Origin of the sequence: Alcanivorax sp. 24, assembly GCF_004360225.1 — a bacterium.
GTDB classification, from domain to species: Bacteria; Pseudomonadota; Gammaproteobacteria; order Pseudomonadales; family Alcanivoracaceae; genus Alloalcanivorax; species Alloalcanivorax xiamenensis.
The window spans coordinates 1-114,393 of record NZ_SNUA01000005.1 but is presented as its reverse complement, the minus strand read 5'-3'; the positions used below and the strand labels follow the sequence as shown (position 1 = coordinate 114,393).

101 protein-coding genes and 1 tRNA gene (1 of these 102 only partly in view) are annotated in these 114,393 nt (G+C 62.4%); 44 read left to right on the top strand and 58 right to left on the bottom strand.

Annotated features, from left to right (window positions below; all coding sequences use genetic code 11):
- The 3 genes from E0L37_RS08780 to E0L37_RS08770 form a co-directional block, all read left to right on the top strand.
- Positions 1-777, top strand: the 3' portion of a protein-coding gene (locus tag E0L37_RS08780; RefSeq protein WP_133491374.1) for a nitronate monooxygenase. It extends 240 nt beyond the left edge of the window; only the last 777 of its 1,017 coding nucleotides appear in the window; its start codon lies beyond the left edge, outside the window; its stop codon occupies positions 775-777.
- 385 nt (positions 778-1,162) lie between these two features.
- Complete coding sequence (locus tag E0L37_RS08775; RefSeq protein ID WP_133491373.1) at positions 1,163-1,729, top strand: TIGR00730 family Rossman fold protein; 567 nt, start codon at positions 1,163-1,165, stop codon at positions 1,727-1,729.
- 38 nt (positions 1,730-1,767) lie between these two features.
- A complete protein-coding gene (locus tag E0L37_RS08770; protein WP_133491372.1) occupies positions 1,768-2,046 on the top strand; it encodes a hypothetical protein in 279 nt (92 codons plus the stop codon).
- A gap of 125 nt (positions 2,047-2,171) precedes the next feature.
- Here E0L37_RS08770 and E0L37_RS08765 read toward each other — a convergent pair whose 3' ends face one another.
- Positions 2,172-3,611 (bottom strand): phospholipase D family protein, encoded by a 1,440-nt coding sequence (locus E0L37_RS08765; protein ID WP_133491371.1) that lies wholly within the window; start codon positions 3,609-3,611, stop codon positions 2,172-2,174.
- 254 nt (positions 3,612-3,865) lie between these two features.
- Here E0L37_RS08765 and E0L37_RS08760 point away from each other — a divergent pair, with 254 nt between their 5' ends.
- A complete protein-coding gene (locus E0L37_RS08760; RefSeq protein WP_133491370.1) occupies positions 3,866-6,466 on the top strand; it encodes a DUF6351 family protein in 2,601 nt (866 codons plus the stop codon).
- Positions 6,467-6,510: 44 nt separating this feature from the next.
- On the opposite strand, the gene E0L37_RS08755 is transcribed toward E0L37_RS08760, so the two are convergent.
- A complete protein-coding gene (locus E0L37_RS08755) occupies positions 6,511-8,313 on the bottom strand; it encodes a beta-ketoacyl synthase (protein ID WP_133491369.1) in 1,803 nt (600 codons plus the stop codon).
- Positions 8,314-8,578: 265 nt separating this feature from the next.
- A complete protein-coding gene (locus tag E0L37_RS08750) occupies positions 8,579-9,760 on the bottom strand; it encodes an acetyl-CoA C-acyltransferase (protein ID WP_133491368.1) in 1,182 nt (393 codons plus the stop codon).
- 292 nt (positions 9,761-10,052) lie between these two features.
- On the opposite strand from E0L37_RS08750, the gene E0L37_RS08745 reads away from it, so the two are divergent.
- From E0L37_RS08745 to E0L37_RS08735, 3 genes are all read left to right on the top strand, one after another.
- Complete coding sequence (locus E0L37_RS08745) at positions 10,053-10,640, top strand: superoxide dismutase (RefSeq protein ID WP_133491367.1); 588 nt, start codon at positions 10,053-10,055, stop codon at positions 10,638-10,640.
- Positions 10,641-10,867: 227 nt separating this feature from the next.
- Positions 10,868-11,746 carry a hypothetical protein gene (locus tag E0L37_RS08740; protein ID WP_133491366.1) on the top strand — a complete coding sequence of 293 codons (879 nt, stop codon included), beginning with the start codon at positions 10,868-10,870 and terminating at the stop codon, positions 11,744-11,746.
- A gap of 177 nt (positions 11,747-11,923) precedes the next feature.
- Positions 11,924-12,008, top strand: a tRNA-Leu gene (locus tag E0L37_RS08735).
- A gap of 75 nt (positions 12,009-12,083) precedes the next feature.
- Here the strand turns inward: E0L37_RS08735 and E0L37_RS08730 are convergent.
- Positions 12,084-12,671 (bottom strand): TetR/AcrR family transcriptional regulator, encoded by a 588-nt coding sequence (locus E0L37_RS08730; protein WP_133491365.1) that lies wholly within the window; start codon positions 12,669-12,671, stop codon positions 12,084-12,086.
- A gap of 98 nt (positions 12,672-12,769) precedes the next feature.
- Here E0L37_RS08730 and E0L37_RS08725 point away from each other — a divergent pair, with 98 nt between their 5' ends.
- Entirely contained in the window at positions 12,770-13,558 is a 789-nt protein-coding gene (locus E0L37_RS08725; RefSeq protein WP_240687444.1) for a MipA/OmpV family protein, read from the top strand.
- 21 nt (positions 13,559-13,579) lie between these two features.
- Here the strand turns inward: E0L37_RS08725 and E0L37_RS08720 are convergent, their stop codons facing one another.
- The 3 genes from E0L37_RS08720 to E0L37_RS08710 form a co-directional block, all read right to left on the bottom strand.
- Complete coding sequence (locus E0L37_RS08720) at positions 13,580-15,097, bottom strand: metallophosphoesterase family protein (RefSeq protein WP_133491364.1); 1,518 nt, start codon at positions 15,095-15,097, stop codon at positions 13,580-13,582.
- A 151-nt stretch (positions 15,098-15,248) separates the two neighbouring features.
- Positions 15,249-16,046 (bottom strand): alpha/beta fold hydrolase, encoded by a 798-nt coding sequence (locus E0L37_RS08715; protein ID WP_133491363.1) that lies wholly within the window; start codon positions 16,044-16,046, stop codon positions 15,249-15,251.
- 110 nt (positions 16,047-16,156) lie between these two features.
- Complete coding sequence (locus E0L37_RS08710; RefSeq protein ID WP_133491362.1) at positions 16,157-17,077, bottom strand: LysR family transcriptional regulator; 921 nt, start codon at positions 17,075-17,077, stop codon at positions 16,157-16,159.
- Positions 17,078-17,169: 92 nt separating this feature from the next.
- Between E0L37_RS08710 and E0L37_RS08705 the strand changes: the two genes are divergently transcribed.
- The 3 genes from E0L37_RS08705 to E0L37_RS08695 all read left to right on the top strand — a co-directional run bounded on the left by E0L37_RS08705 (position 17,170) and on the right by E0L37_RS08695 (position 19,691).
- Complete coding sequence (locus tag E0L37_RS08705) at positions 17,170-17,964, top strand: NAD(P)H-dependent oxidoreductase (protein WP_133491361.1); 795 nt, start codon at positions 17,170-17,172, stop codon at positions 17,962-17,964.
- 98 nt (positions 17,965-18,062) lie between these two features.
- Positions 18,063-18,395 carry a multidrug efflux SMR transporter gene (locus tag E0L37_RS08700; protein ID WP_133491360.1) on the top strand — a complete coding sequence of 111 codons (333 nt, stop codon included), beginning with the start codon at positions 18,063-18,065 and terminating at the stop codon, positions 18,393-18,395.
- Between the two features lie 108 nt (positions 18,396-18,503).
- Positions 18,504-19,691, top strand: a complete 1,188-nt coding sequence (locus E0L37_RS08695) for a multidrug effflux MFS transporter (RefSeq protein WP_133491359.1) — start codon at positions 18,504-18,506, stop codon at positions 19,689-19,691.
- 95 nt (positions 19,692-19,786) lie between these two features.
- On the opposite strand, the gene E0L37_RS08690 is transcribed toward E0L37_RS08695, so the two are convergent.
- On the bottom strand, positions 19,787-20,698 hold the full coding sequence (locus tag E0L37_RS08690) for a LysR family transcriptional regulator (protein ID WP_133491358.1): 912 nt from the start codon (positions 20,696-20,698) through the stop codon (positions 19,787-19,789).
- A 117-nt stretch (positions 20,699-20,815) separates the two neighbouring features.
- Here E0L37_RS08690 and E0L37_RS08685 point away from each other — a divergent pair, with 117 nt between their 5' ends.
- Positions 20,816-22,540 carry an acyl-CoA dehydrogenase family protein gene (locus E0L37_RS08685; protein WP_133491357.1) on the top strand — a complete coding sequence of 575 codons (1,725 nt, stop codon included), beginning with the start codon at positions 20,816-20,818 and terminating at the stop codon, positions 22,538-22,540.
- Between the two features lie 31 nt (positions 22,541-22,571).
- Here E0L37_RS08685 and E0L37_RS08680 read toward each other — a convergent pair whose 3' ends face one another.
- Positions 22,572-23,525, bottom strand: a complete 954-nt coding sequence (locus E0L37_RS08680; RefSeq protein WP_097058594.1) for a patatin-like phospholipase family protein — start codon at positions 23,523-23,525, stop codon at positions 22,572-22,574.
- 194 nt (positions 23,526-23,719) lie between these two features.
- On the opposite strand from E0L37_RS08680, the gene zigA reads away from it, so the two are divergent.
- The 5 genes from zigA to E0L37_RS08655 all read left to right on the top strand — a co-directional run bounded on the left by zigA (position 23,720) and on the right by E0L37_RS08655 (position 28,346).
- Positions 23,720-24,934: a zinc metallochaperone GTPase ZigA gene (gene zigA, locus E0L37_RS08675; protein ID WP_097058593.1), complete on the top strand. Its 1,215-nt coding sequence runs from the start codon at positions 23,720-23,722 to the stop codon at positions 24,932-24,934.
- A gap of 56 nt (positions 24,935-24,990) precedes the next feature.
- On the top strand, positions 24,991-25,446 hold the full coding sequence (locus E0L37_RS08670; protein ID WP_133491356.1) for a transcriptional repressor: 456 nt from the start codon (positions 24,991-24,993) through the stop codon (positions 25,444-25,446).
- A 122-nt stretch (positions 25,447-25,568) separates the two neighbouring features.
- Positions 25,569-26,615 (top strand): cyclase family protein, encoded by a 1,047-nt coding sequence (locus E0L37_RS08665; protein WP_133491355.1) that lies wholly within the window; start codon positions 25,569-25,571, stop codon positions 26,613-26,615.
- Positions 26,616-26,651: 36 nt separating this feature from the next.
- Complete coding sequence (locus E0L37_RS21755) at positions 26,652-27,440, top strand: AraC family transcriptional regulator (protein WP_133491354.1); 789 nt, start codon at positions 26,652-26,654, stop codon at positions 27,438-27,440.
- 276 nt (positions 27,441-27,716) lie between these two features.
- Positions 27,717-28,346, top strand: coding sequence for a LysE family translocator (locus E0L37_RS08655; RefSeq protein ID WP_240687443.1), 630 nt, complete (start codon positions 27,717-27,719; stop codon positions 28,344-28,346).
- 13 nt (positions 28,347-28,359) lie between these two features.
- Here the strand turns inward: E0L37_RS08655 and E0L37_RS08650 are convergent, their stop codons facing one another.
- From E0L37_RS08650 to egtB, 4 genes are all read right to left on the bottom strand, one after another.
- On the bottom strand, positions 28,360-28,881 hold the full coding sequence (locus tag E0L37_RS08650; RefSeq protein ID WP_133491353.1) for a DUF1289 domain-containing protein: 522 nt from the start codon (positions 28,879-28,881) through the stop codon (positions 28,360-28,362).
- Positions 28,882-28,954: 73 nt separating this feature from the next.
- Positions 28,955-29,506 (bottom strand): acyl-CoA thioesterase, encoded by a 552-nt coding sequence (locus tag E0L37_RS08645; RefSeq protein ID WP_133491352.1) that lies wholly within the window; start codon positions 29,504-29,506, stop codon positions 28,955-28,957.
- A 122-nt stretch (positions 29,507-29,628) separates the two neighbouring features.
- Complete coding sequence (gene egtD, locus E0L37_RS08640; RefSeq protein ID WP_133491351.1) at positions 29,629-30,600, bottom strand: L-histidine N(alpha)-methyltransferase; 972 nt, start codon at positions 30,598-30,600, stop codon at positions 29,629-29,631.
- Complete coding sequence (egtB, locus tag E0L37_RS08635; protein WP_133491350.1) at positions 30,575-31,876, bottom strand: ergothioneine biosynthesis protein EgtB; 1,302 nt, start codon at positions 31,874-31,876, stop codon at positions 30,575-30,577. Before egtB ends, egtD begins: the two co-directional genes overlap by 26 nt.
- A 135-nt stretch (positions 31,877-32,011) precedes the next feature.
- On the opposite strand from egtB, the gene E0L37_RS08630 reads away from it, so the two are divergent.
- Positions 32,012-32,782 (top strand): 3-hydroxyacyl-CoA dehydrogenase, encoded by a 771-nt coding sequence (locus E0L37_RS08630; protein ID WP_133491349.1) that lies wholly within the window; start codon positions 32,012-32,014, stop codon positions 32,780-32,782.
- A 128-nt stretch (positions 32,783-32,910) separates the two neighbouring features.
- Here the strand turns inward: E0L37_RS08630 and E0L37_RS08625 are convergent, their stop codons facing one another.
- From E0L37_RS08625 to dinB, 3 genes are all read right to left on the bottom strand, one after another.
- A complete protein-coding gene (locus E0L37_RS08625) occupies positions 32,911-33,126 on the bottom strand; it encodes a DUF5683 domain-containing protein (RefSeq protein WP_133491348.1) in 216 nt (71 codons plus the stop codon).
- A complete protein-coding gene (gene ppnN, locus E0L37_RS08620) occupies positions 33,123-34,520 on the bottom strand; it encodes a nucleotide 5'-monophosphate nucleosidase PpnN (RefSeq protein ID WP_133491347.1) in 1,398 nt (465 codons plus the stop codon). Before ppnN ends, E0L37_RS08625 begins: the two co-directional genes overlap by 4 nt.
- 207 nt (positions 34,521-34,727) lie before the next feature.
- Positions 34,728-35,816: a DNA polymerase IV gene (dinB, locus tag E0L37_RS08615; RefSeq protein ID WP_133491346.1), complete on the bottom strand. Its 1,089-nt coding sequence runs from the start codon at positions 35,814-35,816 to the stop codon at positions 34,728-34,730.
- 184 nt (positions 35,817-36,000) lie between these two features.
- On the opposite strand from dinB, the gene E0L37_RS08610 reads away from it, so the two are divergent.
- On the top strand, positions 36,001-37,659 hold the full coding sequence (locus E0L37_RS08610; RefSeq protein ID WP_133491345.1) for an FAD-dependent monooxygenase: 1,659 nt from the start codon (positions 36,001-36,003) through the stop codon (positions 37,657-37,659).
- On the opposite strand, the gene E0L37_RS08605 is transcribed toward E0L37_RS08610, so the two are convergent.
- Complete coding sequence (locus tag E0L37_RS08605; protein ID WP_133491344.1) at positions 37,626-39,326, bottom strand: serine protease; 1,701 nt, start codon at positions 39,324-39,326, stop codon at positions 37,626-37,628. The genes E0L37_RS08610 and E0L37_RS08605 overlap by 34 nt on opposite strands.
- Positions 39,327-39,397: 71 nt before the next feature.
- A complete protein-coding gene (locus E0L37_RS08600) occupies positions 39,398-40,348 on the bottom strand; it encodes a diguanylate cyclase (protein WP_133491343.1) in 951 nt (316 codons plus the stop codon).
- Positions 40,349-40,535: 187 nt separating this feature from the next.
- On the opposite strand from E0L37_RS08600, the gene ppc reads away from it, so the two are divergent.
- Positions 40,536-43,199: a phosphoenolpyruvate carboxylase gene (gene ppc / locus E0L37_RS08595; protein WP_133491342.1), complete on the top strand. Its 2,664-nt coding sequence runs from the start codon at positions 40,536-40,538 to the stop codon at positions 43,197-43,199.
- Between the two features lie 121 nt (positions 43,200-43,320).
- Here the strand turns inward: ppc and E0L37_RS08590 are convergent, their stop codons facing one another.
- On the bottom strand, positions 43,321-44,049 hold the full coding sequence (locus E0L37_RS08590; RefSeq protein WP_133491341.1) for a dienelactone hydrolase family protein: 729 nt from the start codon (positions 44,047-44,049) through the stop codon (positions 43,321-43,323).
- A 256-nt stretch (positions 44,050-44,305) separates the two neighbouring features.
- On the opposite strand from E0L37_RS08590, the gene E0L37_RS08585 reads away from it, so the two are divergent.
- The 9 genes from E0L37_RS08585 (at position 44,306) to E0L37_RS08545 (ending at position 52,395) form a co-directional block, all read left to right on the top strand.
- Positions 44,306-45,130, top strand: coding sequence for a GNAT family N-acetyltransferase (locus E0L37_RS08585; protein ID WP_133491340.1), 825 nt, complete (start codon positions 44,306-44,308; stop codon positions 45,128-45,130).
- Positions 45,130-45,900, top strand: a complete 771-nt coding sequence (locus tag E0L37_RS08580) for a 1-acyl-sn-glycerol-3-phosphate acyltransferase (RefSeq protein WP_133491339.1) — start codon at positions 45,130-45,132, stop codon at positions 45,898-45,900. The genes E0L37_RS08585 and E0L37_RS08580 overlap by 1 nt, the downstream gene beginning before the upstream one ends.
- 310 nt (positions 45,901-46,210) lie before the next feature.
- Entirely contained in the window at positions 46,211-46,777 is a 567-nt protein-coding gene (gene yeiP / locus E0L37_RS08575) for an elongation factor P-like protein YeiP (protein ID WP_022995566.1), read from the top strand.
- A gap of 20 nt (positions 46,778-46,797) precedes the next feature.
- Positions 46,798-47,817 (top strand): aminopeptidase, encoded by a 1,020-nt coding sequence (locus E0L37_RS08570; protein ID WP_133491338.1) that lies wholly within the window; start codon positions 46,798-46,800, stop codon positions 47,815-47,817.
- Entirely contained in the window at positions 47,814-48,638 is an 825-nt protein-coding gene (locus E0L37_RS08565; protein ID WP_133491337.1) for a rhomboid family intramembrane serine protease, read from the top strand. Before E0L37_RS08570 ends, E0L37_RS08565 begins: the two co-directional genes overlap by 4 nt.
- Positions 48,639-48,743: 105 nt before the next feature.
- The gene (locus E0L37_RS08560; protein ID WP_133491336.1) at positions 48,744-49,580 is read left to right on the top strand and encodes a TRAP transporter TatT component family protein; all 837 of its coding nucleotides are present in this window, start codon (positions 48,744-48,746) and stop codon (positions 49,578-49,580) included.
- Positions 49,581-49,628: 48 nt separating this feature from the next.
- Positions 49,629-50,615, top strand: coding sequence for a TRAP transporter substrate-binding protein DctP (gene dctP / locus E0L37_RS08555; RefSeq protein WP_236564152.1), 987 nt, complete (start codon positions 49,629-49,631; stop codon positions 50,613-50,615).
- Positions 50,615-51,109 carry a TRAP transporter small permease gene (locus E0L37_RS08550; RefSeq protein ID WP_133491335.1) on the top strand — a complete coding sequence of 165 codons (495 nt, stop codon included), beginning with the start codon at positions 50,615-50,617 and terminating at the stop codon, positions 51,107-51,109. The genes dctP and E0L37_RS08550 overlap by 1 nt, the downstream gene beginning before the upstream one ends.
- On the top strand, positions 51,106-52,395 hold the full coding sequence (locus E0L37_RS08545) for a TRAP transporter large permease (RefSeq protein WP_133491334.1): 1,290 nt from the start codon (positions 51,106-51,108) through the stop codon (positions 52,393-52,395). The genes E0L37_RS08550 and E0L37_RS08545 overlap by 4 nt, the downstream gene beginning before the upstream one ends.
- Before the next feature lie 234 nt (positions 52,396-52,629).
- On the opposite strand, the gene E0L37_RS08540 is transcribed toward E0L37_RS08545, so the two are convergent.
- The 8 genes from E0L37_RS08540 to E0L37_RS08505 all read right to left on the bottom strand — a co-directional run bounded on the left by E0L37_RS08540 (position 52,630) and on the right by E0L37_RS08505 (position 59,954).
- Positions 52,630-53,379 (bottom strand): NYN domain-containing protein, encoded by a 750-nt coding sequence (locus E0L37_RS08540; protein ID WP_133491333.1) that lies wholly within the window; start codon positions 53,377-53,379, stop codon positions 52,630-52,632.
- 658 nt (positions 53,380-54,037) lie between these two features.
- Entirely contained in the window at positions 54,038-54,637 is a 600-nt protein-coding gene (wrbA, locus tag E0L37_RS08535; protein ID WP_133491332.1) for an NAD(P)H:quinone oxidoreductase, read from the bottom strand.
- 82 nt (positions 54,638-54,719) lie between these two features.
- On the bottom strand, positions 54,720-54,974 hold the full coding sequence (locus tag E0L37_RS08530; RefSeq protein WP_133491331.1) for a hypothetical protein: 255 nt from the start codon (positions 54,972-54,974) through the stop codon (positions 54,720-54,722).
- 66 nt (positions 54,975-55,040) lie between these two features.
- Entirely contained in the window at positions 55,041-55,421 is a 381-nt protein-coding gene (locus E0L37_RS08525; protein WP_133491330.1) for a hypothetical protein, read from the bottom strand.
- Between the two features lie 47 nt (positions 55,422-55,468).
- Positions 55,469-56,086, bottom strand: coding sequence for a lytic murein transglycosylase (locus E0L37_RS08520; protein WP_133491329.1), 618 nt, complete (start codon positions 56,084-56,086; stop codon positions 55,469-55,471).
- A gap of 107 nt (positions 56,087-56,193) precedes the next feature.
- The gene (locus E0L37_RS08515; protein WP_133491328.1) at positions 56,194-57,810 is read right to left on the bottom strand and encodes a PA domain protein; all 1,617 of its coding nucleotides are present in this window, start codon (positions 57,808-57,810) and stop codon (positions 56,194-56,196) included.
- A gap of 169 nt (positions 57,811-57,979) precedes the next feature.
- Positions 57,980-58,750, bottom strand: coding sequence for a helix-turn-helix transcriptional regulator (locus E0L37_RS08510; protein WP_133491327.1), 771 nt, complete (start codon positions 58,748-58,750; stop codon positions 57,980-57,982).
- A gap of 151 nt (positions 58,751-58,901) precedes the next feature.
- On the bottom strand, positions 58,902-59,954 hold the full coding sequence (locus E0L37_RS08505) for a YeiH family protein (protein ID WP_133491326.1): 1,053 nt from the start codon (positions 59,952-59,954) through the stop codon (positions 58,902-58,904).
- Between the two features lie 99 nt (positions 59,955-60,053).
- Here E0L37_RS08505 and E0L37_RS08500 point away from each other — a divergent pair, with 99 nt between their 5' ends.
- Complete coding sequence (locus E0L37_RS08500) at positions 60,054-60,920, top strand: LysR substrate-binding domain-containing protein (protein ID WP_133491325.1); 867 nt, start codon at positions 60,054-60,056, stop codon at positions 60,918-60,920.
- Here the strand turns inward: E0L37_RS08500 and E0L37_RS08495 are convergent, their stop codons facing one another.
- The 7 genes from E0L37_RS08495 to acnA all read right to left on the bottom strand — a co-directional run bounded on the left by E0L37_RS08495 (position 60,921) and on the right by acnA (position 70,917).
- Positions 60,921-62,630 (bottom strand): ABC transporter substrate-binding protein, encoded by a 1,710-nt coding sequence (locus E0L37_RS08495; RefSeq protein WP_133491324.1) that lies wholly within the window; start codon positions 62,628-62,630, stop codon positions 60,921-60,923. It abuts the gene before it with no gap.
- Positions 62,627-63,700, bottom strand: coding sequence for an ABC transporter ATP-binding protein (locus tag E0L37_RS08490; RefSeq protein WP_159661428.1), 1,074 nt, complete (start codon positions 63,698-63,700; stop codon positions 62,627-62,629). Before E0L37_RS08490 ends, E0L37_RS08495 begins: the two co-directional genes overlap by 4 nt.
- Positions 63,687-64,721, bottom strand: a complete 1,035-nt coding sequence (locus E0L37_RS08485) for an ABC transporter ATP-binding protein (protein WP_201303836.1) — start codon at positions 64,719-64,721, stop codon at positions 63,687-63,689. Before E0L37_RS08485 ends, E0L37_RS08490 begins: the two co-directional genes overlap by 14 nt.
- A gap of 21 nt (positions 64,722-64,742) precedes the next feature.
- Positions 64,743-65,696, bottom strand: coding sequence for an ABC transporter permease (locus E0L37_RS08480; protein WP_133491323.1), 954 nt, complete (start codon positions 65,694-65,696; stop codon positions 64,743-64,745).
- 11 nt (positions 65,697-65,707) lie between these two features.
- Positions 65,708-66,667: an ABC transporter permease gene (locus E0L37_RS08475; protein ID WP_133491322.1), complete on the bottom strand. Its 960-nt coding sequence runs from the start codon at positions 66,665-66,667 to the stop codon at positions 65,708-65,710.
- Between the two features lie 548 nt (positions 66,668-67,215).
- Entirely contained in the window at positions 67,216-67,776 is a 561-nt protein-coding gene (locus tag E0L37_RS08470) for a hypothetical protein (RefSeq protein ID WP_133491321.1), read from the bottom strand.
- A 396-nt stretch (positions 67,777-68,172) separates the two neighbouring features.
- Positions 68,173-70,917, bottom strand: coding sequence for an aconitate hydratase AcnA (gene acnA / locus E0L37_RS08465; protein WP_133491320.1), 2,745 nt, complete (start codon positions 70,915-70,917; stop codon positions 68,173-68,175).
- Positions 70,918-71,137: 220 nt separating this feature from the next.
- Between acnA and E0L37_RS08460 the strand changes: the two genes are divergently transcribed.
- Both E0L37_RS08460 and E0L37_RS08455 read left to right on the top strand, forming a co-directional pair.
- The gene (locus tag E0L37_RS08460; RefSeq protein ID WP_133491319.1) at positions 71,138-71,875 is read left to right on the top strand and encodes a TerC family protein; all 738 of its coding nucleotides are present in this window, start codon (positions 71,138-71,140) and stop codon (positions 71,873-71,875) included.
- Between the two features lie 131 nt (positions 71,876-72,006).
- Positions 72,007-73,233 (top strand): branched-chain amino acid ABC transporter substrate-binding protein, encoded by a 1,227-nt coding sequence (locus tag E0L37_RS08455; protein ID WP_133491318.1) that lies wholly within the window; start codon positions 72,007-72,009, stop codon positions 73,231-73,233.
- 308 nt (positions 73,234-73,541) lie between these two features.
- Here E0L37_RS08455 and hpaR read toward each other — a convergent pair whose 3' ends face one another.
- The 10 genes from hpaR to E0L37_RS08405 are packed head-to-tail and all read right to left on the bottom strand — an operon-like array spanning position 73,542 to position 82,434.
- Positions 73,542-73,970, bottom strand: coding sequence for a homoprotocatechuate degradation operon regulator HpaR (gene hpaR, locus E0L37_RS08450; protein ID WP_133491317.1), 429 nt, complete (start codon positions 73,968-73,970; stop codon positions 73,542-73,544).
- 33 nt (positions 73,971-74,003) lie between these two features.
- The gene (locus E0L37_RS08445) at positions 74,004-75,476 is read right to left on the bottom strand and encodes an NAD-dependent succinate-semialdehyde dehydrogenase (protein ID WP_133491316.1); all 1,473 of its coding nucleotides are present in this window, start codon (positions 75,474-75,476) and stop codon (positions 74,004-74,006) included.
- Positions 75,469-76,422: an MBL fold metallo-hydrolase gene (locus tag E0L37_RS08440; RefSeq protein WP_133491315.1), complete on the bottom strand. Its 954-nt coding sequence runs from the start codon at positions 76,420-76,422 to the stop codon at positions 75,469-75,471. The genes E0L37_RS08445 and E0L37_RS08440 overlap by 8 nt, the downstream gene beginning before the upstream one ends.
- 49 nt (positions 76,423-76,471) lie before the next feature.
- The gene (hpaI, locus tag E0L37_RS08435; protein WP_133491314.1) at positions 76,472-77,272 is read right to left on the bottom strand and encodes a 4-hydroxy-2-oxoheptanedioate aldolase; all 801 of its coding nucleotides are present in this window, start codon (positions 77,270-77,272) and stop codon (positions 76,472-76,474) included.
- Positions 77,273-77,284: 12 nt separating this feature from the next.
- On the bottom strand, positions 77,285-78,088 hold the full coding sequence (hpaH, locus tag E0L37_RS08430; RefSeq protein WP_133491313.1) for a 2-oxo-hept-4-ene-1,7-dioate hydratase: 804 nt from the start codon (positions 78,086-78,088) through the stop codon (positions 77,285-77,287).
- Positions 78,088-78,477, bottom strand: a complete 390-nt coding sequence (locus E0L37_RS08425; protein ID WP_133491312.1) for a 5-carboxymethyl-2-hydroxymuconate Delta-isomerase — start codon at positions 78,475-78,477, stop codon at positions 78,088-78,090. Before E0L37_RS08425 ends, hpaH begins: the two co-directional genes overlap by 1 nt.
- A gap of 31 nt (positions 78,478-78,508) precedes the next feature.
- Positions 78,509-79,372 (bottom strand): 3,4-dihydroxyphenylacetate 2,3-dioxygenase, encoded by an 864-nt coding sequence (hpaD, locus tag E0L37_RS08420; protein WP_133491311.1) that lies wholly within the window; start codon positions 79,370-79,372, stop codon positions 78,509-78,511.
- Positions 79,373-79,426: 54 nt separating this feature from the next.
- Complete coding sequence (hpaE, locus tag E0L37_RS08415; RefSeq protein WP_133491310.1) at positions 79,427-80,887, bottom strand: 5-carboxymethyl-2-hydroxymuconate semialdehyde dehydrogenase; 1,461 nt, start codon at positions 80,885-80,887, stop codon at positions 79,427-79,429.
- A gap of 3 nt (positions 80,888-80,890) precedes the next feature.
- Positions 80,891-81,661, bottom strand: coding sequence for a fumarylacetoacetate hydrolase family protein (locus tag E0L37_RS08410; RefSeq protein ID WP_133491309.1), 771 nt, complete (start codon positions 81,659-81,661; stop codon positions 80,891-80,893).
- The gene (locus tag E0L37_RS08405; RefSeq protein ID WP_133491308.1) at positions 81,661-82,434 is read right to left on the bottom strand and encodes a fumarylacetoacetate hydrolase family protein; all 774 of its coding nucleotides are present in this window, start codon (positions 82,432-82,434) and stop codon (positions 81,661-81,663) included. Before E0L37_RS08405 ends, E0L37_RS08410 begins: the two co-directional genes overlap by 1 nt.
- A 120-nt stretch (positions 82,435-82,554) precedes the next feature.
- Between E0L37_RS08405 and hpaA the strand changes: the two genes are divergently transcribed.
- Positions 82,555-83,454 carry a 4-hydroxyphenylacetate catabolism regulatory protein HpaA gene (gene hpaA, locus E0L37_RS08400; protein ID WP_133491307.1) on the top strand — a complete coding sequence of 300 codons (900 nt, stop codon included), beginning with the start codon at positions 82,555-82,557 and terminating at the stop codon, positions 83,452-83,454.
- Positions 83,455-83,464: 10 nt separating this feature from the next.
- On the opposite strand, the gene E0L37_RS08395 is transcribed toward hpaA, so the two are convergent.
- Complete coding sequence (locus E0L37_RS08395) at positions 83,465-85,366, bottom strand: FAD-binding monooxygenase (protein ID WP_133491306.1); 1,902 nt, start codon at positions 85,364-85,366, stop codon at positions 83,465-83,467.
- Positions 85,367-85,975: 609 nt separating this feature from the next.
- Here E0L37_RS08395 and E0L37_RS08390 point away from each other — a divergent pair.
- The 3 genes from E0L37_RS08390 (at position 85,976) to E0L37_RS08380 (ending at position 88,911) form a co-directional block, all read left to right on the top strand.
- Complete coding sequence (locus E0L37_RS08390; RefSeq protein WP_133491305.1) at positions 85,976-87,025, top strand: TRAP transporter substrate-binding protein; 1,050 nt, start codon at positions 85,976-85,978, stop codon at positions 87,023-87,025.
- A 63-nt stretch (positions 87,026-87,088) separates the two neighbouring features.
- Positions 87,089-87,580, top strand: coding sequence for a TRAP transporter small permease (locus tag E0L37_RS08385; RefSeq protein WP_133491304.1), 492 nt, complete (start codon positions 87,089-87,091; stop codon positions 87,578-87,580).
- Positions 87,577-88,911: a TRAP transporter large permease gene (locus E0L37_RS08380; protein ID WP_133491303.1), complete on the top strand. Its 1,335-nt coding sequence runs from the start codon at positions 87,577-87,579 to the stop codon at positions 88,909-88,911. Before E0L37_RS08385 ends, E0L37_RS08380 begins: the two co-directional genes overlap by 4 nt.
- On the opposite strand, the gene E0L37_RS08375 is transcribed toward E0L37_RS08380, so the two are convergent.
- Positions 88,889-89,782, bottom strand: a complete 894-nt coding sequence (locus E0L37_RS08375) for a sterol desaturase family protein (protein WP_133491302.1) — start codon at positions 89,780-89,782, stop codon at positions 88,889-88,891. The genes E0L37_RS08380 and E0L37_RS08375 overlap by 23 nt on opposite strands.
- A gap of 229 nt (positions 89,783-90,011) precedes the next feature.
- Between E0L37_RS08375 and E0L37_RS08370 the strand changes: the two genes are divergently transcribed.
- Both E0L37_RS08370 and E0L37_RS08365 read left to right on the top strand, forming a co-directional pair.
- The gene (locus E0L37_RS08370; RefSeq protein ID WP_133491301.1) at positions 90,012-90,248 is read left to right on the top strand and encodes a hypothetical protein; all 237 of its coding nucleotides are present in this window, start codon (positions 90,012-90,014) and stop codon (positions 90,246-90,248) included.
- A complete protein-coding gene (locus E0L37_RS08365) occupies positions 90,245-91,252 on the top strand; it encodes an AraC family transcriptional regulator (protein ID WP_133491300.1) in 1,008 nt (335 codons plus the stop codon). The genes E0L37_RS08370 and E0L37_RS08365 overlap by 4 nt, the downstream gene beginning before the upstream one ends.
- A gap of 30 nt (positions 91,253-91,282) precedes the next feature.
- Here E0L37_RS08365 and E0L37_RS08360 read toward each other — a convergent pair whose 3' ends face one another.
- From E0L37_RS08360 to E0L37_RS08350, 3 genes are all read right to left on the bottom strand, one after another.
- On the bottom strand, positions 91,283-93,241 hold the full coding sequence (locus tag E0L37_RS08360; RefSeq protein ID WP_133491299.1) for a monovalent cation:proton antiporter family protein: 1,959 nt from the start codon (positions 93,239-93,241) through the stop codon (positions 91,283-91,285).
- Between the two features lie 51 nt (positions 93,242-93,292).
- Positions 93,293-93,787, bottom strand: coding sequence for a DinB family protein (locus tag E0L37_RS08355; protein WP_133491298.1), 495 nt, complete (start codon positions 93,785-93,787; stop codon positions 93,293-93,295).
- 153 nt (positions 93,788-93,940) lie between these two features.
- Positions 93,941-94,747 carry an endo alpha-1,4 polygalactosaminidase gene (locus E0L37_RS08350; RefSeq protein WP_133491297.1) on the bottom strand — a complete coding sequence of 269 codons (807 nt, stop codon included), beginning with the start codon at positions 94,745-94,747 and terminating at the stop codon, positions 93,941-93,943.
- 69 nt (positions 94,748-94,816) lie between these two features.
- Between E0L37_RS08350 and E0L37_RS08345 the strand changes: the two genes are divergently transcribed.
- Entirely contained in the window at positions 94,817-95,761 is a 945-nt protein-coding gene (locus E0L37_RS08345) for an SMP-30/gluconolactonase/LRE family protein (RefSeq protein WP_133491296.1), read from the top strand.
- A gap of 42 nt (positions 95,762-95,803) precedes the next feature.
- On the opposite strand, the gene E0L37_RS08340 is transcribed toward E0L37_RS08345, so the two are convergent.
- The 6 genes from E0L37_RS08340 to E0L37_RS08315 form a co-directional block, all read right to left on the bottom strand.
- The gene (locus E0L37_RS08340; RefSeq protein ID WP_097057798.1) at positions 95,804-97,447 is read right to left on the bottom strand and encodes an acetolactate synthase large subunit; all 1,644 of its coding nucleotides are present in this window, start codon (positions 97,445-97,447) and stop codon (positions 95,804-95,806) included.
- A 198-nt stretch (positions 97,448-97,645) separates the two neighbouring features.
- Entirely contained in the window at positions 97,646-97,972 is a 327-nt protein-coding gene (mdtI, locus tag E0L37_RS08335) for a multidrug/spermidine efflux SMR transporter subunit MdtI (RefSeq protein WP_133491295.1), read from the bottom strand.
- Positions 97,969-98,319 (bottom strand): SMR family transporter, encoded by a 351-nt coding sequence (locus E0L37_RS08330; RefSeq protein WP_133491294.1) that lies wholly within the window; start codon positions 98,317-98,319, stop codon positions 97,969-97,971. The genes mdtI and E0L37_RS08330 overlap by 4 nt, the downstream gene beginning before the upstream one ends.
- Before the next feature lie 312 nt (positions 98,320-98,631).
- A complete protein-coding gene (locus E0L37_RS08325; RefSeq protein ID WP_097057801.1) occupies positions 98,632-98,847 on the bottom strand; it encodes a hypothetical protein in 216 nt (71 codons plus the stop codon).
- Positions 98,848-98,984: 137 nt separating this feature from the next.
- Positions 98,985-100,301, bottom strand: coding sequence for a ribonucleotide-diphosphate reductase subunit beta (locus tag E0L37_RS08320; protein WP_133491293.1), 1,317 nt, complete (start codon positions 100,299-100,301; stop codon positions 98,985-98,987).
- A 142-nt stretch (positions 100,302-100,443) separates the two neighbouring features.
- On the bottom strand, positions 100,444-103,320 hold the full coding sequence (locus E0L37_RS08315) for a ribonucleoside-diphosphate reductase subunit alpha (protein ID WP_133491292.1): 2,877 nt from the start codon (positions 103,318-103,320) through the stop codon (positions 100,444-100,446).
- Positions 103,321-103,974: 654 nt separating this feature from the next.
- On the opposite strand from E0L37_RS08315, the gene E0L37_RS08310 reads away from it, so the two are divergent.
- The 5 genes from E0L37_RS08310 to E0L37_RS08290 all read left to right on the top strand — a co-directional run bounded on the left by E0L37_RS08310 (position 103,975) and on the right by E0L37_RS08290 (position 110,500).
- The gene (locus tag E0L37_RS08310; protein ID WP_133491291.1) at positions 103,975-104,697 is read left to right on the top strand and encodes a response regulator; all 723 of its coding nucleotides are present in this window, start codon (positions 103,975-103,977) and stop codon (positions 104,695-104,697) included.
- Positions 104,698-104,793: 96 nt separating this feature from the next.
- Positions 104,794-106,410 carry an ATP-binding protein gene (locus tag E0L37_RS08305; protein ID WP_133491290.1) on the top strand — a complete coding sequence of 539 codons (1,617 nt, stop codon included), beginning with the start codon at positions 104,794-104,796 and terminating at the stop codon, positions 106,408-106,410.
- A gap of 196 nt (positions 106,411-106,606) precedes the next feature.
- A complete protein-coding gene (glpK, locus tag E0L37_RS08300; RefSeq protein ID WP_133491289.1) occupies positions 106,607-108,076 on the top strand; it encodes a glycerol kinase GlpK in 1,470 nt (489 codons plus the stop codon).
- Between the two features lie 232 nt (positions 108,077-108,308).
- The gene (locus E0L37_RS08295; protein ID WP_133491288.1) at positions 108,309-109,397 is read left to right on the top strand and encodes a diguanylate cyclase; all 1,089 of its coding nucleotides are present in this window, start codon (positions 108,309-108,311) and stop codon (positions 109,395-109,397) included.
- Positions 109,397-110,500: a diguanylate cyclase gene (locus E0L37_RS08290; RefSeq protein ID WP_133491287.1), complete on the top strand. Its 1,104-nt coding sequence runs from the start codon at positions 109,397-109,399 to the stop codon at positions 110,498-110,500. The genes E0L37_RS08295 and E0L37_RS08290 overlap by 1 nt, the downstream gene beginning before the upstream one ends.
- Positions 110,501-110,671: 171 nt before the next feature.
- Here the strand turns inward: E0L37_RS08290 and E0L37_RS08285 are convergent, their stop codons facing one another.
- The 3 genes from E0L37_RS08285 to E0L37_RS08275 form a co-directional block, all read right to left on the bottom strand.
- Entirely contained in the window at positions 110,672-111,727 is a 1,056-nt protein-coding gene (locus tag E0L37_RS08285; protein WP_133491286.1) for an ABC transporter ATP-binding protein, read from the bottom strand.
- A 143-nt stretch (positions 111,728-111,870) separates the two neighbouring features.
- On the bottom strand, positions 111,871-112,779 hold the full coding sequence (argF, locus tag E0L37_RS08280; RefSeq protein WP_133491285.1) for an ornithine carbamoyltransferase: 909 nt from the start codon (positions 112,777-112,779) through the stop codon (positions 111,871-111,873).
- The gene (locus tag E0L37_RS08275; RefSeq protein WP_133491284.1) at positions 112,776-113,957 is read right to left on the bottom strand and encodes an acetylornithine transaminase; all 1,182 of its coding nucleotides are present in this window, start codon (positions 113,955-113,957) and stop codon (positions 112,776-112,778) included. The genes argF and E0L37_RS08275 overlap by 4 nt, the downstream gene beginning before the upstream one ends.
- Positions 113,958-114,393 lie beyond the last annotated feature (436 nt).

The following is a 114,393-nucleotide window of genomic DNA, read 5'->3' as shown; positions in this document are numbered from 1 at the left end:
CCCAACCTGATCATGCGGCGGCGGAGCCTGAAGGAAGAACTGGCCTGCTTGCTGAAGCACAAAGTGGAAATGGTGATCACCAGCGTTGGCGAGCCGCAGCCGGTGATCGGCCCGTTGCACGACATCGGTTGCCTGGTGTTCGCCGATGTGGCCAATGTTCGTCACGCCGAGAAAGCCATTGCCGCTGGTGCCGATGGGCTGATTTTGCTCACCGCCGGTGCCGGCGGGCAAACCGGTTGGGCCAACGGTTTTGCCTTCGTCCGCGCGGTGCGGGCGATGTTCGACGGGCCGCTGGTGCTGGCTGGTGGCATCGGCGACGGGCAGGCGTTGTGGGCGGCCCGTACCCTGGGCTGTGATCTGGGGTATATGGGCACCAAATTCATCGCCACCCGGGAAAGCCTGGCGGCGGAGGGTTATAAACGGATGCTGGTGGATTCCCGCCTGGATGACATCATGCTCAGCCGCGCCTTCACCGGCCTGGAGACCAATACTTTGCGTCCCTCGGTGATCGCCGCCGGGCTGGACCCGGACAACCTGCCCATCGACATGACCGAGGAGCGGGCCGCGGCCCTGTACGGTGGCGGCTCCGACAGCCCCGGGCCGAAACGCTGGGTGGACGTATGGAGCGCCGGACATTCGGTATCCGGTGTCTCCGGGGTGCCGTCGGTGACCGAGCTGGTAGCGAGAACCGTGCAAGAATACCGGCGGGCGCAGGCGGAAACCTTGTCGTTGCTGGACTCGAGCAGCAATGGATCAGAGGGCCGGTCTTGCGGGTAGCACGGCCGTCCACGGTTCGCTCGCACGCTTACACGCAACGCGCTGGTACGCCATTCGCTGCCAAGGCAGCTTCCCACAGTGACTTCGCAGTCCCGTGTGGGAAGCGAGCTTGCTCGCGAATAGAGAGTGCCAGCGAACGGTGCGATGGCCGATCGGTCGTGGTGCCTTCACATTCCCCCTTGCCGAGACCCGGCGCAGGTCAGGCACAGACGCGTCGTTGGGGCGAGACGTAGCCGCGGCACGGTTACGGCCCTTCATTTCTTTGCGATCATCGTCGTTCATTCTGGTACCTTGCTCTGATCATGCTTACTGTTGTGGCCGGTTTGTCCCGGTTGGTCAATAGTCAGGGCCTGACAGGATTGTTCGATAGTCAAACGGAGTAGTAATGAACATTGCGGTGTTTTGCGGTTCCAGTTCCGGTGTCGATCCCATCTATGAACAACAGGCGCGGGCGCTGGCCCGGGCGCTGGTGGCGCAGGGGCATGGTCTGGTCTATGGCGGTGGCCGGGTCGGGCTGATGGGCGTCATCGCCGATGCGGTCCTGGAGGCCGGCGGCGAGGTTATCGGAGTGATTCCCCAGGCGCTCAAGGACCGGGAAATCCAGCACACCGGTATCACCGAGTTGCACGTGGTGGAGAACATGCATCAGCGCAAGGCGATGATGGCGGAGCTGGCGGACGGTTTCATCGCCATGCCCGGCGGCGCCGGTACCCTGGAGGAAATCTTCGAGGTGTGGACCTGGGCGCAGCTGGGCTACCATCATAAGCCCTGTGGTTTCTTCAACGTGATCGGTTATTACGATGGCCTGATCGGCTTTCTTGAACACATGGTGGACCAGGGCTTCATGAAACCCGCCTACCGGGAAATGTTGACCGTGGACGCGGACCCCGAAGTCCTGGTGGCGGCGTTCGCCGATTACCAGGCGCCGGTGGCGAAATGGGAGAAGCAGTAAGCCATGGCGGAAATGCAATCTGACCAGGAGACCTGTCGATGATGGCGGTGCTTGCCGGTGGTTTGATCATCATATGGCTGGCGCTCTCCGCTGGCCGGACCATGCTGCACTATCTGCATGTGGAGCTGCATCGTCCAGCGGCCATCGCCGCGCCGCTGCTGCTGGCGGTGTTGGAATCGGTGCTGTTCCTGTGTCAGCTGCCGGGCACATCATTGCTGCCGGAATCCGAAGCGACCCTGGCCTTGCCGTTGCTGCTGGCGCTGGCCTGGGGGATTAATGGTCTGGTGGCGGTGAAGGCGGTAAGAGCCGGACGCTAGACGTTTAATAGAAAAATGACAGGCCGCCGGTGTCCCCCATTCGCTGCTAAAGCAGCTTCCCACAGCCGGTGCCACGAAGCCGCTGTGGGAAGCTGCTTTAGCAGCGAATGGGGGACGCCCCTCGTTCAGAACGTCGACCAGCCGGTGAACTCCATGATCCGATACAGCGCCACGCGCCAGTACGAGGTGTCCTCGTAGGCCTCGTAGGGCAGGCTGAACAGCATGTCGTCCGGGTTGCTCCAACGTCGTTCAAAGGTGCTCCGCGCTTCGCTGATCACCGGATCATCGGTCCCGGCCACCCATTCCACGCTGGTTTCCAGATTCAGATTATCCAGGTTGCGCCGGGTGTAGTTGGCGGAGCCGAGGATCAGCCGCGCCGGCCGGTCGCTGTCCGCCGCTGGGAAACGCAGCAACATCTTGGTATGGCATTGCTCCCCGGTGGTGGCGCACCAGCGCACCGCGGCGCCGGCGTCATGCAGTTCCCAGGCTACCTGACGGTTGGGCACACCGTTTTTCTCACGGCCGAAGGCATCCTTGTTCGGGTCCAGCAGCAGACGTACCCGTACGCCCCGCTGTTGCGCTTCGGCGAGAGCTCTCACCAGACGCCGGTGGGACAAATAAAATACGCCGACATCCAACTGCTCGCCCTGGCGGGCTTCGCTCACGGTGGCCAGCAGGGCATCGCGGATGGCACCTTCGGTGAGCAAGCGTAAATGGGGCAGGGCGTCGTCGCCGGTTTTCGAGGGCGCCGCCGGCCAGTCCCCGCCCACTTCGGCACCGGACCAACGCGCCACCGCCAGTTCCGAGTGCAGCACGTCGAGCGCCACCGCGCCGCTGAAGCGCAGAGCAATATTGGAGTGGGCACTGCTGGCGTCGTGGGCATTCGCCGAGGTGACCAGAGCGGTCCAATCGTCGCCCTCATCCACCACCAGGGTCTTGCGGTGATTGGCTTTGAAGTTGAGCAGGCTCAAATAGGTCCTCAAGGTCACCTCGTCTCCGCCGGTGGGATTGGGTAGCCAACCACCGCCGGCACTATTGCCGAACCACTGACAACATACCCGCCACGGCGCCGACCAGCTTGGGTTGGAGTCTCGCAGCCGGGGCAGACTGGTGAACACCACCGGAATGCCGGCTTCGCGCAGGCGTTCCAACTGGGGTGCCTGGACACCGCCATAGAGCGTGTTGAAGGGATCGGTGATGACCAGCACACGCAGCCCGGGCACCGCTTGGTGCCGGGCCAGCAACGCTTCAGTGAGTTGCTCACTGAGCGGCCGATGAGCGCTGCCGCTGTCTCCGGCGAAGGTGTTGAACAGGAACATATCCACCACCACCAGCTTGCGGGCCTGGCCGATCAAGCGGAAATACTCGTCGAAGATGGCCTGATCAAAATGGCGATCCCCTTGCGCGTCGCTCCAGGTGTCGTCCACCAGCAGCGCCACCTGGTGGGCGGAACGTGGTGGTCCGGCTTCGCCGACGCCTTCCGGCAGAGGCTTGTAGCGTTGCCAGATCGCTATCGCGATGAGCAGCACCAGCACCGTCAGCAGTGCTTTTTTCCATGGCTTCATAGTGTTTCCTGTCGCAAGTAGGGAGCAGCCGGAACGTGGCCGACCGCTGATATTCGCGGGGAGGGCGGCGGCGGGTCAAGGCGGACGGCGTGATTCGACGGTGCAAGGGATAATGGCACCTTCGTACATGTTGTGAAAAAAATGACGGTTTGGTTAACGCTCCGGCAACCGCCAGCCAACAGTGTTTTCACCCCCGTTGGGATAACAATCGGGGAAAACCCGGCATCGGCCGGGACTGAAAACGGAGAATAATAATGAAACGGCTGTTCTTGATCGGACTTTATGGTCTGTGTTTGCTCCTGGCCGCGTGTGGCGGTTCAGGGTCCTCGTCTTCCGGTGATCCTGCCCCGTCCCCCAACCCCGGGGGACCGGATGAGCCGGGGGAAACGGTGTGGGCGGACGGTGAGATCCAGGTGCTGTCCAACCGCGCCGATCTGATCAGCGGCGGTGACGCCCTGATCAACATCGTGGTGGAGGAGCCCGCCTTGCTGGAAGGCGCCCGTGTCAGCGTGGGCGGGCAGGATGCCGGGGCTGATCTCCAGCGCACCGGCGACACCCTGAGCGGTTTGATTACCGGCCTGGCGGAAGGCGGGAACACCGTCACCGTGACGCTGGCGGACGGCTCGCTGCTGCAACGTTCCCTGGTCAACCACCCGATTGGCGGGCCCGTGTTCTCGGGGCCGCAGATCGGGCCCTGGACCTGCACCAACGCCGCCGCCGAGGACGCCTTCTGCAACCAGCCGGCGGAATACCGCTTCAAATATGTGCCGGCGGATCGTCTGCAAGCGCTACTCACCGGTTTCGATCCGATGAACCCGGGCCTGCCCGCGGCTTTTCAGGACTATGACCCGGACAACCCGCCGCCGGCGGACCAGATCGCCAGGGTCACCACCGACCAGGACGTGGCAGTGCCGTTCATCGTTCGCGTGGAAACCGGCGTGATCAACCGTGACCGCTACCAGATCATGGCGCTGTACCAGCCGGACCAGCCCTGGAACGCGCTGGCGCCACAGCCGCAATGGAATGGCAAGCTGCTGATCCATCATGGCGGCAATGTGGGCGTCAGTTACGGGCCCGGTGAACCGCCCAACGGCGACATCGCCGGTACCGCGCCGGAAGGGGCGGAGATGCTGTTGGGTGACAGTGTTTCCGTGGCGCTGGGGCGTGGCTTCATTACGCTTTCCACCGCCCAGGCCAATCTCGGCCATAACGTCAATCTGGTCACCGCCGCCGAGTCGTTGATGATGGCCAAGGAGCGCATCGTCGAGCAGTACGGGCCGCTGCGCTACACCATTGGCACCGGCTGCTCCGGCGGCGCCATCGCCCAGCAACACATCGCCAATGCCTATCCGGGTATTTACCAGGGACTGATCGTGCAGTGTTCCTATCCGGATGTGTGGACCACCGCCAGTCAGTTCGCTGACTACAACCTGCTCAGCCGTTATTTCGGTAACCAGTTGCCGGAGAGCCCCACGGATCTGCTGTCGGTGATCACCTCATTGCTGACCTCGGGGACCCTTCCCGCGCTGCAGTGGTCGGCGTTTTACGGGCACTTGCCGCTCAATCCGGTGGTCTCCGATCTGGCGTTCTTCCCCTCGGCGTACCCCACCCAGGACGACTGTCCGGGGCTGGCGGACGGGGTGCCGCTGTACCACCCGGAAGAGCAGCCGGACGGGCTGCGCTGCGGTCTGATCGATTACATGGTGAATCAGTTCGGCACCCGGCCACCGTCTGTGTGGAGTGCCAACGAACAGGCGCTCGGCCGGGGATTCGCTGGTATTCCGCTGGATAACGTGGGGGTGCAATACGGCCTGCAAGCGTTGCGCGACGGCACCATCACACCAGGGCAGTTCCTCACCGTGAACCGGGAGATCGGTGGCTTCGACGTGGACATTCGTCACCAGCCCGAGCGCACCAGGGCCGACCCGGAAGCGCTGCGTAATGCTTACCGCACCGGCGCCATCAATACCGCCGAACATCTCGCCAATGTGCCGATCATCGATCTGCGCGGCCCGGACCCGGGGCTGGCCCACGACGCCTACCATTCCTGGCAGATGCGTGAGCGGCTGATCAGGACCCAGGGGCATGCCGACAATCATGTGATCTGGTTCGGCGCCTTCCCGTTGGCCGGCGACACGGTCTACACCACCGAGGCGTTGCTGGTGATGGACCGCTGGCTGTCCGATATCGAGGCCGATCCGGAGCCCGGGACCATCGAGGAGAAAGTGGTGGCGCGCAAGCCGATTCAGGCGCGCGACCGTTGTCTGTCGGTATCGTCGCTGTTGGGCGCCGATGGCCCGATCGTGCCGTTCACTGGCAATCTGTTGTATCCGGACCCGTTGATTCCAGGGCTGGATTTGTCCCTGCTGCCACCGCCGCCGCCGGAACTGGGCGTGGTGGTGGATGCGGTCACCGCCCAGGTGTGCGGTCTGGACCTGAGCGCGCTGGGTTTGCCGGGTATCGTCGGTGATCTGCTGTCCCCGATCACCGACATCGTCGCCGGATTGCAGCAAACCGTGGTGCAGACCCGCTTCGGTACGCCGCGCACCGTGGCTGGTGACGATATCACCACCCTGGTCAACAAATGCCAGTTGAAACCGGTGGACCCGGCGGACTATCCCTCCGGGCTGTTGTCCGGTATTCCCGATCCGGACGCCTTCGCCGCGCAGGTGGCGGAGATTTTCCCGGACGGGGTTTGTGATTACAGCCAGCCGGGCGTGGAGCAGGTGCCCACCGAAACCTGGTTGCAGTATGGCACCGCGGAGCAGGTGATCACCGGCGGCGCGCCGCTCACCGGCGACGCCGGCGATTCCCGTCAGGGTTGGGCGTCACCGGCGTTCGGGGTGGGGCTGTAGGACGTTTGAAGGTGCTTCCATCGCGGCTCGTGAGCCGCGATTGATCAGCGGTAGTCGTCGAAGCCCGGATCGTCGCGGAAGGTCAGTGCCTGATCCCAACCGGGCAGACGGATATCCTGGTCGGTGATGCTCAGGTCATCGCCGCTCAAAACGCCGTCGTTGAAGTGGTAATCCGGCGCGGTTTCACCGGCCAGGGCCCGTCGTTCGTAGTCGGCGGCGGCTTCGCGGGTGCCGGTTACCCGGTCCCGCCAGCTGTCCAGAGCGCGCTCGCCATGACGACGACGCAGCAGGTCCAGAGTGGCGTCCGGGGACAGCATCACCGCGGTGGCGTTGTTGCCGCCGAACCCTTTCGAGTTGAGCAGCGCCGCCGAGGGCCGTAATTCGCGGTGCTCGCGGGAGAACGACAGATTGCTGTCGTGCAGATCGGCGGCGAAATGATCCACGGTGGCGATCCCCGGCAGTAATCCATCCTGGAAGGTGCCCGCCGCGGACGCCAGCTGGTCGCCGCCGGCGCTGCCGAGGGAATGGCCCACATAGGCTTTGATCGCGGCCACCGGCCAGTCGCGGATGGCGAACGCCTTGGCCACTTCATTGAGGACGTGGGATTCGGTAACCCGGTTCTGCGGCGTGCCGGTGCCATGGGCGTGCACCACACTGTTGTTGCGCAGGGCGTCCTCGCCCAGCAACTGACGCACCAGGGAAGCGGCGCGGCCCAGGGTCAGATAGTTGCCAATGCCCGGCGATGAGATGGATTTCTTGGCGCCGTCGGCGTGAACGAACACATCCGGTACCGACGCCAGAATATCGGCGCCCAATTCCAGCGCCAGGCTGTCGTCCATCACCACCGCGAACTGAGCGGATTCCGCCATGGTGAAACCGCAGTTGTCCGAGAACGGCCGGCAGGCGCGGCGCAGGTCCGCCTGTTTGGCGCCATCCAGGGCCGCCAGGGCTTCATCCTCGGCCAGGGCACCCATGGCGCGATAGCCTTCCAGCACTTCCGGCACCAGTGGCGCTTCGCTGGTGCCCACCACCACCAGCCGGGCGCGGCCGTTGCGGATCGCGTGTATCGCTCGTTCCAGGTTGTAGAGGAACGTGGCGCAGGCGCCGAGCATGCCGCCGGTGCCGCCAGGGCTGCGCAGCACATAGGCGTTGATGAAATCGGCGGTCATCTCGCCGAGGCCCAGCGGACACTGCTTGGAGGTGGTGCGCTGGCCCAGCGACGGGGCGCGCATCATGCCGCCGAGACCATGGTCGTCCAGTTGCGCCATGGCGTTGGAGGCGAACACCGCGACCTCGTCCGGGGCCAGCCGGCCACGCAATTGATCCCAGGGAATACCGAGCATGCCAAAGGCGTCACTGACACCGTAAATAGCCATTTGCAGGGCGCGGGGATGATTGCGTGAAGCGTACAGAGTGGCGGGGTCGAAACCGCTGGGCAGTTGACCGGCGGCGCTGACCCGCCGGGCGCTGGCCGCCGGTGCGCGCAGTTCGGCACCGGCGGGCAAAGTGACCCGGCTGCGGTGGCGGTTCAGTTCGGTGACTTGCCAGCCCTCCGGCAGCGGGTGGGGCAGATCCAGATTTCGCATCTCCAGAGTCACCGGAGCGTCGCTGTGGCCGTTGCTCGCCATGGTGATGCGCACCGCTTCCGGCAATTCGCGAATCAAAGTGGCGTTGAGCAGTTGCTGGCGATCGCTCAGGCCGGTGAGCGCGGACAGGCTGTCCAGAGTCTGTTGTTGTCGGTGGGCATCCAGCGCTTCGAACACCATGCGGCGGAAGCCGTGATGCATGGAGGTGCGGCCGGCGGCGTTGATGCCGCCCACGGCGGTAATGACGGGCAGGGCGGACATGGTACTCCCTAGAATGATGACTAATCGGTCAATTCTAGGCCCCAGGATAGCGTTTGCGTATCAATGCCGCCGCCGGAGTTGCAACGGGATATTACCGCTGGCACTTCCGCAGGCTGACTACTTTCCATTGAGGGTGCCACGAGGCCACTGTGGGAAGCTTGCTTGAAAGCGAATCTTGGTCTCCGAGAACCCATTCGCTTGCAAGCAAGCTTCCCACAGTGGCTCCGTGGCCCGGCCCGTGGGAAGCTGTCTGACGCGGCGGTTTTTACAGCAGTTCGATGGCCACCGCGGTGGCTTCGCCGCCGCCGATGCACAGGCTGGCCACGCCGCGTTTGCCGCCGGTGCGTTTGAGCGCGTGAATCAGTGTCAGGATGATGCGCGAGCCGGTGGACCCGATCGGGTGGCCCAATGCACAGGCGCCGCCATGGATGTTCAGTTTGTCGTGGGGAATGCCCAGGTCGATCATTGGCAGCATCGCCACCATGGCGAAGGCTTCGTTGATCTCGAACAGATCCACGTCATCCACGCTCCAACCGACCTTTTTCAGCAGTTTCTCGGTGGCGCCGATCGGTGCCACGGTGAACTCGCTGGGATGACGGCTGTTGGTGGCATGGCCAAGAATGCGCGCCACCGGCGCCAGACCACGTTCGGCGGCCACCGATTCCCGTGCCAGCACCAGCGCCGAAGCGCCGTCGGAGATGGAGCTGGCGTTGGCGGCGGTGACCGTGCCGTCTTTCTTGAACGCCGGTTTCAGATTCGGGATTTTGTCGATATTGGCGTTGCCCGGCTGCTCATCGGTATCCACCACGGTTTCGCCCTTACGGGTGGTGACCGTGACTGGCACGATTTCGTCCTTGAACCAGCCCTGCTGAATGGCGGCCTGGGCGCGTTTCAACGATTCGATGGCGAACGCGTCCATCTGCTCGCGGGTAATGCCGCGCTGATCCGCCACGTCCTGCGCGAACGAGCCCATCAACCGGCCAGTCTCGGCGTCTTCCAAGCCGTCCAGGAACATGTGGTCATGGACCTGACCGTGGCCCATCCGCAGGCCGGCACGGGCCTTGTCCAGCACATAGGGAGCGTTGGTCATGGATTCCATGCCGCCGGCGACGACGATGTCATGACTGCCCGCCTTGATCATGTCGTGACCGAACATGGTGGCACGCATGCCGGAACCGCACAGCTTATTGACGGTGGTGGCGCCGGTGCTGTCCGGCAGACCGGCCTGGCGCATGGCCTGACGCGCCGGGCCCTGTTTGAGGCCGGCCGGCAGTACGCAGCCCATGACCACATCTTCGATATCGGTGGCCTTGAGGCCGGCGCGGGCCACTGCTTCGCGGATGGCGACGGCGCCCAGGGTCGGCGCGGTCACTGGCGCCAGACTGCCTTGAAAGCCGCCCATGGGGGTACGAGCGCCATTAACGATGACAACGGAATCTTGGGACATGATGTTTCCTCGATCATGGGAGCCGTCCACCATTCCATGGCGGCCGGCCGGGATGTAAAAAGCGGGGTTATTGTACTTGAGATGGGCGGGATCGTCCCCAGGTGTCAGAGACACCGTCGCGGATGATACAGCCGCAGCCAATCGACACGATAGTGCCGGTCTATGTGGTTCGCCGAAAAGCCGCTTGCTATGATGCACCGGGCCACGGGTGGGAGCGCAACTTCCGCCTGCGGATGGCTGCGATCATCCGCTTCAATGGCAACACGTCAGATAACAGTCAGGGGAAATGACTATGGCTTTTGAACTTCCGCCGCTTCCGTACGAGAAGAACGCCCTGGAACCGCACATCTCCCAGGAAACCCTCGAATATCATCACGGCAAGCACCACAACGCCTACGTCACCAAGCTCAACGAGTTGACCAAAGGCACGGACGACGAGAACAAGTCCCTGGAGGAGATCATCCAGTCCGCCAAAGGGGGATTGTTCAACCAGGCGGCGCAGGTATGGAACCATACCTTCTATTGGAACAGCCTGAGCCCCAACGGCGGTGGCGCACCCACCGGTGATCTGGCCGATGCGATCAACAAAGCCTTTGGCTCCTTCGACAAGTTCAAGGAAGCGTTCAACGCCAAAGCGGTCGGCAACTTCGGCTCCGGCTGGACCTGGCTGGTGAAAAACAGCGACGGCAGCCTGGAAATCGTCAACACCGACGACGCCGACACCCCGATCGCCCACGGCAAGGGCCAGACCCCGCTGCTGACCGTGGACGTGTGGGAGCACGCTTACTACATCGATTACCGCAACGCCCGTCCCAAGTATCTGGAAACCATCTGGAACCTGATCAACTGGGACTTCGCCGCGAAAAACTTCGCCGGCTGATCCTGCCCGCAGGCGGTGCCCTGGTGCGCCGCTGTGGACTTGCCGCGCCGCCGGACGAGGCCTTCGGCCACGTCGTGGCGGCGACGGTATCTCCTCCGCCCACCGGCCGTGACGCGATGCCGGACAAGACTCCCCCGACACGGTAATATGGCTCCCTTGAACGGCGGCCGTTTCCGCCTGTCTGACAGATTCCCGTTCACTTTACTGGTACCACTTCAGGATGCCCTATGACCCAAGAGCGTGACGTCAAGCTGGGTGATATCGACGATCTTTCCCTGGATGATCCGCCCCATTCCAATCACCACCGGCCGCCGGCCAAGGAACCGGCTCGTCGTAGCGGCGGCGGGGGAGGGGGCGGTGGCCGACGCGAGCCACCGGCGCGCCCCAAGGGCGGTGGCGGCAGCGGCGGCTGGATCGCCGCCACGCTGGTGCTGGCGGTACTGCTGGCGGTGGTCGCGGGCTACTTCTACACCGAAATCTCCCGACTGCAAGCGCAGATGGAGACGCGTATCAGTGAGTCGTCCGAGCAACTCGGCAATCTGCAATCCAAGCTGTCCGAGACCGGCGAATCCGCCACCGAGTCCTACGGCAAACTGCAGGCCAACGTCGGCGATCTGAACAAGACGGTGAAGGAACACGGCTCCGAAATCCGCAAACTGTGGGATCTGAGCAACAAAGGCAATAAGGACGCCATTGCCGCCAACGACGCCGCGATCAAAAAGCAGGCCCAGAGTGTCCAGTCCACCCAGGCCAGCCTGGCGGAACTGAAGAAAACCGTGACCGGTTACGATGACGCCATCCGCAAGGCCGGCGGCCAGGCGGACGCGGTACGCAAGCAACTGGACAGCGCGGTGAAGTCGGTCAACGACAGCAACGCTCAATTGCGTACCCAGGTTGGCCAGTTGCAGACTCAGGTGGATGTACTGGTGGATTCGCTGAAACAGCTGGAACAGCAAAGCAAGAACCAGCAAACCGCCATCAGCCGCCTGCAAACCCGCACCAGCGGCCAAAGCGACGAGCGCCTCAAGGAAATCGAGGCCGCCATCCAGGCCTTCGACGCCTATCGCATCCAGGTCAACAACCGCCTGGATCAATTGGAGCGCTAAGGACTCTCTGAAAAACGCCATGCCGGACTTGATCCGGCATCTCCCGCTACGAAGTGATGCGCCCTCCAGAGGGAGAACCCGGGTCAACCCTGGGATGACGAGGTGTTTTTCAGTGGTTCCCTAAAGCCCCACGACCGGCTGGCTTTTGCCCGGCCGGCTGCTACAATGTGCCCGCCCGCGCCAGTGGTGGAATTGGTAGACACGCCAGATTTAGGTTCTGGTGCCGAGAGGTGTGGGGGTTCAAGTCCCTCCTGGCGCACCACTATCCCCTTGATTCATCCCCTCGAGTTTCGAGTGATATCCGCCGGATTTTCGGCAGGTTTATCATTCGTCGCTGTTACGACTCTTCCTTGTGGCCTTTCACCAACGGCAAAAAAATCCTGTCCACCCACGCCGTTCGTAATGCCTCCGGCGGTGGTGAGAAGGTCATCAGGACGTGGTGACGAAACAGCACGCCCAGCAGAGTATCCACCGGAGGGGCAAGGTTTTGCTCCAGGATCTCACCACGCTCCACCGCTCTGTCCAGTAGTGCCCTGAGCGTTTCCTTGCCACCTGCCAACAGGGCAGTGCGCAGGTCCTGCGGCGTGGAGGAGGTGTCTTGAAAATACTCGCTGGAGAACAAGGTGAAGACAGCGGCGATCCCCTTGGCACGGGTGGATGCCAGCTCCAGGTATTCCAGCAATTCCGTGCGCAGATCACCTCGATCCGCCACGGCCATGAGGTGCTTCGCCATCTGCTGCCGGATCGCCGCGATGGCCAGTTCCGCTTTGTCGTTCCAGCGTCGGGCCAGTACCGGCCGGCTGGTGCCGGCCCGATTGGCCACGCCCTCCATGGTTAAACCGCTATATCCACGTTCGGTCAGTTCCGTCCAGGCTGCTTCCAGCAGAGCGGCCTCGAGATCCGCGCCGCGCCGGCGTCCCTTCATTGTATGAATCCTTTATTAAGATGCATTGATGTATCTTGACGTGCCAGAAGGTCCACCAATAGGATGCGACAACGCATCTTAATTGACGGGGAATGAAAATGACAAACAGTGATGGGCTGAGACGCCTGGGTGAGGCGGGTTTTAGATGCTCGCTGGGTATGGTGATGCTGGGTATCTCGGCGTCGGCGGCGGCGGATTCGGAACAAGCCCGCTCCCGTCATTTGGCCCTGGGCCTGGGGGTCGCGGGGCTGCCCCGATACCAGGGCGCCGATGAGTACGAGGCCGAGCCCGTTCCGCTTATTGACGCACGCTATGGTCGCTTCTTCGCCAGAAGCGGCGAGGGCATTGGCATCACCGCCATCGATACCGACGGATTCACGGCGGGCGTCAGCGCTAACTGGATGAGAGGTTACCAGGATGATGACGTGCCCAGGGGGATCGACGAGGTAGACAGTGCTTTGGGGGCACGGTTGTTTGTCTCGACCAGACTTTGGGGCGTGGTGGCTACCCTGGCCACCACTCGGGCCATTACCGAAGTGGAGCGAGGGTTGCTGGTCAATGCCGTTCTGGCTTATCCCATTCACGCCACGGAACGGTTGGTGGTGACCCCGAGTCTGGGCGCGACCTGGGCCAATGAGAAATACATGATCAGTTATTTCGGTATTGATGCCACCGAGTCGGCGGCATCGGGATTGGCTCCATATCAGCCGGAGGATGGTTTCAAGGATGCCTCGCTCCGCATCAAGGCCAGCTATCGGATGACGGAGAACGTCAGCGCCTGGGGAGCCGTCGGGGTAACGCGTCTGCTTGGTGAAGCAGCGGATAGTCCTCTGGTCGAGGACGACACGCATGCCATCGGGCTGCTCGGGTTCGTCTACGGATTCTGAATCACGGACGGTGTGGCAGGGCTAGTGCATTTCATTCATGTCGTGGGTCAGGTTGCGCTGCAGGGTGTGCTTGAGCATGGCATTCAGATCCACATCCAGTTCGGCCAGTGAGCGCGCCGGCCGTTGCTCCCGGGTCGATAGCGGAGTGATACCTGTCGGTGCCGCGACTCGGGGGGCGAGGGAGAATTCATCGAGCAGTACTTCCTCCCCCTCGGGATACAGGTTGCCGTCTTCGTCGCTGACCGCGTAGCTGCGTGCACGGATTCGCCGGTCTTCCACATCCACGACGGTGAAGCCGTGGCATACCCTGGACACGGCGGCCCAGTTGGCGGGTTCCTCGATCAGCTCATAGAGACTTTGCCCGCCGCCTCCCTGAGTGACCTGGACATAACCGTTGTCGGATGGCTTGCCGTAGGCCATCGGATACGAGCGCTCAAAAACATGGTCGTGGCCCACCAGGACCAGGTCCACGTCGTAGCGCAGCAGAATTTGTTCTTCCACCGCCACCAGGGCAAAGTTGGCGGGGTCGCGGCCTTCGCAGTTGGTCCACAGGGTGTAGTGCTGGACAAAAACGATGAAGTCTATTTCGCCGTCACGCCGGCGCCGCCAGGCTTCGGCCAGGTCTTTTTCCATTGCCGCCAGTTCCACCAGAAGTTCGGTGGTGGAGGACAAATCGGTCAGCAGTGAACCACCAGTGCTGAAAAAGAAATGCACGCGATTGTAATCGAAACCGTAATAAATGCCTTTGCCCGGCTGGCTTACACGGCTGCGGTAGCCCTGCCCGCCGCCGTCCTTGTTTTCATGATTGCCAGGACAGGTCATTACCGGTACTCGGGTAGCGAGGGGCTCGAGCATGTCGAAGTACCGGTCCCATACCGGCTGGTCGCCGTTGGCGTAGGAGAGATCGCCGGCGACGATGAAAAAATCCGGCGCCTGGTTTTCCACGTTGCTTAGAACACGCTGGCTGGCGTCCCGCAGTCCGTGATCGCCGAAGTGGCAAAAACGAAAGCCATCGGTGCGGGTGGGCGCGAATACCCGCGTTGGACTCCAGCCGCCGTTGTCTGACCCGACCCGATAGCGTACCGCCTGTCCCGCTTGCAGACCGGTCAGTGTGGCTACGTGCGTGAGGGCCTCCACGCCGTAAGTCTCATGCGCCGTGCCCGTGACCTCAAAAGGAAAGGCCGCGTTGGTGAGTGAGCATGAGTCCGCATCCCCAATGACGGGACCGTACTGAATCCGGGTGCCGGGATCCGTGGTGCCGTCGGTGAACCAGGTCAGGGTGCGGGTGGTGTGAGGATGATCGGTCCAACTGGCGTGAAGCCCTCGCGGGGGCTGCGCGCCGACGGTTTCCTCGGGAGGGCATTCGGGCTCCTCCGGTGTCTCCGGATCGTCCGGTTGGTTTGGGGAGGGGGGCGGGGTAGATGGGGTGGACGGTGGGTTGGAGCCGGAACCCCCGCCGCCGCAGGCGGTGAGGGTCGACGATGCCATTCCCAACAGAATGGCCCGGACGATAGCGCGGCGAGTAAAACGGGAATCCACGGCAAGCACCTTGGTGTCAGAGTAGTTGCAGCACGAAAGGGAAACCCTAAGAGGCCTTGTTGTCGCTAATGTGACGTTCCCGTTTGGGGATACATAAAAAAACAATAATCCGGAAGGAATAAAATTGCCGTTCAGCATAAACCGGTCAGGTTTATCCGTTCAGATTTTGCTGAAAGAACGCCTTGATCGTGTCCAACACTTCCTCCGGTTTTTCCTTGTGCGGCACGTGGCCGCAGTCCCGCATGATCTTCTTCGTCGCCGGTCCGGCGCAGAGTGAGGTGATGCGTTCCGGGTGAATCAGCGAGCCGTACTCATCACGGTCACCATGGATGGCGAGCACCGGGCAACGCACGCGCGGCAGGGCGTCATTGAGGGTCCAGTCCTGGAAGGGTTCGGAAAGCCAGGTGTCGACCCAGGCGCTGAGAACCCATTCCGCTTTGTCACCGTGGTATTTGCGCAGGCGGTCCATTTGTTCCTTTTCGGCGAAGCCACGGTCGGCGTCACGAATGCCGGCCAGGGTGAGGTCCTCGACGAAGGTTTGGGCGGACTCCGTGATCAACGCCCGGCAACGGTCGGCGAAAGCATCGGCGCAGAACGTGGCCATGCCGCCACCGACACTGTGTCCGAATACCACCGCGCTTTCCAATTGCAATGCCTGACAAAGTTCGGGGAAGGCATCCCGCGCTTCCTGCCGCACGAAGTCAGGGCCCAATTTGCCGGGGTGGGGATCCGATTGGCCGAAGCCGAGGCGGTCATAGGCGATCACTTCCCGTCCGCTGGCGCTGGCAAGCTGTTGCGGGAAGTCGCGCCATAGTGCGACACAGCCCAGTGAATCATGGAACAGGACTATCGGCGTTGGAGTGGAGACGTTTTTCGGTGTCCAGCGTTTCACGAAAAGGCGCCCCTGGGAGGCGTTGATCCAGGTTTCTTCCACGAAAAGCGAGTGCATGCGGCTTCCTTGATTCAATCGGTGGTGGTCTCTCCGGATGGCCGGGAACGGCCGGTCAGGGAATGGGGTGGTGGCCGGCATCAGCGGCGATCATAACAAGAGCTTGTTTTTCATGCCTGCTCCATCCCGGGAATGTCTTTCATCTTCTCAACCAGAAAATCGATCAACAAGCGCACCCGGGTGATGCCGGCGCGTTCCGGCACGATCAACAGATTGATCGGCACCGACGGCAAGGCATAGTCCGGCAGAATCCGCACCAGCCGCCCCGAGGCCAGCAGGTCGTCCACCAGCCAGTGGTGGGTGGGGCCGAGGCCACGGCCGGCGGCGAAGGCCTCACGGGCCGCCAGGCCATGATCGACACGCAGACGTCCGCCAAAGGGCACGGTGTGCTGGCGGCCATCCGGTCCTTGCAGGGTCAGGGTATCGCTGCCCGCCACGTTGGTCATGCGTACACCCTGATGCCGGGATAACGCCTCAATGGTGGTGGGCGTGCCGTGTCGGGCCAGATACTCCGGTGAGGCCACCATCAGGCGTTGGGAGCGGCCCAGTGGGCGCAGCTTGAGGTTGCTGTCATCGAGTGGGCCGAGACGCAGGGCCAGATCCACGCCTTCGCGAACCAGGTCGATGCGTTCATCGGTGAGATTGAATGCCACATCGATGTCCGGGTAACGATCCTGGAAGGCGAAAACCAGCCGGCTGGCTTGCCGCACGCCAAACGCGGCGGAGCAGGACAAGCGGATGGTGCCGGCTTCGGCGCCACGGGCACTGCGTGCCTCCGCCGCCGCCTGATCCACCAGGCGCAGAATCTGCACGCATCGGCTGTAATAACGGCGGCCTTCCTCGGTGACGGTGACACGGCGGGTGGTGCGGCTGAGCAGCGGTACCCCCAGTGCGTCCTCCAACTCCCTCAGGTGACGGGTCACGGTGGACTGGCCGATGCCAAGTTCCCGTGCCACCGCGGACAGACTGCCACGTTCGGCCACGCGAACGAAACTGCGCAGGCGCTCCAGGCTGATGTTTGATTTATCCATTTTTCGGCTAAATGTTATGTATTGAGTTGGTATACCGGATTAGTGCCTCGCTGGCTATGGTCCTTTCTCCGAGCAATCAATGGAGAGGATCCATGAAAGTATTACTGGTGTTCGCTCATCCTGAGCCCCGTTCCCTCAACGGTGCCTTGCGTGATGTGGCGGTGGCGGAGATGGAAGCGCTGGGGCATGAGGTACGAGTCTCGGATCTGTATGCCCGGGGTTGGAAGTCCCACGTGGATGGCGCCGATTTCCCGGCGTTGCCGCCGGAGGCGCGGTTGAAGGTGCCTGGCGCCTCCAGGGATGCGTTTGTCGGTGATGGCCTGACCGCCGACGTGGCGGCGGAAATCGAGAAACTGCGGTGGGCGGATACCCTGATTTTGCAGTTTCCGCTGTGGTGGTTTTCCATGCCGGCGATTCTCAAGGGCTGGGTGGATCGCGTGTTCGCCTATGGTTTTGCCTACGGCGTCGGCGAACACAGTAATGATCGCTGGGGTGACCGCTATGGCGAGGGGAGCCTGACCGGCAAAAAGGCCATGCTGATGGTGACCGCCGGTGGTTGGCGGGAGCATTACTCCGCTCGCGGTATTAACGGTCCGATAGAGGATCTGTTGTTCCCGATCCATCACGGCATCCTGTTCTATCCCGGTTATCAGGTGCTGCCGCCGTTCGTGGTGTATCAGGCGGACCGGTTCGGTGAACGGGACTTTGAGAGCGCGGCGCGGCGGTTGCGGGAACGGCTGCGCACTCTGGACACCGCCACGCCGATGCCATACCGGCGGCAGAATGCCGGCGATTACACCATTCCCGAGTGCGAACTGCGGCCCGGTCTGGAGGACGCCGGCGGCAGCGGGTTCGCCCTGCACCTGTACGATGACGGAAAACGGTAACACCGGCGAAGTGTAATCAGCGTAACCGGACGTGCCTGGTGCCGCTCGCGGCGGGTATCATGCCCTTCCCGGAGTTCAGCCCTACATGGGAGGCACGCGTGAAAAACGGACTGTTCCTGTTGGTTGCCATTGTCTCTGAAGTGGCGGCGACATCGGCGTTGAAAGCCAGTGAAGGGTTTACCCGATTGTGGCCGTCGCTGGTGGTGGTGCTGGGGTACGGGTTGGCGTTTTACTTTCTGTCGTTGACATTGCGGGCGATTCCGGTGGGGGTGGCCTACGCGATCTGGTCCGGACTCGGCGTGGTGCTGGTGGCGATACTGTCCTGGTTGCTTTACGGGCAAAAGCTGGATGCACCGGCGTTGCTGGGGATGGGCCTGATCATTAGCGGCGTGGTGGTCATGAACCTGTTCTCCAGTTCCTCTGTTCATTGAGCCGGGCGATCAGACGGGTCGAGGTTGAAATCGGCACTGCGCGTCTCTATTATTTGACTATATCAACTATTTGCCGTCCCCCGTTCTCACCCCACTATCAGGTCTCCTATGTCCCGTCCTTACCCGGTTACCTTGCCTGTCATATTGGCACTGGCCATGGCCCTGGGGCCATTGTCGGTGGACGCTTATCTGCCGGCGTTTCCGCGCATGGCCGAAGCTTTGGGGGTGGAGATCAGCGAGATTGCCCGCAGCCTGTCGATTTACGTGTTCGGCCTGGCGGTGGGGCAACTGGTGGGCGGGCCCCTGTCCGATGCCATCGGCCGGGCGCGGGTGATGTATCTGGGGCTGCTCATTTTCATGGTCGCTTGTCTCGGCGTCAGCAGCTCGGAATCGGTCTCCGCGTTGTTGGGCTGGCGGGCGCTGCAGGCCTTCGGCGGCGGCTGCGTCGCGGTGCTGGTGCCGGCGTTGGTACGGGATCGGGTGCATGGCGCGGATGCCGCCAAACTGTTCAGTATGATCGGTTTGATCATGGTGGTGGCGCCGGGGGTGGCGCCAAGCATCGGCAGCGCCATTCTGGCGGTGGGAAGCTGGCATACCATTTTTCAGTTTCTGGCCGTGTACGCGGTCTGTCTGGCGCCGCTGACTTATTTTTTCGTGCTGCGGCAGGGCCCGCGCAATGGCGGCGGCGCGGCGCCAAGCGAGTCGCTCTGGCAGCGTTACAAGGCAGTGTTGGCCATCACCCCGGCGCTGCCGTTCCTGTATCTGCAGGCGTTCGCGTTTTCGGTAATGATGCTGTTCATCACCCACGCGTCCTTTATCTATCAGGAACATTTCGGTCACACGGAGAGCGTATTCGCGCTGATGTTTGGCGCCAACATCGTGATGATGCTGATCGCCAACCTCACCAACCGGGTATTGTTGAACCGATTTTCTTCCCGGCACATTCTTTGCGGTTTCCTGGTGCTGCAGTTCGTCGGCTGCGTGTGGCTGGCGATCATGACCGCCACCGAAGCCCCGGTGTGGCTGTTTCTGCCGGCGATGATGCTCACCGTGGGCGCTCAGGGTGGGGTGGTGCCGAACAACCAGGCGTGCTTCATGGAGTACTTCGACCGTCACGGCGGCACCGCCGCGTCACTGCTGGGAGCGGCTCAGTTCGGCATTGCCGGGGCGTTGAGCGCCTTGTCCACGCTGTTGCCGGAAACCCTGCCGTCGGTGATCGCCGCCATGTTCGCCTGCTCACTGGTGTGCATGGTGATCGTCATGGCGGTGGTGAGGCCATTCCGCTATCCGGCCTGAGTCGCAACGCATCATTGGCCATTCGCGAGCAAGCTCGCTCCCACAGAGGGCTAGGAAGTCGCTGTGGGAGCGAGCTTGCTCGCGAATGGCCGGGATCAGCGCCCTATTGGCGGCGCTGTCGCTTCCACGCATTGCGTGATCACTTCAACGACCAGATCCCGGCTCGGATCGGGCTGATCCCGCAGCCAGATGCACAGCGACTGATGATGAGCCGGGGCATCCTCGATAGGCAGGAACACCTCCTGGCGGAAGCGTGCTCCGGTCAGCGCCTTGGGCACCAGCGAGACACCCATGCCATGCGCCACCAGCGCCATGATGGTCAGCCAGTGCGTCACCTGGTGGCGGATTTGCGGCTCCAGTCCGGCTAGGTGGAATTGGGAAATGATGCGGTCGTAATAATGCGGCGCCAGATTGCGGCTGAACATGATCAGTGGCTCGCCGGCCAGATCCCGCAGCGTCAACGAGCGCCGTGAGGCCAGCGGGTGATGCGGAGGCAGACAGGCCAGGAAAGGGTCATCGGCAATGGGCAGCGAGGCGATGCCGTCCGGCAGCGGCATGGCATGAATGAAAGCCAGATCCAGTTGTCTGGCCTGCAGTGCCGCCAACTGTTCCGCCGAGTTACGCTCGATCAACTGAACCTCGATACCGGGGTGAGCGTCTTCCAACTGCCTCAGCATCGCTGGCAGGTGACGAAAAATCATCGCCGGCGTGAACCCCACCCGCACCACGCCGGAGGCGCTGGAAGCGATCCGTTGCACCAGGTTCTGGGAGGCTTCCAGATTCTCCAGCAGTCGCCGGGCCTCGCGCTGAAACACCTCCCCGGCGGGTGTCAGGGCCACGTGTTTACTGCTGCGTTCCAGCAGCTTTACCCCCAACTCTTCCTCCAACTGACGCAGACTGGCGCTCAGTGGTGGCTGGGAGATGTGCAGGCGTTTGGCGGCACGGCCGAAGTGCAGGTCCTCGGCGAGCACCAGGAAGTAGCGCAATTGGCGGAAGGTCAGGGCCATGGTCCGGCTCCCATTAAAGATACTGAAAATGCTATCGATGAATAGAAAAATCGGATTGGAGGTCGGAAAAACCCCTTTATATCATGCGATAAATACTATGAATAAGAGAGGTTTGCCATGGCCAAGGCGATTTATCGCAATATTCCGGACAGCCAGGGGAACAACGCTTACCAACAGGACCCGGATTTCGCCCGTTTGTTGTCGGTGTATCTGCCCGCGGAACTGCGTGATCACCTGGAGCCGGTGTTTCAGGAACTGGGTGCCCTGACCGGGGATGAGCTGGAAGGGTTGGCGCGGGAGGCGGACCGTAATCCACCGACGCTGCGATTCCGTAATCGGGACGGCAGCGATGCCCAGGTGGTGGTGAAGCATCCCTCCTATCAGCGTCTGGAATACTACGCTTTTTCCCGCTTTGGTCTGGCCGCCATGTCCCATCGTGGCAATGTGCTGGGCTGGCCGGAAATCATGCCGCCGTTAGTCAAATACGGGCTTACTTATCTGTTCGTGCAGGCGGAATTCGGCCTGTGCTGTCCGTTGAGCATGACCGATGCGCTGACTCGCACCCTGCGCAAGTTCGGTGACCAGGAACTGATCAACCGCTTCATCGATGACCTCACCTCCCAGGACGAAGACACCCTGTTCCAGGGCGCCATGTTCATGACCGAGCAGGATGCCGGTTCCGACGTTGGCGCGATCACCACGGAGGCCCGTTTCGAGGACGGTGTCTGGCGTCTGTACGGTGACAAGTGGTTCTGCTCCAACGCCGACGCCGATCTGGCCATGGTGCTGGCTCGTCCCTCTGGCGGCGATGGCGGCACCAAGGGGCTGACGTTATTCCTGCTGCCGCGCCGTCTGCCCGACGGCAGCCTCAACCGCTATCGCCTTATCCGTCTCAAGGACAAGCTGGGCACCCGGTCCATGGCCAGCGGTGAAATCGTGTTGGAAGGCGCGGAAGCTTATGTGGTGGGGGAGCCGGGCAACGGCTTCAAGCAGATGACCGACATGATCAATATGTCGCGGTTGTCCAATGGCGTGCGTTCCGCCGGCATGATGCGCCGCTCCATCAATGAAGCCCTGTTCATTGCCCGTAACCGGGTGGCGTTCGGCCGCAAGCTGATCGATCTGCCGTTGCTGAAGCGGCAACTGGTGAAAATGATGGTCACCGCCGAACAGGGCCGCAGCATGGTGTTCCACACGGCGGAATGTTTGCGCCGAGCGGACCAGGGGGATGCGGTGGCGGCCAAACTGCTGCGCATCCTCACGCCGTTGATCAAGTTCCGCACCACCCGGGATGCCCGCAAGGTGGCCGCCGACGGCATGGAAGTGCGTGGTGGTTGCGGCTACATCGAAGAGTGGTCCGATGCCCGGGTATTGCGCGACGCCCACCTGGGCTCGATCTGGGAAGGCACCAGCAACATCGTCGCGCTGGACGTGTTCCGCGCGATCCGGCGGGAACAGACATTGCCGGTGTTGAGCGAGCATCTCCAACAACTGTTGTCGGAAAGCGCCTTGTCCGACAGCGAGCGCCAGCGTTTCGAGTCGGTGCTCGAACAGGTGACCGCCGCCGCTGAGCGGGTGGCTGGCGACAATACCCTGGAAGCGGATGCGCGCCGCATCGCCAGCGCGTTGTACAACTTCACCTCGGCGGTCTTCCTGGCCTGGGAAGCGGCGCGCATCGGCGATGACTTGCGCCGTCTGGCGCTGGCCAAACTGGTGTTGAGCCATAAACTGTTGCCACGGGATCCGCTCAAGCCGGAGGCCGGCGACGGTGACTGGTTAGCGGCCTTGCTGGCGGAAACGCCGCTGTCCCGGGATCAGGTGGACGCGGTCTGGGAGGCGTAGGTATCGCGGCTCGTGAGCCGCGCTGCCGGGCCTATCGCAGGACGGCGAGGCCCTGTCTGACCAACGGCGCCCCGGTTCGCAGGGCGGTTTCCAAAATCTGGCGCCGCCGCCGCGGATCCATCATGTTGTAGCCGAACGCGGCGAGATCCTCCGGGCCGGGCTCCAACCGCACCACTTTTTTGCCCCGCTGCTTCAGCGCGGCTTCTTCCTGGTCGACACGGGTGGTCATATAGCGGCGCAGCCGCCGCTCCAGCCTTTCCAGGGCATTGCCCGGACGGCCCGGATGTCGTGATGCCATCGGTGCCAACAGGATGACCTCGTCCACATTGCGATCCAGCAGTAGGTCGGCGGAGGTGGGAGAGACGATGCCGCCGTCCAGGTAGTGGCGGCTACCGATCTTCACCGGCGGACACCAGCCGGGCACGCCATAAGAGGCGCAGACCGCGTCGCTGAGCGTGGCCCTGGGGGCATCGTCCCGACCGAACGCCACGCGCCGGCCGCTGGTGCTGTCGGCGGCGATGATCCAGGTAGCCGGGTGGGGAACCCAGCCATCGGGGGTTTGCACCTCTTCGCTCAGCCGCCGGAACGGTGCCATGTCCAACCGGCCTCGGGGCAGCAGACCGCACAAGCCGGTCAGAGCCGGCACCCGGCCGCGCAGGGCCAGCATCGCCAGTGCCGGATTGTTCAGTCCCGGAGCTGGCAGCGGGGGCAGGGCGCCGCCGGCATCGCGATCATGATCCCATTGACACCCTGACGACCGTTGTTGCTGGCAGGCCAGCAGCTGTTCCACCGAGCGACCGCCACCGAGTTGCGCGGCCAGGACAGCGCCGACCGACGTGCCCATCAGCACCGCCGCGTCACGGACATCCCAGCCCGATTGCTGCTCCAGGTGATGCAGAACCGCTACCGACCAGGCGCCACCGGCGACGCCACCGCAACCAAGAACCAGGGCACGGCGGGGCGAGGAAGAACGGGCTGGTGGCATGATGACGACTCCGCGGCAAAGGTGGGGATGATGCCCCCGCCGTTCCGGCGGGGCCAGGTGAATGGGGGTCAATTGCTGGCGCCGTCATGTTCTGGAGTGGGCGCGAATTCCTTTATTGTTACGTTATAACATGATAAAAACGCCTTCGCACTTTCGTCACCTTGGCATCGTCGCCAAGCAGTCAGGAGCCCGCCATGACGCCAGCCCAACGCTTACCCGTCACCGTGTTGTCCGGTTTTCTCGGTGCCGGCAAGACCACGGTACTCAACCATATCCTCAATAACAGGCAGAACCGCCGGGTGGCGGTGATCGTCAACGATATGAGCGAGATCAATATCGATGCCGCCCTGGTTAACCAGCAGGTCAGTCTTAATCGTGCCGAGGAAAAGCTGGTGGAGATGAGCAACGGCTGTATTTGCTGCACCCTGCGCGAGGATCTGCTGGTGGAAGTGCAGCGGCTGGCCGGGGAAGGGCGCTTTGATTACCTGGTGATCGAGTCCACCGGCATTTCCGAGCCGTTGCCGGTGGCGGAGACCTTCACCTTCGAGGACGAAAGCGGCGCCAGCCTTTCCACGGTGGCGCGGCTGGATACCCTGGTGACCGTGGTGGACGGCGCCAATTTCCTGCGCGATTACCGCGAAGCCCGCTCGTTGCAACAGGTGGGAGAAAGCCTGGGCGAGGAGGATCAGCGTAATGTGGCGGACTTGCTGGCGGACCAGATCGAATTCTGCGACGTGCTGCTGGTCAGCAAGACCGACCTGATCGACGAGGACGAGCTCAAGCAAGTGGTCGCTTCCCTGCGGGCCTTGAATCCGGAGGCGGAAATCGTGCCGATCCGCCGGGGGCAGGTCGACCTGGATCGGGTCCTGGATACCGGCCGCTTTGATTTCGAACGGGCCAGCCAGGCGCCGGGCTGGCTCAAGGAAATGCGCGGCGAGCACACGCCGGAAACCGAGGAGTACGGTATCGCCAGCTTCACCTACAAGGCGCGCCGGCCGTTTCATCCCAAGCGCTTTTTCGAGTTTCTTCATCAGGACTGGGAGCAGGGCAAGCTGCTGCGCTCCAAGGGCTTCTTCTGGCTCGCCTCGCGCCCGCGGTGGGCCGGCAGTTGGAGCCAGGCCGGCGGCATCGCCCATCACGGTCCCGCCGGTTTGTTCTGGAAGGCGGTGCCGCAAAGCCACTGGCCGAAGGATCCGGAGTACCGTGATAATATCCTTGCCAACTGGGAGGAGCCGTTCGGCGATATGCGTCAGGAGCTGGTGTTCATCGGCCAGGATCTGAGCCCCGAGCAGGCCCGCCGCGCGCTGGACGCCTGCCTGCTCGATGATGATGAACTGCGGGCCGGGCAAGACCATTGGCGCACCCTGGAGGACCCGTTCCCCGACTGGGGTGAGCCGCCGGTGGGGTAAAAGCGGCGGGGGTTGATGTAGAATGGGCGGTTCGCATTCCGCTCTCTGGAGCCCGCATGACGGAAACCGTGGAAAAGCAACTGCGCATCGCCGAGCAGCGCTGCGCCGAACAAGGCCTGCGGCTGACGCCGCAGCGGCGTCAGGTGATGGCACTGCTGCTGGAGCAGGACGGGCCGCGCAGTGCCTATGATCTGCTGGATGCCCTGCAAAGCCAGCATCACCCCGGCGCCAAGCCCCCCACCATTTACCGGGCACTGGACTTTCTGGTGACCGCCGGACTGGCCCATCGTCTGGCGTCCACCAACCGCTACCTCGCCTGCGGTCACCTGGCCTGTGAGCACGGCCATGACGGCACCCTGTTTCTGGTCTGTGACCGCTGCGGCGCGGTGCGTGAGGCACCGATGGAAGGCCGCTTCAAGCAGGCCCTGAACAACAGCCTGGCCCAGCAGGATTTCGTTGTCGGCATGCAACCGGTGGAAATCCACGGCCGCTGCCGCCAATGCCAGGACTGACTCCCTTCCCGATTCTCCACCGTTGAAGTCTCCGCGCGGCGCCCATAAGCGCGCGCGGATGCGGTAATACCGGTGGTTGTGTTTAGATAAATCGAAATAACACAGCAAATCGGGAGAGACGTATGAAAACAACAATGTCGGGTCTTCGGTCGGGATGTCGGTGTTTCCTGGCCGGCTGTCTGCTGGCCTCGGTGTCGCCGCTGTTGGCGGAAACCGCCATGGAGCGATTGCAAAAGGATGCCCCCAACAACTGGAGTAAATGGGGAGAAGATGATCAGGTCGGCGCGCTGAACTACCTTGCCGACGAGTCGGTGCTCACCGGACTCAAAGCGGTCAGCAAGGGGCGTGTCTTCACCCTGCAGATTCCAATGACCTCGGGGAGCGGGCCGGTATTCCCCGGGCGTATTCCCACCCAGCATTTCATGGCCAGTGACGCCAGTGTCTATGCCGCCGGCAAGGCCGATCCTCTGCCTGGCGGTATCAAGTATTCCGATGACGCGGCTTTCCTCTATCTACAGGGCACCACCCATGTGGATAGCCTGGCCCATGCCTGGTATGGCGAGCAGGTCTACGGCGGCAAGAGCGATCAGACCACGGTGCACGGTCACGCTCACGCGGACGTGGCGCAATTGGGCAAGAAAGGCATCGTCGGTCGCGCCGTGCTCCTGGATGTAGGTCGCCACCAGAACCAAAGCGCGCCGTTCCGGTTGCCGCCGAACACCTGCGTTGACCTGAAGGATCTCAAGGAGACCGCCGAGGCGCAGAAGGTGAAAATCAACAAGCGGGACATCCTGGTCATTCGTACCGGTTCCATCGCCCGGTTCTGGGAGGAAGAGCCCGATGCCAAGTGGGAGGCCTACACCGAGCCGGGTCTGTGCTACAGCAAGGAACTGGTGAGCTGGGTGGATGAGATGGAAATTCCGATGATCGCCTCGGATAACCTGGCCATCGAGAAAGTGTCCCAACAGATCGATGGCGAAACCATGATTATTCCCCTGCATGGTGCCTTCATGCGCGACCTGGGCGTGGTGCTTTCGGAGATATGGTGGCTTGATGATCTGGCGGCGGACAGCGCCAAGGACGGCAAATACGACTTCCTGCTGGTGGCAGCCCCCTTGAAGATGGAAGGCGGCACCGGCGCGCCGGTGAACCCGGTGGCAATTAAATAGCGTAAACTGGGGCTCCGAGCCGACAACGGAGCCCCTATGCCTCTTGCTCAATTCTGGCGTGACCCGGCGCTGCCGTTCGTGGAGAGCCGCCGGGCCTGTCGCGGCCGCGCCTGCTATCGCGCCCATAGCCATCGCACCTGGTCCATCGGGGTGGTGGACGGCGGGCGCAGCCGTTTCACCAGCCTCGGAATCGGCCGTACGCTGCTGCCCGGCACCCTGATCAGTATTCCTGACGAACAGGTTCACGCCTGCAACCCGGTGCCCGGCGGAGACTGGAGTTACCAAATGCTTTATCTGGATCCGCAATGGCTCGGGCGGGTTCTGGGGGAGATGCCGCCGCGACGGGTGGAAGTGGGCCGGGACCCGGTGGCCTATGCCGCTTTCCGCAAGCTGAATCGATGTCTGTTCTCCGCTGCTTCGCCGGCGGTCAAGGAGCGTCACCTGACCGGTTTCCTGCGCGCTCAATGGTGGCGCGGCGAACCTCTGGAAGGGAAACAAACCGGTGAACCCGGAGAGCTGGAGGCCGCGCGCCGGGCATTGCGTGGCGCCGACCAGACCATTCCGCTGGAAGATCTGGCCGCCGCCAATGGCCTCAGCCGCTATCAACTGATCCGCCGTTTTCGTCGCCATCTGGGGCTGACGCCCCATGCCTACGGGCTGGATCAGCGTATAGATCGCGCCCGGGCGCTGCTACGGGCCGGGCTGGCGCCGGCGGAGGTGGCGCAGACGCTGGGGTTCACCGACCAGAGCCATTTTCAGCGGGCGTTCAAGGAGCGGGTGGCGGCGACGCCGGGGCAATATCGACGGGTGGCCGTGGACGACTGACCGCCGGGGGCCGGCACGTCAAACCCAAAGCCTGTTCGTGGGCTTTGCAGATGGAATTCCCACCGTATTCGCTGCCAAGGCAGCTTCCCACAGCGGCTTCGTAACCCGGCTGTGGGAAGCTGCCTTGGCAGCGAAAGCGGGCTGGCCAAGAATTATTGGGCACCAGTAGTCCTCTTCATACAGGAAAGGACCGCGATCGACTGGCGCAATTTTCTACAATCCCGTCCGCTTTCCGCGCCGCTAGCATGTGCTTCCCTGTTGTTGGGAGGCGGTGTATTGGAACAGTTTCTGATGGTGGCCGGCGCCCATTTCCTGGCGCTGCTCAGTCCCGGTCCGGATTTCCTCTTGATTCTGCGGAGTGCCCTGGTGGAGGGTTGGCGCGGTGCCGCCGGTGTGTGCCTGGGAGTGGCCCTGGCCAACGGTGTGTTCATCACGTTGGCGCTGGCCGGTTTTGCGGTGCTAAGGCCGGGGAGTCCCTTGTTCGTGGCGGTGCTGTGGGCCGGGGCCGGCTACCTGTTTTACCTCGGCGTCCGTCTTATTCGCTCCGCCGCGCCCTTGAGTCTGTCGGTGGAGGCGCAGTCCGTGGCCGATATCGGCCACGGACTGCGCGGCTTTGCAATGGGCTTTGCCTCGGCCATCCTCAATCCCAAGAACGCCCTGTTCTATGCCAGTCTGTTTTCGCTGCTGGCAGCCAGTGGCAGCGCTCTGGCGATACAAATGGGGTATGGGCTGTGGATGGTGGCGGTGGTGCTCGGTTGGGACTTGCTGGTGGCGTGGCTGGCGGCTCAACCACGCTGGATGAAGGTGTTCGGGTGTCGGTTGGCCTGGGTGGAACGGGGGGCCGGCGCGGCCTTGATTCTGCTGGCCGCCGCGGTGGCGTGGGAAGGTTGGGGTGGCGTGTCGTGACGGGCGCGGGGACTCAGTCGCCGCTGCCCACCAGTCCTTTCTCCTGAGCGGCGCGCAGGATCAGATCGCCGGTACTTTGGGTGCTTTGCACCGGACGGGCAAACGAGCGGTCATAATGGGCCTGGTTGAGGGCGTGACATTCCCGGCTGATGGCATCGTAAAGTTCCCGCGGGGTCAGGCCTTCGGCGGCGGGTAACGGCTTCAGCCCGTAATCCTCGTATCTGAGAGGCTGCCGGCCAGCCGCCTTGAGCAACTCCGGGACCCAGCCTTCCGCCGACATCTGCCGCTGGTAGCGCAGATTCTGATAGTCCAATTGCGCCGCCAGCCGCTCGCCATCCAGTACCTGGAAGTAGTTGCGAACCACCAGCGTGAGCAACTGGTCCAGACGGCGCCAGACGATACGTTTTTCGTCCTCGCTGTAGGCGTTCCAGTCCACCACCTCATGGCTGAAGCGGCGGCAGCCACGGCATACGGTGTCGCCGAAGACGGTGGAACAGACGCCAATACAGGGGGTGCGGATGCGGGAAGTGCTCATGGCCCCAGTGTACTCAATCCGCCGCGGCCGGGGCAGGGGCAAAGGGCGCCTTTTACGAATTCAGGGAGTGTCTTTAACGGGAGCCGAGCGCCAGCGGGCTGTCGTCCTGTTCGGTCAGGCGGCGCTTGCTTTGCAGCAGGTTTTTCCAGTCCTGGACATAGTCCGGCAGCGCGGGGGAGCGTTGGTTCAGTCCGGTCATTTCCTGGAACGCCTGGGGGCTGATGGGCTTGCCGCCGTACAGGTGCGCCAGGCGCAGCAGCGCATGGGTATGCAATTTGCGCTGTGACTCAAAACGCTGATCGTAGTAGGTGTACTTGTCGTCCCAACCGAGAATGCGGGTGTGTACCTGGAAACGCTGATAGGGCCGCAGCTCGCGAATATAGGCGATCTCGGTGTTGGCGACGATGGTGTGGGTGCGCGCCTTGATCATACGGTCGAGCAGGCCGGTGACCACGCCATGTTCCAGGCGGCAGCGATCCATGATCTTGACGTACTTGCCGTTGTTCAGATGCAGGTTGATGTCGATGTCCAGCAGGCCGACACGGAAGTCCTGGCTGACCACGTCGAACAGTTCATGGGTCGGTGGCCGGCGGCGGCGCCGGGCGGCGCTGATCAACTCAAGCATGGGTGCATTCCGAAAAAGTCATGACCCCAGTATAGCCAGCTTGGCGCGTCGCTGTGGAGCCCGTTCATAATCTTTAAGGCCGCGCTTGGCTGGCCGCTGAAAAGCCGGGACCGCCGGAGCGCTCACGCGGCCCGGGCCAGATGCACGCTGAACAGGGCTTCATCGTCGAGCCAGCAGGATAGTGGCTGGAAGCCGGCGGTGACCAGCTCACGGCTGAATGCCTCCACCGAGAACTTGTAGGAGTTCTCGGTGTGGACCCGGGTCCCGGCGCTCAGTGTCAGGGGCTCGCCGGCGATGTGCACATGCTGGTCCCGGTGGCAGTGCAGGTGCATTTCCACCCGTTGTTGCTCTTCGTTGTAGAAGGCCTGATGTTCGAAAGCGTCAAGATCGAAGCCGCAGTCGAGGCGGCGGTTGAGGTGAGCGAGAATATTGAGGTTGAACGCGGCGGTGTGGCCGGCGCTGTCGTTGTAGGCCTGATGCAGCCGGGCCGGACTCTTTTGCAGGTCGGCGCCGATCAACAGGAAGCCGTCGTCGCCGGCCAGCCGCCGCAAGTCGGTGAGAAAGGCACGGCGGGCGGCGGGTTCGAAGTTGCCGATGGTGGAACCGGGAAAAAACACCAGCCGGGGCAACGCCTGATGGTCGATGGGCACGGTGAGGGCCTGGGAATAATCCGCGCAAACCGCCTGGAACTGGACTTGCGGGTACCGGGGCGCCAACTGGCGGGTAGCGTCGAGCAGGCACTCGCGGGAGATCTCCAGTGGCATGTAGCCGCGTGGCTGCCACTGATCCAGTAGAATCCGCGCCTTCTCGCAACCACCGGCGCCCGGTTCCACGATCGTCAGCTCAGTATCCAGGGCGCGCGCCATGGCCTGGGCATGTTCGTGCAGCAGGCCGGTCTCGGTGCGGGTGGGGTAATACTCCGGCGTCCGGGTGATGGCATCGAACAACGCGGAGCCCTGCTCGTCGTAGAAATACTTGGGATCCAGGTGTGGCGTCGCCGCGCTGAGCGAGGACAGCACTTCCCGGGCAGCGTCCGCCGCCGGCGGATACAAATCCAGAAAGGTCAGATTAGGGAGCAGTTGCCGAGGTTGCATCGGGTGCCTCCATGCTTTGGGCCAGCCGCACGCCGCTGAACTGCCAGCGCAAATGAGGGTAGAAAAAGTTACGGTAACTGGCGCGCAAATGATCGCGGCTGCTGGCACAGGAACCACCCCGCAGCACCATCTGATTGCACATGAATTTGCCGTTGTATTCGCCCACCGCGCCGGGCGCGGGTTGAAACCCGGGGTAGGGCAGATAGGCACTGGCGGTCCACTCCCAGACGTCGCCGAACAGCTGTCTCGGTCCCTCACCAGGGGCGGCGATGGTGGGGTGATAGTGGCCATCTTCCACGAAGCCGCCGGCCACCGGTTGAGAGGCCGCCGCGTGTTCCCACTCCGCTTCCGTGGGAAGCCGCTTGCCGCACCAGCGGGCAAAGGCATCCGCCTCGTAGTAGTTCAGATGGGCGACCGGCTCCGCCAGGTTCAACGGGCGCCGGCCGGCCAGGGTGTAGTGCTCGGCCAACCCGTCATTCAGGAACCAGTACAGGGGGGCCCGTATCCGTTGCTGGCTGACCCAGGCCCAGCCGTCGGAGAGCCATAACTCCGGTCGCTGGTAACCGCCGTCCTCGATGAACGCCAGGTATTCGCCGCAGGTGGCCGGACGGCTGGCGAGAGCGAAAGGCTCCAGCCATTGCCGATGGCGCGGGGTTTCGTTGTCGAAATAAAACGAGTTCGTGGAAGAAGGACCGCCGGCGCCGATCGTCACCAGCCCGCCGTGATACTCCAGCCAGCTTAGCGCGGGAGCTTTGTCGGCCTGATCCTCGCGGGGCTGATATTGAGGGTACAGCGGATTATGAGAGAAATTGAACTTGAGATCGGTGAGCAGTAATTCCTGATGCTGTTGCTCGTGCTCGATACCGAGCCTCACCAGGGCAGCCAGTTCCGGGGTGGCCGAGCGGCTCAGCAAGTCCGCCAGGGCCTCGTCCACATGCCGGCGCCAGGCCAGTACGGTGGCGGTGTCCGGGCGCGATAGCAAATGCCGCCGTGGTCGCGGATATTGTTCGCCGACACCGTTGTAATAACTGTTGAAAAGGTATTCGAACCGGGGATCAAGAGGGCGGTAACCGGGAACATGGGGCTTGAGAATGAAGGTCTCGAAAAACCAGGTGGTGTGCGCCAGGTGCCAGCGCGGCGGGCTGACTTCCGGACAGGCCTGCAGACCCATATCCTCCGGCGTCAAAGGCGCGCACAGCGTTTCGCTGAAAGCGCGATTGGCTAACAGCGTTCCGGCCAGGTCGTCGTCCTGCAACCGGGCTTGGGGATAGCTCATAAGCGCTGCTCTCGTATGGCGAGCGGGTGAAATGAACCGACCCGTACAAGAATGCGTATGTTGACCGGAGGACGCAAGACTGCGGCCCTGTTCCGAGCTGGGTATACTCCCTGTTTCTGAAATCGAGGAGGATGTATGGATATCAAAAACAAAGTGGCGGTGGTGACCGGTGGAGCCTCAGGCCTGGGCCGGGCCACGGTGGAAGCGCTGGCCGCGCGTGGCGCCAAGGTGATGATTCTGGATCGTGACGCGCAGCGCGGGGAAGAAGCCGCCGCCGCCATCGGCCCGTCGGTGGCGTTCACTCAGACCGATGTCACCGAAGAGGCTTCCGTGCAGGCGGCCATTGATGCCACCCGGGATGCCTTCGGTGCGATTCATCTCTGCGTCAACTGCGCTGGTGTCGGCTCCGCCATGAAAACCGTGGGCCGGGACAACAAACCCCACGACCTGGGGGTGTTCAACACCGTGGTGCAGATCAATCTGATCGGCACTTTCAATGTGACCCGTCTGGCCGCGGCGGTGATGGCCGAGAACGAACCGGGCGAGGACAACGAGCGGGGACTGATCGTCAACACCGCTTCCGTGGCCGCCTTTGACGGTCAGGTGGGGCAGGTGGCGTATTCCGCCACCAAAGGCGCGGTGGTCGGCATGACCCTGCCCATCGCCCGTGACCTGGCGTCCCTGGGCATCCGCTGCAACACCATCGCGCCGGGTATTTTCAATACGCCGCTGATGAACGCCGCGCCGGACAAGGTGAAAATGCCGCTGATCGAAATGACCCAGTTCCCGAAACGCCTGGGCCACCCGGAGGAATATGCCGCCATGGTCTGCCATATGGCGGAGAACCGTTTCCTTAATGGTGAAACCATCCGCCTGGATGGTGGTATCCGCATGCAGCCGCGGTAAAGGAGCGCAGCAAGCACGCGGCACGCCTGCACGCTTGCACGCAGAAGGAGGCGGCCTGGCTGGCCGCACTCTTGATCCGGAAAAGCATTGACAGGAGAGGTTGGTCTGGCAGTGTTTTTGTCAGCGTGTCAGCGTGTCAGCGTGTCAGCGTGTTCCTGCGCCTTGTGCCAGGCGGTCCAAGCGGCGATCAGATGGCAGACCCAGCCGAACAGGCCGCCGCTGCCGATCCATAGCCCCGGCGTCACGATCAGCCAGAACAGCGCTCGCCAGATATGGCCGTTATAGAGCTGGCCGGCGCCCGGGATGACAAAGCTCAGCAGCGCGGCGATGGTGCTTGGTTTCATGAGCCCAGCCGGTAGCAGGGTTGATAATGGCTGCCGGGCAGCTTCATCCGCTGTTGTTCGACGAACGCCTTCAACAAGGTGTCCAAATGGGTCATCAGGCCCGGCTCCGCGTGCAGCTCATAGGGGCCGCGTTCCTCGATGGCGCAAATGCCCGCTTCCTTCACATTCCCCGCCACGATGCCGGAAAACGCCCGGCGCAGGTTGGCGGCCAGTTCGTGCACGGGCAGTGAAGTGCTCAAGCGCAACTCCGCCATGGCCTCGTGGCTGGGCTCGAACGGTTGTTGGAACTCCAGCGGCACGGTGAGTCGCCAGTTGAAGTAAAAGGCATCGTCGTTTTCCCGGCGAAACTGGGTCAGCTCCCGCACGCCCTCACGCACGGTCAGCGCCACCTCTTCCGGATCATCGATGATGATGCGATAGCGGCTGGCCGCTTGCTCGCCCAGGGCGTAACGGATGAACTGATCCACCTTGTCAAAGTAATCGGCGCTGTCCGCCGGTCCGGTAAAGACCACGGGAACCGGAAGATGCTGGTTGGCCGGGTGCAGCAGGACACCGAGCAGATAAAGGATCTCCTCGGTGGTGCCGACACCACCGGGAAAAACGATGATGGCGTGGGCGACCCGCACGAACGCCTCCAGACGTTTTTCGATGTCCGGCATGATCACCAGCTCATTGACGATCGGATTGGGCGCTTCGGCGGCGATGATGCCGGGTTCGGAAATCCCCAGATAGCGGCCATTACGGCGGCGTTGTTTGGCGTGGGCCACATGGGCGCCTTTCATCGGGCCTTTCATGGCACCGGGGCCGCAACCGGTGCAGATGTCCAGATGGCGGAGCCCCAATTGATAGCCCACGCTCTTGCTGTAGTCGTACTCTTCCCGGGAGATCGAATGACCGCCCCAACACACCACCAGATTGGGTGCCTCGCCGGCATGCAGCACGCCAGCGTTGCGCAGGATATGGAAGACCGCGTTGCTGATGCCGTCGGTGCTGTTCAGGTCGAAACGGCCGCCGGTGTGGATCTCATTGGCCACGTAGACAATGTCGCGCAGCACCGCCGAGAGATGTTCCCGGATACCGCGGATCATGCGGCCATCGACGAAGGCGCCGGCCGGCGCGTTGTCCAGCTTGAGCATCAGCCCCCGGTCTTCCTGCATCACCTGGATATCGAAATCCGCGTAGGTTTCCAGCACCTGGCGGCTGTCGTCGGTGGGGGTGCCGGCGTTGAGCACCGCCAGCGCGCAGCGGCGCAGCAGATCATGCAGCCCCCGTGACGAGGTGTCGCGCAGGCGTTCCACCTCCTGCTGGCTGAGCACTTCCAGGCTGCCTTCCGGGGCGACGATAGTGGACACAGTGGCCGGCCGCGTGGCGGTGGCCGCGTTAATGACGGTCATTCAGGGCGGTTCCTTGCTCCAGGGGTTCAGACCTCTAATCTGAGGGCTGGTGATGGGGGAATCAAGCTCCCTGGACGCCGGCCCGGAAGACATCGATTCGAAACCAGCTACAAGGACACTGTGGGAGCTTGCCTGCAAGCGAATTCCTTGGGAACAAGGCACAATTCGCTTGCAAGCAAGCTCCCACAGCGGTTCTGCCGTGGTATTTTACTGCCGCTTTTCCCGCAGCGCCCGTTCTCTCTCTTCCGGGAACAGGTCCGGCTGTTGCGGAGACTTCAGATCACGCAGACGGGCGCCGATGCCGAGCAGGCGCACCGGGGCTGAGTGTCTCTCCCACAGTTGCCGCAACAGGTGCTCGAACACGGCTTTGTCCAGGGCGATTTCGGTCTGGTCGGCGCTGACGATGCGAAAGTCACTGTAACGCACTTTGACCGTCAGGCCCTGGACCAGGTAGTGGCTGTCGAGGCGGTCCAGGCGTTGCTCCAGACGGGGCATCAGGACGTCCAGTTCCCGCATCCAGTCGCTGAAATGAGTCAGGTCCTGGTGGTAGGTTTCCTCCACGCTGACCGATTTGCGCCGCCGGCTGGTCTGCACTGGCCGGTCGTCCTCGCCCCGGCACAAGTGGTACAGGCGCTCGCCGAAACTGCCAAACTGCTGGGCCAGTTCCAGCCGACTCAGTGGCTGCAGGTCGGCACAGGTGCGAATGCCCTGCAAGGCCATTTTCTCCGCGGTGACCCGGCCGACGCCGAAGATGCGGGTGACCGGCAGGGCCGCGACGAAAGCCGCCACCTGATCCGGCGCGATCACGCACAGACCGTCCGGTTTGCGCCAGTCGCTGGCCACCTTGGCGAGAAACTTGTTCGGCGCCACGCCGGCGGACACGGTGATGCCGACGTTGTCGCGTACCCGCTGGCGGATGGCTTCGGCGATACGCGTGGCACTGTTGCTGTGCAGCGGGCTCTCACTCACGTCCAGGAAGGCTTCGTCCAGGGACAGGGGCTCGATGATCGGAGTAAAGGTTCGAAAAATATCCTGAATCTGCGCGGAGACCCGGCGGTATTTGTCGAAGTCCGGGCGCAGTATGACCAACTCCGGGCACAGGCGCAGAGCATGGGCCGAGGACATCGCTGAGCGCACGCCGAAGTCCCGGGCCGGATAATTGCATGTGGCGATAACGCCCCGGCGCTGAGGATCACCCCCCACCGCCACTGGCCGGCCGCGCAGGCGTGGATCGTCGCGGACTTCCACCGCGGCGTAGAAGCAGTCGCAATCCACGTGAATGATTTTGCGGCTCATGGCGCTTCCAGGGACAGGAATGGACGGACCGCGACGCGCGGGCGGCCCTGGATGTGATACATTTCGTCGCGGTGCCGGTGGCGGGTTGCACGGGCATCCTCGGCGGCGGGGCCGCCGTCGCACCAGTTCCGGGGAGCCGGCCGCGCATGACGGCTTTTCATACACCGATTGTAGCATCGCATTCATGATCACGGGATCACGTCAAGCCAAAGTACTGATCGTCGGCGCCGGCCCCACCGGCCTGACCCTGGGCGTCAATTTGCTGCGCGGCGGCATTCCCTGCCGCATCATCGACCGTTTACCGGAGCGCCGGCCCTGGTCCCGGGCGTTGGGGCTGCACGCCCGCACCCTGGAATTCCTCGACGCCATGGGGGTACTGCAAACCCTGCGTGAACGCAGCCGTCCGATTCGCGCGGTGAACATCCATGGCGAGAAGGGGCCCCTGCTGCATTTGGATTTCGCCGCCCTGGAGACGCCGGAACCGGCCCTGCTCAGCTGTCCGCAGTCACAGGTGGAAGCCGTTCTGGAGGAACGTTTCCGCAGCCTGGGCGGGGAACTCTGGCGCGATGCCGAACTGCTGAACTGCTCACAGGATGGCGCCGGAGCGCGGGCCCGGATCCGTGTCGGCGAGCAAGTCACCGAAGTGGAAGCGGAGATCCTGGTGGGCGCGGACGGTGCCCATTCCCGGGTGCGTGAATTGCTCGGCCTGCCCTTTGAAGGCATGGACTACGAGGAAACGTTCCTGTTGGCGGATCTGGATGTGGAACTGAATCTGCCGGAGGATCAAAGCCACGGTTTCCTGCTGCCCGGCGGTGCCTTGTTGGCGATTCCGCTGCCGTCCGGCTGGCGTTTGATCACCGTGCTGGAAGAAGACGCGGAACCGGGGCCGGCGGACGCGGAGAGGGATCTGGCGTTGTTGAGTGAGCGTCTCGCTCAGGTACTGGAACTGGTGCCGGAATTGCCGGAGCCGATCTGGTTGACGCGCTTTTCGGCGCACCGCCGGCTGGTCAGCCATTATCGTCGCAATCGTATTTTCCTTGCCGGTGACGCCTGTCATATCCAGAGCCCGATGGGCGCCCAGGGCATGAACACCGGAATCGCCGACGCCGTCAATCTGGCCTGGAAACTGGTGCTGTTCCTGCGTGGCTACGGTGGTGGCGCCTTGCTCGACAGCTACCAGCAGGAGCGCCGGCCAGTGGCGGTGGAGATGCTGCGTGAAGTGAATTTGTTGTCACGGGACTCGACGTTGCGGCGGCCGTTTCTGCGTGGCGCCCGGGATTCGCTGTTGAAACTGACCGGCCAGCGTGCGCCCGCCGAATACAAAATAATACGCCGGGCCAGTCAGCTGGACATTCACTATCGCGCCTCCCCGCTGGTGGACGCCGGGCCGGACGCGGATCTGGGGTGGCGGCATCAGGGGCCGTTGCCCGGCGACCGGGTGCCGGATGTTGCCCTGGTATCGCTGCACGATGGCGGGCCCCGGCACCTGCACGGCTTGTTGCGCCAACCGGTGCATCACTTGTTGCTGCAATTGGGTGAGACGCCGGATCATCCCACCCGGGTTATCCTGCATGCGCTGCTTTCCAGGGTGCCGGACGAGTACCTCAACGAGTTGCGCATCACCCTGATCCTCAATGAGCCGCCGGAAGGGGCGGCGCCGGACATGGCGCCGGGACGGGCCCACCTTTGGCATGACAAGGACGGTGAGTTCGCCGAGCACTTCGGCAATGGCAGCCGCTTGTGGCTGATGCGCCCGGATGGCCACCTGGCTTACCGGGCGCCGCTGTCCGACGCGGACTTTCTGCTGGCTTATCTGGAGCGGTTGTTTCGGCGCGGCGGCTGAGCACGCAGCGCCAGCCCCGCCAGAGCGAGCAGCCACCAGCCGCCGAGTGAACCACCGCCGCCACCGCTGCCGCCTCCATCGGAATCACGTGCATTGCCACCGGAATAGGACACGGCCGTGTCGTGCTGGTTGTTATCCTGGGGGAAGTCTTCGCCATCCTGGTCTGTCACGGTGAGGGTCAGGGTGCCGGTTTCCGGCGTTCCGCTGGTAAGCGTCAGGGTGAAATCGGCGCTGGCGCCGCTGGCCATGGGCCCTACCCAGCACAACGTATCGCACTGGACGGTATCGTCACCGCGGGCGGTGGTGCCGGCGGGCAGTGTCAGTGCCACGGTGGCGTCGTTGGCGGCGTTCACGGTGGACAGGTTGGTGACCCGTACCGCAACGGTGGCAATACCCTGGCCATCACTGTCCAGATGACCGGCGGTCTGCTCGGCGCTGACGGTGAGGTCCGACCGGTTGGAGAAGACCACGGTGATCGGGGCCTGATTGTTTTTGATCCGGTATTCGTCCTCGTCGCTGCCCACCTCCAGGGTCAGGGTAGCATCGGTTTCGGTGGCACCATTGTGGTTGACTTCCACCTGGCCGCTGCTGTCGGCCCCGGCGGTCAGGGGAGACGTCAAGGTGCACTGATCATTGCCCGCCAACAGGCCGCCGCTGCCACAGTCGCTCCATTGCAAAGAAGCGTCGGCGCTGGCGTCGTCGGTGTTCGCCTGGATCACGACGTTGTGGGCGGTGTTTCGCAGGCTGCCATTGGTGACCGTGGCGGGGACCGTGACCTGCCCTCCCGGAGAGCCGTAGTACCGTTGTGGGTCGCTGTTGACGCTTACGTCCACCAGGGGGACGTTTTCTTCCACGAAATCCACCATGTTCAGCACCCGGGTGAACACCGTGGGCCGGCCGCCCTGGCAACTGTCGGCGGAGCCAAAGCTGGTCAAACCGACGATATAAGGCGCTGGATCGTCGCCCAGAATCAGCGGACCGCCGGAGTCGCCAAGGCAAGTGTTCTCGATTTCGTTGTCTTGCGGGTTCAGTTCAGCGGCGCAAATGACGCTGCTTTGAACCGGAATCAGGAAACCGTTCCAACTTTGATTGCAGGTGGAAAACGGCACGTAATCCAAAGCGACCTGCTGCAGAGTAGGGGAGATCGCTTGGTTGTTCCGATCGGTGGTGGTCGCGCCCCAACCGATGGCGGTAAGTGCTTCGTCACGGCCCGGGGCATCGCGGGTAAGTAGCTCGTCAAAATGAGCGCCGTCCACAAGGCTGGGCAGGGGAGAGACGTCGATGGCCGAACTCAATTGAATCAAGGCGATATCGTTGCCGATGGGATTGGCGGTGTTGTCGTAGCCGGAATGGAGATGATAAATGTCGGCCGCATGGGTTGAATTCGGGCCGTTGGGAGCACTGCCTACATGCACGGTGATCGCTGAGGCGTCGACCTGCTGACCGTTTTCATCGAAGAAACAATGCGCGGCGGTCAGCACCTGATCAGGACTGAGCAAGGAGCCGGAACAAGCCCCTCGTCCTTGCGCACCAAAATCGATTTCCACCAGCGCCGCCCAGGGCCAATTGGCGGTGGCGTCCTCGCCGCCGACGATATAGGTCTGGAAATCGTTGGCCACGACAGGAGCGGACAGGGCAAGCACGAAAAAACCAAGACGGTGGACCATGACGTTTCCCCTGTTGTCGACATGGGAGTAGGCGTGGTCGGGCTTCCCTTCCCGGGGTTCCTGTGTCTTTTTTAATCCAGCGGCGGCGCGTAGACCAGCCAGTGGGTGTCATCGTCCCGGCTGCGGGGCAGGGCCTGCTGTAAATGATGCAGCACCTGTTCCAGGGCCAGATTGGAGCTGTTCAGGGTCAGTACGGCCGCGCGCAGATCCGGCACCCGCTGACGCAAATGCTCGATCACCTGGCTGGCTTCCGAGCCGCCGGTGCAGGGCAGCAGCAAGGCCAGTTGATCATCGTCGTTGCGAGCCACCACATCGCTGCGGCGCAGTCTTTGCATGATCGCGTCCGCCAAACCATTAAGGTCCGGGTGTTGCAACAGCACCACGGTCAGCGGCGAGGACAGGCGATCGTGCAGAGGAATCATCCAGCCGGCGGTGCTGACCAGGGCGGCGCGGCTGATGAAACCGGTTTGAGGATCGTTCCAGGCCGCTTCCAGGGCGGACCGGCCCAGCACCTGATTGCGCCAGATCATCAACCCGAAGTAGATCATGCACACGGTCAGGGCGGCGAGCAGGAACAAGCTGGCGGAAGCTGGCTGCGTGACGTTCGCCGGCAGATAAGCCATGCGAATCGGTAACACGATGGCCAATACCACTTCGGCGGCCAACAGCATTACCAAAAACCGCTTCAGACCGTACAGCAGGCCGTTACTGAGTACCGCCAGGAACAGTAGCGCCATGGTCGGCGGCGGTTCGCCGCCGTCCAGCAGCATCACCACACCGAGCACCACCATGTCCAGGGTCGAGGCGAGAATCACCGCGTAATCGGCACGGCTGACCAACAGCAGTAACTGCAGCCCCAGGTAGGCGCCGGCGATCAGCCAGGGGGTGCTTTCCGGCACCGTGACGAAGAACCGGGGAGTGTGATGGAAATAAATCACCGCCAGCACGGCGAACAGGGCCCGGGCCAGATACTGCAGAATGATGGCGCCCTGTTCGGAGGACACGCGGTTGGTCGAGTTCATTGAGGTTCCGTGGATAACCAGATGCGCCTATGTTGCGGTAGCTGGCCGGGGGAATAAAGACTTGCAATGGGCGTAATGTTGTAAAAAGGTATTTTGTGCCGTCTTTTCCGCCACGGACTATAGTGCTATTGCCTGTTCCCCCGTTCCCGGTAGCATGAAGGAGCTCTATTAACGGAGAGACGTATTGATGGTACAGGATCAGCACGCGCCGTTGCGCGAAGATGTCCGTTGGCTGGGGGAATTGCTTGGCCACACGTTGCGTGAGCAGGTGGGAGAAAACCTGTATGAAACGGTGGAGAGGATCCGACTGGCGGCGGTGGAGACCCGCTCCAACGATGAAATGTCGGTGGCGCGCCTGCGCGCTCTGCTCGATCCCCTGGAGGATGACGCCCTGTTGGAGGTGGCACGGGCGTTCAGCCAGTTCCTGAACCTGGCCAACATCGCCGAACAGCATCACCGTGAACGTCTGCACCGTCAGCATCAACGGTATCCCGGTGATCCCGACAGTGATCAGGGTTTGCGCAATGTGCTGGAGCGGCTGTCCGCCGGACAGGTGTCGGCGCAAACCGTGCGCGATACCCTGACGGACCTGTCCGTGGAACTGGTACTCACCGCTCACCCCACCGAGGTGACCCGGCGTACCCTGATCCGCAAGTACGATCAGATGGCGGACCTGCTGGCTGAATCGGATCGCCCGGATCTGACCGCGGAGGAGCGGCTGCGTCTCGAGCAGCGTTTGCGCGAGCTGATTATCTCCGCCTGGAGTACCGACGAAATTCGTCGTGAGAAACCGACACCAGTGGATGAAGCCAAATGGGGTTTCGCCACCATTGAACAAAGCCTGTGGCGGGCGGTGCCGGACTTCATGCGGCAGCTTGATGAGGAACTGCAACGGGCCGGCTTGCCGTCACCGCCGGCGGACTGGGTGCCGATTCGTCTTGCCTCCTGGATGGGTGGTGACCGTGATGGCAATCCCAACGTCACCGCCGCGGTCACTCGCGAGGTTCTGTTGCTGGCGCGCTGGATGGCGGCGGACCTGTATTTGCGTGATGTGGAGAATCTGCTGGCGGACCTGTCCATGCACCGGGCCAGCGACGAACTGCTGGCCCGCACCGGGCCCAGCCATGAACCCTACCGCGTGGTGCTGCGTGATGTGCGTGACCGTCTCAAGGTGACACGGCGCCGCATGGAAGCACTGGTGGAAGAACGGCCGGTGCCGGATGGCGAGGGCTTTCTCAACGGCGCCCAGTTGCGTGACGAGCTACGCCTGCTGGACCGTTCCCTGCGCGCCGTCGGCCTTGAATCCATCGCCAACGGCCCGCTCAAGGACACGCTTCGTCGCCTGAGTTGCTTTGGCATCACGCTATTGTGTCTGGACGTGCGCCAGGAATCCGGCCGGCATGCGGACACCATCAATGCTATTACCCGTTACCTGGAGCTGGGGTCCTATCTGGAATGGGATGAAGCCGAGCGGCAACGTTTTCTGCTGAACGAGCTGGAAAGCCGCCGCCCCCTGGTGGATGACCTTTTCTACCAGAGCGAACAGTGCGATCCGCAAGTGCGTGAAGTGCTGGATACCTGCAAGGTCATCGCCGAACAAGGGCCGGAAGGCTTGGGCGCCTATGTCATTTCCATGGCGCGGGCGCCCTCGGACGTGCTGGCGGTGATGCTGCTGCAGAAGATTGCCGGGGTGGTCCAGCCGATGCGAGTGGTGCCGCTGTTCGAGACCCTGAACGATCTGGACAACGCCGGGGAAACCATGTCCGCGCTGTTGTCGATTCCGTTTTATCGGGAGCGGGTCAGGGGTGGCCAGGAAGTGATGATCGGCTATTCCGATTCCGCCAAGGACGCCGGTTTCCTTGGCGCCGCCTGGGCCCAGTTCCGCGCCCAGGAAAAACTCACTGGACTGTTCCGCGAGCACGGCATACCGCTGACATTGTTCCATGGCCGTGGCGGGTCCATTTCCCGTGGCGGCTCGCCCACGCGCATGGCGCTGTTGTCCCAGCCGTCCGGCTCGGTGGCCGGACGCATCCGTGTGACCGAGCAGGGCGAAGTGATTCGCTTCAAATATGGCCGCCCGTCGGTGGCCGCGTTCAATCTGGAGCAGTATGTGGCCGCCACCCTGGAAGCGACGCTGCTGCCGCCCCGTGAACCGCAGCCGCAATGGCGAGAGCAAATGGAAAAGCTCACCCGGGTGTCGGTGCAAGGCTACCGTCAGGTGGTGCGCGATGACCCGGCGCTGGTGCGTTACCTGCGCACGGTGACGCCGGAGACCGAGCTCAGCCGTCTGGCTCTGGGCAGCCGTCCGGCACGGCGTAAAAGCGACGGCGGCATCGAATCCCTGCGTGCCATTCCCTGGGTGTTCGCGTGGACGCAGATCCGTCTGATGCTGCCGGCCTGGTTGGGCACAGGCGCCGCTTTGGAAGCAGCCCTGGAAGATCAATCCGATACCGATCGGGTCCGGGAAATGGCCAGCCACTGGCCGTTTTTCCAGGGCGTGGTGGACATGCTGGAAATGGTGCTGGCGAAGGCGGATTCGCGGGTGGCCGCCTGGTACGAGGAGCGGCTCACCGATGACGCCGACCTGACGCGGCTGGGCGAATCCCTGCGCCAGCGTCTGGCCGGCACGGTGGGGGCGCTGGGCCGTCTGACCGGCCGTGGTGATCTGCTCGATAACAATCCGGTCATGCGCTGGTCGATCCGCGTGCGCGATCCCTATACCGATCCGCTGCACTTGTTGCAGGCGGAACTGATGGCTCGTCTACGTGACCGTGACTCCGACAGAGTGCTGGAAAGCGCCTTGATGGTCACCATCGCCGGTATCGCCGCCGGATTGCGCAACACCGGCTGAGCGGTTGTCTCTAAGGAAACCTTCGCTTGCAAGCAAGCTTCCCACAGCGGCTTCGTGGAGCATTTGTGGGAGGCTGTCTTGGCAGCGAATTGTTTTCCCGTCGTTAGATGTGAAGAGCGGATTACGACTCCCGCAATGTCTTCTCGAAAAACGACAGCACCCGACGCCAGCTGTCCTCGGCGGCGTCGGGATCATGCCGGGAGCGCAGCGGCGAATACCAGCCCAGCCGCTTGAAGGTGAATGTCTGATGGTCATTCATATAAGAATGGCCGGCATGCTCGTAGGTGCGTATGTCGTGGGGAACGTCCAGGCGGGTCAGATGGCCGGCCAGACGGTCGCCGTGCCCGCCGTAAATCAGATCCTTGCGTCCCCAGCCGCCCACCACCGGGCAGATGCCGCGCAGTGATTCCGTCGTTTTCGGTACACCGCCATAGAACGGCGCTACCACCTGTATCGGTGCCCGCGCCGCGAACAGCAGAGCAAAACGGCCGCCCATGCAAAATCCCATGACGCCCACCTTGGTGACCTCGGCGTCGCTTTGCCGCAACAACCATTGGCGGCAGGTTTCCAGCTGCTCGAAAGCGAATCCCCGTCCCCGTTCATGATCGCGCAGCGTTCTCACCACGCAGGACGCCTTGCCACCGGCCTGGTCATACAGGTCCGGCGCCAGCACCGGGTAGCCGGCCCGCGACAGCCGCTCGGCGATGCGCCGCACATCCGGGGTGTAACCGAAAATATCGTGGATCACGATAATGCCCGCCCCGAGACCGTTGTTCTCGGCGGGAACGATCCAACGCGCCCGCATCGGGTGCCCGTCAGGCAGAGAGAGACTCACTTGTTCGGTGGTCATGGCAACGTCCTGTTGGTTTCAGTCGCAAGAGACGGCTTCAACCGGAAAGCGATTGCGACATCGCCGCCATTATGGCGTGCCGGAAGCCCGGTTTCGCCCGCCAAGTAGGCCAATTGGCGTGGCGTTGATCGCAATCATGACGTGACCTGACAGGCGCTGGGCGAGACGGCTCCGTGTCGCGGAACTGTCACAAGGTTGTCACCGCGCCGACATGGCCGGCTTCCAGACTGCCGGAAAAAGAGCCATGGAGCCCGTTATGCTTGCGCAAGCCGCTGGAAAATTGAAAGCCTTGAAGCCGCAATGGCGGGTGGTTTTCCGCCAGCCTGCCCGTGAGCGGGAACAGGCGAATACCAATAACAGTCGTTTCAGCGCTTACTTCACCCGGTCTCGACGCGAGATCCTCAAGGTGCAACGCATGCGCTACCGGATTTTCTCCGAGGAATACGGTGCCAGCTTCCACGCGCCGTTCGGCCTGGACCGGGATCGCTTCGATCGTCATTGTCTGCATTTGGTGGTGCGCGATAACCAGACCGGAGAACTGGTGGGCTATACCCGGATATTGCCTGGTGACCGGGTGTCGCGCACCGGCGGCTTTTACTCCACGGGTGAGTTCCATATGCCGATGGTGCGGCATCTGGATGGCCAGGTGGCGGAGATTGGCCGCACCTGTATTGATCCCCGCCATCGCGGCGGCGCGGTCATCACCGTGTTGTGGGCGCGGCTGGCACGTTACATGATCGAGCAGAATACCCGCTACCTGATTGGCTGTGCCAGTATCGCTCTGGGTGAGGGCTACAACGTGGCCGCCATCGATCAGCATATCCGTGAGAATCACCAAACGCCGGCGCGATACCGAGTGTCACCAAGGTACCGCCTGGAAAGTCTGCCCGGCGATCCGATGGAAAATGGCAAGCGCATGCCGCCGCTGCTCAAGGCTTACCTGCGCATGGGCGCCAAGGTCTGTGGCGAACCGTGCTGGGATCCGGATTTCAACTGTCTGGATTACTTCATTCTGCTGGCGGTGGACGATCTGCCCAGCCGCTACGTGCAGCATTTCCTGCAACCGGCGCAGGCGGTGTAATGGAACGGTTGGAAACCTCCGCCGCCGCCAACCGCCATGGCTCCGCTCTGGCGGCGACATGGCGCCGTGCCTGGCGTTTGCCGTTGGTGGTTCTCCATATTCTGGCCGGGGTGCTGGAGGCGTTGTGGCTGCGTGCTCGCTATCCGCAATCCCATCCGGCCATGGCGATGGCCAAGCAACGTTGGTATTTGCGCCTGCTGTCCGTGCTGGGCGTGCGCTTGTGCGTGACCGGCGCCCCGGCCGGCGGCGCCACGCTGTTGATCAGCAACCATGTTTCCTGGCTGGACATTCCCGTGATCGGCGCGTTGCTGCCCTGCGATATGTTGTCCAAGGCGGAAGTGGCCGAGTGGCCGGTGATCGGCTGGCTGGCCCGCAACGTGGGGACCCTGTTCATTCGTCGTGGCAATGGAGAAGTCAGCCGCAAGGTCGAGGAAATCCGCGAGCGCCTGGCGGATGGCCGTTCGGTGCTGGTGTTCCCCGAGGGTACCACCACCGATGGCCGAGCCGTGCGGCGATTTTTCCCACAATTGCTGGCCGCCGCCGACCCGGCGCCGGTGCAGCCGGTGGCGCTGCGTTACCGGGACCATAACGGTGACTTTGACCCGGCGCTGGCGTTCATCGGCAACGACGAATTCCACCATCATCTGTGGCGGCTGCTGGGTCGTCCACGGGTCATCGTCGATCTGACCTTCGGCGCGCCCCTGCCGGCGGAGGACGACCCGAAGCGCCTGAGCGAACGCGCTCGGGACTGGATTTCCGGGCAGTTGTAATTCTCGCGGAAACCTGGATGCCGCTGTGGGAGCTTCCATGGTGCCCTGCAAGCTCTGGCGCGCCATTCGCCAGCGAGCTGGTCTCCCACGGATCCGCTACGAAGCCGCTGTGGGAAGCTTGCTGGCAAGCGAATGTCCCAACACGAGAGGCGGAATTCGCCAGCAAGCTGGCTCCCACAGAGGCTTCGTGGTCAGGTCGGTAGCGAATACAGTGCGAATTTATTTCTCCAAGTCAGCGTGCCAGCAAACTATGGGACCGCCTTGCCCTCTGGGCTAGAATAACCGGCGACCATTCAGCGAGGATTGTTTTGTGACCCGGGCCAGCGACCTGAAGAAATCCGATGTGATCGAGCATAACGGCGGCCTCTATGTGATCCGCCAGATCGAAGTGCAATCCCCTTCCGCCCGTGGCGCCGCCACTCTCTATCGGGTCCGCGCCACCGCCGTTGGCGGCGGTTCCAAGTTCGAGGAACGGTTCAAGGGCGACGATGACGTGCCCACCGTGGACCTGCAACGCCGTCCGGTGCGGTTCTCCTATGTGGACGGTGCCGAGCATATCTTCATGGACGAGGAAGATTTCACCCAATACCCCCTGCGGTCCGAGGACATAGAGGACGAACTGGCGTTCGTTACCGAGGATACCGGCGGGTTGCTGGCATTACGGGTCGGCGATTCGGTGATTGGCCTGGAGTTGCCGCAGGCGGTGGAACTGACCATTCAGGAAACGGCTCCGGCGATGAAAGCCGCTTCCGCCAGTGCCCGCACCAAACCCGCCACCCTGGAAACCGGCCTGGTGATCCAGGTGCCGGAGTACATCCAGGAAGGGGAGCGGGTGAAGGTCAACACCCTGGAACGGAAGTTCATGTCCCGCGCATGAGGCGTAAACGGATCGGGCTGTTGACCTGTGCTGTTGTCGTGGCGGTGCTCTCCGGCTGCCAGTTGGGCTATTACGGCCAGGCGATAAAGGGCCACTGGTCGTTGATGTCGAAACGGCAGCCGGTGGCCGAGGCCCTGGCCGATCCGGCCACGCCGCGGCGGGTGCGGGATAATCTGCGGCTGGCGGAAGAGGTACTGGACTTCGCCGCCGACCGGATGGGATTGCCCGCGCGCGGTGTCTATCGCCAGTACGTGGCCCTGGAAAGCCGCGCGGTGGTATGGAATCTCATGGCCGCGCCGGCGTTCTCGCTGACGCCGGAAACCTGGTGTTATCCGTTTGCCGGATGCGTCAGTTATCGCGGCTATTTTGATCGGGAGGCCGCCTTGCGTGCGGCGCGTGATCTCGACGAGCAGGGTTTCGACACCTATGTTGGTGGCGCCGCCGCTTACTCCACGCTGGGTTGGTTCAACGATCCGCTCACCACGCCGATGCTGAATCGCTCTCGCGCCGACATGGTGGACCTGCTGCTGCATGAGCTGGTGCATCGGCGTTTGTATGTGAAAGGGGATACCCGCTTCAACGAGTCCCTGGCCACCATGGTCGCCCGTGAAGGCACCACCCGGTTCATGGCCGGCCACGACCTGACCGTGGATCTGGAGCGTTGGCGTGATGTGGATCGTGCCCGTGCCGCCTTCCTGGCCATGGTGAGCGACACCCGCGCCGCCTTGACCCGGCTGTACGCCAGTGATGTGCCGGAGTGGACCCTGACCGAACGCAAGGACCGGCTGATCGGCGAGTTGCGCCAGCGCTATCAGTCCGAACGCCGTCAGCTCCCCGCCCTGGACGCCTATCAGGGCTTTTTCCAGGGGCCCCTCAATAATGCCCAGCTCAACGGGGTGGGGGATTATTACGGTTTGGTGCCCGCTTTCCAGGCCCTTCTGTTAGGCTGTGGCGGGCATTGGCCGTGCTTCTGGGAGCAAGTGGAGCGTCTCGCCGATGACCAGCAGGCCCGGTGGCATTGGCAGCAGGAGATCCCATGATTGAACTGGTTCGCGTGAATAACGCCGCGCTCGCCGCGCGGCTGGTGCATATGCTGGTGCAGCGCGGTATCCGCGCGGAGCTGCGGCAGGAACAGGACGCCCAGGTGTTGTCCGTGGCGGCGGACCGCTTCCAGGAAGCGCGTGAGCTGTGCCAGGCGTTCCTGGCAAGCCCGGATGACCGGCGCTGGCAGGACGACGCCTGGCGCAGCAACGCCCCCGCCGACGTGCCCCGTCAGGCGCTGTTCAGTGGCGGTTGGTTTCGCAGCCTGGGGTTGGTGACCAAGATCGGACTGGTGCTTTGTATCCTGGTGTATCTGTCACCGTTTTTGCTGGGGGACCGGCTATACGCGGCGCTGATGTTTCCGTCTTCCCTGGGCGGACTGGCCGCGCAGCCGTGGCGTGTGGTCACGCCAATGCTGCTGCATATGTCGCTTCTGCATATTCTGTTCAATCTGCTGTGGTGGTGTGACCTGGGCCGGGTGATCGAGCGGTTCCAGTCCAGCTTTCAGTTGTTGTGGATCACGCTGGTCACCGCCGCCATCAGCAACCTGGCCCAGTTTTACGACACCGGCCCCAATTTCGGTGGCCTGTCCGGCGTGGTGTATGGCCTGCTTGGATACCTGTGGTTGTACGGCAAGGTCAATCCGGGGGCCGGTTATCAACTGCGCAGGGAAGTGGTGGTGTTGATGCTGGTGTGGCTGGTGATCTGTTATGTGGGCCTTTCTGGTATCGTCGCCAATTCGGCGCACCTGGCCGGGCTGCTCAGCGGCATGGCGATCGGCACCGCGGTGGGGTTCTGGCGCCGCCGGCGGGCGGCGTGAAGATGGTGAACGGATTTTGAGCGTCACGGCCGGTTTCCAACGGTCGTTTGAGTTTTGCCGGTGGCCGCTGCTATAAAGAGTCCCGGAATAGGAGGCGATGACAGCGTGAAACAATGGCGAGCAGTCTGTGCGGTGGTTCTGTTGCTGGTTCTGCAGGGCTGCGCGGTGAATCGGATCGGCGATAATCTCGCCAGGAGCATCGAGGACAACAACGACCTGGTCCTGGTGGGCGAGGGCCTGCCCAGCTATCTGTTGATGGTGGACGGTCTGATTCTGACCTGGCCGGAGCGCGCCAGTCTGTTGCGTGCCGGCGCCGATTTGTACGGTGCCTACGCCGGTTTGACGGTGGAGGATCCGGAACGCGCCGCGACGCTCAATGAAAAGGCCCTGGATTACGCCCTGCGCGCCGCCTGCAACCATCGGAGCGATTACTGCGATCTGCGCAAGACGCCGGTGCCGGAGTTCGAGGCCTTGCTGGCGGAGTCCGACGACGATGATCTGCCCACGCTGTTTACTCTGGGTAGCGCCTGGGCCGGCTATATCCAGACCCACTCCGGCGACTGGAACGCGGTGGCCGAGCTGGCCCGGGTGCGGGCGCTGATGGAGCGGGTGGTGGCGCTGGATGAAGGTTATCAGAACGGTCAGGCGCACATGTACCTGGGGGTGCTCAACAGTTTGCTGCCGGCCTCCCTGGGCGGCCAGCCGGAACAGGCCAAGGCGCATTTCGAGCAGGCGGTGGCGCTGTCCCACGGCCATAACCTGTTGGCGCGGGTGCTGTACGCCGAAAACTATGCCCGTCTGATGTTTGATCGTGAGCTGCATGACGACCAGCTCCATAAAGTGCTGGAAGCGGATCCGGAGCAGCCTGGGCTGACTTTGCAGAACACCTACGCACAGCAGCAGGCACGGCGTTTGTTGGACAGCGCCGACGACTATTTCTGAGCGGTATTTGTTAGCGATGGAGCGCCCGCCCCATCGAAGCTGGAGAGGATGATGTTGCGATTCGTGGTGGCCGTCATGGCCCTGTTTCCGGTGCTGGCCCTGGCCACCACCTTCAAGATTTCCACTTTGTATCCGGATGGCACCAGTGTGGTCCGGGCGCTGAAGAAGGCCGGCGCCACCATCGAGGAACGCACCGAGGGGCGGGTGTCCCTGAAGATCTACCCCGGTGGCGTGATGGGGGATGACAGAGCGGTGCAGCGCAAGATCCGTATTGGCCAGTTGCACGGTCAAATGGCCCAGGGGGGCGCCTTCGCCGATGCCTATCCGGATGGCCAGATTCTCAATGTGCCGCTTACCTTCAATGATTACGGTGAAGTGGACGCGGTTCGCGAGGAACTGGACCCGGCGATCCTTCAGGGTCTGGAAGACAATGGCTGGGTCAGCTTCGGTCTGGTGGATGGTGGTTTCGCCTACATCATGTCCACGCAGCCGGTGGCCAGTCTGGAGGATCTGCAGGCGCGCAAACTGTGGCTGCCGGCGGCGGACTCCGCTTCCGCCAAGGCGGCCAAGACCCTGGGGTTGTCGCCCATCGTGCTGAACATCGGTTCGGTGCTGACGTCGTTGCAGACCGGCGCCATCGACAGCTTCGCCGCGCCGCCGGTGGCGGCGCTCACCCTGCAATGGTACGCGCGGGTGAAGTACATCACCGACCTGCCGTTGCTTTACACCTACGGCTTGCTGGCCATTGATAAGCGCTATTTTGATCGTCTCTCCGAGGACGATCAAAAGGTGATGCGCGAAGTTCTGGGCGACGTTTTCACGCAATTGGACGAGGAAGGCCGCGAGCAGAACCGTGAGGCGTTCAAGGCGGTGCGGCAGCAAGGCCTGGAAACCATCACCCCCAGCGACGAACAACGGGCCGAGTGGAAAACCGCCGCCGATAAAGCCACCCAGGGGCTGGTCTCGGATGGCGAGCTGAGCGCCGACATACTGGACCGGCTGCATCGGTTGCTCGACGATTATCGGGGCCGTTGATGCGGCGCCTGCTGTCCTGGCTGCATCGCCTGGAGGATGGTCTGATCGTGGCCATCCTGCTGGGCATGGTGGCACTGGCGGTGATGCAAATCGGGCTGCGAAACATGGCTGGCGTCAGTCTGATCTGGGTGGAACCGCTGCTGCGTAACGCGGTGTTGTGGATCGGTCTGCTCGGCGCCATGATCGCCTCTCGCCGTGACGAGCATATCCGCATCGATCTGCTGGGGCAGTGGCTGCCGAAATCCTTTCAACCCTGGATCACCGGCACGGTGGACCTGTTCACCGCCGCCATCTGTACCCTGGTGGCCTGGTACAGCATCGGTTTCGTGATCGAGGAATATCAGTTTGGCGATACCGCCTTCGCCGGCCTTCCTAGCTGGGTGCCGCAGGTGATCATTCCATTCGGCTTCAGCGTCATGGCGCTGCGCTACGTGGTGCTGTTCGTGCTCGGCCTGGGCGGTCGCCGGCCCTGCATGCGGGAGCCGCTGGGATGATCATCGCCGCCATTGTTCTATTGATCGTGTTGGCGTTGATGGGCGCGCCACTGTTCGCCATCCTGCTGGCCGCGGCCGCCATCGGCTTTTTCACTCAGGAGACACCGCTGTCGGTGCTCCACATCGACATTTACCAGCTGTCCGACTCGGTGGTGCTGATGGCGCTGCCGTTGTTCACCTTCGCTGGCTTCCTGCTCAGTGAGTCGCGCACCGCCGATCGTCTGGTTCGCCTCAGCCAGGCGGCGTTCGGCTGGATGCCCGGCGGCATGGCCTTCGTGGCCCTGGTGGCCTGTGCCTTCTTCACCGCGCTTACCGGTGGCTCCGGCGTCACCATCGTGGCGCTGGGCGCGCTGTTGCTGCCGGCGCTGGTCAAGGCCGGTTACCCGCAACGCTTCAGCCTCGGACTGGTGACCTCGTCCGGTAGTCTGGGGTTGCTGCTGGTGCCATCGGTTCCGCTGCTGATCTACGGCATCATTGCTCAGCAATTGTCGCAACAACTGACCATGCCACCGGTGGAAATCGTCGATTTGTATCTGGCCGGCGTCGGGCCGGCCCTGCTGATGGTGGTGCTGCTGTACGGCTATTGTGTGTGGGTCAACCGCGCCGATCCCCTGCCACGGCAGGCCTTCAACGGGCGGGAGCTGGGCCAGGCGTTGTGGGATGCGCGTTGGGAATTGCCGCTGCCGCTGGTGGTGCTCGGTGGTATCTTCTCTGGCTTCCTGGTGGTCAGTGAGGCGGCGGCGGTCACCGTGCTGTATGTGTTGCTGGCGGAGGTGGTGTTGTACCGGGAGATCCCCCTGCGCCGATTGCCGGGGCTGACCCGTGAAGCCATGGTCATGGTGGGGGGGATTCTGCTGATCCTGGCGGTGGCTCAGGCATTCGCCGATTATCTGGTGTACGCCGGCGTGCCGGAGCGGCTGTTCGAATTTATCCAGACCCATGTGCAGAGCAAACTGGCGTTTCTGATTCTGCTCAACATCCTGTTGCTGCTGCTCGGTGCCTTGCTGGATATTTTTGCCGCCCTGGTGATCATGGTGCCGTTGATTCTGCCGGTGGCGCTGCGCTATGGCATCGACCCGGTACATCTGGGGATTATCTTTGTCGCCAACATGCAGATCGGCTACATCACGCCGCCGGTGGGGATGAATCTGTTCATCGCCAGCTACCGGTTCCGCAAATCGATCACCGAGCTGTTCCGGGCCACGTTGCCGTTCATGCTGGTGCTGGTGATCGCGCTGCTGCTGATTACCTATGTGCCGGAATTGAGTCTCTGGCTGGTTCGATAGGGCGAAGTGCCGCCCTCTGGTGTGGAGAGGGCCAGGGCACTGTCGTCGGGCAAATTGCTGACACGCCAACATGCAACACGTTCACACGCTCCATTCGCGGCCAGGGCCGCTCCCACAGCGACCCTGTGGCCTCTTGTGGGAAGCGTGTTTACACGCGAGGGGCTTTAGCGCGCCGGCATGTTGCGTGTTGGCGTGCCAGCGGGGCTGCCCCTCGACCGTGGGCACGCACCGTGATCATCCGTTCTTGTTCTTCACCCATAGTCCGCCGTTTTCCCCTTTTTTCAGTTCGAAGTGGCCGGTCTGGGCGTTCAGCAGTTCACTCAGTTTGCGGAAGCCGTAGAGCCGGGTGTCGAACTCCGGGCGGCGCTGGCTCAGGTTCTGTCCGAGCACGCCCAGGTGGGCCCAGTCGTCTTCTCCGGAGACGTCGTCGATGACCCGGGCAATGAACTTCAGTGGCGGCGTGTTGCCGCTGGTCTTGTCCTTGCCGGCTTTGCCGCTCTTGCTGGCGATGCCCTCGTCGCCGGCGCGCAGAATTTCCGTGTAGATGAATTTATCGCAGGCCGCCACCAGCGGTTTCGGTGTTTTCTGTTCGCCGAAGCCATAGACGGTGAGGCCGGCTTCCCGCAACCGGGCCGCCAACCGGGTGAAGTCGCTATCGCTGGAAACCAGACAGAACCCATCCAGTTCCCGGGTGTAGAGCAGATCCATGGCATCGATGATCAGTGAACTGTCGGTGGCGTTCTTGCCGGTGGTGTAGGCGAACTGCTGCACCGGCTGAATCGAATGGTCCAGCAGGACTTTCTTCCAGCCGCCCAGGTTGGGCTGGGTCCAATCGCCATAAATGCGCTTGATGGTGGCGGTGCCGTACTTGGCGATCTCCTCGAACAGGCCTTCAACGATGGCGGGCGGCGTATTGTCCGCGTCGATCAGAACGGCCAGTGTGGGTTGCCGGTTGGATTCGGAGAGGGGGGTACTGTCGGCCATGGTGATTCCTTGCTCAGTAGAGTCTCTACCATAACGTGTTCTTGTGGCGTTGAAGGCATAAATTCGGAGGTGGCTACGAAGCCGCTGTGGGAAGAGGCCCGGGCGGCGCTCCGCTTGGCCGCGAATGCCCTGGGCCGTTGGCGATTCGCTTGCCAGCAAGCTTCCCACAGCGGCTTCGTGGCATGATCCGTGGGAGACCCGCTTGCTGGCGAATTCCGGCCCTCCGGTGTTGGTATATTCGCTTGCCAGCAAGCTTCCCACAGCGGCTTCGTGGCATGATCCGTGGGAGACCCGCTTGCTGGCGAATTCCGGCCCTCTAGTGTTGGGATATTCGCTTGCCAGCAAGCTTCCCACAGCGGCTTCGTGGCGGATCCGTGGGAGACCCGCTTGCTGGCGAATTCCGGCCCTCCGGTGTTGGTATATTCGCTTGCCAGCAAGCTTCCCGCAGCGGCTTCGTGGCGGATCCGTGGGAGACCTGCTTGCTGGCGAATATACCGGCTTGGAAGCCCCTTCCGTCGTTACAGACCCGTGCCCATGATTGAAGCGCCGTGGCCCTCTGAACCGCGATGAACCAAAAAAAGGCCGCCAATTGAGAAGGGGGAGGGCGGCCAAAGGGGGATCAGAGTGAGACGAGAGAAGTGTCAGGCTGAATCGGATGTCACAGCTTGGCGGTCAGGCGGGCGACCTTTTCACCCTGGTAGCGGGCCAGATTGAGTTCCTTGGCGCTGGGCTGGCGGCTGCCGTCGGGACCAGCGATGGTGCCCGCGCCATAGGGCGACGCGCCATGCACTTGGCTGATGTCCATCTGCTCCTGGCCAGGATCGGCGTAGCCCAGCGGTACGATGATGAAGCCATGGTGAGCCAGGGTCAGCCAAGTGCTGACGATGGTGGTCTCCTTGCCGCCGGCGGTGCCGGTGGAGGTGAACACGCTGGCGACTTTGCCGGCCAGGGCACCCTGAGCCCAGAGGCCGCCGGTCTGGTCCCAGAAGGTGCGCATCTGACCGCTCATGTTGCCGAAACGGGTGGGCGTGCCGATGATGATGGCGTCGTAGTCCTTGAGTTCCGCCGGGCTGGCCACGGGGGCGGTCTGGTCGGTTTTGCCACCGGCGTTCCTGAACGCCTCCGGATCCATGGTCTCGGCCACTCGCTTGATCTCCACTTCCACGCCGTCGACTTTGGCGGCGCCTTCGGCCACGGCCCGGGCCAGACTTTCGATATGACCGTACATGGAGTAGTAAAGAACCAGAACGCGCTTCATCGGACTCTCCTGTTGAAGATGGGAGAAACCAAGATAGCGTCACCTGATGGGGATAGGGAGCGGACTGGCTGGAACGGATTGATCAGTTTTTCTGATCTGACCGCGGGGGCGGCCTTAACGCCTGAATTTCGTGTTCCAAGGCTTCCAGATAAGTTTGCTGCTGCTCCAGCAGTCGTTGTGTGGTCGCCTGCTGGTCGGCCAGGGCTTCCGCCCGCTCATTCAACTCCTGTTGCTCGCGCAACAGAGCATCGCGGGTTTCGTCCCGGGCCGTGTCCGCCGCCGTGGTCAGTGGCGTCCACAGCGGCAGGGTGAGCGAGAAAAGAACGGCAAAACGCATGACGGGAACGGCGGTGACTTGTGGTGCGGGCAGTGTAGCAGATCCCTCCGATCCAGCGAGCAGGCCTTACTTGATCAGGCCGTTGAAAGCCTGGCTCATCTGTTGCCGCAGTTCCTCGCAGGCGGATTTTTGCTCGGTCTTGGACATGGCGTCCCAGCGCTCATCGGTTTTCTTCTTGCCGGCGTTAAAGGCGGTGTCGAATTCCTCGGCGGTGAGGCCCATTTGGGTCATCTGTTGTTTCTGTTTGGCCTTCATCTCCGCCAGTTGATCCTTGGTGTAACCACCGCACACCTCGGCGGCGGCGTGCATGCTGCCGCTGAAGCTGGCCACCTGATTACCCATCTGGGCCATGTTGGGAGCCCCCCCGGAAGTCTGCGCGTGCAGCGGGCTGAAAGCGGCAATGGTGATGGACGCCGCCAACAGGCGGGTAAGAATGAATTTCGGCATGGTTTTCTCTCCTTGAAATGAAATGGGTCGATGATTCCCGGTCAGACTTATCGTAGTGAACGATGCAGGGCGACAGCGGCCTCGATGACGCGATCGTTGGTGATGACCTTCAACTCTTCCACCTTTTGCAAATACAGACCACCGGCGGCGAAGGAAACGTTGACACGGCCAACCACAACTTGGGGTCCGATCATGCCCAATTGGGCGCCGGGATCAAGTTTGCCGCCCATGTCGACGACATAACCACCAAGCTCTTCGACACGGGGATCGTCATACACCATGCCGAGGTCACGCAGGGTTTTCTCGTCGGAACTGCCCTGAGGATCCACCGTGATGCTCACCGCCAGACTGCCGCCCTTGACCATTTCGAAAGCGTTATCGCTCTGCGTCCGGGGTGTCAGCCAGGTGCAGTTGACGCCGTAGCGGTCGTCATGTTGATAGCGGCCAAGTTCATCGTCATCGTCGGCGGGCGTCAGACCGCTGACCAGATCTCCAAGGGTGGTGGCCATGTCGCCGCAATCAGGGATGCGCCCATAGGAGGGGAGCGTCGCCGTGGCAGCACCGGCATCGCCGCTGGATTCGTCATCGCCACACCCAGTCAAAACAAACGCGGCAAATAAGAAAAGGAAAGTGGAGTGGAAAAGCCGGTCCTTGTACCTGTTCATATCCCTGATTCTTTTAAGTTGAGGATGGGCGCTCACGAACAGGGGCATTATCAATGGCCCAGGAGGGGGCCGATACCCCCCAAAGGGGGGGTATCGGGTAGGGCGAGTCAATGTTCCGGTGGGGCGATGGTTTCGCCGTTGGTCGCGCTGGGGGCGCTGAGATCCTCGCCGGGAACCTCGCTCAAGTCGAGTACCATGCGGGTAAACGCCATCATCAGTGCGTGCACGCGCTGGAAATCGGTTTTTTCAACGGTGTCCACTCCCCAGTTGAGCAGGTAGTTGGGGCCGGTGATGTAGTTGGCGTCCGACATTTTGTTGTGGCTATAGAAGTATTGTCCCTCGCCGGGCCAGACCGCTTCATGCTTGCCGGCGTCGGCATCCGGGTTGAGTGGGGCGGAGATAATCACCGGGCCGGCGTCGGCGGCTTCGGAGGCCCGGTAGGCGGCGTCCGCCAGGCTCGGGATTCGCGGGGCGAAAAAGCAGGCAAGTTCATCCAGACCGGTGGGCTGCAGAATGCCGTTGCTGTCGGGCTCCCAGCGCTGAGCACCCAGGTGTTCGACGGTGATGATGGATTTGATGCGGTCCAGCAGGTCATCGTCGGCATGCTGCTGGAGAAAACCTTTAATGCCGACGCCGCCGGCGAAATGGCCGCTGGAGAACATCACCATCACGGTTCTTGGCAAGGCGGATTGTGGCAGGCGCGCCAAATACTGAGCGATGCCGATGATGGCGTCCGGTCCGTTATCCTCCAGGCCGTTGGTACCGTCGGTGTGGCTGTGAATCACGGTGATCTCATCGCTGGCGCCGGGAATCATGGCCACCACATTGTGAGTGGTGGTGTCGGCCACTTTGGCCGGCAATCGAAGTGTCAGCTCGGTGCCGTTGGAGAGCCCCTTCAATTGCGCACCCAGATCCCGGTCCACATAGAGCGCCGGTACCTGGCGGATAATACCGTCGTAAGGGAAGTAGGAACCATGGGCGGTTTCATACGGCATTTGCAGGATACCGATGGCGCCCACCGCTTCGGTGTTGCCGAGCGCGTCCAGGGTCCGGGTCACCGCATCGATGGCCAGGTACGGGCGAGAGTAAAGTTCGTCGGGAGAAAACGAGGACAGCGGGTCCCACACCTGCATGGCATTGTCGAGGAAGAACTGTGTTGGCACGGTGACGTTGGGGACGTCGAACAGCACGATTCTGCCGGCCACGGTGGACGGGTCCACCGGTTGGGTAATATCCACATAGACGGTGGGCGCGGTCACTCCCTGCTCCGGGGTGCTGCCGGAATAAGGTATATAGGACGCAACCGGCAGCGGCTCGCCGTTCAGTGTCAGACGCCAGTCGTCGGTGGACCAGCGCGGGAAGGTCACCGGTTCCAGCGTCACGTCGCGGACACCGGCGCAATCAAGACGCCCGGCCAGTGTCCGGATATAGGCGTCTTCCTCGGGCCCGCCAGTGTCGCGCAGGCCGAGGGCGTCCAGTTCACGGTGCCACTGCTTGAGTTGATTCACGGAGATGAACTGACTGGCATCAAGGTGCCGCGTGCTGTCCGTGCCCAGCGGGTCGCTGGGCCAGCCGTGCCGGGCGGCGCAGCTGGACTCGCTGCCGTGATGGGAAGAACCGCCGCCACAGGCGGCCAGTATCAGGGTGAGACCGGCGAGCATGCCGATACCGGTACCGGCTTTTATAAAAGGGGTGTTACCGAAGCAACGGAAAAGCAATGTCATTGTTGTTCTCCACGACGACGGTGCGCCGCCATTGTTATCGGGATAGCTTATTGGGGGGGCATCGGAGTGGGATGCTCAATAGCCGTGCTATTGTCGATGGCACTGGCGGGACCCGATATCCCCCCAAAGGGGGGGAATCCCGTCAAAACGGGGGAATTGGCGGCGCCTGTCAGGCGCGGGTGATCAGACCCAGTTTCAAGGCCCGGGCCACCGCGTCGGTGCGGCGCTTGGCGCCAAGACGCTGCATGATACGGCGCACGTGATCCTTCACCGTGTGGGGGCTACGGCAGATATATTCGGCGATTTCGCCATTGGAGTGGCCGGCGGCCAGGAGATTGAGGATCTTCAGATCCTGTTCACCAAGCCCGTGGCGGGCGGCGCTGAGCCGGCTGAGGGTGTCTTCCACCTCGCCGAACACGGTACCGGACGGCTCGCCCTGATCCTCGTCCCCGTACAGTAATTCCGTGAGCCGGGAATACAGTGCGGCGGCGATGCGGGTGCGTTCGTCCAATAACGCCATGCGGCGGGATTTTTCCTGTACCTGCGCCTGTAACGCCTTCAACTCGCTGATGTCTCTGGCGATACCCTGACGGCCAACCACCTGACCGTCCCGTATCAGACTGGCGGCGCGCACTTCCAAATGCACCTTGCCGCCGTCACGGTGGAGCGCTTCCACCTCGAAAAACGGCGCGATACGGCGGCCCGCCACGCCGTTGAGGAAATGCTGGCTGGCCACCGGCGCGGTGGCCGGAGTGAGCAGGACGCCGAAGTGTTGGCCCAGCAACTCGTCCCGGTGGTAACCGAGGACTTCTTCCATGGCGCGATTGCAGAACGTGAAGCGGCCATCCCGATCCAGGGTATAGATGATGTCACCGGCCGCTTGCACCAGGCTTTCGAAATCCGGTTGTGCCGAGGGTGTGGACGTCGGGGCTGAAACCATGCTGCTCTCCTGAGCCGGGGCGGGTGCCTGGCTTTGTTATTTTGCCCGGAGTATAAGCCAGCCCGGCCGGAATCGGCAGGCGTTGGCGGGCGGCCTCCGCGCAGACCCGCTGTCCCTGATTGAGGGCAACAAGGTTTCCTTGAAAAGACCGTCAAAGAGCCCCGCTCAGCAAGGCGGCGAAGACCACCGCCAGGGTGACGAGCCAGAGAATCGCGCCCAGGGCCAGCGGCCGCCATCCGGCCCGGCGCAGTAAATCGAAGTGGGTGCTCAAGCCCAGTGCCGCCATCGCCAGCGCCAGCAAAATGTCGTCCAGCCCGGCCAGCGTGGGGGCCAGGGAATCGGGCACCCAGCCCAGGCCGTTGACCACCAGGGCACCGACGAACCAGAACGCGAAAGCGGGCAGCGCCGGCCGCGCCTTGATGTCACTGTGTGCGATGCGGGTACCGGTGCCCGCGCCGGCGGCGCGGCGCGCACTCATGCCCAGTATCACCAGCACCGGCGCCAGCATCATCACCCGCACCATTTTGACCAGCAGGGCGCTGTCCACCAGCGCCGGCGACATGGCCTGAGCGGCGACGATCACCTGGGCCACTTCCTGGACGCTGGCGCCCACCAGCACGGCGAAGTGGTTCTGATCGGGAAACAATGCCGGCAGGTGGTGGTACAGCAGCGGTAGCAGCAACATGTTCAGCGTGCCGAACACCACCACCGCCGCCACCGCCATGGCGGTATCCCGGTCCCGGGTTCCCAGCACCGGCTCGGCGGCGAGTACCGCGGCGGCGCCGCAGATACCGTTACCGGCACCGATGGAAAGCGCGGCGGCCCGGCTCATGCCCAGCCAGCGCTGCCCCAGCCAGCCGCCGAGTATCAGGCTCACGGCGATCTGTCCGGCGTTCAGGGCAATCACGCCCAGGCCCAGCTCGCTCACGGCGTCCAGGGGGATGCGCAGTCCGTAGACGACGATGGCGATTTTCAGAATGGGGCCCTTGAACAGTGCCAGTGCGGATCCGCCCGCCTCGCGCAGCGGTGCCGGCAGCGGTTGCGCCACCACCAGGCCGAGCAGCATGGCCAGGGCCAGCGCGCCCAGTCCCCAGTGTTGAGCCAGCGGGCTGCGGGCGAGGCCGATTCCAGCCAGGGCGCAGGCCAGGACCAGCAGCGTCATGGGCCCGTGCGGCCGGGGCAGGGAAAGAGAGAGCGTGCGCATTGGTGGTTCCTTTGATCCTTTGGAAAGGTCAAGCCACTATGCCGAAGCGCTTTAAATAATAATATTTGATAATTATAAACTTATAACTAAAATAAATTTATGAATGAGACGACCCTAAAACAATGGCGGCTGTTCCTGGCGGTGGCGGAAACCGGATCGGTGGCGGCGGCGGCGGAGCGGGTCGCGCTGACCCAGCCGGCGGTGAGTCAGGGCCTGGCGCAGTTGGAGCGGCGGCTGGAAGCGCGGCTGTTCGACCGTGTTGGCCGTGGGCTGGTTCTCAACGACCGGGGGAGGGCGTTGATTCCGGAAGCGCGCGCCCTGCTGGCCCAGCTGTCCCGTTGCGAGAGGTTGTTCCAGTCGCCACCGCTGGAGGTGACGCTGGCGGCCACCCACACTCTGGGTAACTACTATCTGCCGTCGCTGCTGTCGACATTCCGGCAACGTCACCCCCGGGCGAGGGTGGGTATGGATGTGGTCAATACGCGTCAGGCGGTGGCGTTGCTGCTGGAATTGAAAGTGGATCTGGCACTGGTGGAGGGGCCGGTGTCCCACCCTTTGCTGCGAGTGCGGCCCTGGCGCGACGACGTGCTGCTGCGGGTGGCGGCGCCGCCGGTGGCGGCGGCGCTGCATGCGGACGCCTCGCGTTGGCCCTGGGTGATGCGCGAACCGGGATCGGGCACCCGGGCGGTGATTGAGAGCAACCTGGGGGCGGCGTTTCCACGGCGGGAGCGGATATTGGAACTGGGGGCCGGTGAGGCGGTGCGCCAGGCGTTGATGGCGGGGGCCGGTGTCGGGTATGTCAGCGAGGCCAGTGTCAGCGCGGCGCTGGCCGACGGCCGGCTGTGCGCGGTGACCGGGCCGCGTCAGCGTTTGGTGCGCCCGCTGTACTGGGTGCGACACGCCCGGCATGAGCCGGGCGCGGGGGAAACGGCCCTGGGGGCCGTGCTACGGGAAGCGGTGCCGTGATCAGCGCGCTTTGCCCATGCTTTCCTTCATTTCCTGATCGATCCAGATGCGTGAATAGATGGCGTTGGGTTTGACCGCTCCGATACGTTGCTCGCCGTAGTAGTTCTTCACCCACGGCCACCAGGCGGAGTAGCCCATTTCGGTCGGCAACCAGACGTGCGGCACCGCCTCCTCGATGATGAAATCATTCAGTTCCTTCAGCATCACGTTGCGTTTGCCGGCGTCTGGTTCCTGGATGGCGGCGTCGATCTTCTGATCGAATTCCTCATTGCTGTACCAGGAGGCGTTCCAGGTCTGGTCGGTGCGGAAGCTCTTGCGCAGGACCTGGATCGGGTTGCCCGAGCCGTTGTTCATCAGATAACCCCCAGCCTGGGTTTTGCCACGCATGTTGGAGCGGAAGGCGCCGTATTCCATGGTCTTGATGTTCATCTTCACGCCGACCTGCTGATAGTAGGCCTGCAGCATGGGGGCCACATCCATGTGGTAGGGGCTGCAGGAGCAAACCTGCAGATCGAAGCTGAAGCCCTTCGGATAGCCGGCTTCGGCCAGCAGTTTTTTCGCTTTTTCCGGATCGTATTCGAACAACGCCTTGGCGTCGTCGGAGAGTTGGTCCAGCGGGGTGTAGAACTCGGTCCAGCGCTGTGCGAACGGGTAGTTGAGCAACTCCCCCTCACCGTTGAGCAGGGAAGCCAGAATGGCTTTCTGATCCACCGCGATATTCATGGCGCGGCGCACGCGCACATCGTTGAAAGGCTTCTGATCGGTGCGCAGAGCGATATAGGTACCGTTGGTGGACAGGTTCTTGCGGAATTGAAGATCCGGCGCGGTTTTCTTCAACTGATCCACCAACTGCCAGCGGATCGCCTCCATGATATCGATGCGCCCGGAACTGAGCGCCGCCACCGCGCTCGCCTCGTCCTTGATGATGTGGTAAACCACTTTGTCGTTCAGCGGCAGTTGATATTCCTTGCCGTTGAGAGTCACCGAATCCCAGTAATCGCCGTTCTTCGCGTACACCTGCTGGCGTCCGGTCTCGATTTTTTCGATGCGGTAGGGGCCGGTGCCGGCGGCGTTGCGCCAGTCCGCGCGTTTCTCTTCGCTGAGGTTCTGCCATTCCGGTGGTGAGATGCCGTCGTAGTATCCCCAGGCTATCCGGTACGGCCAGTTGCCGTGGAACTGGTTGAAATAGGCCACCACGGTGTGGTCGTCCGGTGCTTCCCAGCGCTCGATGAAGTCCCAGAAAGTGGGGATGGCGCGCGGGCTGTTACCGCGGCTCTGGAACGAGGTGATGACGTCGTTGGCCACCAGTTCCCGCTTTTTCATCACGCCGGGTACTTCTTGCCACTGGACGCCCTTGCGCAGGTGGAAGATCACCCGCATGGGATCTTCCTTCACCTCCCAGCTTTCCGCCAGGCTGCCTTCCAGCTGGCTGTAGGGAATATAGGCCTGTTCGATAAAGGTGTTTTCATTTTTGCCACGCGGACCGTATTGCAGATCACCACGCAACAGGGATTCCAGCTGCAGGTTGTCGTGGTTGCCTTTCCAGGTCCAGTTCTGCAAATCCCAGGTAGTGGCGTCCAGGGTACGATACATGGTGGAGATATTCACGGTACCGCCGAGCTGGGGTGTGGCTTCCTCGGCGGCCTGGAGAGCACCGGCGGCGCCGAGCGTGGCCAGAACCAGAGTGGTTCGAAGAGTGCGCAGAGTCATGCGATGTTCCTCGCTTGTTCTTGGTATGAAGGTTCGGGGTGAGTCATTTCCGTGGCCCGGGACGGGTCGTGCAGGTGGCAGGCGACGCTGTGGCCGTCTTCCACATCGATGGGCCTTGGCGCTTCACGACGGCACAGCTCGGTGGCATGGGGGCAGCGCGGGTGAAACGGGCAGCCCGGAGGCGGGTCGATGGGGCTGGGGACCTCGCCGTCGACCGAAGGATTGAAACGGGCCTGGATCTCCGGATCCGGATCGGCGATGGGAATGGCGCCCAGCAGCGCCCGGGTATAAGGATGGCGTGGTGCCTGATACAGCCGCTCCCGGTCCGCCACTTCCACCACCCGGCCCAGATACATCACCACGATGCGGTGGCACAGATGGCGCACCACCGCCAAATCATGAGCGACGAACAAGTAGGTCAGGCCGAGATCCCGTTGCAGGTCTTCCAGCAGATTGATGACCTGGGCCTGGATCGACACGTCCAGCGCGGACACCGGCTCGTCACAGATGATCAGTGACGGCTCCGCCGCCAGTGCCCGGGCGATGCCGATGCGCTGCCGCTGGCCGCCGGAAAATTCGTGGGGATAGCGGTCGGCCATCTCCGCCTTGAGGCCGACCCGGTCGAGCAGATCCATGACCCGTGCCCGGTATTCCGTCCGGGTGCGGGTCAGCCGGTGTACGCGAAGCGGTTCGCCGATGATATCCAGTACCCGCATGCGAGGGTTGAGCGCCCCGAACGGGTCCTGATACACCATCTGCATCTTGCGCCGCAGCCGCTTCGTGGTGGCCGCGTCCGGGTGGCTGATGTCCTCGCCGTCAAAGACAATGCGTCCTTCCGTGAGCGGGGTCATGCGCAGTACCGCCAGACCGGTGGTGGATTTACCGCAACCGGACTCGCCCACCAGGCCCAGGGTTTCGCCGTGATGCACGGTGAAATCGACACCGTCCACCGCCTTGACCATGGCGGCGGGTTTGCCGAACAGACCCGGGCGCAATGGAAAGTGTACTTTCAGGCCGCTGACCTGGAGCAAGGGGGCGGTGACGTCGGTATGAGAATCAGTGTGTGTCATCGAGATTCACCCAGCAGGCTTTCCAATGTTCTTCATCGAGCCGCTCCAGCGGGGGACGTTCCTGCTTGCAACGGGGCTGGGCGAAGCGACAACGGGGATGGAACGGGCACCCGGACGGCGGATCGGACAGATCCGGCGGCGAGCCGGGAATGGGGGTCAGGCGATTGCCAATGGCGTCGTCGAGTCGCGGCATGGATGCCATCAGGCCCACGGTGTAAGGGTGTCGTGGCCGGTGAAAAATATCGTGGGCGGTGCCGCGTTCGACAATCCGGCCGGCGTACATGACGTTGATGCGATCGGCGTAGCGGGCCACCACGCCCAGGTCGTGGGTAATCAGCATCATCGACGACTGATTGGCGCGGGTGATATCGCGCAGCAGCTCCAGAATCTGCGCCTGCACCGTGACATCCAGGGCCGTGGTGGGCTCGTCGGCGATGATCAGCCGGGGCAGGCAGGCCAGCCCCATGGCGATCATGACCCTTTGCCGCATACCGCCGGACAATTCATGGGGGTAGGCGTCCAGGCGCTTCTCCGGGTCGCCGATACGTACCTGGCGCAGCAGCTCAAGGCACCGTTCACGCACTTTTCCCTTGGGTACGCTGCCGTGAACACGCAGCGGTTCCGCCAACTGTCGGCCGATGCGCAAACTGGGATTCAGCGAGGTCATCGGCTCCTGGAAAATCATCGAGATGTCGCGGCCCCGGATTTGGCGGATGGCGTCGTCGGACAGATCCAACAGATCCTGACCGTCAAACAGCACCTGGCCGCCGATGATCTGCCCGGGCGGGCTGGGGATCAAACGCAGCAGCGACATGGCGGTGATGCTTTTGCCGGAGCCGCTTTCGCCAACAATGGCCAGCACTTCGCCGCGGCGCACATCGAAGCTGACATCGTTGACCGCGTGAACCAGACCGTCGTCCTTCTCGAACACAGTGCGCAGATTCTCCACCCGCAGCAGCGTGGGGGCGGGCTCGTTGCGCGGCGCGGCTTCGGCCGTTGCCATCGAAGTCTCTGTGAACATGGTCCTCTCCCTTCTCTTCGGTCAACTGCCGATGGTGCGTTTGACGCGAGCCAGGTAGCGACCACCGCCGCCGCGCATTCTCGGGTCGAGCAGGTCACGCAGGGCGTCGCCGAACATGTTGATGCCGAACACCGCCACGGTCAGCGCGATACCGGGCGCGATCGCCAGCCACGGTGCCTGGAACATATAGCTGCGCCCGTCCAGGCTGAGCATGCCGCCCCAACTGGGCTCCGGTGGCGGAATGCCGAGACCGAGAAAACTGAGTCCGGATTCGGCCAGAATCACCGCCGCCAGACGCGTGGTGTAAAGCACGATAAGCGGCGCCATGACGTTGGGCAGAATATGCTTGAGCAGAATACGGGTACTGGAAGCGCCCATGGATTGCGCGGCGTGAACATAGACGTTCTGTTTGGCACTGAGGACCGCGCCGCGAACGATGCGCGAGCCGGAGATGCCGAACAGCAAACCCAGAATAAGAATCACCTGCCAGGTGCCCGGGCCCAGAACGGCCACCGCCACGATCAGCAGAATCAAATCGGGAAAGCACATCCAGCCGTCCACCAGGCGCTGGATGATCATGTCCAGACGGCCGCCGAAATAGCCGCTGAGAATTCCCAGCAGCGCGGAGATGACAATCGACAGGGTAGTGGCGGCGAAGGCCACGATCACCGACAACTGGGCGCCGTGCACGATGCGCGCGAAGACGTCGCGGCCCAACTGGTCGGTACCCAGCCAGTGTTCCGCCGAAGGGGCCTTCAACCGTTCGATCGGGTTGATGGCGTTGAACCCTTCGGGGGCGATGACGTCGGCGAACAGGCCGGTCAGCAACAGCACCAGGCAAATCATCGCGCCGAGCGCGCCAAGCGGGCGTTCCTTGCACAGGCGCCGAGGGAAATGCAGTGCTTTGGGGCGGTTACGGCGGCGTGGCGGCGTGGCCGGGGTGGCGGCCGCGGGGGGCTGTATGGACAGGCTCATGGCGGTCTCCGTCAGCGGTCGTAACGAACTTTGGGATCAAGGTAGCCGTAACACAGATCAACCAGCAGATTGACCAGCATTACCACCACGCCGGTGACCAGAAAGACGCCGGTGATGATCGGGTAATCGCGGGTGCTGACCGCTTCCAGCAACAGTTGCCCGAGCCCCGGCAGGCGGAATATCTGTTCGATGATGACGGTGCCGCCGAACAGGATTGGCACCAGGATGCCGACCAGGGTGATCACCGGAATCATCGCGTTCTTGACCGCGTGCATCAGTACCACCCGGCGCTCGCGCAGCCCCTTGGCCCAGGCGGTGCGGATGTAATCCTGACGCAGCACTTCCAGCATCATGGTACGGGTCATGCGCATGATCACCGCTGATAGCGAGGTGCCCAGAATCAGGGACGGCAACAGAAAAGTCTTGAGGTTTTCCACGGGATTTTCAAAAAACGGCACCAGTTCGTTGGGAGGGGACCAGCCCCACCACAAAGCGGGAAGAATCACCACCAGAGTACCGAGCCAGAAGTTCGGCATGGCCAGGGCCAGGATCGAAAAGGTGCGGCCGATATGATCGCCCAGGGTCTCCTGCCGGACCGCGGCGAAGATGCCGATGGGCAGCCCGATCAGCAATGCGATCAGCAGAGCCAGGATGCCCAGTTCCAGGGTGACGTCCAGGCGCGCGGCGATTTCCCCGGTAACCGGGGTGTTGCGCCATAACGATTCGCCCAGATCACCCCGCAGGGCGTTGCCGGCCCAATGCAAATATTGCTGGTAGAGCGGTTTGTCCAGGCCCAGAGCCTGCTCCAACTGGGCCCGGTCTTCGGGGGCGCCGGAAGAGTACACGTTCTCACTGAGCATCAGGTCGAGAACATCACCGGGAACAAGGCGGACCACGGTGAACGCAATGACACTGGCGATGAACAGGGTGGGAATCAGCGCCAGCAGGCGCCGTAATACATAAAAACCCATGTTGACTACCTGTTTCCCGAGCCTGACCCCGGCGATGCTCCGCTCTTGTAGGGGCCCTGTTGTTGTCGATAGTTGTTGTGAAAAACTGTTTTGGAGCGCTGTTATCGCTCTATCCCGGCTGGGGACAGCCCGACGGCCAGGCAAAAATAAACGTCAGGACATTAAAATGATGCCTGATCTATCGAATAATGAACTTCAATTTCACTTTATCCCGCGTCTTTTTCGGGTGTCAAGGCGCGCTATGACTGGGGATGAGGGGCGAAGGCGTTAATCGGGTTTGGGGCCTTGTGGTATGTGGTAACTTGCTGTTATAGAAAGGTATTCCGCTTATTTTTCGGAGGCAGTGGACGAAAGGACAGTGTAAAAAAATGAACGACTGGTGGTCCAGATGCTTGATTGTCCGAGGTTATGGTTAAGTTAAAACTGAGTGCTCACGACAAAGAAGTTAATAAGAGGGCATTATTTTCTTTGGTCCGTTACCAAAAGGATCAAACGGTAGGGAAAAAGAGTAACAGGGCCGCCGGACTGGCGGCCCTGTGCTGCCTGTATCAGGTTTCCACCCGGTGGCTGATCAGGGTATCGCGGTTGCGGCGAGCCCAGTGTTGGTAACGACGTTTGAGATCCTCTTCGTCAGGCATCGGTTCGCCGACCCAGCGGCAGCGCTGTTCCACCGCTCGGCGGAAGGCACCGTAGCCGCCATAACGGCGCATGGAAAACCACTTCTTGCGCCCCCGGTTGGCGGTGACCGAAAAGTTGCCTCCCAGGGGTTTGTCGCGAAAGGTGGCGGTGATGCCCACCAAGCCGAAAGGATTACGGGTTTCGGACATACGATCCAATTCGTCGGTACTGCACAGGATCAGCGGACGGTGCTTGCCCATGGCGGCGCGGACCTCCGGCCGCTGGATTTGCCGGTCGCGCCAGAGCCTGGCCTGGTAGAGCGCCGCCTCGGTGCTGCCAAACTTGCTGTCGCGGAAGGTACAGCGTTTCTGGCGGCGCCTTGCCCGCTTGTCAACGTAAGGGATCGCACACCACCAGAAATCATCTTCTCGGCTGCGATAGACGTATAGAAAAGGGTGGATTTTTGGGTTGGTTACCGTGGAAATATTCATTCCCCGCCTCCGTCTTCCATGTGTGCTTTTTGGATCCGTGATAATGGACGTTGGCGGCGTCGCCGGGGCAGGTGCGACGCCTTGTCGGCTTGCCCCAAATGCTGCCGACGAATCTATCTTTGCTCTGATGTGCGTTAAACGCAAACCTGTTTTTTAAAAAAATGCGCAATGAATAAAAAAGGGGACAGGTAAGTGTTTTTTGAGTGGAAAAAACGGGCGTCGGCGGGCTCTTTCTCGCGCACTCACAGTGGGCGGAAAAGACGGAAAAAGTAGCGGTTATCGGCGTTCGCCGATGTTGGAAAAAAAGGGAACGAAAAACCCGTGTATAAGAAAAGTAAGAAAAACAAAAAAGAAAGAAGAGCGCCGACCCTGTTTATGCAGGGTCGGCGCGGGGGGTTACATCATTTGCCGCAGCACATAGTGGAGAATGCCACCGTTCTTGTAGTAGTTCACCTCGGCGCCGGTATCCAGACGGCTGATTGCCTTGACGCTTTGCTCCTTTCCGTCGCCTTTGCGGAAGATCACCTCGATTTCCTGCCCTGGTTTAAGATCGTTGCTCAGGCCGGGAATATCCACTTCCTCGCTGCCATCCAGGTTGAGTGTCTTGCGGTCCACACCCTCCGGGAATTGCAGCGGCAACACGCCCATGCCGATCAGGTTTGATCGGTGGATGCGCTCGAAGCTTTCGGCGATCACCGCCCGGACTCCGAGAAGACGGGTGCCTTTCGCCGCCCAGTCGCGGCTGGAGCCGGTGCCGTACTCCTTGCCAGCCACCACCACGCTGGGGACGCCTTCCTTGCGGTAGCGCATGGCGGCGCCGTAAATCGGCATTTCCTCGCCACCGGGCATGTGCCTGGTGTAGCCGCCCTCGATGTCCGGGGTCATCTCGTTACGAATACGGATGTTGGCGAACGTGCCGCGCATCATTACTTCATGGTTGCCGCGCCGGGAGCCATAGGAGTTGAAATTGATTGGTTCCACGCCGTGGCCCTGCAGGTAGTGCCCCGCCGGGCTGTCCGCCTTGATCGCCCCGGCCGGGGAGATGTGGTCGGTGGTGATGGAATCGCCAAGCAAGGCCAGGACGCGGGCGTTCTTGACCGGCTGCACGTCTTCCACCTCGGGGGTGAGACCCTCGAAGAAAGGCGGATTCTGGATGTACGTGGATTTGCTGTTCCACTCATAGGTTTTGGAATCCGGTATCGGCAGGCTTTTCCAGGTCTCGTCGCCATCGAACACGCTGGCGTATTCACGGGTGAACATGTCGTTGTTGACCATCACCATGGCGTCCTGAATTTCCTTGCTGCTGGGCCAGATATCCTTCAGATAGACCGGCTTGCCGTCGTTGTCGCGGCCCAGTGGATCCTTGTCCAGATCGATCCGCACGGTGCCGGCCAGGGCATAGGCCACCACTAGCGGCGGCGATGCCAGCCAGTTGGTGCGTACGCTTTGGTGGACCCGGCCTTCGAAGTTGCGGTTGCCGGAAAGCACGGACGCCACCACCAGGTCACCTTCGGCAATGCCGTGGTCGATCTCTTCCGGCAACGGGCCGGAGTTACCGATGCAGGTGGTACAGCCGTAGCCCACCAGATCGAAGCCCAGCTCGTTCAACGGGTCTTGCAGGCCGGTTTTGCTCAGATAATCGGTGACCACCTTGGAGCCCGGCGCCAGCGAGGTTTTTACCCAGGGCTTGCGCATCAGGCCCCTTTCCACCGCCTTCTTCGCCACCAGGCCGGCGGCGAGCATGACGCTGGGGTTGGAGGTATTGGTGCACGAGGTGATCGCGGCGATCACCACGGCGCCGTGGTCCAGGTGAAAACGCTCGCCGTTGAGCTCCACTTCCACGCCGCTGCAGGGCTCGTGGTTGCCCACCGCGGTTTGTCCGCCTTCGCCCTCCAATTTGCTGATTTCGGTGTCGTCGAGCTTCAGTTCCTTGGTGAGCAGATCAACAAAGGTGCGTTTCACGGCGGTCATCGGCACCCGGTCCTGGGGCCGCTTCGGGCCGGCCAGGCTGGGGACCACATCGTCCAGGTCCAGTTCCAGGGTGTCGGTGAAGACCGGATCGGGATCGGCGCTGGAGCGCCACAGGCCCTGAGCCTTGCAGTAGGCTTCCACCAGATCCACCACCTCTTGGGGACGGCCGGTGAGCCGTAGATATTCGGTGGTCCGTTCGTCGATGGGGAAGAAGCCGCAGGTGGCGCCGTATTCCGGTGCCATGTTGCCGATGGTGGCGCGGTCCGCCAGGCTCAGGTCGGCCAGGCCATCGCCGAAGAACTCGACGAACTTGCCCACCACGCCGCGCCGGCGGAGCATTTCGGTGACGGTCAGCACCAGGTCGGTGGCGGTGACGCCCTCACGCAGCTTGCCGGTGATTTTGAAACCGATTACCTCCGGGATCAGCATCGCCACCGGCTGGCCGAGCATGGCCGCTTCCGCTTCGATGCCACCGACGCCCCAGCCCAGTACCCCCAGGCCGTTGATCATGGTGGTGTGAGAGTCAGTGCCCACCAACGTGTCCGGGTAGGCATAGGTTTTGCCGTCGTCGCTGTCGCCGGACCAGACGCCGCGGGCCAGATACTCCAGGTTGACCTGGTGACAGATCCCGGTGCCCGGCGGCACCACGCGGAAATTGTCGAAGGCCTTCTGGCCCCAACGAAGGAACTGATACCGCTCGCGGTTGCGTTCGTACTCGATCTCCACGTTTTCCGAGAACGCCTGGGGATTGCCGAACTTGTCCACCATTACCGAGTGGTCGATGACCAGATCCACCGGCGCCAGCGGGTTGATGCGATTCGGATCGCCGCCAGCCTTGCTGATAGCGTCGCGCATGGCGGCCAGATCCACCACTCCGGGCACACCGGTGAAGTCCTGCATCAGTACCCGGGCGGGGCGGTAGTTGATTTCGCGATCGGAAGTGCGTTTCTCCGGCCACCGCACCAGAGCTTCGATATCGTCCACGGTGACGGTGTCGCCATCTTCATGGCGCAGCAGGTTTTCCAATAGAACTTTCAGGGAAAAGGGCAGTTTGCTGAGGTCACCCCATCCTTTGTCGGCGACGGTATTGAGATCGAAGTAATGATAGGTCCGATCGCCGACGTTCAGCGGCTTGGCGCTGTTCAGGGTGTCCTGGCCAATCCTCGTCACTGCGCACCTCCTTTCATGCAAGTTGTGGGGTTGGGGTCCTTTGATACTACGCCCATATGGCCGGTACATGAACCAGTGGGCGACAGGGGGCGACTATCGGTAGGATGGGGGACGGCAATGGCGCTTCATTGGCCGAAAATGGATCCCCGGGGAGCGGGTGAGGCGCGTGGTTCGGCCCCCACGCCCGGACGTAACGTTGGTGCTGGACGAAGGACGATACATGCTGGAGTGGATAGCTGCTCCAGAGGCGTGGGTGGCCCTTGCCACCCTGACCGCCCTGGAAATCGTGCTGGGTATCGACAATATCATTTTTCTTTCCATTCTGGTTGACCGACTACCGGAGCGGCAGCGTCCCAAGGCGCGTTTGATTGGCTTGTCCCTGGCCATGATCATGCGGCTGCTGCTACTGGCGTCACTGGCCTGGCTGACCAGGCTCACCGCGGATTGGTTCACGGTGCTGGGGCAGGGCATTTCCGGCCGCGATCTGGTGCTGATTCTCGGCGGTTTATTTCTGCTGGCAAAATCGGTGATGGAAATCCATCACTCCATTGATGACGCCGGCGAACAACATCAGTTTACCAAGTCCAGGGGCAGAGCTTCCTTCTTCAGTATTCTGGTGCAGATCGCGTTGCTGGATGTGGTGTTTTCGCTGGACTCCGTTATTACCGCCGTCGGCATGGCCAATCATCTGGAGGTGATGGTGATCGCGGTGGTCATCGCGGTGGGCTTCATGATGGTCTTCGCCAATGCCATCGGTAATTTCGTTACCGAACATCCAACCCTGAAGATGCTGGCGCTGTCGTTTCTGGTGCTGGTGGGGACGGCGTTGGTTGCGGACGGTCTCGATTTCCATATACCCAAGGGCTACATCTATTTCGCCATGGCGTTCAGCTTTGGTGTGGAAATGCTCAACCTGCGCATGAGCGCCCGCCGTCGCAGGGCGAGCAGTGGAGACTAGGGGCCACAAGGCACAATAGACAAGGCCTCGTTGTTGTGCACATACTCTTTGGTATATATACAGAGTAAATATTTAAAAGCCTTGCTTCGGGAGGCATGAATAACGCTTATCACAATAACAACGGAGGCTTTATGCGGAGTGCTATTTCTATTCTATTCGCTGCATTGATGATGATGGCGGGGCCGTTGCTGGCGGCGCCGGTGAAAATCGCGCTGATTGATCCGCTGACCGGCCCCATGGCCAGCACCGGCCTGCCGGTATTGGAGCATCTGCGCTTCGACGCGCGACGGCTTAACGCCGATGGCGGACTCAATGGAGATCCCATTGAAATCATCGGTCTGGATAACAAGATCAATCCCCAGGAAAGCCTGGTTCAGTTACAGAAGGCCATCGATGAGGGAGCCCGATACATTGTTCAGGGTAACGGCTCAGCGGTGGGGTCGGCTCTGATCGCGGCGGTGGATAAATACAACAGGCGTAACCCCGGAAAGGAAGTGCTTTATCTGAATCATGGCGCGGTGGAGCCAAGTTTCACCAATGATCGCTGTTCATTCTGGCACTTTCGTTTCGAAGCGCATTCCGACATGAAGATGAAAGCGCTCACCGACTGGATCGCCAGTCGGGATGACATCAAGAAGATCTACTTGATCAATCAGGACTACAGCTTTGGCCACGCGTTGGCGGAGGCCGCGCGTACCATGCTCAAGGAGAAACGTCCGGACATCGAAATTGTCGGCACTGATTTTCATCCGCTGAGCAAGGTCAAGGATTTCACCCCCTATGTTTCCAAAATCAAGGCATCCGGGGCGGACGCCATCATCACCGGTAACTGGGGGCAGGATATCACCTTGCTGGTCAAAGCAGCGGCGGAGTTTGGTCTGAATGTACCGTTCCTGACTTATTACGGCGGTAGCCCGGGGGTAGTCAGCCAGTTGGGCGAGCAGGGCGTGGACCGTATTTATGAGATCTATGGCTATTACGGTGATACCGATGACGATGCTATTGGCGAGCGTCAGAAGCAGATGTATAAAGACAAGAAATGGGATTACTTCCTGTTTTATCCGCGTATCACGGTAATGTTGGAAATGCTGCAAAAAGCGGCGAACAAGGCGGGCAGCAATGATCCGGTGGACGTGGCCCGGGCGCTGGAAGGACTGTCACTGGAGACGTCCTACGGCACCGTCACCATGCGTGGCGAGGACCATCAGCTGCAAACGCCGTTGTTCGTTTCTGTGCTGAAGGACGACATGCCCTATGGCGCCGAAGGCACGGGCTTCAATTTCGCCAAACTGGATCGTATTGAACCCGAGGTGGTCACCATGCCGGCGACCGGGTGCCGCATGCGTCGGCCACAATAACGGAAGCGGAAAGAAGGTTCGTCGCGCTTTCAACGACGAACCTTTCCTGGAGAGGATAAAGGATACCCGTATTCCCCGGTTACCCCGAAGATATCAACCTGGAGGTTGCTACAGCACCGCTGTGGGAGCTTGCTTGCAGGCAAATCTTGGGACCCGGAAGCTTATTCGCTTGCAAGCAAGCTCCCACAGCGGCTTCGTAGCCCCTTCCGTTACAGACCCGTGCTCATGATCGAAGCGCCGTTTCCCTCTAAACCGCTATGAGTCCCAAAAAAGCGGCGACCTGGGTCGCCGTCGGCTGGTTTACCTATTCAGGGCTGTAGATCCCGCAGCCGGCTCAACAGGTTCATCAAGGTCTGGTAGTCGTCCTCGCCGAGTCGCTGCTGGATCTTCTGATATTGCCGGTTCATGCCTTTGCTCATTTGCGCGAATACCTCATGTCCCTGATCGGTGAGGGTGACGCACAGGCGCCGTTGATCGGTTTCCGGTTTCCAGCGGTGTACGTGGCCGGCCTTTTCCAGGCGCACCAGCACGCCGGTAAGGCTGGGCCGGAGAATACAGGCCAGGGCGGCCAGATCACGACTTTCCAGGGTAAAGTCAGGAGCTTGTTTAAGAATACGAATGACTCGCCATTGCTGCTCGGTCAAGTTGTGTTTGTTGAGCAAAGGGCGGAAGTACGCCATCACGGCTTCGCGACCCTGCAACAGGGCCAGGGTGAGGGAGGGTGCGGCTTTGGGCATGCGGGATCGGCGTCCTTACAGTTGGAATGGGCATCAACCGATGCCCAGACACATGTATTTTACTTCCAGATAGTCCTCAATTCCGTAACGGGAGCCTTCGCGGCCCTGACCTGATTCCTTGATGCCGCCAAAGGGTGCCCGCTCGTTGGAAATAATACCTTCATTAACGCCGACCATGCCATATTCCAGCGCCTCGCTGACGCGCCAGGCGCGCCCCAGATCACGTGTATAGAGGTAAGCGGCCAGTCCAAACGGCGTGTCGTTGGCCAGGGCCAGTGCTTCCTCTTCGTCATGAAACCGGAACACTGGTGCCAGAGGTCCGAAAGTTTCTTGCTGAAACAGCAACATATCCGGTGTGGCGTTGGCCAGCACCGTGGGCTGAAAGAAAGCGCCGCCGAGCGCATGGCGCTGCCCGCCGATGAGAATGCGGGCACCTTTGCTGGCGGCATCGGCCAGGTGAATCTCCACCTTCCGCAGGGCCTGCTCGTTGATGAGCGGCCCTTGCTGCACACCTTCCTCGAAAGCCGGCCCGACCCGCAGCGCCGCCACCGCCGTGCTGAAGCGCTGGCAGAACGCATCGTAAATGCGGTCGTGGATCAAGAAGCGGTTGGTACAGACGCAAGTCTGGCCACTGTTGCGAAACTTGGATGTCAGTGCGCCTTGCACGGCGGCGTCCAAATCGGCGTCGTCGAAAACGATGAAGGGGGCGTTACCGCCCAATTCCAGGCTGACCTTTTTCATTTGTTCCGCGCATTGGGCCATCAGTAACTTACCCACGGCGGTGGAACCCGTGAATGATAATTTGCGGACCCGCTCGTCGCCGGTCAGTGCCGCGCCGATGGTGGCGGCGTCGAGTCCGGTGACCACGTTCAGGACGCCGGCGGGCAGGCCTGCCTGTTCCGCCAGTGCCGCCAGTGCCAGTGCCGACAGCGGTGTTTGCGGATCCGGTTTGAGCACCAGGGTGCAACCGGCGGCAAGCGCCGGTGCCGCCTTGCGGGTGACCATGGCATGGGGAAAGTTCCAAGGGGTGATCGCCGCCGTCACCCCCACGGGTTGTTTCAGCACCACCAGACGCCGGCCGGCGCGATCATGGGGAATGATATCGCCGTACACCCGCTTGGCTTCCTCGGCGAACCACTCCAGGAAGCGGGCGCCGTGGTCGATTTCGCCGAGACTTTCCGCCAGTGGCTTGCCTTGTTCCAGGCTCAGCAAGTGAGCCAGATCCTGGCGATTTTCCATCACCAGACGAAACCATTCCTTCAGCAGCGCGGCGCGCTCGCCGCTGGTCCGGTCGCGCCAGGCCGGCAGCGCCCGGTGGGCGGCGTCCACCGCCGCGCGGGTGGCGTCGGCGCCGCAATCCGCCACGGTCGCCACGATGTTGCCCGTGGCGGGATCGGTGACCGCGAACCGCTGCGCGGTGTTTACCCAGTTGCCGTCAATATAAGCGTCTTGCCGAAAGAGCCCGTTCTGTTGAAGAGCGCTTGAAAAAGCGGTGGTGTCAGTCATCGAGTTTGATTTCCATGCCGTCGCGGCCCACCACGATGGGCCCTTGATACTGATCGCCCACCGCCTGGCGCCAGACGTCATCGGTGACCAAAGGATCGTCGGCGGGAACGAAATGGCTCAGCACCAGCTTCTTCACGCCGGCGTCCCTGGCGATACGGCCCACGTTCCCGGCGGTGACGTGGTGAGAGATGATGGCCTTGGCCAGAGTGGAGCCGTTACCGATACGTTTGGCCAGGCGTTCGACAGCTTCCACGTGGACCACTTCGTTGATCAGGACATCGGCGCCCTTGGCGAACTCCGCCAGCGGCGGAAAGTAATTCAGGTCGCCGGAAAGAACGATGGTCTTGCCGCCGGTCTCGAACTTGTAAGCGAAGGCCTGGCCGTCCTTGAACGGCGGGTGCGGCACGCGCAGGGCGGAGACGGTGAGTTGCTTATCCCGATACACCACGCCTTCTCCGATTTCCTTTACGGTGATCAGCTGGCGCGGATCGGGTTTGCCTTCATCGTCGATACGCAGACCGATGTCCACCTGGAACGTCTTCCAGGTGTTGTCGGTCATCGCCTGAGTACCGGGCGGGCCGAACACCCGCACCGAATGCTTCAGCCCGCTGGCCCAGCCATTCATCAGCACCGACGGATAATCCAGTACGTGATCGCTGTGCAGATGGGTGATGAACACGCCTTTGAGGCGGGCCAGCGGAATACCGGCCTGAACCAGACGCAGGCTGGCGCCGTAGCCGGCGTCGAGCAGGTAAAGATCATCGCCGATCATGAGCGCGGTGGATTGGGGCAAGCGCTGATCGGAGAGTATGGAAGGGCCGCCCTTGGTGCCAAGCAGGATCAGACGAACCGGCGCCTGATCCGCCGGTGCGGCGGCGACGCCGAAAGGGATCAGAGTGGCTATGAAAAGCAGCGTCGCGGCCAGTGGCGAGCGTAAGCGAAGCATGATTTTTCCTCTTGTTGTAATGATGAGCGCGGGAGCGTCAATACATCGGTCAGTACACGGCAGGCGGAGCCGGGTTGTGGTCACTGGCCATGAATCGCCCGGCCAGGTTTTTCAGAGCGCCCATCAGCAGGCTGGTGTCCACGCCCACCGCCACGAACAAACAACCGAGATCGAGAAAATGGCGCGCCTTTCCGGGATCGGCATAGAGAATACCGGGAGCCTTGCCGGCGGCCAGAATGCGGCCAATGGCATTCTTAATGGTCTCTTGCACTTGCGGGTGAGCGGGGTTGCCGCGATGGCCCAGAGCGGCGCTGAGGTCCGCGGGGCCGATGAAGACGCCGTCGACACCCTCCACCGCGGCGATGGCGTCCAGATTGTCCAGGCCGGCTTTTGACTCTATCTGCACCAGTAAACACATTTCGTCGTTGGCCTTGTCCAGGTAACCGGGCACGCTGTTCCAGCGCGATGCCCGCGCCAAAGCGCTGCCGACCCCGCGCACGCCCTCTGGTGGGTAGCGCATGTCCCGGACCAACTGGCGCGCCTGATCCGCTGTCTCCACCATTGGCACCAGCAGTGTCTGTGCTCCCAGGTCCAGGTACTGCTTGATCAGAGCGGTGTCGCCCACGGGGGGGCGCACCACCGGTTGCGAGCGGTACGGAGCAATGGCCTGCAATTGGGACAGCAGGCTGCGCAGATCATTGGGCGCGTGCTCACCGTCAAGTAACAGCCAGTCAAAACCGGCGTTGGCCGCCAGCTCGGCGCTGTAGGGATGGGCCAACCCCAACCACAGCCCGATTTGCGGTACGCCTTGCAGCAGGGCCCGTTTGAATGTGTTCACCGGCATGTCCATGAGATTTCTCCGTTAAACAAAACGGCAGGCGATGGCGCCGAGATCACCGTAGTCCACATGAAAGGTGTCGCCGGGGCGCACCGCCACCGGTCGGGTGAAGGAGCCGCCGAGAATCAATTGGCCGGGCTCCAGGCCGACACCGTAGGGTGCCAGCTTGTTGGCGAGCCAGGCCACGCCCTTGGCCGGGTGGTTGAGTACGGCGGCGGCGACACCGGATTCCTCGATCACGCCATTGCGATACAGCACCGCCGACACCCGTCTCAGATCCACGTCCATGGGCCGAATGGCACGGCCACCCATGACCACGCCGGCGTTGGCGGCGTTGTCGGATATGGTGTCGAAGACCTTGCGGGTGGCGCCGCTTTGCGCGTCCACTTGCTGGATACGGGCGTCGATGATTTCCAGTGCCGGAATCACATATTCGGTGGCATCGTAGACATCGAACAGGGTGCAGTCCGGGCCTGACAGCGGTTTGCCAAGCATGAAGGCCAGCTCCACTTCCAGGCGCGGTACGATGAAACGGTTGCAGGGAATATCGGTTCCCTCGTCAAACAGCATGTCATCCAGAAGGGCACCGTAGTCCGGTTCGTTGATGTTGGAGGATACCTGCATGGCACGGGAAGTCAGGCCGATCTTGTGGCCGATCAGCTTACGGCCGTCGGCGATTTTTTTATCCACCCAGGCCCGTTGAATGGCATAAGCGTCTTCGATGGTGATGTCCGGTTGTTCCAGTGACAGCTGCCGGATCTGGGTGCGCCGTTGTTCGGCGTCGTCGAGCCGCAGGGCGGCCTGGCGAATCAAAGCCTTGTCGAGCATCAGCTCTCCCCTTTGAGAAAGGCGTGGATGTTGTTGTGTTTGAAATTCAGATCCGGGTTCAACTCGGTCATCTCGAAGGACACCGCCAGTAATCGCTTTTCCTGCAACGGCGTGAAGTGGGCCTTGATGACTTCGAACAGCGCTTCCGCCACCCGCCGGCGTGTCGCCAGGTCGCGGCCGCTGCCGACCTTGAGGGTCATGTGCACGAACGCGTAGTCGTGCTGGCCGTCGGCGATGCGCCAGGTGTCATGACGGATGGCGCGGCTGCGAATGCCACCCAGTGGAAACACACCACTGTTACCGAGAACCTCGTGGATGTTCGCGAACAGACCGTCGAAATCCGCTTCGGATTCGAGATTGCCGCTGTATTCAGCAATGAAATGAGGCATGAGCCATACTCCGTTTGAGTACGTCGCGCGGTTACCAGGGCAGTGGGAACACCGCATTGATCTGGCCGGTGCCGGAACTGCCGAACGGTTCGGTAAGAATCTCCACCGGCTTGTCGTATTCGGCGCCGCCCAGCAGGCCCAGCAACATGGCGGTGTCATGCATGCCGCCTTCGCCATAGCAGTGCTCGGCATAGTCCGGCAGCATGGCGCAGAACTCCCTGAAGCGGCCCTGGCGCCACAGGTCCACCACCCTCATGTCCACCTGGCGATCGAACTCGCGGGTCCATTTGTGCAGGTTGTTCTCCGCTTCACGATCGTCGGAAAAACGGTGGGAAAGCGATCCCGAAGCCAGTACCAGAACTTTGTGATCGCTGGCCTCGATGGCGCGGCGTACGGCGGCGCCGAAGGTGAAACTGTCCTCCAGCCGGTGCCAGGCGTTCCAGGCGGCGATGGAAATGACACTGAGATGCTGCTCCCCGGGTACGTCCATGTGCATGTAGCGCATGGGCACCAGGGTGCCGTACTCCAGTTCCAGACTGGGGATGTTGTGAGCCAGGGTACGCACGCCGGCGGCGTTGGCCTCGGCGGCTATGTTTTCTCCCAGCGCGGGGTTACCGCGATAACGGTAGCGCATGTCCTTGATGAAGTGCGGCAGCTCGTTGCTGGTGTAGATGCCTTCAAACCGTTCACCGCAGTTGATGTGAAAGCCGCTGTTGACCAGCCAGTGCACGTCGAACACCACGGCGGTATCGGCGCCGAGCTCACGGGCACGGCGGCCGATTTCCTTGTGGCCGTCGATGGCCGGCTGCCGGCAGCCCTGATGTTTGCCCGGCAACTCCGACAGGTACATGGAGGGCACGTGGGTGATTTTAGCGGCGAGAACGACTTCGCCCATGATTTTTCTCCTTATCCGAGATTGGCGCTCCGCCCTTGAATCTTAAGCTGGCGTTCACACGCCCCAGCGGGGAATGTGGTGACTGCCCATGGAAAGGCAGACGTTCTTGACTTCGGTGAAGGCCTCGAAGCTGTATTCACCGCCTTCACGGCCGGTACCGGATTGTTTGATGCCGCCGAACGGTTGACGCAGATCGCGCACGTTCTGGCTGTTGATGAACACCATGCCGGCCTCGATGCCGCGGGCCACCCGGTGAGCCTTGCCGACGTCCCGGGTCCAGACATAGGAGGCCAGGCCGTACTCCACGTCGTTGGCCAGTCGCAGCGCTTCGCGTTCGTCCTTGAATTTACCCAGACACACCACCGGGCCAAAGATTTCTTCCTGGCAGATGCGCATGCGATTATCCACGTCGGCGAAGACCGTGGGCTGAATGAACTGTCCGTTGGCCACCCGCTCCGGCAGCCCGGCCGGGCGCTCCAGGCCGCCGGCCACTAATTTGGCGCCTTCCTCGATACCCAGACGAATATAGCCGGTGACCTTCTCGTAATGCTGACGGGTGATCATCGAGCCTATCTGGGTTTCCGGATCGGCGGGGTCGCCCACTTTCAGGCGTTTGGCGCGCTCGGCAAAGGTCTCCACGAACTGGTCGTAAACACTTTCCTGAATGAAAATACGGCTGCCGGCGGTGCAGCGTTCGCCGTTCAGAGAAAAAATGGTGAACAACGCCGCGTCCAGGGCCCGATCCAGATCCGCGTCCTCGAATACCAGTACCGGTGACTTGCCGCCCAGCTCCATGGAGTATTTCTTCATGCCGCCGTTGCGCATGATCTTGCGGCCGGTGGTGGTGCCGCCGGTGAACGACACCGCGCGCACGTCCGGGTGGCGTACCAGGGCATCGCCGGCGCTGGCACCGTAACCCTGGATCACGTTGAACACGCCGTCGGGCAGGCCGGCTTCCTTGGCCAGCCGGCCCAGTTCGTTGGCGGTGAGCGGCGAGAGTTCCGACATCTTGAGCACGGCGGTGTTGCCCAGTGCCAGGCAGGGAGCGGTCTTCCAGGTGGCGGTCATGAACGGCACATTCCAGGGCGATACCAGTGCGCAGACCCCGACCGGCTGGTACAGGGTGTAATTGAGCATCTGGTCGTCCACCGGATAACTGTGCCCGTTCATGCGGGTGCACACCTCGGCGAAAAAGTTGAAGTTATGCGACGCGCGTGGAATCAGCACGTTTTTGGTCTGGTGAATCGGCAGGCCGGTATCCAGAGTCTCCAATTCCGCCAGTTTCGGTACGTTCTCATCGATCAACTCCCCGAGCCGGCGCATCAACCGTGCCCGTTCCTTCGCGGGTGTGGCGGCCCAGCCCGGAAAAGCGGCCTTGGCGGCGGCCACCGCCTGATGGACTTCCTTTTCGGTACCGCTGGCCACCTGGCCGATCACTTCGCCGGTGGCGGGGTTGATGTTGTCGAAGGTCTCGTCGCTGGCCACCTGCTGGCCATTAATCCAATGCTTGATCACGGGTTACTCCTCGGTATTCCTGAAAAAGTCGCTCTCGCTGACCATGTGGTTGCGCAGCCTGCCGATCCCTTCTATCTCCACGTCCACCACATCACCGGGCTGGACGTCGGCCATGCCCTTGGGGGTGCCGGTGGCGATCATGTCGCCGGGAGACAGGGTCATGAAGCCGGACAGATACTCGATCAGGAAAGCGACATCGAAAATCATGTCGGCGGTGGTACCTTCCTGGCGCAGCTCGCCGTTGATGTAGGTGCGCAGGCGCAGGTCATTGGGGTCGGGCACATCGTCACGGTCGACGATCCACGGGCCCACCGGGGTGGTGCCGTCGCGATTTTTCACCCGCAAATTGGGGCGGTAGTAGTTTTCCAGGTAATCGCGAATGGCGTAGTCGTTGCACAGGGTGTAACCGGCCACGTGGTCGAGGGCGTCGGCGCGCGCCACGTTGTGGGCGGTCTTGCCGATTACCGCCACCAGCTCGCATTCGTAATGCATGTACTCGACATTGTTCGGGCGCCAGCTGCGGCCGTTATGGCCGGTGTAGGCATTGGGCGCCTTGACGAACACCAGCGGTTCTTTGGGCGCCGCCGCGAAGGACAGTTCAGTGGCGTGGTCGGCGTAGTTCAGCCCGAGGGCGAACATGGTGCCGGTGGCGGGAGGCAGCCAGATGACCTGGTCCGGATCCAGTGCGGTGCCGTCCGCCAACAGTGGGTAACCGTCGTCATTCACGGCGACCGTCAGCGTGTCGCCCTGGTACTGAATACGTGCTTTTCTCATTATTTTGCCTCTCCGCCATGGTCGGTGACGATAGTATTGCTGAGCGTACCGATGCCCTCGATGGTGATGTCCACCTGATCCCCTTCGCGGACATCCACCCGGCCCGGCGGCGTTCCGGTGATCAGCACGTCGCCTTCGTTCAAGGTCATGAATTCGCTCAACTCGGCGATCAGGTGGGGAATGGGCCGAATCAGATCGGCGGTACTGCCGCGCTGCTTTTCGACCCCGTTAACCGTCAGGATCAGCGCCAGGTCATGGGGGTTGGCGATATCGTCGCGGTCTACCCACCAGGGGCCTAATGCGCAGAAACCGTCCCGGCATTTTGCTTTGATCGCCGGCCGGTAATAGCTGTCTTCCGGCAGGCTGAACTCGTTGACCACGGTGAAGCCGCGGACATGGTCGAGGGCGTCCTGCTCGCTGACGCGACTGGCGCGGTGGCCAATCACCACGCCCAGGGCAGGGCCTGGCTGCAGTCGCTCGCCCCGGGGTAGTACCACGGCGCCCTGGTGAGCGTTGCGCGTATTCGGGGTCTTGATGAACAACACGGGGTTCTCCGGCGGCTTCTCATAGGGCGACGCCTGAAACTCCGGCAGTCGGGCTTCCAGCAAACCCCGATAGTTCAACGCCACACCGAACAGGGCGCCGTCGCTGACCGGCAGCCAGCGCACCGCGGCGGCGTCCAGCGTCGCGCCGTCGTCGCCGATGAGGCGGCCGTCCGGATCGGCGGTGGCCGTCCGGACGAGCCCTTGATATTCCACGTTAGCGTGCCGCATGAAGGCTCCTTGTTTTGTTAATAGGTTAATGTTTACATTAATATATTAATGAAATCAAGAAGACGTTGCCGAACCCGTCAAAGCGGTGAATGATGCCGGTATCAGGCAGTGGGCAGGACGATGACAACAACCGATCCCATACCCAACATCAACATCGGTCAGGTGTACGACAAACGTTACGCCGATGCCGAGGTTCACTACGACGCGCTCGGCCCCATGGCGGACTTTTTCGGACGCAACATGCCGGCGCACCGCCATGTCCGTTTCTTCCAACTGCATTACGTCAAGTCCGGCGTGGTACGGGTGTACCTGGATGAGCATCAGTACCATCAGCCGGCGCCCATGTTCTTCCTCACGCCACCCACGGTGACCCACGCCTTCGTCACCGAAACGGGCGCCGACGGCCATGTGCTCACCGTGCAGCAACAGTTGGTATGGTCGCTGCTGGAAGAGAGCGGTGATTTGGGCGACTTCAGTAACATCGCGCCGCTGTGCGTGGCGGCCTCCCAACTGCCGGCATCGCAGGAACCGGCGATGGCGGGACTCGACCGTCTGCTGGATGAGCTGCGTGGTGAAATCCACCGGCCGCGGCCGGGACAGCCCCAGGCGGTGCGGGCCCTGGCGCAATTGATCTTCATTCAGCTGTTTCGGTTGGCGCGTAACCGCGTGACACCACAGCCGGTACGTCATGAGGATCTCTCCCTGTTTCAGCATTTCCAGATGCTGATCGAGGATCATTACCCGCATCACTGGACTCTGACCCGTTACGCCGACGAACTGGGCGTCACCGAGAATCGGCTCAACCAGATTTGCCGGCGTATCGCCGGCAAATCCAGCAAGCGCTTGGTGTTCGACCGGCTGATACAGGAGGCGCGTCGGTTGCTGATTTTCACCACCGCGTCGATCAACGAGATCGGCTACCAGCTGGGCTTCAATGATCCCGCCTATTTCTCACGTTTTTTCACCCGCGAAGCGGGCATGACTCCGGGGCGCTACCGGGCCGACAAGCGGGCGCCCTGAGTCCGGGTTGTCATCCGCCGTGCCGCAACATGGCCCCATCGAAGAAGGCGGTCAGTTCATCGGTGGCGTCCAGAGCGGTCACCAGGGAAACGTACTGATCCGGCCGCACCACCACCACCGCGCCTTTCGGGGCAATACCCCGGGCTTCGAAGATGTCGTGCTCCGGGTCGACGGCGTAAACCTTTTCGTAGTCCGTCAATTGGAACGGGCCGACCTTTGGCGTGAACAACGCCGGAATCATCGGGCCGAACTCCACTTCGCCATGGGGCCGCCGATAGACCACCTTGATATCGAAGAGACTGTCGAGATCGGTTCCTGCCGGAGTGTATTTCACCACCGGGGAACGGGCGCTGTTCAGCATCCAGTCGGCGAAGGTGGTCAACGGGGAGTGCTCGGCGGGAGCGGCCCGGTCGGCGAAAACATAGATCCGCCAGCGGCCGTCGGCAGTGGCGTGATGCCCCAGGTGAACGTCATTGCCATCACACACCCGTATGACAGAGGCGGATTTGAATCGCTTGCCGACCGGGAAGCCGGTGGCCAGATGCTGGTGTGCCCTGCCGCCGGTGATCATCGAGGGTTGATATTCGGTCATGAAGCCCGCCGGGAATTCGGCGGTCTTGACGTAGAACTCCTTCAGCTCCTGTGGGTCGCTGAATTGCTCGGCCGGTTTGGCCATCAGGCTTGACCATTCGCGATCGAAATCAATCAGGTTCTGGGCCACCACCTGACGCTCACTGGAATAGGTTTCCAGCAGCGATTCCGGGGCGATGCCGGAGAGCACGTGGCCCAGTTTCCAGGCGATGTTCCAACCATCCTGCATGGACACATTCATGCCCTGGCCGGCCTTGGCGCTGTGGGTATGGCAGGCATCGCCAGTGATGAAAACGCGGGGCGCGCGGGTGCCGGTAGCCTCGGGGGGCACGTCATCGAACTTGTCGGTTACCCGGTGGCCCACTTCGTAGACGGTGTACCAGGCGCAGTCCTTCACTTCCAGGGTGTAGGGATGGAGGATCCGGTTGGCCTTGGCGACGGTGGTGTCCAGCGTGGTTTGGCGTACCCGGCGGTTGTCGTCTCCGGCCACTTCGCCGAGATCGACGTACATGCGGAACAGGTGACCGCCCTCGCGGGGAATGTGCAGAATGCTGCCACCGGAGGCGGACTGGATCGCGCACTTGGTGCGGATATCCGGGAAATCGGTGGTGGCGAGAACATCCATGACGCCCCAGGCGTGATTGGCGACCTTGCCGATGTGCTTGCGGCCGATGGCTTCGCGCACGCGGCTGTGGGCGCCATCGCAACCGATCACGTACCTGGCTTTCACGGTGCGTTCCAGACCTTCCTGATCGCCGCAAACATGACGTAGCGTCACCGTCACCGGGTAGTCCTCGCCATGATCGATCCGTAAATCCTGGAATTCCAGTCCATAGTCCGGTGTCAGGCGGGCGGGGGCGTTGCGGGCGAACTCGGCGAAATAGTCGAGTACCCGTGCCTGGTTGACGATGAGATGGGGAAACTCGCTGATTTCGCCGCTGGCGTCATCGGCAGCCACCGAGGCGCGCACAATGTGGGAAGGGTTGTCCGGGTCCGGTGTCCAGAACGCCATCTCGGTGATCCGGTAGGCCTCGGCGGTGATCCGTTCGGCGAAGCCGAACGCCTGGAAGGTTTCCACACTGCGCGCCTGGATGCCGTCGGCCTGGCCCAGCCGCAGGCGCCCGGGGCGGCGTTCGACGATACGGGTGGTGATATTCGGAAACTTCGCCAACTGGGCGGCGGCGATCATGCCCGCCGGTCCGCTGCCGACAATCAGCACGTCGACCTGGTCCGGCAAGGTGTCGGGGCGATCGATCCCGGTGCCGGTCGCGTCCTCGATTCTCGGGTCATCGGATACATAGCCGTGATGGTGGAACTGCACTGTTACTTCTCCTGTTTTCCGGGCCGGCCAGAGGTGCGTGAACAGAGGTGCGTGAACACTGAACCGGCCCGCCGCGATTGTTGTTATCGGCGTATGACGTTCCGCATCTTGGCCGAGCCGGAAAAGTGAGCCCAGGTGATTTCCGCAGAAAAAATTGCACTTTTCATGGGGTGTGGGACGGAGAGTGACCAGAAGAAAGGGTTATCGTGGAATAACGGGAATGAGTCTCTCCATCGGGGCGCGGGTCTGCACGGAGGCCTTCCGGGATCGCCGTGAATACATCCCTGTAGACTTCCGGTTTGACGTCCCTGTCAAACAGGGTCCCGGAAGGCCTCCGTGCAGACCCGCTTCGAAATGAACCGCCGCGTTCCGGGTTCCGACAACGTCGACCGCAGTCCTTGATGGAGGGCAACCGCGTTTCCCTCTAAACCGTAATGAGCCAAAAGAAAGGCATGGACGGTTTTTCCCAATCCTTCATTGACCTGATCAGGACGAGGTGTTAGAAATTCATTAATACATTAATGGAATCCGAGCGGGCCAGTGAAAGGAATCGATGGCAAGGACGGATTTCGATGAATAACAATCAGGGTATCAACCCGAGAGGTGTGTATGAATTCCAAAACAATCATGGCCCTGCTGGCGATCGTATGGCTGTCCGTGAGTGCCCAGACCCAGGCGGCGGAACAAAAAGAAAAAGTCACTTTACGTATCATGCATTTTCTTCCCGCGGTGGCGAACGCCCAGAAAAACGTATTGGAACCCTGGTGCGCGGATCTGGCTGAGCAGTCCGGCAACCGAATCGAATGTCAGATTTATCCGTCCATGCAATTGGGGGGCACCCCGGCGCAACTGGCCGACATGGCGCGCAACGGCGTGGTGGATATTGTCTGGACCGGTCTTGGTTATGCCGCCGGCCGTTTCCCGCGCAGCGAGGCGCTGGAGCTGCCGTTCGTCATGCCTCCCGGCGGTGTTGACGGCAGTGAAGTGGCCTGGGAGTTCTACCAGCGCTACGCCAAGGATGATTTCCGTGATTACCACGTATTGGCGATTCAGAGCGACGGCGGTGGTACTTTGCACACCGCGCGCCGTAAAGTGGCTTCCCTGGCCGACATGAAAGGACTGCGGGTGCGGGCATCCACCCGGCTGGCTTCCGAGATGCTGACTTCCCTGGGCGCCACCCCGGTGAGTATGCCGCCGGCGCAGATCGCCGACACCCTGGCCAAGGGCGTTATCGACGGGGCCCTGGCGGTGTGGGAAGTGGTGCCGCCCACCAAGCTGGATGAGACCACGCATTACCACATGCGGACCGCGCCGGATCAGGCCACGCCCACGGTGACCACGCTGGCGGTGCTGATGAATAAAAAGCGCTATCAGAATCTGCCCGACGATCTGCGCGCGATCGTCGACCGGCTTAGCGGAGAGGCGCTGTCCCGCCGTTTCGGGGAAGCCTGGGATGTCACCATCGATCAGGTGGTGGAGCAGTTGTCCGCCGATCCGGACCACGAGATCGTGACGCTGGATGACGCCACCTATCAGTCCATGCGTGAGGCCTCGCGGAGGGTCACCGATGAGTGGGTGGCCTCCGACAAGGGCGGCATCGACCGCCAGGCGCTGTATCAGGGGTTGCAGGACATCGTGCGTGAGCACGCCGCCCGCTAACGCCGCCGATTAATGCCGCCTGTCAGTTCCGCCCTTCAACTCTGATAAAGACCGAGGTTTCCCATGGTTGAAACGGTATTGCGCCGTCTCAGCACTGCCGTCGCCGTGCTTGGCGGTGCCGTGGTGCTGGCGGTGATTGCCATGTCGCTGGTCTCCTTGCTGGGGCGCAAGTTGTGGTCCGCGCCAATTCCCGGTGACATCGAAATTCTGGAAATGGCCATTGCCGTGGCGGTGGCCTCGTTCATGCCGCTGTGCGAGCTGCGCGATAACCACATTCGTGTGGATCTGATCGGCGGGCTGTTGCCGGCGTGGGTGAACCGCGTGTTGTTGTTGAGCAGTCATCTGTTGCTGGCGCTGGTGGCGGCGTTGCTGATCTGGCGCACCGGGCTGCTGACACTGGACAGTCATAAGTATGGCTCCACCTCCACCATGCTGGCGGTGCCGTTGTGGATTCCGCAAATGTTGATGTTGCCTGGGCTGGCGCTGTTGTGCGCCTGCGCCCTGTATCAGGCGGCGCGGTCGCTGACCGGTAAATCGCTGCAGGTGCCGTCATGAGCGGTATGGAAATCGGCCTGTGGGTGCTCGGCGGCGTATTGCTGATTCTGGCGCTGCGTGTGCACGTGGGCGTCGGCATGCTGCTGGGCGGCGTGGCCTGCTATCTGATCGTCAATCATGGTGACACCACGGCGCTGCTGTTCACCATCAACAATCTGGTTTACGCCCGCTTTTCCAATTACGACCTGGCGGTGATCCCGTTATTTGTGTTGATGGGGCAATTCGCCATTCACGGTGGTCTGTCGCGCGCGCTGTTCAAAGCGGCGGCGGCCTTTATCGGTCATTGGCGCGGTGGTCTGGCGATGTCCTCCGCCGGTGCCTGCGCCGGTTTCGGTGCTATTTGCGGTTCGTCCCTGGCCACCGCCGCCACCATGAGTCAGGTGGCATTGCCAGAGTTGGAGAAGCACAACTATCCGTCGAAACTGGCCGCCGGCACGGTGGCGGCGGCGGGCACCCTGGGGATTCTGATCCCGCCGTCGGTGCCGTTGATCATCTATGCCGTGCTCACCGAGGAGTCCATCGCCAAGCTGTTCATGGCGGCGGTGATTCCTGGTCTGGTGGCGATGTTCGGTTACCTGGTGGTGATCCGCCTGGTGGCGGTACGGACCATGGCGTCGGTGCCGCGGGTGGACAAGGCCGGCTGGACGCAGCGGTGGCGGGCGTTGCTGGAGGTCTCTCCGGTGCTGTTGATTTTCGTCGTGGTGATCTTCGGCATCTACGGTGGATGGGCCAATCTCACCGAGGCGGCGTCCATCGGCGCCGCCGCCTGCGGCCTGTTCGCGGTGGTGCGCGGGGGCTTGCGCTGGAACGGGCTGTATCAAAGTCTGATCGGCACCGCCGAGGCTACCGCCATGATCTACCTGGTGGTGGTCGGCGCCGACCTGCTTAACAGTGGCCTGGCGCTCAGCCAGATGCCGGCGGAACTGGCGGCCTGGGTCGCCGACAGTGGATTGGCGCCGTTCGTGGTGCTGTGTTCGATCCTGGCCCTCTACCTGCTGCTGGGCTGCGTGATGGACTCCCTGTCCATGATCCTGCTCACCGTGCCGATCTTTTACCCGATCGTGGTCAACCTGGAATTCTTTGATCTGACCTATACCGAGAAATCGATCTGGTTCGGCATCCTGGCCCTGATGGTGGTGGAGATCGGTCTGATCACGCCGCCCATGGGGATGAACCTGTTCATCGTGCAGAAGTACAGCGTCAAAACCTCTTTGGGAACGGTGAGTCGCGGTATCGTGCCGTTCCTGTGCGCGGACGTCATACGCATCGCCATCCTGGTAGTGTTTCCGGCCCTGTCGCTGCTGTTGCTCAATCTGCCGGGGAGCGGCTGAATCCGCCCCGCGCTTCCTGCTCCGGGCGCTGCCATTCCGGTGGCGCCCAGAAATGCTTCAGACGCTGTCCTAATGGCCCGGGCCGCAGCGCATCGCGAAACATGTCGCGGGCCTCGTGCACCGTCAACGTGACCGGATTGAAACTGTCCACCGGACGGGTAATGCCGTACTCCACCGGCACCGCTTCCCGCTCTTCCACGAAAGTACCGAACAGCCGGTCATAAAGGATCAGGATGCCGCCGTAGTTGCGGTCGATGTATTCGGGATTGCGGCCATGGTGGGCGCGGTGGTGGCTGGGCGTGTTGAACACGAACTCGACCGGGCGCGGCAGTTTGCCAACCCATTGGGTATGAATGAAATACTGATAGGCCAGATTCACGGTGAGCATGAAGAATACCCACACCGGCTCGAAGCCGAGAAACGCCAGCGGAATGTAAAAAATCCAGTTGCCGGCCAGACTGTACAGGGCGCTTTGCCGCATGGCGGTGGAGAAGTTCATGTAGCGGCTGGAATGGTGCGCCACATGAGCCGACCAGAACCAGCGGATGCGATGGCTGGCACGGTGAAACCAGTAATAAAAGAACTCCAGAAGCACGAACAGCAGCGCTCCGGTGAGCGGGGTCATGGTGACGGTGAACAGCCGGTGCTGGTAGGCCCAGTTGAACAGTAGCGCCACCAGGGTCACGGTGACCAGCGTATCGAACACCATGTACAGCGCCCCCAGGCCCATGCTGGCGACAGTGTCGCGCAGCAGGAAGCGGCCGCGACCACGAAAACGGATCCACTCCGCCAGGAGCACCGCGATGAATACCGGCACCATGGCCGGTAATACCAGGGTGCGCCAGTCCAGTTGTTGTAGTGTCTCGAACATGAGGACCTCGTGAAAATCCGGTCGCTTCCACGGCCAGGGTCGCCGGCGGAACGATCCGGAAAGATGGACGGACCTCGACATTGTTCCCTGGCGGCGCAAAAAGCGCTTGACGCCACCGGACTCTTTTTTGACAAATGACGACAGAGGGAGAAAACGCCGCCGGTGAGAGAAGGGGCATGGGGTATATGAGCGCCAGCTGCTGGCTGTACCGGCGACCTGGTTCGAGCAAATGCGCCAGCAACTGCCGCGCGGCGGTGATTCGGCGGGGCCGTCGCGGTTCGCCTGCGAACAGGTCCAGGACGCCTTGAGGCGACGCGTGGTGGGCGGTGCCGTGACGGGGCTCACGGTGGATCTGGCGATGCAGGACCTGAGTCTTTCGCGCTGCTTTCTGGAGCAATGGTGGTGGGCCACGGTACATTGGCGTGTCCTGGGTAATGATCTCGAAGCACAGGCACCGACAGCATGAGCGATGAAACAACCGTGATGGCCTCCACTGACAATTACGTGGCCGCCGCCTACGCGCGGTTGCTGTACGATTATCTGGAAAGCCAGGGGGTAGAGGCTGAAGCTCTTCTGGGGGCACCGACGGTGCTGGCCGAGGATGGTCTGGAGAAAGTACCGTTGGCGTTCTGGCGGCGTTGCCTGGAGATTGCCAGCGAGCACCTGAACCAGCCGGCCCTGGGGTTGGCGGTGGCGCGCACTATCACCGCGCGGCATTTCGACGTACTCGGCTATGTGGTGTCCCACTGCGGCACCCTGGGTGAAGCCCTGGCGCGGCTGGAGCGCTATCACCGCTTGGTGTATGACGTGAATCCGGCCCGCGTGGCCATCCTGGGCGATAGTCTGGAAGTGCGCTGGGGAGTGGAGCGTGGCCGCCCTGGCGCGCTGGTGGATGAAACCGGCGTGGCGGCGGTGGTGCAGTTCATTCGCAATTTGTCGGGTCGGGAACTGCCGGTGGAGGCGGTGCATTTCGTCAATCCCCCGCCGGCGGACCTGGCGCCCTATCAGGCGTTTTTCGGCGCCGAGGTACGTTTCGATTGCGCGCGGACGGTGTTGCGGATACCGCTGAGTTATCTGGCGCTGCCCCTGGGGGCCCCGGACCCGGGTCTGGTGGATATCCTGGATCGGCAGGCGCAGTCGTTGCTGGACCGTCAGCCGCGCGCCGGGTCGCTCTACGACGCGGACCTGGTGCGTTTGATGCGCGAAGGGCGGCCGACACTGGACGCCCTGGCGGAACACCATCATGTCAGCGCGCGTACCATGCAGCGCCGTTTGGCGGAACAAGGCGAGGCGTTCCAGCCCTTGTTGCAACGAGTGCGTTATCAGATGGCCCGGGAGTACCTGGCGGACGGTCGTCTGGAACTGACGGAAGTGGCGGCGCTGCTCGGCTACTCTGAACACAGCGCCTTTACCCGGGCCTTTCGTCAATGGAGCGGTGTCGGCCCCAAGCGCTGGCGCCGTGAGCACTAGCCTGGATACTCCCCACTGGCTCGTTTGCCCTCAGCCGCCCAACAGTCTCTCCTCGGTGGCTTCCACCGCTTCCAGGGGGCCATAAAGGATAAGAATGTCACCGGCCATCAGCGTCTGATCCGCGTCCGGATGATGGATGGTCTGCTCTTGTCGGCGCAGGGCCTGCACTTCCACCTTGCGGGCGGGCAGATCCAGATCGCCCAGGGCCTTGCCGATACAGGCCGCCTGCCCGTCGAGGGTGACCGCGTGCAGAAGCCGATAGGGATTGCCGGCGCTGTCACTGGTGGGCAGCGACTCGCCATGATAGTAACCGCGCAGCAGCTTGTAGCGTTCGCGGCGACTCTGACGCAGCATGGCCAGCACTTTGCCGAACGGCGTATCCAGCATCATCAGGGCATGGGCCACCAGCATCAGTGACGCTTCCAGCACTTCCGGCACCACTTCGGCGGCGCCGGCCTGGAGTAACTCGTCCAGATGGGTGTCGTCACGGGTGCGTACCAGAACGCGCAAGTCCGGACATAATTGCTGGGCGGTGTGCAGAATACGTTCCGCCTGGCGGGCATCGTCGAAGGTCACCACCAACAGGCTGGCGCGGTGAATACCGGCTCGTTCCAGGATCTCCTTGCGGGTGGCGTCGCCAAAAATGATGCGCTCACCGGCCTGGCTGGCTTCCTGAATTCGTACCAGGTCGGTGTCGATGGCCACCGCCTGATGATGGAACCGGTTCAGATAACGCATCAGGTTCTGACCGACGCGGCCATAACCGCACAGCAATACATGCCCGCTGGTGTGCTCGTCCACCGCCGGCGTATCCGGTTCCTGTTCCCAGCGGCGAAGCAGCAGGCGGGTGAGGGAGTGGCTGTGTTCCAACAGTGCCGGGGTGGCGGCCATGGTCAGCACGGTAATGGAAACCAGCACGCCGGCCTGTTCACTGTTCATTAAGCCGTGCGAGACCGCCAGGGTTACCAGCACGAAACCGAACTCTCCCCCCTGGGCCAGCATGATGCCGCCGCGCAGGGCGGTTTCCTTGCGTTCTCCGAGTACCTTCAACAGTGCCGACACCAGCGCTGACTTGAATACCATCAGCGCGACGGCGCCGAGCAGGATCCAGTGCCAGTGTTTGGCGAACAACTGGGGCGATACCAGCATGCCCACGCCCATGAAAAACAGGCCGAGCAGCAAATCCCGGAACGGACGGATGTCGGCTTCGATCTGATGTCGGAAATGGCTTTCGCCAAGCATCATGCCGGCGAGAAAAGCACCCAGCGCCATGGACAGGCCAAGGGCGTGCGTGACCCAGGCGGCCAGCAGCGCCAGCAGCAGGGCCGTCATCACGAACACCTCATCGGAGCGGGCGCGGCCGGTTTCTTCCAGGGCGCGGGGCATTACCCACTTGCCGATCACATAGATGCCGAAGAACAGTAGCAGGGCCTTGCCCAGTGTGGTCCCGGCGGTAATGAGCGGGTCACCGATTTCCGGATGCGCCAGTACCGGCAACAGCACCAGCATGATCACCGCCGCCAGATCCTGGAACAGCAGAATGCCGGTGCTGGCACGGCCATAGCCGGTGTTGACCGCGCCCCGGGCGATCAGATCGCGGATCACGATGGCGGTGGAGGACAGTGCGAAGGCGCCGCCCGCGATCAGAGCGATGGCCAGCGGAAAATCCAGCAACCACATGATCAACGATACCGGCAGGCCGGTCAGCAGCACTTGCAGCGGCCCGGCGCCGAACACCACGCGACGCAGAGCGAGCAGACGGGGGATGGAGAATTCCAGTCCCAGGGAAAATAACAGAAAGACAATGCCGAACTCGGCCAGATGCTGCATGCCGGAGGTGTCGTCGACCCAGCCGAGGCCCCCCGGACCCGCTAGGACACCGGCGCCCAGGTAGGCCAGGATCGGGGGCAGATGCAGCCGCCGGAACAGTACCACCGCGAACACCGCGGTAGCGAGTAGAATTACGACAAGAGTCAGGGCATCGGGCATGGCAGGTCCTATGGGTACCACCGCTTGAGGATCAGAGTAGCGCGGTTGGTGTCATGGAGAGGGCATGAAGATCAAATCCGTGACACCGACGTCATGGCCCAGTTGGCTATAGGCGGTGGTGAGCTGGCCGCGATGGTGGGTCTGGTGATTGAAAAAATGCGTCAGACACAGCCGCAAAGGGTAGCTGCGTAATTGGCCGGTGGAAGCCGAGACATAGCTTAGGTCATCGTCCAGACGGGTTCTCTTAAGCTCGGCGATATAGTCGAGGATGATCTGATCGGTGCTTTCCCGTTCCCGTCGTAATTGATCAAAATCCTCATACAGCTCCTGGTCCAGCCCCAGGATAGGGAAGGGGCGGTCCAGGAACCGACCCAGCCACAGCCGGTCGGCGAGCAGAAGATGGTTGAGCGTGCCGTGGATGGAGTGAAAGAACAGGCCCCGGTCCGCTTTGCGTTGAGTGTCGTCCAGTTCGGCGCAAAGTTGGTAGTGTTGCCGATTCTGCCACCGGTTATAGAGTGCCAGTGTCGAGTAGTGCGATAACCACATCACAACCTCCCGGGTTTGGGCCGTTCAGGCTGGCATGTTGGCAGGTAATCCGGGGCTTGCCAAATTTCGTGGGCTGTGAACTGGCGTGGCACGGCGATCAGAAAAGAGACACCCCGGGGGGTGTCTTCAAAGTCTACGTGAGGGCTCATGAGGTCACGGATTACAACTTAATCGGAAGCTGCCATCCAGTAGTTCCGGCAGTGTAAGTGTGCGGAATCCGAGCCCCTGAGTGTACAGGCACAGTTGGTCGCGACCGACCGGATCGTTGGCGTACAAATAGTCGATGTGCAGTACGGGTTTACCGGCCTGAGTGAATGGTGTCAGTAACTCGCATTCGTCCCATTCATGACAGGATTCGTTGATGGCGAAATCGAAATGCGCCACCAGATCCTGGATCTGGCCCAGGTCATTCTTTAGTGAGACCGCCAATCCCCGTTGGTGGGCTTCACCGGCAAGCCAGATATTGTAGTCAAGCTGATTCTGGTAGGTCAGCGGCAGGCCAGTGTGGTTGGAATAGCCGTCCACGTTATCCGGGTCGACACCGTCGCAGCCTTTTTCCACCGCCAGATCGAGTCGGTCGGCCATGATCTCACGGACATTCTGTGAGCGGATATCGAGCCAGCGTTCGCCGGGCCAGTTGCCCAGCCGTCGGCCTTTGTCACCGGGCAGGAAACGCCCGGCGTCGTCCCGCCAGTTTTCGAAAGTGCCGGCGGAAAAGTAGCAGATCATTTTAGCGCCCTGGGCATGCAGGCCGCCAATCACGCTTTGTTCGGTGTCAAACAGGTCGAGCACGTAGAGCTCCATGTCGTAGTGGGTGTCCGGTGTGCCCTGGAGCTGTACCTGCCAGTTTACGTCCATGGCGGGCTGGTACCAGCCGCCGTTGGCAAGAGCCGGCTGGACGAGCGCGGCGGTGCCCAGCAATGTCGACAGAAGCTCGGGAAGAGACAGGAAAGTAGACATGATGGTGTCCATGTGCCGGGATTTAAACAAGCATACAATGCGGATCGAATCAATCGTTAGAGGTTTTCGATGAGCGATCATGCGACCGGGATAAAGGGGCGTGGCCACCGGGACACAGGGTGTCTCTGGCCAGGTGTTGCCGTCGCGCTGCTGTGGCTGTGCGCGCCTGTCGGAGCGATGGAGCCGGCGTCGAGGGACTGGGTGGCGGAGGGCACTTTCCCGCGCGGTATTGAAGGGCCGGCGGTGGCGCCGGACGGCCGTTTGCTGGTGGTCAACTACCAGCGGCCGGGGACCCTGGGGGTGATAAGCGGACAGTTCCAGGCCGGCCTGTTGCTGGTGTTGCCGAGGGGCAGCGTGGCCAGTGGTTTGCGGTTTGGCCCCGATGGTTTCCTTTATGCCGCCGATCATCGCGGCCACAATCTGTTGCGCATCGACCTGGATGACGGCAGCGTCAGCGTCTGGGTTCACGAGCCACGCATGCATCAACCCAATGATCTGACCATCGCCGCCGATGGGGGCATCTACGCCAGCGATCCGGACTGGAACAATGGCACGGGCCGGGTTTGGTATGTGAGCCCCGCCGGTCAGGCGCGTGTCGCCGCCGATCATCTGGGCACCACCAATGGCCTGACGTTGAGCCCGGACGGCCGGTGGCTCTATGTGGCCGAGACGGTGCAGCGTCGTATCCGTGTCTTCGAGGTTGGGGACGGTGGCGCGCTGGATGGTGGTCGCGTGCTGGTGGAATTTCCACGGCACAAGCTCGATGGGCTGCGCGCGGATGTGGATGGCAATCTGTATGTGGCGCGGTATGGCGCAGGCGAGATCGCGGTGGTGGCGCCGTCTGGAGAGGTGCGGCGGACAGTAAGGCTCAAAGGAGCGTACCCGACTAACCTGACCTTCGGCGGCGAGGACGGGCGGAGGATGTTCGTGACCGTGGATAAGAGGGGACTGGTGGAATCATTCCGGGTCCCGCGTCCCGGAGCCGACTGGGTGCGGCTGCAATACTTGCGGTAGGGGAGTACACCGTTCCCGTCAGGCGGGAACGGTGTCAGCGGCTCAGACCTTGCTGCTCAGCTCACGGATTTCCTGATTGAGAATGCGGTCGTTCATGGAGTAATCCACCGGCAGGTCGATGACGTGAACACCGCCGGCCTCGAAGCAGCTCTCCACCAGGGGAACCAGTTGATCGCTGCTTTCCACCCGGTGCCCTTCGGCGCCATAGGCCTTGGCGTAGGCGACGAAATCCGGATTGCGGAAATCCAGACCGAAGTCGTGGAAGTCCATCTGGCTCTGTTTCCACTTGATCATGCCGTAGCCGTCGTCGCGCAGAATCAGTACCACCAGATCCAGCCCCATGCGCACCGCGGTTTCCAACTCCTGGGAGTTCATCATGAAGCCGCCGTCACCGCAGACCGACAGGACCCGCCGGTTGGGATGAACCATCTTGGCCGCCATCGCCGAGGGCAGGCCGGCGCCCATGCTGGCCAGGGCGTTGTCCAGCAGGACCGTGTTGGGATGGGTTGCCGGGTAGTTGCGGGCGAACCAGATTTTGTACATGCCGTTGTCCAGGGCGATGACACCGTCGTCGGGCATCACCTTGCGCACCTCGTGCACCAGCCGCTGGGGCAACATCGGGAAACGATCGTCGCGGGCTCCTTCGTTGATGTGCTTCTGCAGCGCATCGCGCACCCGGTGAAAATCGGCGAAGCTCCAGTGCTCCTGCGGGTCGAGACGCTCCTTGAGCTGCCACAGGCTGTTGGCGATGTCGCCGACCACTTCGATCTGAGGGAAGTAGACCGGATCCACCTGGGCGGAGTTGAAGTTGATGTGCACCACTTCCGGTCCGCCGGGACGCATGAAGAACGGCGGCTTTTCCACCACGTCATGGCCGATGTTGATGATCAGGTCGGCGGCGCTGATGGCGCGGTGCACGAAATCGCCATCGGACAGCGCGGTATTGCCGAGGAAGTGCGGGCCGGTTTCGTCCACCACGCCTTTGCCCATCTGCGTGGTGACCACGGGAATGCCCAACTTGTCGATGAACTGCCGCAGCATCTTGCTGGTCAGTTTGCGGTTGCCGCCGGCACCCACCAGGATCAGCGGTTTGCGCGCGTTCTGGATCGCTTCCACGGCGCGGCAGATGGCCTTGTCCTCGGCGATGGGCCGGCGCGTCAGACTCGGCTCCAATACCGGCATGGTGGAATGTTCGCGGGCGATGTCTTCCGGTAATTCCAGGTGGGTGGCGCCGGGACGTTCCTCCTGGGATAGACGGAACGCCTCACGGATGCGGGCGGGAATGGTATCGCCGCTGACCACCTGCTTGGTGAACTTGGTCAGCGGACGCATCATGTCGACCACGTCGATGATCTGGAACTGACCTTGTTTGCTGGACTTGATCGGCTTCTGGCCGGTGATCATCACCATCGGCATGGCGCCGAGCTGGGCGTAGGCGGCGGCGGTAACCAGGTTGGTGGCGCCGGGCCCCAGGGTGGACAGACAGACGCCGGCCTTACCGGTGAGGCGGCCGTAGGTGGCGGCCATGAAACCGGCGGCTTGCTCGTGACGGGTAATGACCAGGTTGATTTTCTTGGACCCCCGCAGGGACTCCAACAAATCCAGATTCTCTTCCCCGGGGATGGCGAACAGATATTCGACGCCTTCGGCTTCCAGGGCACGGACAAAGAGATCCGACGCTTTCATGAACAGGGGCTCCCTAACGCAGCAACTCTCGATATGCGGCAACATATGCAGCAACTCTTACATGAACAGCAGTGCGGCAATATGTAAAAAGACGGCGCGACCTTCCGGTCAGCGCCGTCACTCACTATAACGCCTTGGGCGCGCGGTTGCGCGTGGATTGGCTGATGGATGTCATCGGATTATCCAATCAGCGCCGGTTTAACCAAATTTGAGCAATGCCAGACCAGTCAGCAATACGACGATCCCCAATACGCCCAGGCCGCCGAGGCGCTGGCCGAACAGCACCGCGCCGGCGGTGACCGTGGCGAGAATGCCGAAGCCGCCCCACAGGGCATAGGCCACCGCCAGATCCAGGTGGCGCACGGATTGCGCCAGGGCGGTGAAGGCGGCCAGCACACAGACAATGGACAACAAGGCCGGCACGCGGCGGCGGAAACCCCGCGAGTACTTGAGCATGACGTTGGCGACCACATCCAGCACCACGGCCAGGAGCAACCAGCACAGCGCGATCAGAGTCGGGCTCATGATGCCTCCCCCTGCTCATCGGCCGAATCGCGGGCGCCAACCTTGAGCAGGGCGATGCCGCTCAACAACAGCAGCATGCCGAGCCATTGCCAGAGGGACAAGGACTCGGCGAACAGGGTCAGCCCCACCAGGGCGATCAGCAGTAGCCCAAGGGCTTCCCAGAGGGCGTAGGCCACGCCCAGGGGAATATGTTCCACCGCCCGCGCCAGGCAGTAGTAGGACAGGGTGATCAGAACATACATGGCCAGGTGACCGGTGATCGGCGCTTCGCCGCTGGCCAGTTTCATTACGCTGGTCCCCATCACCTCGGTGACGATGGCGGCCAGCAGGAACAACCACGGATTCATGGTCGGGTCTCCATGATGGAACAGCCCGGATCGGTTCCGGGAAATTGGAAAAGAGGTATCAGGGAAGGGCCGTCAAAGCCGCCCGGGCAGGGGCGATCGGCCGTCAGTCGTGAGGAGACCTACAGATAGTGGCGCCAGCACAACTCACTGTGGATGGCGTGGTTGAGCGGCGGAAGCCGCAAAGCAAACAGGGGAGACATGGTGAAGGGATTATAAGTCGCGGAATAAAAAACCGCCAGACAGCGCCAGGACGGCGGGAAGCACCCCGCGGAGAAAGGAACCGGACAGGCCGCTTGGGACGGCCTGACGGAGTCAGTGCCAGGTGCCGCCCAGATTCTCGCAGCGTTCGAGGAATTCCTCGGCGGTCAGTTCCTCGGTTTCGTCTTCCAGGTGGGAAGCCACCTGTTCCTTGAGTTGGGCCACCACGGTGCTCATCACCGTCAGAGCTTCTTCCACCTGCTCAATGGTATCGAGCAATTCGCGGGCTTCCTGTTTATCATGGCCGTCGTAATCTTCGTGGTCGCTCATTCACGCCTCCGGGAAGGGTTGTGCTTATGGTGCCAAAGCATTGCCGGAGAAACAATGCGAAGCCGGCTATCGGACATCGACCGCGGCCCAGGGGGCCGCGGTCGATTCGAAATGTCAGCACAGTGCCCGGAGCGGACTCAATCCCAGCTCAGCGCTCCACCGACCTGATATTCGGTGACCCGGGTTTCGAAGAAGTTCTTCTCTTTCCGCAGATCCATGATCTCGCTCATCCAGGGGAAGGGGTTGCTGACGCCCTTGAACTGCTCGGGGAGACCCAACTGGGTGAGACGGCGGTTGGCGATGAACTGCAGGTACTCTTCCATCATCGCGGCGTTCATGCCCAGCACGCCACGGGGCATGGTGTCGCGGGCGTATTGAATCTCCAGCTCGGTGCCTTCCAGGATCATCTGGGTGGCCTTGTCACGCATGGCCTGGTCCCACAGGTGCGGGTTTTCCAGCTTGATCTGGTTGATCACGTCGACGCCGAAGTTCACGTGCATGGACTCGTCACGCAGGATGTATTGGAACTGTTCGGCCACGCCGGTCATCTTGTTGCGGCGACCCATGGACAGAATCTGGGTGAAACCGCAGTAGAAGAAGATGCCTTCCAGTACGCAATAGAACGCGATCAGGTTCTGCAGTAGCGCCTTGTCGGTTTCCGGCGTGCCGGTCTTGAATTCCGGGTCGGACAGCTCGCGGGTGTACTGGATGCCCCATTGAGCCTTTTTGGCCACGGAGGGGATTTCCCGGTACATGTTGAAGATCTCGCCTTCATCCATGCCCAGGGACTCGATGCAGTACTGGTAGGCATGGGTGTGAATCGCTTCCTCGAAGGACTGACGCAGAATGTACTGGCGGCACTCTGGATTGGTGATCAGCCGGTAGATGGCCAGTACCAGATTGTTCGCCACCAGGGAATCGGCGGTGGAGAAGAAGCCGAGATTGCGCTTGATGATGCGGCGCTCGTCCTCGGTCAGACCGTCGCCACGCTTCCACAGCGCCAGGTCGGCGTTCATGTTGATTTCCTGGGGCATCCAGTGGTTGGCACAGCCATCCAGGTATTTTTGCCAGGCCCAGTCGTACTTGAAGGGGACCAGTTGGTTGAGGTCGGCGCGACAGTTGATCATGCGTTTGTCGTCCACCTGCACGCGGCCGGCGGTGCCTTCCAGTTCCGCCACGCCCTCGGCCACGTCCATCTGCGCCACGGTCTGTTGAGCGCGGGCCACGGCGTCGGTCAGGGCGCGTTCTCCGGTGCTTCCGTCGGTGGCGCCAGCAGCGTTTCCTGGCAGGTCTTGTTGAGGCTCAGCATCCGCTGCACTTCCCGTTGCCGGTGCTTGAGGTGCAGATGCCGCTTTCTCAGGTACCGGCTCAGATTGCGGCGGCGTCGGCTGTGCGACGCCGGGCTGCTTGTTGGCGGGCGTCTCTTGCGCATCAAAATCGTCCCAGCTCAGCATGATTCTCTCCATTCTTTCAGAGTGACGTCCTGGCGTCACCGGTGGTGCATTTCTTAAATGGCCTGACGCTGGACGCCTGACGCCGGACGCTTAAGAAAAGCGGGGTTGGCGTCTCGCGTCGGGCGTCAAGCGTCCGGCGTCTTTACTGGCACGCCTCGCAGTCCGGGTCGTCGATGGAGCAGGCCTGCGGCACATCCGCCGCCTTGTCGAACTGGGCCGGCTCTTCCGCCACGGCGGATACCCGGTTGAGCTTGTTGTCGTTGACCGTGGACTTCTCGGTCTGGGTGGCGCCGATGGCGCGCAGGTAATAGGTGGTTTTCAGACCCAGCAGCCACGCCATTTTGTAAGTCACATCCAACTTCTTACCGTTGGCCTCGGCGATGTACAGGTTCAGGGACTGGGCCTGATCGATCCACTTCTGGCGGCGGCTGGCGGACTCCACCAGCCAGCGCGGCTCCACCTCGAAGGCGGTGCGGAAGCGCTCCTTCAGATCCGCCGGCACCCGTTCGATCGGTTGTACGGAGCCGTCGTAGTACTTGAGGTCGTTGACCATCACGTTGTCCCACAGACCCCGTTCCTTGAGCGCGTTCACCAGGTAAGGGTTGACCACGGTGAACTCGCCGGACAGGTTCGATTTCACGTACAGGTTCTGGTACGTGGGCTCGATGGACTGGGATACGCCGGTGATATTGGCGATGGTGGCGGTGGGCGCGATCGCCATCACGTTGGAGTTACGCATGCCCTTGCGCGCTCTTTCGCGCACACTGTCCCAATCCAGGGTCTGGCTGCGATCCACCTTGCAGTAGTCCTCGCCACGCTGTTTCACCAGGATGTCGATGGAGTCGATCGGCAGCACGCCCTGGCTCCACAGGGAACCGTCAAAGGTCTGGTAGGCGCCGCGTTCCTCGGCCAGATCGGCGGAAGCCTGGATCGCGTAGTAGCTGACCGCTTCCATGGACTGGTCGGCGAACGCCACCGCGTCGGCGGAAGCGTAGCTGATGCCTTGCTTATACAGCGCGTCCTGGAAGCCCATGATGCCCAGGCCCACCGGACGGTGCTTCAGGTTGGAGTTCTCCGCCTGCGGCACGCTGTAGTAGTTGATGTCGATCACGTTATCGAGCATGCGCACGGCGGTGTTGACGGTGCGTTCCAGCTTCTCGCGATCCAGGGCGCCGTCGACAATGTGCTGGGCCAGGTTCACGGAACCCAGGTTGCACACCGCGATTTCCTCGCGGTTGGTGTTCAGGGTGATCTCGGTGCACAGGTTGGAGGAGTGCACCACGCCCACGTGCTGCTGCGGACTGCGCAGGTTGCACGGATCCTTGAAGGTGAACCAGGGGTGGCCGGTCTCGAACAGCATGGAGAGCATCTTGCGCCACAGGTTGATGGCCGGCAGACGCTTGTAATGTTTGATGCGGCCGTCACGGGTCATTTCCTCGTATTCGTTGTAGCGTTGCTCGAACGCTTCACCGTAGAGATCATGCAGATCCGGCGCGTCGTTGGGGCTGAACAGGGTCCACTCCTGTTCGTTCACCACCCGCTTCATGAACAGATCCGGAATCCAGTTGGCGGAGTTCATGTCGTGGGTACGGCGACGGTCGTCACCGGTGTTCTTGCGCAGCTCGAGGAATTCCTCGATGTCCATGTGCCAGGTTTCCAGGTAAGCGCAGACCGCGCCCTTGCGCTTGCCGCCCTGGTTCACCGCCACCGCGGTGTCGTTGACCACTTTCAGGAACGGCACCACGCCCTGGGATTTGCCGTTGGTGCCCTTGATGTAGGAGCCCAGCGCCCGTACCGGGGTCCAGTCGTTACCCAGGCCGCCGGCGAATTTGCTCAGCATGGCGTTGTCGTGGATGGCGCTGTAAATGCCGGACAGATCATCGGGCACCGTGGTCAGGTAGCAGCTGGAGAGCTGTGGACGCAGGGTGCCGGCGTTGAACAGGGTCGGCGTGGAGCTCATGTAATCGAAGCTGGACAGCAGATTGTAGAACTCGATGGCGCGCTCTTCGCGGTTGTCCTCGCGCAGTGCCAGGCCCATGGCGACACGCATGAAGAAGCACTGCGGCAACTCGATGCGGGTGTCGTCATGATGGATGAAATAACGGTCGTACAGGGTCTGCAGGCCCAGATAGGAGAACTGCAGATCGCGTTCGCCCTTGAGTGCGGCGCCCAGTTTTTCCAGATCGAAGTCGGCCAGTTCCGGGTTCAGCAACTCGAACTGGATGCCCTTTTCCACGTAGGTGGCGAAGGTGCGGCCGTACAGCGCTTCCATCTCTTCCTGGTTGGCGCGCTCGCCGACGCCCAGGTATTGCAGTGCCTCGGCGCGGATCTTGTCCAGCAGCAGGCGGGCGGTGACCAGGGAGTAGTTCGGTTCCACCTCGATCAGAGTGCGGGCGGTGATCACCATGGAGGTGTTCACGTCCTTGATGGAGACGCCGTCGTACAGGTTCTTGACGGTCTCGGCGATGATCTTGTCGGCGTCCACGTAATCCAGACCGCGGCAGGCCTCGCGGATCAGGTGCTCCAGGCGGCCCATGTCCAGCGGCGCGCGGCTGCCGTCTTCCATGGTCACGGCCAGATCCACCTGGTGGGTGGGCTCGGGGAACTGGCTGTCGCGCTCGGCGCGTTTGCGGGCCTGTTGCTCGCGGTAGAGAACGTAATCCCGGGCCACTTTGTGTTCGCCGCCGCGCATCAGCGCCAGCTCCACCTGATCCTGGATTTCCTCGATGTGGATGGTGCCTCCGGAGGGCATGCGGCGCTTGAAGGTGGCGCTGACCTGCTCGGTGAGCCGGGCGACGGTGTCATGGATGCGCGAGGAGGCCGCGGCGGTGCCACCCTCCACGGCCAGGAACGCCTTGGTAATGGCGACGGTGATTTTGTCGTCATCGTAGGAAACCACCTTGCCGTTGCGTTTGATCACGCGCAGCTGGCCCGGGGCGGTGGTGGATACGCCCGCGTCCTCGATGTCGATCGCATCGCGGTCGTCGGGTTGCGATTCGCGATTCATCTCCGTTTGCATGATGCCCTCTCCGTAAAAGTGTGGTGCGATGCTGTATGGTGTTCCGGCCCGGCTGGCCGGGGCGGCGCTGTCACGGCGCTGACAGGGTGTCCTGATTCGTGTTCCGTCTGCTTGCTCGGGGCTTGCCGCGGCCCTGGCGCCACGTTCACCGTCTTTCCCGGGACGTTCCGGTGGATCCGGACCGCGCCCATGGTGCCTGGATACCACTATATCTTGTGTGCCCGAAAAGGGCGGGTACCCAGCGGGAGGAGGTGCCGCCGGCCCCGTGGCGCCGGCCCGCCACGGGCTTCGGCTGTCTTCAGCCACCTCCAAATGACAGAGGCCGTGGCATTTTACAAAACCCAATATATTGGGTTGGTGTTTCCTGTTGGGTACAAGTTATAGTCGAGCGAGCGGATTTGCAAGATGCCGGCCTGGGGAAATCCTGTGGATAATGTGTGAACTTCTGTGAGTCTTTTCCGGCGCCGGAAATGGCACTGGCGGTAAAGCGCCGCTATCCCATATATTGTGTCATCTTGCCGACATCGCCGTGGTTGCCGCCGCCGGGGTGTATGCGCTAAAAGAAGAATATCGCCACGCCATTGGGGGTGGGGCAGCTTACTACCGGGGTAACCCGGTCCCTTGTGAACAGAAACGGATAAGGACAACGACGGGATGACAACCGTGCAGGATAACCCGCCGACCATCATGATCGTCGAGGACGATGACCGCCTCGCCGACCTGACCCGAGAATACCTGGAATCCAACGGCCTCGCCGTTACCGTGGTGCGCGATGGGGAAGACGCGATCCGCCGGATCCGCGCCGAGCAACCGGATCTGGTGGTACTGGATTTGATGCTGCCCGGGGCGGATGGGCTGACGGTGTGCCGGGAAGTAAGGGGGACGTACAAAAAGCCGATCCTGATGCTGACCGCCCGCACCGACGACATGGATCAGGTGCTGGGGCTGGAGATGGGCGCCGACGATTACGTCGCCAAACCGGTCAAACCGCGGGTATTGCTGGCGCGGATCCGCGCCCTGCTGCGGCGGGTGGAAACCGACAACGAGCGCGACAACTCGCCGGCCCGCCTTGAGTTCGGCGCTCTGGTGATCGACAACGCCGCCCGCGAAGTGACGCTGCGCGGTGAATCCGTGGATCTCACCAGCGCCGAATACGATCTGCTCTGGCTGCTGGCCTCCAACGCCGGCACGGTGCTGTCCCGGGAGACCATCTTCGAGAAGCTTCGCGGCATCCAGTACGACGGCCAGGACCGTTCCATCGACGTGCGCATTTCCCGGATCCGCCCGAAAGTCGGCGACGACCCGGAAAACCCCAAACGCATCAAGACGGTGCGTTCCAAAGGGTACCTGTTCGTCAAGGAAATGAGTGCCGGTTGAAGACACCGCGCCCGCTTTCCCGCCGCGCCATGACCAGCGCCGGCGGTGCGGGCACGGTTGTCGGCGCCATTTGCCCGGGTAAACCGGAGAGGCTTCTTGAACAGCATTTTCGTGCGCATCTACGGCGGTATCCTGGTGGCTCTGCTGATCATCGGCGTGGCCACTTATGTTGGCGTTGACCTGATCAACCAGTATCGTGCCGGCCAGTATCGCGAGCGCATGGCGGAAGGGACTTTCTTCCTGCTCGGGGAAGGGCTGCGTGAGCAATCCGGGGCCGACCGCGCCGAGTGGTTGCGGGAGATGAGCCGCCGGCTCGGCGCGTCCCTGCGGATTCACCCGGGAGCGGATCTCAGTCTGACCTATCGGGAGCGGCTGCATCTGGACGAAGGCCGGGTGGTGATCCGCGAACACCCGGAGTCCGAGCGGATCACCGTCCTGTATCACGTTCCCGGCGGTGACGACTATCTGGTGACCAGTCTCGAACGCCTCTCAGAGCAGCAGGCGCGCGCCACCGCCGGCCTGATCCTGGACCGCCTCAAGGCGGTGACGCCGGAGCAGCGGGCCCAGTCCCTGGCCCGGCTGGTGCCGTACTTCGGGTTTCCGCTGTCCCTGGCGGAGTGGGGTGAGGTCGGTCTGGACGAGGAACAGTATCAGCGCCTTGATCGCAATGAGATGGTGCTGTTGCTCACCGACAGCACCCGCCGGGACGCCACCCTCTACCTGTACGTGCCCATCCCCCGGGATCATCGGGTGTTGGTGCTCGGGCCGATGACCCTGTTCGACCCCTTTCCGTGGGAACTGTTGGTGGTCGCCAGCCTGTTGGCCCTGTGCCTGGTGGCACTGTCCACCTATCTTCAGGTCCGGCCGCTGCAGACTCGCCTGCGCCATCTCGAGCGCGCGGTGAAACGTCTCGGCGGCGGTGATCTCACCGCCCATGCCGATGTTCGTGGCGGCGATTCCATTGGCCAACTGGCCGCTACCTTCAACGGTATGACCGCTCATATCCGCCGTCTGATCCATGCCCAGCGGGAAATGACCCGGGCGGTCTCCCACGAACTGCGCACTCCGGTGGCGCGCCTGCGTTTCGGGTTGGAAATGCTGGCCGACAGTGAATCCGCCGAGGCCCGCCGGGAAAGGCTGGACGCTCTGGACCGGGATATCGATCAGTTGGATCAGTTGATCGACGAGATTCTCACCTATGCGCGGTTGGAACAGGGCACGCCGACCATCGATTTCCAGCCGGTGTATCTGGTGGAAGTGTGCGAGCAATTGAAAGGGGAACTGGACACGATTCGTGGGGACATCGTGATCGAGGTGGAGGGGGACCGCGTTCTGGCCGTGGACGGAGACCCCCGCTACTTGCATCGTGTCCTGCAGAATCTGGTCACCAACGCGCTGCGCTACGCGCAGGCGCGGGTTCGCATGACCATTCGCCTGGAAGACGAGGCCGAACGGGTGGTTCTGGACGTGGACGACGACGGTTCCGGGATCCCCGAGCATCAGCGCGAGCGGGTGTTCAAACCCTTTGCCCGCCTGGACCAGTCCCGCCACCGCGCCAGCGGCGGCTACGGCCTGGGGCTATCCATCGTCAAACGCATTGTCGACTGGCACGGCGGCGAGATCAGGGTGCTGGAAAGCGACTGGGGTGGCGCCCGTTTCCGGGTTATCCTGCCCCGCGAACAGCAGCGCCAGCATGTGCTGGGAAGGCAATAAAGGCAATTAACAGTGAATAGTGAATAGTTAACAGCAAAAACAAGGGACTGAACTGCTGTGGGAAGCTTGCTTGCAAGCGAATATCGCTAAACGCTTGAGCGAACCCCATTCGCTTGCAAGCAAGCTCACACAGCGGCTAAAGATCACCTGCTTTTGTTTTTCCGCTATCAACTGTCAACTGATTTCCGGGGTTCTCATGTATATCCTCGCCATCGACCAGGGCACCACCAGTTCCCGCGCCATTGTGTTTGATCGCGATGGGACCTCGGTGGGGCAGGCGCAAAAGGAATTCAAGCAGCATTTCCCCCAGGACGGCTGGGTCGAGCACGACGCGCAGGAAATCTGGAATGACGTGCTGGCATTGTGTCGGCAGGCGCTGCGCAACGCGGCGGTGGAGGCGGCGCAACTGGCGGCCATCGGTATCACCAACCAGCGCGAGACCACGGTGCTGTGGGACCGCGCCACCGGCGAACCAGTGGCGCCGGCGATCGTCTGGCAGGATCGTCGTACCGCCGCCTTGTGCCAGCAGTTGAAGGATCAGGGGCATGAGGACACCGTGCGTGAGCGTACCGGCCTGTTACTGGATCCGTACTTCTCCGCCACCAAGCTGGCCTGGCTGCTGGATACCGTGGAAGGGACACGGGCGCGGGCCGAGGCCGGCGATCTGGCCTTCGGCACCATCGATTGCTGGCTGTTGTGGAAACTCACCCGTGGCAAGGTGCACGCCACCGACGCCACCAATGCGTCTCGCACACTGCTGTTCAATATCCATGAGCAACGCTGGGACGACACCCTGCTGCGCCTGTTCGACATCCCCGCCGCCCTGCTGCCGGAGGTGCGCGACAGTGCCGGTGATTTCGGCACCACCGCACCGGAGTTGCTGGGAGCGCCGGTGACGGTGGCGGGAATCGCCGGCGACCAACAGGCGGCACTGGTGGGGCAGGCCTGTTTCCAGCCCGGCATGGTCAAGAGCACTTACGGTACCGGCTGCTTCATGATCATGAACACCGGCGCCGCGGTGACCTCGGAAAACCGTCTGCTGACCACGGTGGGCTACCGCCTTGGCGGCGAAACCAGCTATGCGCTGGAAGGCTCCATCTTCGTCGCCGGCGCCGCCATCCAATGGCTCCGTGATGGTCTCAATCTTATTTCCCACGCCAGCGAAACCGAGGCCCTGGCGCGCCGGGCCGGTTCCTCACGTGGTGTTTACCTGGTGCCGGCGTTCACCGGGTTGGGGGCGCCTTGGTGGGACCCCCATGCGCGTGGTGCCTTGTTGGGGCTGACCCGGGACACCGGCATTGCCGAGGTGGTCACCGCCGGTCTGGAAGCGGTCTGCTATCAGTCCCGGGATCTGCTGGAGGCAATGGCGGCGGACTGCCGGCGGCGGCCGACCACGTTGCGGGTGGACGGTGGCATGGTGGTCAACAACTGGCTCAGCCAGACCCTGGCGGATGTGTTGGGGATTCAGGTGGACCGTCCCGATGTGACCGAGACTACCGCATTGGGTGCCGCCTATCTGGCCGGGCTCGGCTGTGGCTGGTACAGCGATCTGGCGCATGTGGGGGACCACTGGCGTTGCGAGCGCTCCTTCCTGCCGTCGTTGGCGGAGGACGAACGCGAGCGTCGTTATCAGGGCTGGCGGGCAGCGGTGCGTCGGGTGATGTGAGGGGGGGGGCGGCTGATCCGGCACTGCCCAGGGATGTGACTTTCTTTTACACAGGCGGCATGGGCCGTCTCATCGGCTTTCAGTATCATTTCCTGGCTGTTCTAGGAAAATAGCCTGATACCTGCTGCCGATACCGCCCTGAGTGGCTCCGGCAACCCCGGATCCGGCCCCGGAACAGCGTTCGGCGTGTGGTGCATAGGCCCCCGCCTGCCATCATTCGGGGACCCGGCGCATGCCTCAAAGAATTTCGCGGGGATATGACAAACAGGAATTCCAGCGGTTGTCCCTGGCGGCGCTGCTGGGCGCGGGCGCCCATACTCTGGTGTGCTGGCTGGCGTTGCAATGGGGTTTTTTCGCGCTGTCCCCGGAGGCTTTCTTCCTCACCTTCCTGGCGCTCTGGTTCGGCCACTTGGTGGTCTGGAGCCTGGCCTGCCTGACCTTGAGAAAGGGCGGGGACGCCCGCCGTTTCACCGAACCGGTGTTGGTATGGAGCACGGTGGCGTTGTTGATCAGCGCCCTGTTTCTGAGTGACCACCGCCTGCTGGTCATGGTGTTCTTTCTCGCCGTCCTGCAAATCGGAGTATTCCGTGTCGGCCGTTGGCAACTGGTGCGTCTGGCGTTGCTCGGCGTGGGTGGTTACGCCCTGGTACTGCTGGAGCTGCAAAGCCGCGAGCCGAGCGCCTTCAACGCCCTGGTGGAGTGGCAGCACTGGCTGCTGTTCACCCTGGCGGTGGTGCTGATGATGGTATTGGCATTGGAGATCGTCGGCATCCGCCGTCGTATCGACGGCCGCAATGAGGCCTTGCAGCAAATGGCACGGCAGATCCGCGATCTGGCGATCCGCGATGAACTGACCGGCCTGTACGGCCGTCGCCACGCCATGGAGTTGTTGACCAAGGCCTGCGGCCAGGCCCGCCGTGGCGCCTATTTGCTGGCGGTGGTGTTTGTCGACCTGGATCACTTCAAGACCATTAACGACCAATACGGTCATCTGATCGGCGACCGTGTCCTGATCCGCTTCGCCGATTTACTGCGTCGCCACCTGCAACCGCCAGCACTGGCGGCGCGGATGGGGGGAGAGGAGTTTCTGCTGATGTTGCCGGTTGATCACCGGGAGCAGGCCCGGGAACTGGTGGAACGGATTCTGGTGGCACTGCGCAAGGAAGGCTTCGAAGACCAGCCGGGGTTGAGTGTCACCGCTTCCGCCGGCCTCGTCCTGGCCAGTGCCGGGGAAGAGGCGGAGCAGGTGCTGGCCCGCGCCGACCGGCTGCTGTACCAGGCCAAGCAGGCTGGCCGCGACCGGTTGCTGGAGGAAGCCTGATGAAGCCGGACTGGCAGCCGTTGGGGCGTCTGACCGTGAACGAGCGCCGCTTGCTTCGGGTGCACGGCCGCTCGGTGGTGGCGGTGGCGTTGTTCTACTCCGCGGTGGCGTTGGTGCTGTGGAAGCTGGGGCATAACCGTGTTGACGGGGAGGTGCTGGCGTGGACGTTGGTGTTGCTGTGGAGCCTGATGCTGCCGTACCTGGCGATGATCGAGCGCGGTCTGACCCGGGCCTGGCGGGAGCCGACGCTGTCGTTTCCGTCCGGCATCACCCTGGCCGCCATGCTGTTACTGACAGCGGTCCATACCGCGGACGGGCGCCTCGCCGTGATGTTGCTGTACTTTCCGCTGCTGTTGCTGTTGTCGTTCCGGTTGGAACCAAGGTCGCTGGGATTGCTCTCCGCGGTGGTCTGCGCCGCTTACGGGTTGGCGCTGCTGGGTCTGTATCAGCACCGGGATGAGCAACTGGAGCTGGGGTCGGCGCTGCTGCAGTGGCTGGCTTTCGTGGCGGTGAGCGGTTGCTTCACCATCACCGGAGGCGGCGTCAACGCGCTGCGCCGGACCCTCGGCCGGCATAACCGGGAACTGGCGCGAATGGTACGGCAAAGCCGGGAACTGGCGATCCGCGACGATCTGACCGGGCTGTTCAACCGCCGTCACATCGTCGAGGTGCTGAATTATCAGAAGAGCCTGGCGGACCGGCATCATTACCCGTTCGCGGTCTGCTATCTGGACATGGATCACTTCAAGGCGATCAACGACCGCTACGGCCATCAGTGGGGCGACCAGGTACTGCGCGCCTTTGCCGACCACGCCGCCGCTTTGTTACGCGAAGGGGATTACCTGGCTCGGCTCGGCGGCGAGGAGTTCCTGATGGTGCTGCCGCAAAGTAACGAGGCCGGTGCCTTGCGCGTGGTGGAACGCCTGCGCCAGCAGTGGGCCAACGCCGGTTTCGACCATATGGGCGGGCCGGCCACGGTGACGTTGTCCGCCGGAGTCGCCGGTTATCAGCCGGGGGAAACCGTGGAGGCCTTGCTGGCCCGCGCCGATCACGGCCTCTATCTGGCCAAGAGCCATGGCCGTAATCAGGTGCGTACCGGATGAGAGCGGAGCGTCAGGCCTGCCTCGTACCGGCTCGCTGACACGCTATTCGCGAGCAGGCTCGCTTCCCACAGCGACGTGGTAGCCCCCGTGTAAGCTGTGGGAAGCGGCCTTGGCCGCGAATAAAACGCACATTCATGTCGCCAGGGACTGCCGGTCCGGCACCGCCAAGCCCTAGCCGTCTTCCCGCAAAGGAAACGTCACCAGTTGTTCCGGCGCCATGGTCACCGACAGGGTTTCGCCGGGCCGGGCCGGTGGGCGGCGGCCGCTGGTCTGGCACAACAAGGTGCCGCCATCCGGCAGCCGTAACCGGTGCAATATCGTGGGGCCGGTAAACAGGCTCTTCTCCACGATCAGAGGCGTACCCTGAGGATCCGGCAACAGATCGTCCGGCCGCAGCAGCACGTCCACCTCGGTGCCCGCGGGCCAGGGGAGGGGGCCGCCGCGCAGTTCCCCCAGTACCGTGTTGACCGCGCTCGTGGCGGTGACGGTGCCGCGCAGGAAAGTACCGTAGCCGGCGAATTCCGCCACGAAACGACTGCTCGGAGCGTGATAGATGCGGTGTGGGCTGTCCCACTGGGCCAGGGTGCCGGCGCGCATGACGCCGACCTGGTCGGCCAGCAGAAAAGCCTCTTCCTGATCGTGGGTGACCATCAGTGCCGCCACCTGCTCCTGGCGCAGGATATCGCCCAGTTCCTCGGCCAGCGCCCGGCGCAGATCCAGATCGAGACTGGCGAAAGGTTCGTCCAGCAATAACAGGCGCGGGCGCGGAGCCAGTGAGCGTGCCAGCGCCACGCGTTGTTGCTGGCCGCCGGAGAGCTCGTGGGGGTAGCGTTGATCCAGCCCTTCCAGGCGCACCCGGCGCAGACACTGGGTGACCCGCTCGTGGCGCTGCGCGGGGGACTCCCGACGCAGCGCGAAAGCCACGTTCTCGGCCACCGTCAGATGCGGGAACAAGGCGTGTTCCTGGAACACCATGCCGAGCCGCCGGCGTTCCGGGGCCAGTTGGTAGCCCGGGCGGGCCACTTCCTCGCCGCCGATATGGATATGGCCGGCCTGGATCGGTTCCAGCCCGGCCACCGCTCTCAGGGTGGTGGTCTTGCCGCAGCCGCTGGGGCCCAGAAGACAAGCGATCCGGCCTTCCTCCAGGGTGAAACTGACGCCGTTCACGGCGCGGTATTCACCGTACTGGCAGGCCAGGTCGGTAACGGTCAGCAAGGGCTGTGACATGGGGGCTCCATTGCCGCGAGCGCATACAGCGTGAATTCATGTCTCCCAGGCTGGCGTCAGGCTTTGGGCATGGCGTGCAAGCGTGTTGCGTATGAGCGTGCCAGCGAATTACGGGACACCGGTGGTTCTCCAGCCTCAATTCGTCAGTGCTGGCCGTGCAGCAGAAACTCCAACAGCGCCTTCTGCGCGTGCAGACGGTTTTCCGCTTCGTCCCAGACCACCGAGCGCGGGTCGTCGAGCATGTCATGGCTGACTTCCTCGCCGCGATGGGCGGGCAGGCAGTGCATGAACAGCGCCCGCTCGTCGGCCAGGTCCATCAGTGCCGGGTTCACCTGATAAGGGGCGAAATGCCGGGCCCGTTCCTGTTGTTCCTGCTCCTGGCCCATGGAGGCCCAGACGTCGGTGGTGACCAGGTGGGCGCCGGCCACCGCTTGGCGGGGGTCGCGCACCACCGACACCCGATCGGCGTTGTCCGCCATCAAGGTGGCGTCGGGCTCGAAGCCTTCCGGGCAGGCCACCACCAGTTGGAAATCGAACTGGCGGGCGGCGTTGATGTAGCTGTTGCACATGTTGTTGCCGTCGCCGACCCAGACCACCTTGCAGCCTTTGATTTCGCCACGGTGCTCGGTGTAGGTCTGCATGTCGGCGAGCAACTGGCAGGGATGGAAATCATCGGTGAGGGCGTTGATCACCGGTACCCGGGAATGCCGCGCGAAGGTTTCCACGGTGCCGTGATCAAAAGTACGGATCATCACCGCGTCGACCATGCGCGACAGCACCCGGGCGGAATCCTCCACCGGCTCGCCGCGGCCCAACTGGGTGTCGCGGGAGGACAGGAAAATACTGGCGCCGCCGAACTGGGTCATGGCCACTTCGAAGGACACCCGGGTACGGGTGGAGGACTTGTCGAAGATCATGCCCAGGGTCTTGCCGCGCAACGGCTCATGAAACTGGCCGGTGCGCTGCATGGTTTTCAGTTCCACCGCCCGTTGGATCAGGTAGCCCAGTTCTTCCGGGGTCAGGTCCAGCAAAGTCAGGAAATGGCGGGTCATGGGGCCTCCTGCTCATTGGCGTAGCGTTGCAGCACGGTGCTCAGGGTGTCCACCAGTTGGTCGCGCTCCGCGTTGCTCATAATCAGTGGCGGCAGCAGGCGGATCACCGAACCGGCGGTGACGTTGATCAACAGTCCCGCTTCGCGGGCCCGGTCCACCAGCTCGCCGCAGGGACGATCCAGTTGAATCCCCACCATCATCCCCTGGCCACGGACTTCCTGGACCAGCGACAGACCGGACAGTGCCTCGCGCAGCCGGGCACGCAGTGTCTCGCCCTTGTCGCGGACCTGCTCCAGCACGCCGCTCTGTAACGTATCGATGACAGCCAGTGCCACCGCACAGCCGAGCGGATTACCGCCGAAGGTGCTGCCGTGATTGCCGGGGCCGAACAGATCGCTGGCCGCGCCGCTGACCAGACAGGCGCCAATCGGGAAGCCGTTACCCAGACCCTTGGCGGTGGTCAGAACATCGGGACGGATCCGCTCCGCCTGGCAGGCGAAATAGGTGCCGGTACGGCCGTTGCCGGTCTGGATTTCGTCCAGCATCAACAGCCAGCCGTGTTGATCGCAAAGCTCGCGCAGCCCCTGCAGATAACCGGGGCTGGCGGCGTTGACGCCACCCTCGCCCTGAACCGGTTCCACCAGCACCGCCACGACATTGTCATCGGCGGCCGCGCGGACCGCGTCAAGATCGTCGTAGGGCAGGCGGCGGAAGCCTTCCAGCAATGGTCCGAAACCTTCCTGAACTTTCTGGTTGGCGGTGGCGGACAGGGTCGCCATGGTGCGGCCATGGAAGCTGCCTTCCATCACCAGCACCACCGGCTTTTCCACACCACGGCGGCGGGCATGCAGCCGTGCCAGCTTGATCGCCGCCTCGTTGGCCTCGGCGCCGGAATTGCCGAAGAACACCTTGTCCATGCCGGCCAGTTGGCACAGTCGTTCGGCCAGTCGTTCCTGAACGGGAATACGATACAGGTTGGAGGTGTGCATCAGGCGTTCGCTTTGCTCGCGAATCGCCTGGACCACCGCCGGATGGCAGTGACCGAGATTACACACGGCGACACCGGACACCGCGTCCAGGTATGCCTTGCCTTGCTCATCGTACAACCATACCCCCTCGCCGCGGACGAAAGCGACGGGCTGCCGCGCGTAGGTGGGAATCAGGAACTGCTCGCTCATGATATTAGGGTCCGTGAAAATAAAAACGGCAGCCGAGGCTGCCAGTGGACCAACGATAATACTCACGCTTGAAGGGTGGCGCAACGCGCGGGCGGGCACACTGCGCCAGACGCCAGACGCCAGACGCCAGACGCCAGACGCCAGACGCCAGACGCCAGACGCCAGACGCCAGACGCTAGACGCTAGACGCTAGACGCTAGACGCTAGACGCTAGACGCTAGACGCTAAAGTCAAAACCCGGGGCTGCGGGCATTGCGGAAAAAAAGCGTTTTAGTGCTTGCCAGGGCGTTGGGTATGGTTTCGCATTATCGGCGTCCGGCGTCCGGCGTCCGGCGTCCGGCGTCCGGCGTCCGGCGTCCGGCGTCCGGCGTCCGGCGTCCGGCGTCCGGCGTCCGGCGTCCGGCGTCCGGCGTCCGGCGTCCGGCGTCCGGCGTCC

Bases quoted from the DNA above. Each gene is read 5' to 3' on its own strand.
- E0L37_RS08775 (WP_133491373.1), top strand. From the start codon at position 1,163: ATGAACATTGCGGTGTTTTGCGGTTCCAGTTCCGGTGTCGATCCCATC.
- E0L37_RS08770 (WP_133491372.1), top strand. From the start codon at position 1,768: ATGATGGCGGTGCTTGCCGGTGGTTTGATCATCATATGGCTGGCGCTC.
- E0L37_RS08765 (WP_133491371.1), bottom strand. From the start codon at position 3,611: ATGAAGCCATGGAAAAAAGCACTGCTGACGGTGCTGGTGCTGCTCATC.
- E0L37_RS08760 (WP_133491370.1), top strand. From the start codon at position 3,866: ATGAAACGGCTGTTCTTGATCGGACTTTATGGTCTGTGTTTGCTCCTG.
- E0L37_RS08755 (WP_133491369.1), bottom strand. From the start codon at position 8,313: ATGTCCGCCCTGCCCGTCATTACCGCCGTGGGCGGCATCAACGCCGCC.
- E0L37_RS08750 (WP_133491368.1), bottom strand. From the start codon at position 9,760: ATGTCCCAAGATTCCGTTGTCATCGTTAATGGCGCTCGTACCCCCATG.
- E0L37_RS08745 (WP_133491367.1), top strand. From the start codon at position 10,053: ATGGCTTTTGAACTTCCGCCGCTTCCGTACGAGAAGAACGCCCTGGAA.
- E0L37_RS08740 (WP_133491366.1), top strand. From the start codon at position 10,868: ATGACCCAAGAGCGTGACGTCAAGCTGGGTGATATCGACGATCTTTCC.
- E0L37_RS08730 (WP_133491365.1), bottom strand. From the start codon at position 12,671: ATGAAGGGACGCCGGCGCGGCGCGGATCTCGAGGCCGCTCTGCTGGAA.
- E0L37_RS08725 (WP_240687444.1), top strand. From the start codon at position 12,770: ATGACAAACAGTGATGGGCTGAGACGCCTGGGTGAGGCGGGTTTTAGA.
- E0L37_RS08715 (WP_133491363.1), bottom strand. From the start codon at position 16,046: ATGCACTCGCTTTTCGTGGAAGAAACCTGGATCAACGCCTCCCAGGGG.
- E0L37_RS08710 (WP_133491362.1), bottom strand. From the start codon at position 17,077: ATGGATAAATCAAACATCAGCCTGGAGCGCCTGCGCAGTTTCGTTCGC.
- E0L37_RS08705 (WP_133491361.1), top strand. From the start codon at position 17,170: ATGAAAGTATTACTGGTGTTCGCTCATCCTGAGCCCCGTTCCCTCAAC.
- E0L37_RS08695 (WP_133491359.1), top strand. From the start codon at position 18,504: ATGTCCCGTCCTTACCCGGTTACCTTGCCTGTCATATTGGCACTGGCC.
- E0L37_RS08690 (WP_133491358.1), bottom strand. From the start codon at position 20,698: ATGGCCCTGACCTTCCGCCAATTGCGCTACTTCCTGGTGCTCGCCGAG.
- E0L37_RS08685 (WP_133491357.1), top strand. From the start codon at position 20,816: ATGGCCAAGGCGATTTATCGCAATATTCCGGACAGCCAGGGGAACAAC.
- E0L37_RS08680 (WP_097058594.1), bottom strand. From the start codon at position 23,525: ATGCCACCAGCCCGTTCTTCCTCGCCCCGCCGTGCCCTGGTTCTTGGT.
- zigA (WP_097058593.1), top strand. From the start codon at position 23,720: ATGACGCCAGCCCAACGCTTACCCGTCACCGTGTTGTCCGGTTTTCTC.
- E0L37_RS08670 (WP_133491356.1), top strand. From the start codon at position 24,991: ATGACGGAAACCGTGGAAAAGCAACTGCGCATCGCCGAGCAGCGCTGC.
- E0L37_RS08665 (WP_133491355.1), top strand. From the start codon at position 25,569: ATGAAAACAACAATGTCGGGTCTTCGGTCGGGATGTCGGTGTTTCCTG.
- E0L37_RS21755 (WP_133491354.1), top strand. From the start codon at position 26,652: ATGCCTCTTGCTCAATTCTGGCGTGACCCGGCGCTGCCGTTCGTGGAG.
- E0L37_RS08650 (WP_133491353.1), bottom strand. From the start codon at position 28,881: ATGAGCACTTCCCGCATCCGCACCCCCTGTATTGGCGTCTGTTCCACC.
- E0L37_RS08645 (WP_133491352.1), bottom strand. From the start codon at position 29,506: ATGCTTGAGTTGATCAGCGCCGCCCGGCGCCGCCGCCGGCCACCGACC.
- egtD (WP_133491351.1), bottom strand. From the start codon at position 30,600: ATGCAACCTCGGCAACTGCTCCCTAATCTGACCTTTCTGGATTTGTAT.
- egtB (WP_133491350.1), bottom strand. From the start codon at position 31,876: ATGAGCTATCCCCAAGCCCGGTTGCAGGACGACGACCTGGCCGGAACG.
- E0L37_RS08630 (WP_133491349.1), top strand. From the start codon at position 32,012: ATGGATATCAAAAACAAAGTGGCGGTGGTGACCGGTGGAGCCTCAGGC.
- E0L37_RS08625 (WP_133491348.1), bottom strand. From the start codon at position 33,126: ATGAAACCAAGCACCATCGCCGCGCTGCTGAGCTTTGTCATCCCGGGC.
- ppnN (WP_133491347.1), bottom strand. From the start codon at position 34,520: ATGACCGTCATTAACGCGGCCACCGCCACGCGGCCGGCCACTGTGTCC.
- dinB (WP_133491346.1), bottom strand. From the start codon at position 35,816: ATGAGCCGCAAAATCATTCACGTGGATTGCGACTGCTTCTACGCCGCG.
- E0L37_RS08610 (WP_133491345.1), top strand. From the start codon at position 36,001: ATGATCACGGGATCACGTCAAGCCAAAGTACTGATCGTCGGCGCCGGC.
- E0L37_RS08605 (WP_133491344.1), bottom strand. From the start codon at position 39,326: ATGGTCCACCGTCTTGGTTTTTTCGTGCTTGCCCTGTCCGCTCCTGTC.
- E0L37_RS08600 (WP_133491343.1), bottom strand. From the start codon at position 40,348: ATGAACTCGACCAACCGCGTGTCCTCCGAACAGGGCGCCATCATTCTG.
- ppc (WP_133491342.1), top strand. From the start codon at position 40,536: ATGGTACAGGATCAGCACGCGCCGTTGCGCGAAGATGTCCGTTGGCTG.
- E0L37_RS08590 (WP_133491341.1), bottom strand. From the start codon at position 44,049: ATGACCACCGAACAAGTGAGTCTCTCTCTGCCTGACGGGCACCCGATG.
- E0L37_RS08585 (WP_133491340.1), top strand. From the start codon at position 44,306: ATGCTTGCGCAAGCCGCTGGAAAATTGAAAGCCTTGAAGCCGCAATGG.
- E0L37_RS08580 (WP_133491339.1), top strand. From the start codon at position 45,130: ATGGAACGGTTGGAAACCTCCGCCGCCGCCAACCGCCATGGCTCCGCT.
- E0L37_RS08565 (WP_133491337.1), top strand. From the start codon at position 47,814: ATGATTGAACTGGTTCGCGTGAATAACGCCGCGCTCGCCGCGCGGCTG.
- dctP (WP_236564152.1), top strand. From the start codon at position 49,629: ATGATGTTGCGATTCGTGGTGGCCGTCATGGCCCTGTTTCCGGTGCTG.
- E0L37_RS08550 (WP_133491335.1), top strand. From the start codon at position 50,615: ATGCGGCGCCTGCTGTCCTGGCTGCATCGCCTGGAGGATGGTCTGATC.
- E0L37_RS08545 (WP_133491334.1), top strand. From the start codon at position 51,106: ATGATCATCGCCGCCATTGTTCTATTGATCGTGTTGGCGTTGATGGGC.
- E0L37_RS08540 (WP_133491333.1), bottom strand. From the start codon at position 53,379: ATGGCCGACAGTACCCCCCTCTCCGAATCCAACCGGCAACCCACACTG.
- wrbA (WP_133491332.1), bottom strand. From the start codon at position 54,637: ATGAAGCGCGTTCTGGTTCTTTACTACTCCATGTACGGTCATATCGAA.
- E0L37_RS08530 (WP_133491331.1), bottom strand. From the start codon at position 54,974: ATGCGTTTTGCCGTTCTTTTCTCGCTCACCCTGCCGCTGTGGACGCCA.
- E0L37_RS08525 (WP_133491330.1), bottom strand. From the start codon at position 55,421: ATGCCGAAATTCATTCTTACCCGCCTGTTGGCGGCGTCCATCACCATT.
- E0L37_RS08520 (WP_133491329.1), bottom strand. From the start codon at position 56,086: ATGAACAGGTACAAGGACCGGCTTTTCCACTCCACTTTCCTTTTCTTA.
- E0L37_RS08515 (WP_133491328.1), bottom strand. From the start codon at position 57,810: ATGACATTGCTTTTCCGTTGCTTCGGTAACACCCCTTTTATAAAAGCC.
- E0L37_RS08510 (WP_133491327.1), bottom strand. From the start codon at position 58,750: ATGGTTTCAGCCCCGACGTCCACACCCTCGGCACAACCGGATTTCGAA.
- E0L37_RS08505 (WP_133491326.1), bottom strand. From the start codon at position 59,954: ATGCGCACGCTCTCTCTTTCCCTGCCCCGGCCGCACGGGCCCATGACG.
- E0L37_RS08500 (WP_133491325.1), top strand. From the start codon at position 60,054: ATGAATGAGACGACCCTAAAACAATGGCGGCTGTTCCTGGCGGTGGCG.
- E0L37_RS08495 (WP_133491324.1), bottom strand. From the start codon at position 62,630: ATGACTCTGCGCACTCTTCGAACCACTCTGGTTCTGGCCACGCTCGGC.
- E0L37_RS08490 (WP_159661428.1), bottom strand. From the start codon at position 63,700: ATGACACACACTGATTCTCATACCGACGTCACCGCCCCCTTGCTCCAG.
- E0L37_RS08485 (WP_201303836.1), bottom strand. From the start codon at position 64,721: ATGTTCACAGAGACTTCGATGGCAACGGCCGAAGCCGCGCCGCGCAAC.
- E0L37_RS08480 (WP_133491323.1), bottom strand. From the start codon at position 65,696: ATGAGCCTGTCCATACAGCCCCCCGCGGCCGCCACCCCGGCCACGCCG.
- E0L37_RS08475 (WP_133491322.1), bottom strand. From the start codon at position 66,667: ATGGGTTTTTATGTATTACGGCGCCTGCTGGCGCTGATTCCCACCCTG.
- E0L37_RS08470 (WP_133491321.1), bottom strand. From the start codon at position 67,776: ATGAATATTTCCACGGTAACCAACCCAAAAATCCACCCTTTTCTATAC.
- E0L37_RS08460 (WP_133491319.1), top strand. From the start codon at position 71,138: ATGCTGGAGTGGATAGCTGCTCCAGAGGCGTGGGTGGCCCTTGCCACC.
- E0L37_RS08455 (WP_133491318.1), top strand. From the start codon at position 72,007: ATGCGGAGTGCTATTTCTATTCTATTCGCTGCATTGATGATGATGGCG.
- hpaR (WP_133491317.1), bottom strand. From the start codon at position 73,970: ATGCCCAAAGCCGCACCCTCCCTCACCCTGGCCCTGTTGCAGGGTCGC.
- E0L37_RS08445 (WP_133491316.1), bottom strand. From the start codon at position 75,476: ATGACTGACACCACCGCTTTTTCAAGCGCTCTTCAACAGAACGGGCTC.
- E0L37_RS08440 (WP_133491315.1), bottom strand. From the start codon at position 76,422: ATGCTTCGCTTACGCTCGCCACTGGCCGCGACGCTGCTTTTCATAGCC.
- hpaI (WP_133491314.1), bottom strand. From the start codon at position 77,272: ATGGACATGCCGGTGAACACATTCAAACGGGCCCTGCTGCAAGGCGTA.
- hpaH (WP_133491313.1), bottom strand. From the start codon at position 78,088: ATGCTCGACAAGGCTTTGATTCGCCAGGCCGCCCTGCGGCTCGACGAC.
- E0L37_RS08425 (WP_133491312.1), bottom strand. From the start codon at position 78,477: ATGCCTCATTTCATTGCTGAATACAGCGGCAATCTCGAATCCGAAGCG.
- hpaD (WP_133491311.1), bottom strand. From the start codon at position 79,372: ATGGGCGAAGTCGTTCTCGCCGCTAAAATCACCCACGTGCCCTCCATG.
- E0L37_RS08410 (WP_133491309.1), bottom strand. From the start codon at position 81,661: ATGAGAAAAGCACGTATTCAGTACCAGGGCGACACGCTGACGGTCGCC.
- E0L37_RS08405 (WP_133491308.1), bottom strand. From the start codon at position 82,434: ATGCGGCACGCTAACGTGGAATATCAAGGGCTCGTCCGGACGGCCACC.
- hpaA (WP_133491307.1), top strand. From the start codon at position 82,555: ATGACAACAACCGATCCCATACCCAACATCAACATCGGTCAGGTGTAC.
- E0L37_RS08390 (WP_133491305.1), top strand. From the start codon at position 85,976: ATGAATTCCAAAACAATCATGGCCCTGCTGGCGATCGTATGGCTGTCC.
- E0L37_RS08385 (WP_133491304.1), top strand. From the start codon at position 87,089: ATGGTTGAAACGGTATTGCGCCGTCTCAGCACTGCCGTCGCCGTGCTT.
- E0L37_RS08380 (WP_133491303.1), top strand. From the start codon at position 87,577: ATGAGCGGTATGGAAATCGGCCTGTGGGTGCTCGGCGGCGTATTGCTG.
- E0L37_RS08375 (WP_133491302.1), bottom strand. From the start codon at position 89,782: ATGTTCGAGACACTACAACAACTGGACTGGCGCACCCTGGTATTACCG.
- E0L37_RS08370 (WP_133491301.1), top strand. From the start codon at position 90,012: ATGCGCCAGCAACTGCCGCGCGGCGGTGATTCGGCGGGGCCGTCGCGG.
- E0L37_RS08365 (WP_133491300.1), top strand. From the start codon at position 90,245: ATGAGCGATGAAACAACCGTGATGGCCTCCACTGACAATTACGTGGCC.
- E0L37_RS08360 (WP_133491299.1), bottom strand. From the start codon at position 93,241: ATGCCCGATGCCCTGACTCTTGTCGTAATTCTACTCGCTACCGCGGTG.
- E0L37_RS08355 (WP_133491298.1), bottom strand. From the start codon at position 93,787: ATGTGGTTATCGCACTACTCGACACTGGCACTCTATAACCGGTGGCAG.
- E0L37_RS08350 (WP_133491297.1), bottom strand. From the start codon at position 94,747: ATGTCTACTTTCCTGTCTCTTCCCGAGCTTCTGTCGACATTGCTGGGC.
- E0L37_RS08345 (WP_133491296.1), top strand. From the start codon at position 94,817: ATGAGCGATCATGCGACCGGGATAAAGGGGCGTGGCCACCGGGACACA.
- E0L37_RS08340 (WP_097057798.1), bottom strand. From the start codon at position 97,447: ATGAAAGCGTCGGATCTCTTTGTCCGTGCCCTGGAAGCCGAAGGCGTC.
- mdtI (WP_133491295.1), bottom strand. From the start codon at position 97,972: ATGAGCCCGACTCTGATCGCGCTGTGCTGGTTGCTCCTGGCCGTGGTG.
- E0L37_RS08330 (WP_133491294.1), bottom strand. From the start codon at position 98,319: ATGAATCCGTGGTTGTTCCTGCTGGCCGCCATCGTCACCGAGGTGATG.
- E0L37_RS08325 (WP_097057801.1), bottom strand. From the start codon at position 98,847: ATGAGCGACCACGAAGATTACGACGGCCATGATAAACAGGAAGCCCGC.
- E0L37_RS08320 (WP_133491293.1), bottom strand. From the start codon at position 100,301: ATGCTGAGCTGGGACGATTTTGATGCGCAAGAGACGCCCGCCAACAAG.
- E0L37_RS08315 (WP_133491292.1), bottom strand. From the start codon at position 103,320: ATGCAAACGGAGATGAATCGCGAATCGCAACCCGACGACCGCGATGCG.
- E0L37_RS08310 (WP_133491291.1), top strand. From the start codon at position 103,975: ATGACAACCGTGCAGGATAACCCGCCGACCATCATGATCGTCGAGGAC.
- glpK (WP_133491289.1), top strand. From the start codon at position 106,607: ATGTATATCCTCGCCATCGACCAGGGCACCACCAGTTCCCGCGCCATT.
- E0L37_RS08295 (WP_133491288.1), top strand. From the start codon at position 108,309: ATGCCTCAAAGAATTTCGCGGGGATATGACAAACAGGAATTCCAGCGG.
- E0L37_RS08290 (WP_133491287.1), top strand. From the start codon at position 109,397: ATGAAGCCGGACTGGCAGCCGTTGGGGCGTCTGACCGTGAACGAGCGC.
- E0L37_RS08285 (WP_133491286.1), bottom strand. From the start codon at position 111,727: ATGTCACAGCCCTTGCTGACCGTTACCGACCTGGCCTGCCAGTACGGT.
- argF (WP_133491285.1), bottom strand. From the start codon at position 112,779: ATGACCCGCCATTTCCTGACTTTGCTGGACCTGACCCCGGAAGAACTG.
- E0L37_RS08275 (WP_133491284.1), bottom strand. From the start codon at position 113,957: ATGAGCGAGCAGTTCCTGATTCCCACCTACGCGCGGCAGCCCGTCGCT.